This is a genomic window from Streptomyces sp. NBC_00683 (assembly GCF_036226745.1).
Classification (GTDB): Bacteria; Actinomycetota; Actinomycetes; order Streptomycetales; family Streptomycetaceae; genus Streptomyces.
In genome coordinates this window covers 2,758,013-2,873,079 of sequence record NZ_CP109013.1, presented here as the reverse complement: position 1 = coordinate 2,873,079, position 115,067 = coordinate 2,758,013, and the positions used below count along the sequence as shown (strand labels likewise).

The 115,067-nt window shown below is 70.3% G+C and carries 99 protein-coding genes, 1 pseudogene and 1 riboswitch (2 of these 101 running past the window's edge); of the genes and pseudogenes, 54 read left to right on the top strand and 46 right to left on the bottom strand.

The window, feature by feature from the left end; all coding sequences use genetic code 11:
• From atpA to OG257_RS12475, 5 genes are all read left to right on the top strand, one after another.
• A protein-coding gene (atpA, locus tag OG257_RS12495) for a F0F1 ATP synthase subunit alpha (RefSeq protein WP_329207311.1) crosses the window boundary here: on the top strand, window positions 1-474 show its end. Its footprint begins 1,098 nt before the window's first position; 474 of the gene's 1,572 nt are visible here — the last part of the coding sequence; its start codon lies off the left edge, out of view; it ends in the stop codon at window positions 472-474.
• A gap of 3 nt (window positions 475-477) precedes the next feature.
• Complete coding sequence (locus tag OG257_RS12490; protein ID WP_329207309.1) at window positions 478-1,395, top strand: F0F1 ATP synthase subunit gamma; 918 nt, start codon at window positions 478-480, stop codon at window positions 1,393-1,395.
• Window positions 1,395-2,837: a F0F1 ATP synthase subunit beta gene (atpD, locus tag OG257_RS12485; RefSeq protein WP_329207307.1), complete on the top strand. Its 1,443-nt coding sequence runs from the start codon at window positions 1,395-1,397 to the stop codon at window positions 2,835-2,837. Before OG257_RS12490 ends, atpD begins: the two co-directional genes overlap by 1 nt.
• A gap of 109 nt (window positions 2,838-2,946) precedes the next feature.
• Window positions 2,947-3,321 carry a F0F1 ATP synthase subunit epsilon gene (locus OG257_RS12480; RefSeq protein ID WP_329207305.1) on the top strand — a complete coding sequence of 125 codons (375 nt, stop codon included), beginning with the start codon at window positions 2,947-2,949 and terminating at the stop codon, window positions 3,319-3,321.
• A gap of 142 nt (window positions 3,322-3,463) precedes the next feature.
• Complete coding sequence (locus OG257_RS12475; protein WP_329207303.1) at window positions 3,464-3,910, top strand: DUF2550 domain-containing protein; 447 nt, start codon at window positions 3,464-3,466, stop codon at window positions 3,908-3,910.
• 92 nt (window positions 3,911-4,002) lie between these two features.
• Here the strand turns inward: OG257_RS12475 and OG257_RS12470 are convergent, their stop codons facing one another.
• The 3 genes from OG257_RS12470 to OG257_RS12460 form a co-directional block, all read right to left on the bottom strand.
• A complete protein-coding gene (locus OG257_RS12470; protein ID WP_329207302.1) occupies window positions 4,003-5,883 on the bottom strand; it encodes a glycoside hydrolase family 18 chitinase in 1,881 nt (626 codons plus the stop codon).
• Window positions 5,884-6,055: 172 nt separating this feature from the next.
• Entirely contained in the window at window positions 6,056-6,706 is a 651-nt protein-coding gene (locus tag OG257_RS12465) for a response regulator transcription factor (protein WP_329207301.1), read from the bottom strand.
• Window positions 6,703-7,899: a sensor histidine kinase gene (locus tag OG257_RS12460; RefSeq protein ID WP_329207300.1), complete on the bottom strand. Its 1,197-nt coding sequence runs from the start codon at window positions 7,897-7,899 to the stop codon at window positions 6,703-6,705. The genes OG257_RS12465 and OG257_RS12460 overlap by 4 nt, the downstream gene beginning before the upstream one ends.
• A gap of 151 nt (window positions 7,900-8,050) precedes the next feature.
• Between OG257_RS12460 and OG257_RS12455 the strand changes: the two genes are divergently transcribed.
• Window positions 8,051-8,617 carry a hypothetical protein gene (locus OG257_RS12455; RefSeq protein WP_329207298.1) on the top strand — a complete coding sequence of 189 codons (567 nt, stop codon included), beginning with the start codon at window positions 8,051-8,053 and terminating at the stop codon, window positions 8,615-8,617.
• A 28-nt stretch (window positions 8,618-8,645) separates the two neighbouring features.
• On the opposite strand, the gene OG257_RS12450 is transcribed toward OG257_RS12455, so the two are convergent.
• The 3 genes from OG257_RS12450 to OG257_RS12440 are packed head-to-tail and all read right to left on the bottom strand — an operon-like array spanning window position 8,646 to window position 10,772.
• Window positions 8,646-9,218, bottom strand: coding sequence for a cob(I)yrinic acid a,c-diamide adenosyltransferase (locus OG257_RS12450; protein WP_329207297.1), 573 nt, complete (start codon window positions 9,216-9,218; stop codon window positions 8,646-8,648).
• A gap of 13 nt (window positions 9,219-9,231) precedes the next feature.
• Window positions 9,232-9,981, bottom strand: a complete 750-nt coding sequence (locus OG257_RS12445) for an ABC transporter permease (protein ID WP_329207295.1) — start codon at window positions 9,979-9,981, stop codon at window positions 9,232-9,234.
• Window positions 9,982-9,989: 8 nt separating this feature from the next.
• Window positions 9,990-10,772: an ABC transporter ATP-binding protein gene (locus OG257_RS12440; protein WP_329207293.1), complete on the bottom strand. Its 783-nt coding sequence runs from the start codon at window positions 10,770-10,772 to the stop codon at window positions 9,990-9,992.
• Window positions 10,773-10,856: 84 nt separating this feature from the next.
• On the opposite strand from OG257_RS12440, the gene OG257_RS12435 reads away from it, so the two are divergent.
• The 4 genes from OG257_RS12435 to OG257_RS12420 all read left to right on the top strand — a co-directional run bounded on the left by OG257_RS12435 (window position 10,857) and on the right by OG257_RS12420 (window position 15,744).
• Window positions 10,857-11,498, top strand: coding sequence for a TetR/AcrR family transcriptional regulator (locus OG257_RS12435; protein ID WP_329207291.1), 642 nt, complete (start codon window positions 10,857-10,859; stop codon window positions 11,496-11,498).
• Between the two features lie 132 nt (window positions 11,499-11,630).
• On the top strand, window positions 11,631-12,479 hold the full coding sequence (locus OG257_RS12430; protein ID WP_329215049.1) for a 3-hydroxyacyl-CoA dehydrogenase family protein: 849 nt from the start codon (window positions 11,631-11,633) through the stop codon (window positions 12,477-12,479).
• A gap of 246 nt (window positions 12,480-12,725) precedes the next feature.
• Complete coding sequence (locus OG257_RS12425) at window positions 12,726-13,049, top strand: STAS domain-containing protein (protein WP_329207290.1); 324 nt, start codon at window positions 12,726-12,728, stop codon at window positions 13,047-13,049.
• Window positions 13,050-13,263: 214 nt separating this feature from the next.
• Entirely contained in the window at window positions 13,264-15,744 is a 2,481-nt protein-coding gene (locus OG257_RS12420; RefSeq protein ID WP_329207289.1) for an ATP-binding protein, read from the top strand.
• Between the two features lie 167 nt (window positions 15,745-15,911).
• Here the strand turns inward: OG257_RS12420 and nucS are convergent, their stop codons facing one another.
• Window positions 15,912-16,583, bottom strand: coding sequence for an endonuclease NucS (gene nucS, locus OG257_RS12415; RefSeq protein ID WP_329207287.1), 672 nt, complete (start codon window positions 16,581-16,583; stop codon window positions 15,912-15,914).
• Window positions 16,584-16,846: 263 nt separating this feature from the next.
• Between nucS and OG257_RS12410 the strand changes: the two genes are divergently transcribed.
• Window positions 16,847-17,239 carry an SCO5389 family protein gene (locus OG257_RS12410; protein WP_014154035.1) on the top strand — a complete coding sequence of 131 codons (393 nt, stop codon included), beginning with the start codon at window positions 16,847-16,849 and terminating at the stop codon, window positions 17,237-17,239.
• A gap of 105 nt (window positions 17,240-17,344) precedes the next feature.
• On the opposite strand, the gene OG257_RS12405 is transcribed toward OG257_RS12410, so the two are convergent.
• The gene (locus OG257_RS12405; RefSeq protein WP_329207285.1) at window positions 17,345-18,376 is read right to left on the bottom strand and encodes an LLM class flavin-dependent oxidoreductase; all 1,032 of its coding nucleotides are present in this window, start codon (window positions 18,374-18,376) and stop codon (window positions 17,345-17,347) included.
• A gap of 209 nt (window positions 18,377-18,585) precedes the next feature.
• Between OG257_RS12405 and OG257_RS12400 the strand changes: the two genes are divergently transcribed.
• The gene (locus tag OG257_RS12400; protein WP_329207283.1) at window positions 18,586-18,915 is read left to right on the top strand and encodes an ATP/GTP-binding protein; all 330 of its coding nucleotides are present in this window, start codon (window positions 18,586-18,588) and stop codon (window positions 18,913-18,915) included.
• A gap of 16 nt (window positions 18,916-18,931) precedes the next feature.
• Here the strand turns inward: OG257_RS12400 and OG257_RS12395 are convergent, their stop codons facing one another.
• The 7 genes from OG257_RS12395 to mce form a co-directional block, all read right to left on the bottom strand.
• The gene (locus OG257_RS12395; protein ID WP_329207281.1) at window positions 18,932-19,828 is read right to left on the bottom strand and encodes an ABC transporter permease subunit; all 897 of its coding nucleotides are present in this window, start codon (window positions 19,826-19,828) and stop codon (window positions 18,932-18,934) included.
• Complete coding sequence (locus OG257_RS12390) at window positions 19,825-21,015, bottom strand: ABC transporter ATP-binding protein (protein ID WP_329207279.1); 1,191 nt, start codon at window positions 21,013-21,015, stop codon at window positions 19,825-19,827. Before OG257_RS12390 ends, OG257_RS12395 begins: the two co-directional genes overlap by 4 nt.
• Before the next feature lie 150 nt (window positions 21,016-21,165).
• Window positions 21,166-21,945 carry an ABC transporter permease subunit gene (locus tag OG257_RS12385; protein WP_329207277.1) on the bottom strand — a complete coding sequence of 260 codons (780 nt, stop codon included), beginning with the start codon at window positions 21,943-21,945 and terminating at the stop codon, window positions 21,166-21,168.
• Window positions 21,946-21,950: 5 nt separating this feature from the next.
• Window positions 21,951-22,958, bottom strand: a complete 1,008-nt coding sequence (locus OG257_RS12380) for an ABC transporter ATP-binding protein (RefSeq protein WP_329207276.1) — start codon at window positions 22,956-22,958, stop codon at window positions 21,951-21,953.
• Window positions 22,959-23,044: 86 nt separating this feature from the next.
• Window positions 23,045-23,983: a cellulose-binding protein gene (locus tag OG257_RS12375; protein ID WP_329207274.1), complete on the bottom strand. Its 939-nt coding sequence runs from the start codon at window positions 23,981-23,983 to the stop codon at window positions 23,045-23,047.
• A 184-nt stretch (window positions 23,984-24,167) separates the two neighbouring features.
• On the bottom strand, window positions 24,168-27,962 hold the full coding sequence (scy, locus tag OG257_RS12370; protein WP_329207272.1) for a polarized growth protein Scy: 3,795 nt from the start codon (window positions 27,960-27,962) through the stop codon (window positions 24,168-24,170).
• A 241-nt stretch (window positions 27,963-28,203) separates the two neighbouring features.
• Window positions 28,204-28,632: a methylmalonyl-CoA epimerase gene (gene mce, locus OG257_RS12365; protein ID WP_329207270.1), complete on the bottom strand. Its 429-nt coding sequence runs from the start codon at window positions 28,630-28,632 to the stop codon at window positions 28,204-28,206.
• A gap of 134 nt (window positions 28,633-28,766) precedes the next feature.
• Here mce and OG257_RS12360 point away from each other — a divergent pair, with 134 nt between their 5' ends.
• On the top strand, window positions 28,767-29,969 hold the full coding sequence (locus OG257_RS12360) for an acetyl-CoA C-acetyltransferase (RefSeq protein ID WP_329207268.1): 1,203 nt from the start codon (window positions 28,767-28,769) through the stop codon (window positions 29,967-29,969).
• A gap of 38 nt (window positions 29,970-30,007) precedes the next feature.
• A complete protein-coding gene (meaB, locus tag OG257_RS12355; RefSeq protein WP_329215047.1) occupies window positions 30,008-30,976 on the top strand; it encodes a methylmalonyl Co-A mutase-associated GTPase MeaB in 969 nt (322 codons plus the stop codon).
• Between the two features lie 72 nt (window positions 30,977-31,048).
• Here the strand turns inward: meaB and OG257_RS12350 are convergent, their stop codons facing one another.
• Window positions 31,049-31,615: a PepSY domain-containing protein gene (locus tag OG257_RS12350; RefSeq protein ID WP_329207267.1), complete on the bottom strand. Its 567-nt coding sequence runs from the start codon at window positions 31,613-31,615 to the stop codon at window positions 31,049-31,051.
• A 116-nt stretch (window positions 31,616-31,731) separates the two neighbouring features.
• On the opposite strand from OG257_RS12350, the gene OG257_RS12345 reads away from it, so the two are divergent.
• Window positions 31,732-32,394, top strand: a complete 663-nt coding sequence (locus OG257_RS12345) for a response regulator transcription factor (protein ID WP_329207266.1) — start codon at window positions 31,732-31,734, stop codon at window positions 32,392-32,394.
• Window positions 32,391-33,842 (top strand): sensor histidine kinase, encoded by a 1,452-nt coding sequence (locus OG257_RS12340; RefSeq protein WP_329207265.1) that lies wholly within the window; start codon window positions 32,391-32,393, stop codon window positions 33,840-33,842. Before OG257_RS12345 ends, OG257_RS12340 begins: the two co-directional genes overlap by 4 nt.
• 36 nt (window positions 33,843-33,878) lie before the next feature.
• Here OG257_RS12340 and OG257_RS12335 read toward each other — a convergent pair whose 3' ends face one another.
• The 4 genes from OG257_RS12335 to OG257_RS12320 form a co-directional block, all read right to left on the bottom strand.
• Window positions 33,879-34,355, bottom strand: coding sequence for a MarR family winged helix-turn-helix transcriptional regulator (locus tag OG257_RS12335; protein ID WP_329207263.1), 477 nt, complete (start codon window positions 34,353-34,355; stop codon window positions 33,879-33,881).
• 95 nt (window positions 34,356-34,450) lie between these two features.
• The gene (locus tag OG257_RS12330) at window positions 34,451-35,221 is read right to left on the bottom strand and encodes an AIM24 family protein (RefSeq protein WP_329207261.1); all 771 of its coding nucleotides are present in this window, start codon (window positions 35,219-35,221) and stop codon (window positions 34,451-34,453) included.
• Window positions 35,218-35,868 carry an AIM24 family protein gene (locus OG257_RS12325; protein ID WP_329207259.1) on the bottom strand — a complete coding sequence of 217 codons (651 nt, stop codon included), beginning with the start codon at window positions 35,866-35,868 and terminating at the stop codon, window positions 35,218-35,220. The genes OG257_RS12330 and OG257_RS12325 overlap by 4 nt, the downstream gene beginning before the upstream one ends.
• Window positions 35,868-36,500, bottom strand: coding sequence for an AIM24 family protein (locus OG257_RS12320; RefSeq protein WP_329215046.1), 633 nt, complete (start codon window positions 36,498-36,500; stop codon window positions 35,868-35,870). The genes OG257_RS12325 and OG257_RS12320 overlap by 1 nt, the downstream gene beginning before the upstream one ends.
• Before the next feature lie 169 nt (window positions 36,501-36,669).
• Here OG257_RS12320 and OG257_RS12315 point away from each other — a divergent pair, with 169 nt between their 5' ends.
• A complete protein-coding gene (locus tag OG257_RS12315) occupies window positions 36,670-37,020 on the top strand; it encodes a DUF3817 domain-containing protein (protein ID WP_329207257.1) in 351 nt (116 codons plus the stop codon).
• The gene (locus OG257_RS12310) at window positions 37,017-37,310 is read left to right on the top strand and encodes an MTH1187 family thiamine-binding protein (protein ID WP_015578763.1); all 294 of its coding nucleotides are present in this window, start codon (window positions 37,017-37,019) and stop codon (window positions 37,308-37,310) included. The genes OG257_RS12315 and OG257_RS12310 overlap by 4 nt, the downstream gene beginning before the upstream one ends.
• A 112-nt stretch (window positions 37,311-37,422) precedes the next feature.
• On the opposite strand, the gene OG257_RS12305 is transcribed toward OG257_RS12310, so the two are convergent.
• Window positions 37,423-38,409, bottom strand: a complete 987-nt coding sequence (locus tag OG257_RS12305) for an ArsR/SmtB family transcription factor (protein WP_329207255.1) — start codon at window positions 38,407-38,409, stop codon at window positions 37,423-37,425.
• Window positions 38,410-38,478: 69 nt separating this feature from the next.
• On the opposite strand from OG257_RS12305, the pseudogene OG257_RS12300 reads away from it, so the two are divergent.
• The 4 genes and pseudogenes from OG257_RS12300 (at window position 38,479) to OG257_RS12285 (ending at window position 42,589) form a co-directional block, all read left to right on the top strand.
• Window positions 38,479-39,874: pseudogene (locus OG257_RS12300) on the top strand (MFS transporter).
• Between the two features lie 9 nt (window positions 39,875-39,883).
• Window positions 39,884-40,393 carry a MarR family winged helix-turn-helix transcriptional regulator gene (locus tag OG257_RS12295; protein WP_329207252.1) on the top strand — a complete coding sequence of 170 codons (510 nt, stop codon included), beginning with the start codon at window positions 39,884-39,886 and terminating at the stop codon, window positions 40,391-40,393.
• Window positions 40,394-40,448: 55 nt separating this feature from the next.
• Window positions 40,449-40,781: a DUF3817 domain-containing protein gene (locus OG257_RS12290; RefSeq protein ID WP_329207250.1), complete on the top strand. Its 333-nt coding sequence runs from the start codon at window positions 40,449-40,451 to the stop codon at window positions 40,779-40,781.
• A gap of 107 nt (window positions 40,782-40,888) precedes the next feature.
• Complete coding sequence (locus OG257_RS12285; RefSeq protein ID WP_329207248.1) at window positions 40,889-42,589, top strand: acyl-CoA mutase large subunit family protein; 1,701 nt, start codon at window positions 40,889-40,891, stop codon at window positions 42,587-42,589.
• A 20-nt stretch (window positions 42,590-42,609) separates the two neighbouring features.
• On the opposite strand, the gene OG257_RS12280 is transcribed toward OG257_RS12285, so the two are convergent.
• Window positions 42,610-43,236, bottom strand: coding sequence for a TetR/AcrR family transcriptional regulator (locus OG257_RS12280; RefSeq protein ID WP_329207246.1), 627 nt, complete (start codon window positions 43,234-43,236; stop codon window positions 42,610-42,612).
• A gap of 331 nt (window positions 43,237-43,567) precedes the next feature.
• On the opposite strand from OG257_RS12280, the gene OG257_RS12275 reads away from it, so the two are divergent.
• From OG257_RS12275 to OG257_RS12260, 4 genes are all read left to right on the top strand, one after another.
• A complete protein-coding gene (locus tag OG257_RS12275) occupies window positions 43,568-44,533 on the top strand; it encodes a tetratricopeptide repeat protein (protein WP_329207245.1) in 966 nt (321 codons plus the stop codon).
• Window positions 44,534-45,131: 598 nt separating this feature from the next.
• Window positions 45,132-45,770 carry a DUF6230 family protein gene (locus OG257_RS12270; RefSeq protein WP_329207244.1) on the top strand — a complete coding sequence of 213 codons (639 nt, stop codon included), beginning with the start codon at window positions 45,132-45,134 and terminating at the stop codon, window positions 45,768-45,770.
• A 98-nt stretch (window positions 45,771-45,868) separates the two neighbouring features.
• Window positions 45,869-46,453 (top strand): DUF6114 domain-containing protein, encoded by a 585-nt coding sequence (locus OG257_RS12265; protein ID WP_329207242.1) that lies wholly within the window; start codon window positions 45,869-45,871, stop codon window positions 46,451-46,453.
• On the top strand, window positions 46,443-47,714 hold the full coding sequence (locus OG257_RS12260; protein WP_329207240.1) for a hypothetical protein: 1,272 nt from the start codon (window positions 46,443-46,445) through the stop codon (window positions 47,712-47,714). Before OG257_RS12265 ends, OG257_RS12260 begins: the two co-directional genes overlap by 11 nt.
• 125 nt (window positions 47,715-47,839) lie before the next feature.
• On the opposite strand, the gene pyk is transcribed toward OG257_RS12260, so the two are convergent.
• From pyk to pta, 3 genes are all read right to left on the bottom strand, one after another.
• On the bottom strand, window positions 47,840-49,270 hold the full coding sequence (pyk, locus tag OG257_RS12255; protein ID WP_329207239.1) for a pyruvate kinase: 1,431 nt from the start codon (window positions 49,268-49,270) through the stop codon (window positions 47,840-47,842).
• A 74-nt stretch (window positions 49,271-49,344) separates the two neighbouring features.
• A complete protein-coding gene (locus OG257_RS12250) occupies window positions 49,345-50,568 on the bottom strand; it encodes an acetate kinase (RefSeq protein ID WP_329207237.1) in 1,224 nt (407 codons plus the stop codon).
• The gene (gene pta / locus OG257_RS12245; RefSeq protein ID WP_329207235.1) at window positions 50,565-52,646 is read right to left on the bottom strand and encodes a phosphate acetyltransferase; all 2,082 of its coding nucleotides are present in this window, start codon (window positions 52,644-52,646) and stop codon (window positions 50,565-50,567) included. The genes OG257_RS12250 and pta overlap by 4 nt, the downstream gene beginning before the upstream one ends.
• A gap of 287 nt (window positions 52,647-52,933) precedes the next feature.
• Here pta and OG257_RS12240 point away from each other — a divergent pair, with 287 nt between their 5' ends.
• On the top strand, window positions 52,934-53,959 hold the full coding sequence (locus tag OG257_RS12240; protein ID WP_329207234.1) for an ATP-dependent 6-phosphofructokinase: 1,026 nt from the start codon (window positions 52,934-52,936) through the stop codon (window positions 53,957-53,959).
• A 104-nt stretch (window positions 53,960-54,063) separates the two neighbouring features.
• Here the strand turns inward: OG257_RS12240 and OG257_RS12235 are convergent, their stop codons facing one another.
• The 3 genes from OG257_RS12235 to OG257_RS12225 all read right to left on the bottom strand — a co-directional run bounded on the left by OG257_RS12235 (window position 54,064) and on the right by OG257_RS12225 (window position 57,176).
• Window positions 54,064-54,687 carry a helix-turn-helix domain-containing protein gene (locus tag OG257_RS12235; protein ID WP_329215044.1) on the bottom strand — a complete coding sequence of 208 codons (624 nt, stop codon included), beginning with the start codon at window positions 54,685-54,687 and terminating at the stop codon, window positions 54,064-54,066.
• A 165-nt stretch (window positions 54,688-54,852) separates the two neighbouring features.
• Window positions 54,853-55,527 carry a response regulator gene (locus tag OG257_RS12230; RefSeq protein WP_329207232.1) on the bottom strand — a complete coding sequence of 225 codons (675 nt, stop codon included), beginning with the start codon at window positions 55,525-55,527 and terminating at the stop codon, window positions 54,853-54,855.
• Window positions 55,524-57,176, bottom strand: coding sequence for a sensor histidine kinase (locus OG257_RS12225; protein WP_329207230.1), 1,653 nt, complete (start codon window positions 57,174-57,176; stop codon window positions 55,524-55,526). Before OG257_RS12225 ends, OG257_RS12230 begins: the two co-directional genes overlap by 4 nt.
• Window positions 57,177-57,331: 155 nt before the next feature.
• Here OG257_RS12225 and OG257_RS12220 point away from each other — a divergent pair, with 155 nt between their 5' ends.
• The gene (locus tag OG257_RS12220) at window positions 57,332-58,711 is read left to right on the top strand and encodes a cation:dicarboxylate symporter family transporter (RefSeq protein ID WP_329207229.1); all 1,380 of its coding nucleotides are present in this window, start codon (window positions 57,332-57,334) and stop codon (window positions 58,709-58,711) included.
• Between the two features lie 167 nt (window positions 58,712-58,878).
• A complete protein-coding gene (locus OG257_RS12215; RefSeq protein ID WP_329207227.1) occupies window positions 58,879-60,114 on the top strand; it encodes a hypothetical protein in 1,236 nt (411 codons plus the stop codon).
• Window positions 60,115-60,121: 7 nt separating this feature from the next.
• Here the strand turns inward: OG257_RS12215 and OG257_RS12210 are convergent, their stop codons facing one another.
• Window positions 60,122-61,582 carry a glycoside hydrolase family 16 protein gene (locus OG257_RS12210; protein ID WP_329207226.1) on the bottom strand — a complete coding sequence of 487 codons (1,461 nt, stop codon included), beginning with the start codon at window positions 61,580-61,582 and terminating at the stop codon, window positions 60,122-60,124.
• 179 nt (window positions 61,583-61,761) lie between these two features.
• On the opposite strand from OG257_RS12210, the gene OG257_RS12205 reads away from it, so the two are divergent.
• The 3 genes from OG257_RS12205 to OG257_RS12195 all read left to right on the top strand — a co-directional run bounded on the left by OG257_RS12205 (window position 61,762) and on the right by OG257_RS12195 (window position 63,896).
• Complete coding sequence (locus OG257_RS12205) at window positions 61,762-62,166, top strand: MerR family transcriptional regulator (protein ID WP_329207224.1); 405 nt, start codon at window positions 61,762-61,764, stop codon at window positions 62,164-62,166.
• 3 nt (window positions 62,167-62,169) lie between these two features.
• A complete protein-coding gene (gene trxA / locus OG257_RS12200) occupies window positions 62,170-62,511 on the top strand; it encodes a thioredoxin (RefSeq protein ID WP_329207223.1) in 342 nt (113 codons plus the stop codon).
• A gap of 164 nt (window positions 62,512-62,675) precedes the next feature.
• A complete protein-coding gene (locus OG257_RS12195; protein ID WP_329207222.1) occupies window positions 62,676-63,896 on the top strand; it encodes a M48 family metallopeptidase in 1,221 nt (406 codons plus the stop codon).
• 30 nt (window positions 63,897-63,926) lie between these two features.
• Here the strand turns inward: OG257_RS12195 and OG257_RS12190 are convergent, their stop codons facing one another.
• Window positions 63,927-64,262 (bottom strand): hypothetical protein, encoded by a 336-nt coding sequence (locus OG257_RS12190; protein ID WP_329207221.1) that lies wholly within the window; start codon window positions 64,260-64,262, stop codon window positions 63,927-63,929.
• A gap of 72 nt (window positions 64,263-64,334) precedes the next feature.
• On the opposite strand from OG257_RS12190, the gene OG257_RS12185 reads away from it, so the two are divergent.
• Window positions 64,335-64,862, top strand: coding sequence for a DinB family protein (locus OG257_RS12185; protein WP_329207219.1), 528 nt, complete (start codon window positions 64,335-64,337; stop codon window positions 64,860-64,862).
• Between the two features lie 78 nt (window positions 64,863-64,940).
• Here the strand turns inward: OG257_RS12185 and glgB are convergent, their stop codons facing one another.
• From glgB to OG257_RS12165, 4 genes are all read right to left on the bottom strand, one after another.
• Window positions 64,941-67,436 carry a 1,4-alpha-glucan branching enzyme gene (gene glgB / locus OG257_RS12180; protein ID WP_329207218.1) on the bottom strand — a complete coding sequence of 832 codons (2,496 nt, stop codon included), beginning with the start codon at window positions 67,434-67,436 and terminating at the stop codon, window positions 64,941-64,943.
• A 58-nt stretch (window positions 67,437-67,494) separates the two neighbouring features.
• Window positions 67,495-68,934 carry a maltokinase N-terminal cap-like domain-containing protein gene (locus tag OG257_RS12175; protein ID WP_329207216.1) on the bottom strand — a complete coding sequence of 480 codons (1,440 nt, stop codon included), beginning with the start codon at window positions 68,932-68,934 and terminating at the stop codon, window positions 67,495-67,497.
• A gap of 248 nt (window positions 68,935-69,182) precedes the next feature.
• Entirely contained in the window at window positions 69,183-70,889 is a 1,707-nt protein-coding gene (treS, locus tag OG257_RS12170; protein WP_329207214.1) for a maltose alpha-D-glucosyltransferase, read from the bottom strand.
• Window positions 70,886-73,024: an alpha-1,4-glucan--maltose-1-phosphate maltosyltransferase gene (locus tag OG257_RS12165; RefSeq protein ID WP_329207213.1), complete on the bottom strand. Its 2,139-nt coding sequence runs from the start codon at window positions 73,022-73,024 to the stop codon at window positions 70,886-70,888. Before OG257_RS12165 ends, treS begins: the two co-directional genes overlap by 4 nt.
• Before the next feature lie 711 nt (window positions 73,025-73,735).
• On the opposite strand from OG257_RS12165, the gene glgP reads away from it, so the two are divergent.
• The 3 genes from glgP (at window position 73,736) to OG257_RS12150 (ending at window position 79,897) form a co-directional block, all read left to right on the top strand.
• On the top strand, window positions 73,736-76,426 hold the full coding sequence (gene glgP, locus OG257_RS12160; protein ID WP_329207212.1) for an alpha-glucan family phosphorylase: 2,691 nt from the start codon (window positions 73,736-73,738) through the stop codon (window positions 76,424-76,426).
• 251 nt (window positions 76,427-76,677) lie between these two features.
• Window positions 76,678-78,468: a SpoIIE family protein phosphatase gene (locus OG257_RS12155; RefSeq protein ID WP_329207210.1), complete on the top strand. Its 1,791-nt coding sequence runs from the start codon at window positions 76,678-76,680 to the stop codon at window positions 78,466-78,468.
• 223 nt (window positions 78,469-78,691) lie between these two features.
• Window positions 78,692-79,897, top strand: a complete 1,206-nt coding sequence (locus OG257_RS12150) for an alginate lyase family protein (protein ID WP_329207208.1) — start codon at window positions 78,692-78,694, stop codon at window positions 79,895-79,897.
• Between the two features lie 121 nt (window positions 79,898-80,018).
• Here the strand turns inward: OG257_RS12150 and OG257_RS12145 are convergent, their stop codons facing one another.
• The 4 genes from OG257_RS12145 to glgX form a co-directional block, all read right to left on the bottom strand.
• Entirely contained in the window at window positions 80,019-82,052 is a 2,034-nt protein-coding gene (locus OG257_RS12145) for a M4 family metallopeptidase (protein WP_329207207.1), read from the bottom strand.
• Between the two features lie 384 nt (window positions 82,053-82,436).
• Window positions 82,437-84,323, bottom strand: coding sequence for an ABC transporter ATP-binding protein (locus OG257_RS12140; RefSeq protein ID WP_329207205.1), 1,887 nt, complete (start codon window positions 84,321-84,323; stop codon window positions 82,437-82,439).
• Window positions 84,320-86,122, bottom strand: coding sequence for an ABC transporter ATP-binding protein (locus OG257_RS12135; protein ID WP_329207203.1), 1,803 nt, complete (start codon window positions 86,120-86,122; stop codon window positions 84,320-84,322). Before OG257_RS12135 ends, OG257_RS12140 begins: the two co-directional genes overlap by 4 nt.
• Before the next feature lie 84 nt (window positions 86,123-86,206).
• Window positions 86,207-88,327 carry a glycogen debranching protein GlgX gene (gene glgX, locus OG257_RS12130; protein WP_329207201.1) on the bottom strand — a complete coding sequence of 707 codons (2,121 nt, stop codon included), beginning with the start codon at window positions 88,325-88,327 and terminating at the stop codon, window positions 86,207-86,209.
• 269 nt (window positions 88,328-88,596) lie between these two features.
• Here glgX and OG257_RS12125 point away from each other — a divergent pair, with 269 nt between their 5' ends.
• From OG257_RS12125 to OG257_RS12100, 6 genes are all read left to right on the top strand, one after another.
• Complete coding sequence (locus tag OG257_RS12125) at window positions 88,597-89,817, top strand: L,D-transpeptidase (RefSeq protein ID WP_329207199.1); 1,221 nt, start codon at window positions 88,597-88,599, stop codon at window positions 89,815-89,817.
• 204 nt (window positions 89,818-90,021) lie between these two features.
• On the top strand, window positions 90,022-91,275 hold the full coding sequence (locus tag OG257_RS12120) for a L,D-transpeptidase (protein WP_329207198.1): 1,254 nt from the start codon (window positions 90,022-90,024) through the stop codon (window positions 91,273-91,275).
• A gap of 92 nt (window positions 91,276-91,367) precedes the next feature.
• On the top strand, window positions 91,368-92,135 hold the full coding sequence (locus OG257_RS12115) for an enoyl-CoA hydratase/isomerase family protein (protein WP_329207197.1): 768 nt from the start codon (window positions 91,368-91,370) through the stop codon (window positions 92,133-92,135).
• A gap of 251 nt (window positions 92,136-92,386) precedes the next feature.
• Window positions 92,387-92,902 (top strand): ATP-binding protein, encoded by a 516-nt coding sequence (locus tag OG257_RS12110; RefSeq protein ID WP_329215042.1) that lies wholly within the window; start codon window positions 92,387-92,389, stop codon window positions 92,900-92,902.
• Window positions 92,903-93,349: 447 nt separating this feature from the next.
• On the top strand, window positions 93,350-94,141 hold the full coding sequence (locus tag OG257_RS12105) for a polysaccharide deacetylase family protein (RefSeq protein ID WP_329207196.1): 792 nt from the start codon (window positions 93,350-93,352) through the stop codon (window positions 94,139-94,141).
• Entirely contained in the window at window positions 94,141-95,328 is a 1,188-nt protein-coding gene (locus OG257_RS12100) for a YncE family protein (RefSeq protein WP_329207194.1), read from the top strand. Before OG257_RS12105 ends, OG257_RS12100 begins: the two co-directional genes overlap by 1 nt.
• Window positions 95,329-95,348: 20 nt before the next feature.
• Here OG257_RS12100 and OG257_RS12095 read toward each other — a convergent pair whose 3' ends face one another.
• A complete protein-coding gene (locus tag OG257_RS12095; RefSeq protein ID WP_329207192.1) occupies window positions 95,349-95,987 on the bottom strand; it encodes a GNAT family N-acetyltransferase in 639 nt (212 codons plus the stop codon).
• A gap of 92 nt (window positions 95,988-96,079) precedes the next feature.
• Between OG257_RS12095 and OG257_RS12090 the strand changes: the two genes are divergently transcribed.
• On the top strand, window positions 96,080-96,295 hold the full coding sequence (locus tag OG257_RS12090; RefSeq protein ID WP_329207191.1) for an EF-hand domain-containing protein: 216 nt from the start codon (window positions 96,080-96,082) through the stop codon (window positions 96,293-96,295).
• A 227-nt stretch (window positions 96,296-96,522) separates the two neighbouring features.
• Here the strand turns inward: OG257_RS12090 and OG257_RS12085 are convergent, their stop codons facing one another.
• On the bottom strand, window positions 96,523-97,467 hold the full coding sequence (locus OG257_RS12085; protein WP_443054369.1) for a terpene synthase family protein: 945 nt from the start codon (window positions 97,465-97,467) through the stop codon (window positions 96,523-96,525).
• A 510-nt stretch (window positions 97,468-97,977) separates the two neighbouring features.
• Between OG257_RS12085 and OG257_RS12080 the strand changes: the two genes are divergently transcribed.
• On the top strand, window positions 97,978-98,532 hold the full coding sequence (locus OG257_RS12080; RefSeq protein WP_329207187.1) for a hypothetical protein: 555 nt from the start codon (window positions 97,978-97,980) through the stop codon (window positions 98,530-98,532).
• Window positions 98,533-98,551: 19 nt separating this feature from the next.
• Here the strand turns inward: OG257_RS12080 and OG257_RS12075 are convergent, their stop codons facing one another.
• From OG257_RS12075 to gcvT, 4 genes are all read right to left on the bottom strand, one after another.
• The gene (locus tag OG257_RS12075; RefSeq protein ID WP_329207185.1) at window positions 98,552-99,937 is read right to left on the bottom strand and encodes an L-serine ammonia-lyase; all 1,386 of its coding nucleotides are present in this window, start codon (window positions 99,935-99,937) and stop codon (window positions 98,552-98,554) included.
• 155 nt (window positions 99,938-100,092) lie between these two features.
• Window positions 100,093-101,352, bottom strand: coding sequence for a serine hydroxymethyltransferase (glyA, locus tag OG257_RS12070; RefSeq protein ID WP_329207184.1), 1,260 nt, complete (start codon window positions 101,350-101,352; stop codon window positions 100,093-100,095).
• Between the two features lie 18 nt (window positions 101,353-101,370).
• Window positions 101,371-101,748 carry a glycine cleavage system protein GcvH gene (gene gcvH / locus OG257_RS12065; protein ID WP_329207182.1) on the bottom strand — a complete coding sequence of 126 codons (378 nt, stop codon included), beginning with the start codon at window positions 101,746-101,748 and terminating at the stop codon, window positions 101,371-101,373.
• A 91-nt stretch (window positions 101,749-101,839) separates the two neighbouring features.
• Complete coding sequence (gcvT, locus tag OG257_RS12060) at window positions 101,840-102,970, bottom strand: glycine cleavage system aminomethyltransferase GcvT (protein ID WP_329207180.1); 1,131 nt, start codon at window positions 102,968-102,970, stop codon at window positions 101,840-101,842.
• A 157-nt stretch (window positions 102,971-103,127) separates the two neighbouring features.
• Window positions 103,128-103,225, bottom strand: a riboswitch (glycine riboswitch).
• A gap of 187 nt (window positions 103,226-103,412) precedes the next feature.
• On the opposite strand from gcvT, the gene OG257_RS12055 reads away from it, so the two are divergent.
• The 10 genes from OG257_RS12055 to OG257_RS12010 all read left to right on the top strand — a co-directional run bounded on the left by OG257_RS12055 (window position 103,413) and on the right by OG257_RS12010 (window position 113,812).
• On the top strand, window positions 103,413-104,087 hold the full coding sequence (locus OG257_RS12055) for an AAA family ATPase (protein ID WP_329207178.1): 675 nt from the start codon (window positions 103,413-103,415) through the stop codon (window positions 104,085-104,087).
• Between the two features lie 141 nt (window positions 104,088-104,228).
• On the top strand, window positions 104,229-104,996 hold the full coding sequence (locus tag OG257_RS12050; RefSeq protein WP_329207176.1) for an enhanced serine sensitivity protein SseB: 768 nt from the start codon (window positions 104,229-104,231) through the stop codon (window positions 104,994-104,996).
• Between the two features lie 146 nt (window positions 104,997-105,142).
• On the top strand, window positions 105,143-105,934 hold the full coding sequence (locus tag OG257_RS12045) for an enhanced serine sensitivity protein SseB C-terminal domain-containing protein (RefSeq protein WP_329207174.1): 792 nt from the start codon (window positions 105,143-105,145) through the stop codon (window positions 105,932-105,934).
• A gap of 186 nt (window positions 105,935-106,120) precedes the next feature.
• On the top strand, window positions 106,121-107,788 hold the full coding sequence (locus OG257_RS12040; RefSeq protein WP_329207173.1) for an ABC transporter substrate-binding protein: 1,668 nt from the start codon (window positions 106,121-106,123) through the stop codon (window positions 107,786-107,788).
• Window positions 107,789-107,873: 85 nt separating this feature from the next.
• Window positions 107,874-108,878 carry an ABC transporter permease gene (locus OG257_RS12035; RefSeq protein WP_329207172.1) on the top strand — a complete coding sequence of 335 codons (1,005 nt, stop codon included), beginning with the start codon at window positions 107,874-107,876 and terminating at the stop codon, window positions 108,876-108,878.
• A gap of 1 nt (window position 108,879) precedes the next feature.
• A complete protein-coding gene (locus OG257_RS12030) occupies window positions 108,880-109,842 on the top strand; it encodes an ABC transporter permease (RefSeq protein WP_329207171.1) in 963 nt (320 codons plus the stop codon).
• 6 nt (window positions 109,843-109,848) lie between these two features.
• Window positions 109,849-110,841 carry an ABC transporter ATP-binding protein gene (locus OG257_RS12025; RefSeq protein WP_329207170.1) on the top strand — a complete coding sequence of 331 codons (993 nt, stop codon included), beginning with the start codon at window positions 109,849-109,851 and terminating at the stop codon, window positions 110,839-110,841.
• A complete protein-coding gene (locus OG257_RS12020; RefSeq protein ID WP_329207168.1) occupies window positions 110,838-112,175 on the top strand; it encodes an ABC transporter ATP-binding protein in 1,338 nt (445 codons plus the stop codon). The genes OG257_RS12025 and OG257_RS12020 overlap by 4 nt, the downstream gene beginning before the upstream one ends.
• 47 nt (window positions 112,176-112,222) lie before the next feature.
• Window positions 112,223-112,894, top strand: coding sequence for a trimeric intracellular cation channel family protein (locus OG257_RS12015; RefSeq protein ID WP_329207166.1), 672 nt, complete (start codon window positions 112,223-112,225; stop codon window positions 112,892-112,894).
• 51 nt (window positions 112,895-112,945) lie between these two features.
• The gene (locus OG257_RS12010; protein WP_329207165.1) at window positions 112,946-113,812 is read left to right on the top strand and encodes a thioesterase family protein; all 867 of its coding nucleotides are present in this window, start codon (window positions 112,946-112,948) and stop codon (window positions 113,810-113,812) included.
• A 56-nt stretch (window positions 113,813-113,868) separates the two neighbouring features.
• On the opposite strand, the gene OG257_RS12005 is transcribed toward OG257_RS12010, so the two are convergent.
• Both OG257_RS12005 and OG257_RS12000 read right to left on the bottom strand, forming a co-directional pair.
• Complete coding sequence (locus tag OG257_RS12005) at window positions 113,869-114,702, bottom strand: alpha/beta fold hydrolase (RefSeq protein WP_329207163.1); 834 nt, start codon at window positions 114,700-114,702, stop codon at window positions 113,869-113,871.
• 10 nt (window positions 114,703-114,712) lie between these two features.
• Window positions 114,713-115,067: the 3' portion of a TetR family transcriptional regulator gene (locus OG257_RS12000; RefSeq protein WP_329207162.1), read on the bottom strand. 269 nt of this gene lie beyond the right edge of the window; only the last 355 of its 624 coding nucleotides appear in the window; its start codon lies off the right edge, out of view — the gene reads right to left on this strand; the stop codon is at window positions 114,713-114,715.

Below are 115,067 nucleotides of genomic sequence, written 5' to 3'. Positions count from 1 at the left end.
CCGGCGCTCAACGTCGGTATCTCGGTCTCCCGAGTCGGTGGCTCCGCCCAGCACAAGGCCATGAAGCAGGTTTCCGGCCGTCTGCGCGTGGACCTCGCCCAGTACCGCGAGCTGGAGGCGTTCGCCGCCTTCGGTTCCGACCTGGACGCGGCCTCCAAGGCTTCGCTGGAGCGCGGTAAGCGCATGGTCGAGCTGCTGAAGCAGCCCCAGTACGCCCCGTTCCCGATGGAGGAGCAGGTCGTCTCCGTCTGGGCCGGCACCACGGGCAAGATGGACGACGTCCCGGTCGAGGACATCCGCCGCTTCGAGGGCGAGCTGCTGGAGTACCTGCGCCGTGAGCGCAAGGACCTCCTGACCAGCATCGCCGAGGGCGGCAAGATGTCCGACGACACGCTGCAGTCGATCGCTGACGCGATCGCCGCCTTCAAGCAGCAGTTCGAGACCTCGGACGGCAAGCTTCTGGGCGAGGGCTGATCGATGGGCGCTCAGCTTCGCGTTTACAAGCGCCGCATCCAAGCCGTCACCGCGACCAAGAAGATCACCAAGGCGATGGAGATGATCGCCGCCTCGCGCATCGTCAAGGCGCAGCGCAAGGTGACGGCGTCGATGCCGTACGCGACCGAGCTCACCCGCGCGGTGACCGCGGTGGCGACCGGCTCCAACACCAAGCACCCGCTCACCACCGAGGCCGACGCCCCGGTGCGGGCCGCGGTCCTGCTCCTCACGAGCGACCGCGGTCTGGCCGGCGGCTACTCCTCCAACGCCATCAAGGCGGCGGAGCGGCTGCGGGAGCGGCTGGCGGCCGAGGGCAAGGAGGTCGACACGTACATCGTCGGCCGCAAGGGTGTCGCCTACTACGGGTTCCGTGAGCGCAAGGTCGCGGAGTCGTGGACCGGCTTCACCGACAGCCCGGAGTACGCGGACGCCAAGAAGATCGCCGCGCCCCTGATCGAGTCCATCCAGAAGGACACGGCCGAGGGTGGCGTCGACGAGCTGCACATCGTCTACACCGAGTTCGTGTCGATGATGACGCAGAACGCGGTCGACGGCCGGATGCTGCCGCTCTCGCTCGACCAGGTCGCGGAGGAGAGCGGTGCGAAGGACGAGATCCTTCCGCTGTTCGACTTCGAGCCGTCGGCCGAGGACGTCCTCGACGCTCTTCTGCCGCGCTACGTCGAGAGCCGCATCTACAACGCACTGCTGCAGGCAGCCGCTTCCGAGCACGCTGCCCGCCGCCGCGCGATGAAGTCGGCGACCGACAACGCCGGGGATCTGATCAAGAGCCTCTCCCGGCTTGCCAACGCGGCCCGCCAGGCCGAAATCACCCAGGAAATCAGCGAGATCGTCGGCGGTGCAGGTGCGCTGGCCGACGCGTCCGCGGGGAGTGACAAGTAATGACGACGACAGTTGAGACGGCCGCTGCCACGGGCCGCGTCGCCCGGGTCATCGGCCCGGTCGTCGACGTGGAGTTCCCCGTCGACGCGATGCCGGAGATCTACAACGCCCTGCACGTCGAGGTCGACGACCCGGCCGAGGCCGGCGCTCGTAAGACGCTGACCCTCGAGGTCGCCCAGCACCTGGGTGACGGCGTGGTCCGCGCGATCTCGATGCAGCCCACCGACGGTCTGGTCCGCCAGGCCCCGGTGACCGACACCGGCAAGGGCATCATGGTGCCGGTCGGTGACATCACCAAGGGCAAGGTGTTCAACACCCTCGGTCAGATCCTGAACGAGCCCGAGGCCGAGTCGCAGATCACCGAGCGCTGGCCGATCCACCGCAAGGCCCCGGCCTTCGACCAGCTCGAGTCCAAGACCGAGATGTTCGAGACCGGCCTGAAGGTCGTCGACCTGCTGACCCCGTACGTCAAGGGCGGCAAGATCGGTCTGTTCGGTGGTGCGGGCGTCGGCAAGACGGTCCTCATCCAGGAAATGATCATGCGTGTGGCGAAGCTGCACGACGGTGTGTCGGTGTTCGCCGGTGTCGGTGAGCGCACCCGTGAGGGCAACGACCTCATCGACGAGATGACCGACTCGGGCGTCCTGGAGAAGACCGCGCTGGTCTTCGGCCAGATGGACGAGCCGCCGGGCACCCGTCTTCGGGTCGCGCTGTCCGCCCTGACCATGGCGGAGTACTTCCGCGATGTGCAGAAGCAGGACGTGCTGCTCTTCATCGACAACATCTTCCGCTTCACGCAGGCCGGTTCCGAGGTCTCCACGCTGCTCGGCCGCATGCCGTCCGCAGTGGGTTACCAGCCGACCCTGGCCGACGAGATGGGTGTGCTCCAGGAGCGCATCACCTCGACGCGTGGTCACTCGATCACCTCGATGCAGGCGATCTACGTCCCCGCGGACGACCTGACCGACCCGGCCCCGGCCACCACGTTCGCCCACCTCGACGCGACGACGGTTCTTTCCCGTCCGATCTCCGAGAAGGGCATCTACCCGGCCGTGGACCCGCTGGACTCCACGTCCCGCATCCTGGACCCGCGCTACATCGCGCAGGACCACTACGACACGGCCAGCCGCGTCAAGGGGATCCTGCAGAAGTACAAGGACCTCCAGGACATCATCGCGATCCTCGGTATCGACGAGCTGGGCGAGGAGGACAAGCTCGTTGTCCACCGTGCCCGTCGCGTCGAGCGCTTCCTGTCGCAGAACACCCACGCCGCCAAGCAGTTCACCGGCCTGGACGGTTCGGACGTGCCGCTCGACGAGTCGATCGCCGCGTTCAACTCGATCTGCGACGGTGAGTACGACCACTTCCCCGAGCAGGCGTTCTTCATGTGCGGTGGCATTGAGGACCTCAAGGCCAACGCCAAGGAGCTCGGCGTCTCCTGAGCCTCCGGCTCACCGAGGGGGGTGGGTGTGTCCCGCCCCCCTCACCACGCCCCGTAGAATTGACCCAACACCCGGCATGACCGCCGGGTGGTGACCCGAGGAGCCACCCTTGGCTGCTGAGCTGCATGTCGAGCTGGTCGCCGCGGACCGCAGTGTCTGGTCCGGCGAGGCCACCCTCGTTGTCGCACGTACCACGTCCGGCGACATCGGCGTCATGCCCGGTCACCAGCCGCTCCTGGGTGTGCTGGAATCGGGCCCGGTGACGATCCGTACGAGCGACGGCGGGACTGTTGTCGCCGCTGTGCACGGCGGTTTCATCTCGTTCGCTGACGACAAACTCTCGCTGCTGGCGGAGATTGCCGAGCTTGCGGACGAGATCGACGTCCAGCGCGCCGAGCGTGCGCTGGACCGTGCGAAGTCGGACACGGACGCCGCCGCCGAGCGGCGTGCCGATGTGCGACTGCGTGCGGTGGCGGTGCACTAGCACCCCCACGATGTGTTTTTTAACTCAGCCGCGGCCCGAGCTGGAATTATCCAGACCGTGTCGCGGCTGAGGCGATGCAGGTGCAGTTCGGTTCGGCTCGGTTCGGTATCCGTTACTCGACGATGCGAGGAGGTCGGTGGAGATGGTCCTCGCTTTGTGGGTGGGCGGTCTGGTAGTCGTACTGGTCGCGGTGGGTCTGTTCGTCTTCGGTCTGCGCAGGCGGCTGATCCAGCGTTCCGGCGGGACCTTCGACTGCAGTCTGCGCTGGGACATCTCGCAGGAACCCGACCCGTCCGGCAAGGGCTGGGTGTACGGAGTCGCGCGCTACAGCGGTGACCGTGTCGACTGGTTCCGGGTGTTCTCCTACGCGCCCCGCCCGCGCCGCGGCCTGGAGCGCTCCGCGATCGAGGTGGTCGCGCGTCGGCTGCCCGAGGGCGAGGAGGAGCTGGCGCTCCTGTCCGACTCCGTCGTGCTCGGCTGTCTCCACCGGGGGACCCGCCTGGAGCTGGCGATGAGCGAGGACGCGCTGACCGGTTTCCTCGCCTGGCTGGAGGCGGCACCGCCCGGCCAGCGGGTGAACGTGGCCTGAGGGCCCGCAGACATACGAAAACCGGGGAGACAGGGGGCGGACCTGTCTCCCCGGCGCTTTTTCGGGGACGTGCGTGCCTACGGCGTGGGGATCTAGTTGAGTCCGCTGTCCATGGCGCTCACGAGCTCGCCGTTGGCGGTGTCACCACTGAACTCCCAGAAGAACGCGCCTCCCAGGCCCTGGCCGTTCGCCCAGGCCATCTTGGACGCGATCGTGGCCGGGGTGTCGTAGCTCCACCAGTTGGTGCCGCAGTGGGCGTACGCGGTGCCGGCGATCGTGCCCGTCGCGGGGCAGCTGTTCTTCAGGACCTTGTAGTCCTCGATGCCTGCCTCGTACGTGCCCTGGGCCGCTCCGGTCGCCGTGCCGCCGGGTGCGGCCTGGGTGACGCCGGTCCAGCCGCGGCCGTAGAAGCCGATGCCGAGGAGCAGCTTGGAGGCCGGGACGCCCTGGGCCTTCAGCTTGGCGATGGCCGCGGCGGAGTTGAAGCCCTCCTGCGGGATGCCGCTGTACGAGTTCAGCGGGGAGTGCGGGGCCGTCGGGCCCTTGGCCGCCCAGGCGCCGAAGAAGTCGTACGTCATCACGTTGTACCAGTTCATGGACTGGGCGGCGCCGGCGTAGTCGGCCGCGTCGATCTTGCCGCCCGTCGAGCCGTCCGCGGTGATCGCCGCGGTGACCAGGTTGTTGGCGCCGAACTTGGTCCGCAGCGCGGAGGCGACGTTCTTCAGTGCCGCCGGACCGCTGGTGTCACAGGTGAGACCACAGGCGTTGGGGTACTCCCAGTCGATGTCGATGCCGTCGAAGACATCGGCCCAGCGGGGGTCCTCGACCAGGTCGTAGCAGGACTGCGCGAAGGCGGCAGGGTTCTGGGCCGCCTGCGGGAAGCCACCGGACCAGGTCCAGCCGCCGAAGGACCAGAGGACCTTGATGTGCGGGTACTTGGCCTTCAGCTTGCGCAGCTGGTTGAAGTTGCCGCGCAGCGGCTGGTCCCACGTGTCGGCGACGCCGTCGACCGACTGGTCGGCGGTGTAGGCCTTGTCGTAGTCGGCGTAGGAGTCACCGATGGTGCACTTGCCGTTCTGGACGTTGCCGAACGCGTAGTTGATGTGCGTGATCTTGGCGGCGGAGCCGGAGGTCACCAGGTTCTTGACGTGGTAGTTGCGCCCGTAGACGCCCCACTCCGTGAAGTATCCGAGGTTGACCTTGTCACCGGTGCCGGGGCCCGGGTCCGTGGTGCCGGTGGTGCGGACGGCCACCGAGGAGCTGACCGGACCGGTCTGGTCGGCGGTGTCGCGGGCCTGCACCGTGTAGGAGTAGTCGGTGCCCTTGGTGAGACCGGTGTCGGTGTACGTCGTGGTGGTGACCGTGGCGACCTTGGCGCCGTCACGCAGGACGTCGTAGTTCTTGATGCCCTTGTCGTCGGTGGCGGCGCTCCAGGTGAGCTTCGCCGAAGTGTCCGTCACGTTGCTGGCGGTCGGCGTGCCGGGCTTGGACGGGGCGTTGTCGCCGGGGACGCTGCCGCCGTCACAGGAGGCGCCGTTCAGCTTGCAGCCGGAGGGGGAGCCGGTGCCGGTGCCGTTGAAGCCGAAGCTGATGCTGGCTCCAGGGGCGACCGAACCGTTCCAGCTGAGGTTCTTGGCGGTCCAGTGGGTTCCGGAACTGGTGACGGTGGCGTCCCAGGCGGAGCCGACCGCGGTGCCGGAGGGGAAGTCCCACTCGATCGTCCAGGAGGACAGGGCCGTGGTGCCGGTGTTCTTGACCGTCCACTGGCCCTCGAAGCCGGTGCCCCAGTCGGACTTCTTGACGTAGGTGGCCGTCGCGGAGGTGGCTGCTTCGGCGGGGGAGGCCAGGCCGACCATCGCGGCGAGGGGCAGAAGCAGCGCGGTGAGGCCCGCGACCGCCTTCGATCTGGTGGCTCCGCCGGCTCCGAGTCTCCATCTGAGTCCGGATCGGCGTAGGGGGGTTTCAGTGCTCAACGGTGCTCCTCGGGTGAGGTCCGACAAACGGGGGTGGTCCGTGGACTGCAAACCCTGCGTCGCCCTGAGAGCGCCTTGTCATGGCGTACTCACCGCAGTGTGCGTGTTCGGTGAGATTAGGAAGGTCTGGACCAATCGTCAAGAGGTCCAGACCAAAGATCAGAGCTAAACCTCAGAGATCCAACTCCTGTGCGAGTACTGCCGCTTGGACCCGGCTCCGCAGTTCCAGCTTCCCCAGCAGCCTGCTGACGTGCGTCTTCGCCGTCGCCTCCGCCATCGAGAGCCGCACTGCGATCTCCGCGTTCGACAGCCCCTCACCGAGAGCGCACAGCACCTCGCGTTCCCGCCGGGTCAGCGCATCGAGCACCGCCGGATCCGCTGCGCCCGGCCGGCGCGCGGGCGCGGTCACGGCGAACTCCGCGATCAGACGCCGCGTCACCGCCGGCGCGATCAGGCCCTCGCCGCGCGCCACCGTACGCACCGCGTCCAGCAGGTCGTGCGCGTCGGTGTCCTTCAGCAGGAACCCCGCCGCGCCTGCCCGCAGGGCCCCGAAGACGTACTCGTCCAGATCGAACGTCGTCAGTACCAGTACGTCGGCGAGCTGCTCCGCGACGACCTGCCGCGTGGCCGACACACCGTCGAGCCGGGGCATCTGGACGTCCATCAGCACCAGATCCGGGCGCAGTTCGCGGGCCAGGCGCACGGCGCTCTCGCCGTCGCCCGCCTCGCCCACGACCTCGATGTCCGGTGCGCTGCCCAGGATCAGTACCAGCCCCGCGCGCACCGCCGCCTGGTCCTCGGCGACCAGTACCCGGATCGTCACTTCCCCGACGCCCTTTCCTCGACGGGCAGTTCCGCCCGTACCTGCCAGATCTTCGTACCGTCCCCCGCGGAGACGGGCCCCGCCTCGATCGTTCCGCCGAGCAGGGCCACCCGCTCCCGCATCCCCACGAGGCCGGCGCCCGAGCCGGGCGCACGCGGTCCCGGGCGGCTGCCGAACACACTGGTGACCTCCACCGTCAGCAGGTTGCCCGAACCGCCGAGGCGGACCGCCACCGGGCCCGGCGCGGCATGCTTCAACGCGTTCGTCAGGGACTCCTGGACGATGCGGTAAGCGGCCAGCTCCACCGGTGCGGGCAGCGGCCCCGGATCCTCGCGGGTGTCGGTGAGTCCGACCGCCAGTCCGCTGGACGCGGAGTTCGCCCCCGCCTGACCGACGAGGGCGTCCAGGGACGCCAGGGTCGGTGCCGCGCTCGGCCGGGTGTCACCGCCGCCTGCGCGCAGCAGCCCGATCAGCCGCCGCATCTCCGCCAGGCCGTCGACGCTGTTCTGCCGGATCACCCCGAGGGCGTCGCGCGAGGTGTCCGGGTCGTCGATGGAGAGCGCGGCGGTGGAGTGGATGGCGATCGCGGAGAGGTGGTTGGCGACCATGTCGTGCAGTTCGCGGGCCATCCGGGAGCGCTCGGCGGTCACCGCCTGGGCCCGATCCATCTCCGCCAGCAGCGCCGTCTGGTCGGCGCGCAGCCGGGCGGTCTCGGCGGCGTCGCGGTGGTTGCGGACGCTGACCCCGGTGATGGCGGGGCAGAACGAGACGAGCCCGGTGACGACGCCGATCAGCAGCGCCTCGGCGGTGCGGAACCAGGCGAGGAAGCCGATCGTGACCGCGACCGTGACCAGGAACGTGGTCACCGGGATCCGGCGGGCCGCGGCCGGCGTTCCGTACAGCACGGCGGCGTACATGATGTCGGTGAACATCAGCACGGTGGCCAGACTGCCCGTCGTGAACTGATCCGCGACCAGGGTGAGCGTGCCGACGACCAGCGCCGTCTGCGGTGCGCTGCGCCGCAGCAGTTCCATCCCGGCCATCACCGCGAGCGGCACGAGGGCCACCCAGTGCGCGTCGAGGAGCCTGCCGTTCTGCGTGTGCAGGCCCGCGAGCCAGAGCACCAGGCCGCCGGACAGCCCGATGACCGCGATCAGTACGTCGTGGCGGTGCGGGCGCGCGAAGGGGGACACCCGTCCATCCAACACGTCGGGGCGGCGCCGGACGTCCGTACGAGGGGTGAGGCGCGGCTACATCGAAGGATGCAGTCACGATTCGTCACTGCCGACGACGACCCGGGGCCCCGCGGACGGGAGGCTGGAGGGGACCGGAAGGAGAAGTGCCGTGATCGTCACACTGATCGTGCTCTGCGAGGTCGGCTTCTGGGTGCTGCTCGCGGCCGGACTGGCGCTGAGGTACGTCGCGAGGAAGCCCCGGCTGGGTGCGGCCGTGCTGCTGTGCGAGCCCCTGCTGGAGGTCGTCCTGCTGGTGGTGACGGCCATCGACCTGAAGAACGGCGCGGAGCCGGACTGGAAGCACGGCCTTGCCGCCGTCTACATCGGCTTCACCGTGGGGCTCGGCCACTCCACCATCAAGTGGGTCGACGCCAGGGTCGCCCACCGCTTCGCGGGCGGCCCGCCGCCGGTGAGGCCCCCGAAGTACGGGATGGCGCGGGCCGCCCACGAGTGGCGCACCGCGGCACGCTGGACCGTGGCCGCGGTGACGGCGACGGCCCTGCTCCAGCTGGCGATCTGGTACGTGGGCGGCGACGGGGACATCGGGTCGCTGCGGATGTGGCAGCAGAAGATGCTCTGGGTGATCGGGATCAACGTGGTCATCGCCGGGAGCTACACGCTGTTCCCCAAGGCGGAACCGGACAACCCGGCGAAGCGGGTGAAGGCGGACCGCTGATCGCCCGGGTGCCGTCCGGCGAGCGGGCTCAGCGCTCGCCGCCCGGCACCCAGAGCACGTCACCGACCTCCTTGTTCGCCGTCCTCGCCAGGATGAACAGGAGGTCGGAGAGGCGGTTCAGATACGTCGCCGTCAGCGCGTTCATCGAGTCCCCGTGCACCTCGAGCGCCGACCAGGTGGACCGTTCCGCCCGCCGCACCACCGTGCAGGCCTGGTGCAGCAGGGCCGCTCCGGGGGTGCCGCCCGGGAGGATGAAGCTGCGCAGCTTCTCCAGGTCCTCCAGGAAGGTGTCGCAGTCCCCCTCCAGCTTGTCGATGTAGGACTGCTCGACCCGCAGCGGCGGGTACTCGGGGTTCTCCACGACGGGTGTGCACAGATCCGCGCCCACGTCGAACAGGTCGTTCTGGACGCGGACGAGGACCTTCACGACGTCCTCGGAGAGCTTCCCGAGCGCGATCGCGGCGCCGATGGCGGCATTGGCCTCGTTGGCGTCGGCGTACGCCGAGATCCGCAGATCGGTCTTGGCGGTCCGGCTCATGTCGCCGAGGGCGGTGGTGCCCTGGTCGCCGGTACGGGTGTAGATGCGTGTCAGATTGACCATGCGGCCAGCCTAGTTACGCTCCGGCCCCGCGGAAGACCCGTGTGCCGACCGTCACGGCCAGGAGGGCGAAGCCGAGCGACACCAGTACCCCGTACAGCATGTGGGCCGTGGCGTACGAGCCCACGTACGCGTCCCGCACCGCGTCCACCAGATACCGGAACGGTGTGAAGTGCGACAGCACGTCCAGCCACACCGGGCCCAGTGTCATCGGCAGCATCAGGCCGGAGAGCAGCATGGCCGGCATCGTGAGCGAGTTGATCACGGGCCCGAACTCCTGGGGCGTGCGCACCTTCATGGCCAGGGCGTACGACAGTGAGGCCAGCGAGACGGTCAGCAGGCCGACGAACGCGAATCCGATCAGCACCCCCGGCAGCGGTGCGCGCAGGCCCATGGCCAGAGCGGCGAGGACGAGCAGCACCGCCTGGAACATGAACAGCAGGGCATCCCGCAGGACCCGTCCCAGGAGCAGCGCCAGGCGGCTGACCGGTGTCACCCGCATCCGCTCCACCACCCCCGTCGACTTCTCGATGATGATCGAGAAGCCGGCGAACGAGGCTCCGAAGAGGCCCAGTTGAAGGAGCAGGCCGGGCACGAGGATCTGCCAGGAATCACCGGCCCGGCCGAGTGGAAGGCCCGTGAGGAGGGGGCCGAAGAAGAGCAGGTACAACAGCGGCATCAGGATGCCGAAGAGGATCTGGAAGCGGGAGCGCAGAGTCTGCCGGGCGTACCGACCGAAGATCAGTGCGGTGTCGTGGAGAAGCATCAGAGGTCCTAGACGGAGACGGGAGCGGCATCGGCGGAGACGGGGGCCCGTCCGGTGATCGCGAGGAAGGCGTCCTGGAGTGACGCGCCGGACGAGCCCGCGAACCTCTCCCTCAGGGCGGCCGGTGTGCCCTCGGCGACCACCAGGCCGCCGTCGATGACGACCAGGCGGTCCGCGAGCGCGTCCGCCTCGTCGAGGTAGTGGGTGGTGAGCACGACGGTTGTGCCGAAGTCGTCCCGCAGCCGGCGCACCAGATCCCACAGGTCGGCGCGGCCGGCGGGGTCCAGGCCGGTCGTCGGCTCGTCGAGGAAGAGAACGGCAGGGCGGTGGGTGAGGCCCATCGCGATGTCGAGTCGCCGGCGCTGGCCGCCGGAGAGCGCGGCCGTTCTGCGGTCGAGCAGCTCGCCGAGGCCGACGTCCTCGGCCAGTTCGGCGGCCCGTGCGACGGCGTCGGCCTTGCTCAGCCGGTACAGCCGCCCTTGGGTGACCAGCTCCTCCCGCACGGTGATGTGCGGGTCCACGCCGCCCGACTGGGCGACGTACCCGCACCTCTCGCGCACGCCCGCCGGATCCCCGATGAGGTCGCAGCCGACGACGGTGGCCGCTCCGCCGGTAGGGGCGAGCAGCGTGGTGAGCATGCGCAGCGTGGTGGTCTTGCCCGCGCCGTTGGGGCCGAGGAGCCCGACGATCTCGCCGGTTCGGACCGTCAGGTCGACGGAACGTACGGCCTCCACCGGGCCGGCCTTGGTGTCGAAGGTCCGGGCGAGCCCGGCCGTGCTGATGATTGGCATAGTGACCACAAAAACAGAGTCAGTGAAAAATTGCAATGACACCAACTTTTCAGTCACCCCGGGGAGGAGGCCTACGATGGGCGCATGGCTGAGGGACTCAGGGAACGCAAGAAGCGCCAGGCCAAGCAGCACATCTCGGACCTCGCGACCGGGCTGTTCCTCAAGCACGGCTTCGTGACGGTGACGGTCGCCGAGATCGCCGATCTGGCCGACGTCTCCGTGAACACCGTCTACAACTACTTCCCGGCCAAGGAGGACCTCTTCCTCGACCGGATGAAGGGCGTCACGCAGCGCGTCGCCCGTTTCGTCCGAGCCCGCGACAAGGGTGAGTCGGCGGCCGAAGCGGTCCTGCGGGAACTGCGGGCCGCCGTCGTCGCCGTATCGCCGGAGCTCGGGCTGATGGACGGCTTCGCCGATTTCATGAAGGTCATCGAGGGTGCTCCCACGCTCAAGGCCCGCCTCTGGTATCTCCAGCAGGAGGTCCTCGATGCCGTGGTCGAGACCCTCCGCGAAGAGACGGGCGCCGGGCCCGAGGACACGATGCCGCTGCTCGTCGGCGGCCAGATCGCCTGGATCGAGGGCGCTGTCGTCGGCTACATCAGCAAGGAGATGCTGGCCGGCCGCAAGGCCGTGGACGTTTCCCGGGACGCGCTCGCCGTGCTCGACGACATCGAAGGGCTGCTCGGCGCGGGCGTACTCAACTACGCGCGGCGCGCCGCCGCATGACCTCCGGCGGTGTGATGTCCGTCATGTGAGACGTGACGCGCATCTCTTCGCAGCCCCAGCGCCCCTCACGGGTACTAATCTCCGCCGGAGAGCATGTGGAAGAACCGTTGTTGAATGCATAGGGGTGCGAACGTGGCCAGGAAGCTCGCCGTCATCGGCGCCGGACTCATGGGGTCCGGTATCGCGCAGGTCTCCGCCCAGGCGGGCTGGGACGTCGTGCTGCGCGATGTCACCGACGAGGCCCTGGCCCGCGGTCGCGGCGGCATCGAGGCCAGCTACGACAGGTTCGTCTCCAAGGGCAAGCTGGACGCGGCCGACGCCGAGGCCGCACTCGCCAGGATCACCACGACCACCGACCTCGACGCGGTGGCGGACGCCGATGTCGTCGTCGAGGCCGTCTTCGAGAAGCTCGAGGTCAAGCACGAGATCTTCCGGACGCTCGACAAGGTCGTACGGGAGGACGCCGTCCTCGCCTCCAACACCTCCGCCATCCCGATCACCAAGATCGCGGCCGTGACGGAGCGGCCGGAGCGCGTCGTCGGTGTGCACTTCTTCTCGCCGGTGCCGATGATGCAGCTCTGCGAGCTGGTGCGCGGCTACAAGACGAGCGACGAAACCCTCGCCACCGCGCGGGAGTTCGCCGAGTCCGTCGGCAAGACGTGCATCGTCGTCAACCGTGACGTCGCGGGCTTCGTCACCACCCGGCTGATCTCGGCGCTCGTCGTCGAGGCCGCCAAGCTGTACGAGTCGGGCGTCGCCTCGGCCGAGGACATCGACATCGCCTGCAAGCTGGGCTTCGGCCACGCCATGGGCCCGCTCGCCACGGCAGACCTGACCGGCGTCGACATCCTCCTGCACGCCACCGGCAACATCTACACCGAGTCGCAGGACGAGAAGTTCGCCGCCCCGGAGCTGATGCGCCGGATGGTCGATGCAGGTGACATCGGCCGCAAGAGTGGGCAGGGCTTCTACACCTACTGATCGTTTCCGGGCCCCCGGCCGCCTGATCTGCCGTCGATCAGGCCCGGGAGCACCGGGGCCCGGCGCGCCGGCCGGGAGCCGGATCCAGTGGTTCCGGCGGGCCGCTTTCACCCCTCAGGGTGAATTCGGTATCGGTTCGCTTACAGACGGCAACTTCTCCGTCGCTGAGGCAGTCAGTGGTGGCAGAGGGCAGAAGAGAAAACCAGACAGACCGACCTTGCTACGGAGTACTTCCGGGGAGCGCATATGTACATCAGGGGCGACCACGCCGAGCTGGTCGTCGGGGGCCGCCTCGACGTCCGAAGCGCGGCGGACGCCCGTACGGTTCTGCACTCGGCCGTCGACGACGGAGCCGGCGACCTCGTGCTGGACCTGACCGAGCTGGACTCGTGGGACGCCACAGGACTCGGCGTCATCATGGGCGCGCACCGCAGAGCCGGCCGGGCAGGCAGGCGGCTGGTGCTGCGCGGCGTGCCGCCGCAGATGCAGCGCCTGCTGGTGGCGACCAGACTGCACCGCATTCTGGCCATCGAAGGCGGAATCGCCGCAGACTCCCTGCCGCGCGTCTGAAGCGACCGAGCGGCGTATCACGCACAATCCTCACGAGACTGTGATGTCCAGGGCGGCGCGGCCCCCCACTCGTTCGTAGATACTGTGCGAGGGTTTAGGGTTCGGCCGTCTGCCGATTGACAGACCCAAAGGGCAGACACCGGACCGGAAGCGACAGCGGGCGTGCGAGGCCGGGAGGGGCAACCGCGCGCTACGCGTCTGGGGGGCTTTGACGATGGACCCGACCAACCGGGGACCGGAAGAGTACGACCGTTCCGGGGAGGACGCCGCGCGGCGTCGGCAGTCCCGCGATCCTCTGACGCCCGACTTCGGGCATCAGACACCACAGCAGTCACGCACCGTCCAGCTCATATCGGGCGACTTCCTGCTCACGGTCAATCCCGTCGACGGCAGCGAGATCGAGCCCTGCAGGCCCGGCGAGCAGCCCGCCACCCCCGTACGGCACACGGCGGCGGAGCGTGCCGACCGCGAGCGTGCCACCGCACCGCCCGTACCGCCGGGGCCTCCCGGACCGCAGCTTCCTCTGCTGGAGCGCCAGGAGGAGCGGGAGCGACTGGTGCGGCTGCTGGCAAGGGGCCGCTCGGTGCGGCTGACCGGCCCCGCCGGTTCCGGCCGCACGGCCCTGCTCGGTGCCGTGGCCGCCGACTGCGCGGACCTGGCACCCGACGGGGTCGTACGCCTTTCCGGCTACAAGCGCACCACCACCGACCTGCTGTACAACCTCTTCGAAGCCGTCCACCAGGCCCCGCTGCACCGGCCCGACCGCGAAGGGCTCCTGGCGCTCGTCCACGGCATCGGCGCCGTCGTCGTCCTCGACGACCTGGAGTTCGGCGGCGCCGCGCTGCAGGAACTCCTCGACGCGACGCCCGAGTGCGCGTTCCTGCTCGGCACGACACCCGACATCGCCGCACCCACCGCCGACTCGAACCTCGAAGAGGTCTTCCTCGCCGGACTCGGCCGCAGCTCCTCGATCGAGCTGCTCGAGCGCGTCGTGGAGCGCCCGCTCACCGATGACGAGGCGAACTGGGCGGGCGACCTCTGGTTCGAGTCCGAAGGACTGCCGCTGCGCTTCGTCCAGGCGGGCGCGCTGCTGCGCCAGCGCGACGAGCTGCGCACCGACCCGGAGACCTTCGGCGACGGATTCGACGACGAGCCCGGCGACGCGCCCTTCGGCCGGGCCGAGGTCCAGGACATACCGCTGCCCAGCCTCGGGGAAGGCGCGGCGCCCGCCGCCCTGCTCGCCTCCCGGCTGAGCGAGGCCGCGCGGGACACCCTGCACTTCGCCGTCGCACTCGGCGGCGAGGTACCGCACCAGGCGCATCTGCCGGCGCTGGTGGGGGACACCCACGCCGATGCCGCGATGGGTGAACTGGCCGCGTGCGGACTGCTCTCCCCGGCGGGCTCCCGCTACCGGCTCGCCGCCGGGATCCTGGCCCAGCTGGAAGCGAGCGGATACGGCGAGGACGCGGACGTACGCGCCCGTACCGCCGCCCAGCACTACGCCTGGTGGGCGGGTCACCCCTCCGTCACCCCCGAGCGTGCGGTCGCCGAGGCCGACGCGGTCCTCGCGGCCATGGCCCACCTCGTCCTGGGCGACCGGGCAGGGCAGGCCAGTGCGGCGGTCCTGCTGGCCCGCAGCGCCTCTCCGGCCTTCGCGGCGGGGATGTACTGGGGCGCCTGGGAGAAGGCCCTCAGGATCGGTCAGGAGGCCGCCAGGATCGCCGGAGAGGTGGCCGAAGAGGCCTACTTCCACCACGAGTTGGGCGTTCTCGCACTGTGCACCGGCAATCTGGACCGGGCCAGGGCCGAGCTGGAGGCCTCCATCGGGATGCGCGGCGCGCTCGCCGACAAGTCCGGTGCGGTCGCCGGGCGCAGGGCGCTCGCCCTGGTCGCGGACCGCTCCGCCGGTCCGGGACAGAGCGGTCGTACGCCCGCGGGCGAGGAGATACCGGCCGCGCGGCACGATGAGTCGGCCTCGCCGCCCGGCGGCATACCCGCGGCCATGCCCCTGTTCCCCCGCCAGGAGGAGGAGCCGGCCACGCTGGTTTCCCGGCAGGGTGCCCCCGCGGGCAAGGGCGGATTCGGCGGATTCAGCGGCCGTGTCGCGGTGCTCCAGGGCGCCCGGCGCAATCTGGTCGCCGTGGGTGCCGGCGCTCTGCTGGCCGCCGTCCTCGGCACGGTGGTGACCCTGGGCGCGACGTCCGGCAGCGAGGACCCCGAGGGCCAGAACGTCACGACCGAGCAGTCGGCGAACGAGGACGACAGCGAGAGCGGCCTCTCCGCGGACGAGCCGACCGACGGCACGGCCTCCGGCGACGCCACGCCCGGCAAGGACTCGACCAAGGGCGCATCGGGCCGGGCCACCCCGTCCGGCGGCGACACCCCGTCGCCGGGCACATCGGGTTCGGACTCGGGACCGACGACGGGCACCACGTCGAGCGGCAGTCCCACCGGCCGGCCCACGTCCGGGAACCCGTCGCCGACGAAGAAGCCGACGAAGCCGCCGACCACTCCGACGCCCACCACATCGACGACGCCCCCGACAGAGACTCCTGACCCGACGGAAACGCCGACCACGGAGCCCCCTACCGAGCCGGCAACCTCCAACTCGGCCAGCGGCCCGGCGACAGCCTCGGCGACGAGTGCGGAGACCGGTCAGACGGAGACGCCCGGCAGCACGCCCACGGTGGCCTGAACCCGGAACACCATCGCCGGACGGGACACTCGGGCCCGTCCGGCCATCGAGGGCACCCGCCCGGCGTTGGGCGCCCGTACAGGCCCCGTGGCCGGGGCGGCCAGGACCCCTATCGCCGGACGGTCAGGATTTCAAGCCCGCCCGGCGTCCGAGGACCCCACCACGGCTCAGAACAGACGCAGCTTGTCGTCCTCGATGCCCCGCATCGCGTTGTAGTCGAGGACCAGACACCCGATCCCGCGGTCCGTCGCCAGCACGCGGGCCTGCGGCTTGATCTCCTGGGCCGCGAACACGCCCTTGACGGGGGCCAGATGAGGGTCCCGGTTGAGCAGCTCCAGGTAGCGGGTCAGCTGCTCCACACCGTCGATGTCGCCCCGCCGCTTCAGCTCGACGGCCACGGTCCCACCGTCCGCGTCCCGGCACAGGATGTCGACCGGACCGATGGCGGTCGGGTACTCGCGGCGGATCAGGGTGAAGCCCTCGCCGAGGATTTCCATCCGGTCGGCGAGAAGTTCCTGGAGGTGCGCTTCCACACCGTCCTTGATGAGCCCTGGATCGACACCCAGCTCATGGGACGAGTCGTGGAGGATTTCCTCCATCGTGATGATCAGTTTCTCGCCCGCTTTGTTCACCACGGTCCAGACGCCTTCGTTGTCGTCGGCGCCCTCCTTCAGGGTGCACGGCGGAGACATCCAGTTGAGGGGTTTGTAGGCCCGGTCGTCGGCGTGGATCGAGACGCTGCCGTCCGCCTTCACCAGGATCAGACGGGGGGCGGAGGGCAGGTGGGCGGTGAGCCGGCCCGCGTAGTCGACGGAGCAACGGGCGATGACGAGACGCATGGTCGGCAACGCTACTCGACTGCGGGCGGTCCACGCGATTCCCCTACCCGGCAGCAGGCACGCCCCTTGACGGACCCGCTTCTGGCTTGCCCCTCTTTGCAACCGTTCGTAATTGGCCGGTTGTGTTCCCAATCTCCTGGTGCGGCCCGGACTGCGCCCTTAACGTGGAAGCAGGAGGTCGCCGTCTGTGTACGCAGCGTCGCCGTCCTCCTTCCCTGCCCGTAAGGCCCCGGCCACCTGCCGGGGTCGCGAGAGGAGAACCCATGTCGCTCGACGTCTCACCGGCGCTGTTGGAACAGGCCGAGCGAGGCGAGGTCGACGAAGCCGACTTCGTCGACTGCGTCCGGACTTCCCTGCCCTACGCATGGGAGATGATCAGCTCTCTGGTGGCCCAGCTGAAGGTCGACGGCGGTCAGTTCGCCGACAACCAGACGCCGCCGCCGGACGAGCAGGCACGTGGTCAGCTGCTGCGTGCGCTCGCGAGTGATGCGATACGCGGCGCGCTGCAGCGGCACTTCGGGGTGCGCCTGGCATTCCAGAACTGCCACCGCGTCGCAGTGTTCCCGCTGGACGCCTCGGTCGACGAGCGCTTGGCCCGATTCACCTCGGTGAGGGGCCAGTTGCTCAACCAGTCGCCCGAACTTCGGGACTGCTGAACGCTCCTGCTGCCGCTTCGGGCCGCGGGAGGTGCAACTGGCTCCGGGGCGGCAGCTCCCGTACCACCGCACCACCGCACCACCAGGACAACCTGTATGAACGGATCACTTCAGCAACGGCAGCACTTCGGTGCCCAGCCGTTGCACGTTCTCCTCCGTCGCCGCGAGATCGCCCGAGCCCTCCACCAGGAGCGCGAAGCGGGTGATGCCCGTGCGCTCCGCCGTGGCCGCGAGCCGGTCGGCCGCGAGCCGGGGCGGACCCACCGGATGCAGACCGCACAGGAACTCCGTGTACGCGACGGGGTCGCGCATCACCCGGTGCCTGCCGTCGACCGTCACATGGGCGTCGAGGCCCTGCCGCAGCCATCCCGGCATCGCCTTCACGAGGGTCTCCACCGCGTCGGCGGGACGGTCCGCGATCTGGGCCACCCCTGCGGACACATGTCCGACCGTCTCCACCACGTCCGCCGGCTGGCCGGCCTCCCGGGCTGCCGACCGCCACAGGGCGACCATGTCGGCCTTCTCCTCATCGCCGCAATGCATTCCGAGAAGCATGGGCAAACCCTTCTCAGCGGCGAGTTTCACGCTTTTCGGGGAGGTGCAGGCCACGATCACCTCGGGGCCCGCCGGACCGTCCCCGAGGAGCTCGTCCGCCCGGGGCACGACCGCCACCTCCCGGAAGTCGTAGCGCTCCCCCCGACCTGCCACCCGCGGTTTGCCCAGCCAGTCGAGCAGCAGCTCCAGCGATTCGGGGAAGCCCTTCTCGTACGCGTCGAGGCCGCCTCCGAACACCTCCAGATCCACCCAGGGCCCGCCGCGCCCCACGCCCAGCGTGAAGCGGCCGCTGCTGGTCAGGTGCAGCAGCGCCGCCTGCTCGCCGAGCGCGACTGGATGCTGGGACGGCAGCACGCTCACCGCCGTACCCACGCGGATTCTGCGGGTGCGGCCGAGCAGCAGCGCGGCCAGTGTCACGGCCGACGGGCAGACCCCGTACGGCACGAAATGATGTTCGGCCAGCCAGACCGAATCGAGTCCGGAATCCTCCGCGACCTCGGCGGACCGGACGGCCCGGTGCAGGGCTTCTCCCTGTCCCTGGCCCGGAAACTGGGCTGCCAGTACGAATGTTCCCACGCGCATCGCCTATTGCCTCCTTGCGGCCGACGCGGCTCCCCCTACCCGCAACAACGTCTGACACGTGCCAAAGGCACGGTCCGGAGAGAAGTTGTTGCGATTTTCCGGTAACCCACCCGTCTCGCGGGTGCACTCACGCCACAACCGGACGCGAAGGCTCTTCCGATGGGCCTACGCTGGATGGGATCTGCCCGTACCGCCCCGTGAGGTGTCACGTGTCCCCGCGCCGCAACCGCCCCCGAGGCGGCGAGAGTCCCACCGGTAACGCACGCGAGGCGGCGGAGCGGTACGGCGGGGGCGGAGACACCGAGAGCTGGCAGGGCGAGGAGTGGTCGGTGCGTCCGGTGAGCGGGGCGAGCGCGATGGGCAAGCGCTACCGCTGCCCCGGCTGCGACCAGGAGATCCCGTCCGGTGTGCCGCACCTCGTCGCCTGGCCGGAGTTCGGCGGGATCGACGACCGCAGGCACTGGCACAAGGCCTGCTGGAACGCGAAGGACCGCCGCACCACGAGGGTGCAGCGGTCCAGGAACGCACCACGCTACTGACCGCGCGGAGCGCGCGTCACACGTCGCGGCGGTCCAGGGAGGCGAAGGCGCCGGCCATGGCCACCGCGGTCACGCCGAGGATGATCCACAGCGGGTCCCAGCCGGTCGGCCCCGACGAGGTCATCGACTCACCGTAGAACGCGCTGAGCTGGCTGGGGATCGAGTACTCGAAGAGCGCCTGCTGGAGGTCGGCCAGCGTCTCGGAGAACATGAACATCGCCAGCACGAGCGGCAGCAGCACCACCGCGATCATGATCGTGATCGCGCCCGCGGAGTGCCGGATGAGCGCACCGAGCGCGAGCGAGAGCAGCCCGAGCGTCGCGATGTAGAGGCCGACACCCACCGTGGCGCGCAGCCAGTCGCTGCCGCTGGGCGTTCCGCCGTCCAGCATGGCCGTCTGCAGCAGCCCGACGATTCCGGTCGTGACGGTGGTGATGGTGAAGGAGAGCAGGAAGAAGACGATCGACTTCGCGATCAGCACCCGCGCCCGGCTGGGGCAGGCGGTCAGCGTCGTTCGGATCATTCCCGTGCCGTACTCGGATGCGATGGTCAGCACCCCGAGGGTGATCACGCAGATCGAACCGAGCAGCACCCCGAAGAAGCCGAGGCTGAGCACGGGGGTTTCGCCGAGATCGGCGTCCGAGGCACTGACGGCGAACGCGGACAGCAGCCCGATGCCGAGCAGCAGCACGATCATCACGCCGAGCGTCCACATCGTGGAGCGGACGGAGCGGATCTTCGTCCACTCGGAGGCGATCGCGTCGCCCAGGCCGGGACGCCGCACGGGAATCGGCGAGGCGTACTGGCCGACCGGGCCGCCGCCCTGCCAGTTCTGCTGGGCCGGCGGCTGGTGCGGCTGCTGGTAGGGCGCCTGGGGTGCCTGCGGGGACGGCGGGGTTGCCGGCGTAGTCATCGGGAGTCCTCGCTGGTCTCGCTCTTGGTCAGGTCTGCGGGGGCGGCCGGAGCGGGCGCCGGAGCCGGAGCGGGCGCCGGCGCGGGAGCGGCGGCGTACGGGTTCTGTCCCGGCGGCGGCGGTGCGTACCAGCCCTGCTGCGGCACATCCACCGGAGGCTGCTGCGGATGGCCGGGCTGCTGCCCGTAGCCCCCGTACCCCGGCTGCTGCCCGTAGCCCGGCTGAGGCCCGTACCCGGGCGGCGGCTGCTGGAGTCCCACCTTCGCGTCGGCCGTCGAGCGGTAGTCCACGGCGCCCTGCGTCATCCGCATGTACGCCTCCTCCAGGGATGCCTGGTGCGGCGAGAGCTCCCACAGCCGGACGTCCGAGGAATGCGCCAGATCGCTGATGCGGGGCAGCTGGAGCCCGGTGACCCGCAGGGCCCCGTCCGGCTCCGACATGACCTGGCCGCCCGCCTCCGTCAGCGAGGCGGTCAGCTTCTCCCGCTGCTCCGGCGCGTCCGCGGGAACCCGGACCCGGGCGAAGTCCGCGGAGTTGGCCGAGATGAAGTCCGTGACGCTCATGTCGGAGAGCAGCTGGCCCCGCCCGATCACGATCAGATGGTCGGCGGTGACCGCCATCTCGCTCATCAGGTGGCTGGACACGAAGACCGTGCGGCCCTCGGAGGCCAGCTGCTTCATGAGGTTGCGGACCCAGAGGATGCCCTCGGGGTCGAGACCGTTGACCGGCTCGTCGAAGAGGAGCACCTGGGGGTCGCCGAGCAGCGCCGCCGCGATGCCGAGCCGCTGCCCCATGCCGAGGGAGAAGCCCTTGGACCGCTTCTTCGCGACGTCCTGCAGACCGACGACACCGAGGACCTCGTCCACCCGGGCGCTCGGGATCCCGGCCAGCTGGGCCAGCGACAGGAGGTGGTTACGGGCGCTGCGCCCGCCGTGCACGGCCTTGGCGTCGAGCAGCGCGCCCACCTGGCGCGGTGCGTTCGGCAGGCTGCGGAAGGCGTGGCCGCCGATCGTCACGTGTCCCGCGGTCGGCCGGTCCAGGCCGAGCATCATGCGCATGGTCGTGGACTTGCCCGACCCGTTGGGACCGAGGAACCCCGTGACAGCCCCCGGCCGCACCTGAAAGGAAAGGTTGTACACGGCTGTCTTGGCGCCATAGCGCTTCGTCAGGCCGACTGCCTCGATCATTCTCCAGCCCCATCGACTTATCTGTCGGTCGGGGCCCAGGCCACCCGGCCGCACGCCCCCGTAAGAGTTAGGAGGATAACCAGGCCGTGACGGTTCCGGCCAAGTCGTTGTGCGGAACATCGGATCTTCGCGGGGCCGACGGCCCCGGGCCTACGCGTCCCGGTGCTTGAGCACGAGGTAGCCGCCGGCCACCGCCGCCACCACCCACAGGGCCATGATGCCGAGCCCGCCCCACGGCCCGTACGGTGCCGGATCGCTGTTCATGGCGTCCGGAACCACCTGCATGATCTTGGATCCGGCCTGGTCGGGGAAGTAGCGGGCCACGCTCTTGGCACCCGGGACCGCCGACAGGATCTGCGAGACGAGGAAGAAGAAGGGCATCAGGATGCCGAGCGAGAGCATCGAACTGCGCAGCATCGTGGCCACGCCCATGGAGAAGATCGCGATCAGGCCCATGTAGAGCCCGCCGCCGAAGACCGCGCGCAGCACGTTGTCCGCGCCGATCTCCGTACGGTGGTCGCCCAGCAGGGCCTGGCTCAGGAAGAAGGTCACGAAACTGGTGGCGAGGCCGACCACCAGGGCCAGGAGGCCGGCCACCGCGATCTTGCTGAACAGGAACGAGCCCCGCTGCGGTACGGCCGCGAGCGAGGTGCGGATCATGCCGGAGCTGTACTCGGTGCCGACCACCAGGACACCGAAGACGACCATCGCGAGCTGGCCGAGGATCATCCCGGAGAAACCGACGAACGTCGGGTCGAACGTGGCGCGCTCCGCATCGGACAGGTCGTCGAACTGGGCGTTCAGCAACGCGCTGAGCGCCGCCCCCATCGCGACGGTGACGGCGAACGCGGAGATCAGGGTCCAGGTGGTCGAGGAGACCGTACGGATCTTGGTCCATTCGGAGTTGAGGACCGCGGGCACCGATGCCATCGCCGTCACACCCCCTTCGCTTCGTCGCCGGGAGCAACGCTGCCGGGCTGCTGGTTCCACTGGTCGCCCCAGTGCGGGCCCACGGGCGGGGGCTGCTCCTCGTCCCGGTCGGAATGTGCGTGGTACTCCACGGAGCCCGCCGTCATCTGCATGAAGGCCTCCTCCAGCGACGCCCGCTGGGAGCTGAGCTCGTGCAGGACGAACCCGTGCCGGGCGGCGAACTCGCCGAGCTTCTCCGTGGTGGCGCCGTCGATCTCCAGCGTGCCGTTGCCCGACTCGACCGCCACGATGCCCTCGGCGTGCAGCGCGTCGCGCAGCCTCTCCTGCTCCGGGGAACGCATCCGCACATAACTGCGGGAGTTCTCATGGATGAAGTCGGCCATGGAGGTGTCGGCGAGCAGCCTGCCCTGGCCGATCACGATCAAGTGATCCGCGGTGAGAGCCATTTCGCTCATCAGATGGGAGGAAACGAAGATCGTCCGGCCTTCCGAGGCGAGGGCCTTCATCAGATTACGGATCCAGTGAATTCCCTCGGGGTCCAGACCGTTGACCGGTTCGTCGAACATCAGGATCTCGGGATCACCGAGCAGCGCCGCCGCGATTCCCAGCCGCTGGCCCATACCGAGGGAGAAACCCTTGGACTTCTTGTTCGCCACCGCGCTGAGGCCGACAGTGTCGAGCACGTGGGAGACCCGGCTCGTGGGGATGCGATTGCTCTGTGCGAGACAGAGGAGATTGTTGTACGCGCTGCGCCCGCCGTGCATCGACTTGGCGTCAAGCAGTGCCCCGATGTGCTTCAGCGGCTCCTGCAGCTCGCGGTAGTGCTTGCCGTCGATGCGCACGGAACCGCTGGTCGGATTGTCGAGGTCGAGCATCATGCGCATGGTGGTGGACTTGCCCGCCCCGTTCGGGCCGAGGAACCCCGTCACCATTCCTGGTCTGACCTGGCATGACAAATGGTCGACGGCAACCTTGTTGCCGAAGCGCTTGGTGAGGCCGTCGAGCTCGATCATGCGTTCACGCTAGAACGCCCGCGCGCCCGGCGCCACCACAAAGGCGGAACCGGGCGCGCAAGGGGTACAGCTGATGTACAGACGGGTCAGCGGGTCTGCTGGGCCGGGACGCCTCGGGAGGCGGGCTCCTCGTCCGCGGGGGAGCCCGCGGCGGCCACGGCGGCACCGGTCAGCGTCGCCAGCATCTCGCGGACGTTGGTCAGCTGAGCGTTGATCGAGTCGCGGCGGTTGGTGAGCGCCGCCAGCTCGCGCTCGGACTCGCTGCGGATCCGGTCGGCCTTCGCGTTCGCGTCGGCGACGATGTCCTCGGCCTGGCGCTGCGCGGTCTCCACCGTCTGGCGGGCCCGGCGCTCGGCGTCCGTGCGGAGCTTCTCGGCCTCGAGGCGGAGCTGCTCGGCGCGGTGCTCGATCTCGGCCAGACGCTTCTCGGCCTTCGCCTGACGGGACGCGAGGTCGCGCTCCGACTGCTCGCGGCGCTTGGCGAGGTTCGTCTCGAAGTCCGCGGCGGCCTGGGCGGCCTTGGCGCGGGTCTCCTCGAAGAGGGCGTCCGCCTCCTCGCGCTTCTGCTGGGCGTCCTTCTGGGCGTCGGTGCGCAGCGTGCTCGCTTCGCCCTTGGCCTTCTCGACGATGCGAACGCCCTCGTCCTCGGCCTTCGACTTGCGCTCGGCCGCGAACGACTCCGCGTCGTTGCGCACCTGCTGGGCGGCCGACTCGGCCAGCTCGCGGTGCTGCTCGGCCGCGCGACGGGCCTCCTCACGCAGGTCCTTCGCCTCCTCCTCGGCGAGGCGGAGGATCTTCTCGACGCGGGCGCCGAGACCGGCGTACGACGGCTCGGCCTCGTTGACCTGGGCCTGGGCGTTCTGCGTCTCGAGGTGAAGCTCCTCGATGCGCTTTTCCAGAGAGGTGATGCGGGCGAGAGCACTGTCACGGTCGGCGACGAGTTTGGTAATGCGGTCGTCCACCTGACCGCGGTCGTATCCACGTCGCACGAGCTCGAAGCCGAAGGGGGAGGAAGGGTCGCTCATGGGGTTCCTGTCGAATGAGACCGGTGAGGTGTTAGAGGGAATCCTAGGGGCCTGGGCGGCGTGTCAACGTGAAGATGCCGCTTTGGTATGGAGAATGACACCCCTTTTGAGTGGCTGACCTCGGGAGCTCTTGCCACCCGAACGTTTGAATGTTCATGCCGAAGTGCGCGATGCGGCGGACAGGTCACCCGTCCGAGGCCTTGCCACCCGCTCGTGTACCTGCGGCGGCGCCCGCCTTGACGCCCGCGGCGTTGCCGCCCGCCGCCTTGCCGGTCCCGCCCGGAGCCTCGAAAGACTCCAACGCCTCGAGCACGTCCTGGACACGGGAAATTTCCGTATTGATGTCCTCGCGTCTGCGGACGAGCAGATCCAGCTCGCGACGGCCCTCGTCCACCATCTGCTTGGCTTCCACCTCGGCGTCGGCGCGCAGCTTCTCGGCCTCGCGGGTCAGCCCGGCCTTCTTGAGCTCGGCTTCCTTCAGGAGCGACTCGGCACGCTTCACGGCTGCGATACGCACCTTGCTCGCCTCCGAATTCGCGTCCGACAGCAGCTCCTTGGCCTTCGCCTCGGCCTCCGCGCGCTGCTCCTGCGCCGCCTTCATCAGCTTGTCGACGCGCTCGCCGGCCGTCTTCATCTGCTCGGACGTCTCCCGGCGGGCGCGCTGGTGCAGCTCCTCGATCTCGCTCTCGAGCCGGGCCCTGAGCTCCTCCGCCCGCTCCCGCGTCGCGGTCGCGTCCCGGCGGGCGCCGACCAGCAGCTCGTCCGCGTCGGTACGGGCCCGCTCCACCAGGGAGTTGCCCTCGACCGTCGCCTCCGAGGTGATCCGCACGGCCTCGTTGCGCGCGGCCCCGACCATCCTGTCGGCCTGTCCCTCGGCCTCGGTGGCGGCGCGCAGCGCCTCCTCCTGGGCCTTGTTGACGAGCTGGTCGGCCTGTTCGGCCGCCTCGGTGCGGCGCTTCGCCGCGGCGTCCCGTGCCTCGTCCAGCATCCGGTCCGCCTCCTGGCGGGCCTCCGCGCGCATCTGCTCGGCCGCGGACTCCGCGTCGGCGCGCACCCGCTCCGACTCCTCGCGGGTACGGGCCGCGTGATCCTGCGCCGAACCCACGGTCTGCGCGGCCTCCGCACGCAGCCGCTCCGCCTCGTCGGTCGCCTCGCCGAGGAGGCGCTCCGACTGCTCCGCGGCCTCGGTACGGACGTGCTCGCTCTCGCTCGTCGCCTCACCGATGAGCCGGTCGGCCTGGGCCGCCGCCTCGGAACGGATCCGGTTGGCGTCCTCGCGGGACTCGGCGCGGGCGCGCGAGGCGTCCTGTTCCGCCGAGGCGAGCGCGTCGGATGCCTCGGTACGGACCCGCTGGCTGTACTCCGCGGTGTCCGAGCGCAGCTTCTCCGACTCGGTGATCGCCTCGGAGACGGTCCGCTCGGCCAGCGACTTCGCGGCCTCCGACTCCTCGTGAGCGACCTGGCGGATCCGGTTGGCGTCCTCGGTGGCCCGCTCGCGCTCGGCGTAGGCGTCGGCGCGTACCCGGTCCGCCTCCTCCTGGGCCTCGGTCCTCGTACGATCCGCGGAGTGCTCCGCGGCGGACCGCAGCCCGGCGATCTCCTGCTCGGCCTGCTCCTGGAGCCCGGTGACGGAGTCCCGCACCTGCTGGGCGGTCTGCTCGGCCGCGGAGACCATCTCGGTCGCCCGGGCGTCCGCCTCCTCGACCAGACGCTGGGCCTCGGCCTGCGCCTCCTCGACCCGCTTGCGGGCGGAGGCCAGCAGCTCCTCGCTCTGCTCGCGGGCCCGCTCGCGCTCCTGCTCCGCCTCGGCGCGCGCGGCCCCGAGCGTCTCCTCGGCCTCGCGGCGGCGCCGGTTCGCCTCCTCCTGGGCGGCGGCGAGGGCCTCGGCGGCCTCCGTGCCCACGCGCTCGGCGGCGGCGGCGGCCTCGGAGCGCACCCGGTCGGCGCTCTCCTGTGCCTCGGTCCTGAGCCGCTCCGCCTCGGTGGCGGCCTCGGTGCGCAGCCGTACGGCGACGGACTCGCCCTCGGCGCGGGACTGGGCGGCCTCGGCGGCGGCCTCGTCCCGCAGCCGGTCGGCCTCGGTCGCGGCCTGCTCCTGGAGCGTGCGCAGCCGCTCGGCGGCCTCCGCGCGCAGCCGCTCGGACTCCTCGCTCGTCTCGCGGCGGATCCGCTCCGCCTCCGTACGGGCCTCGCTCAGCGCCTGCTCGGCCGCGGTGACCCGGGTCTCGGCCTCCGTGTGCAGACGGGTCAGCTCTTCGGCGGCGTCGTCCTTGCGGGCCTCTATGGCGCGCTCGGTCTCCGCGCGAAGGCCCTCCGCGGCCTCCTCGGCAGCGGCCGTCAGGGAAGCGGCCTGCTCCTCGGCCTCGGCGCGCAGCTTCTCCGTCTCGGTACGGCTGCGCTCCAGCGCTTCCTCGGCCTGCTTGCGCAGTGTGGCGGCGCGCTCGACCGCCTCGGTCCTGACGCGCTCGCTCTCCGCGTTCGCGGAGGTACGCAGCTCGTCGGCGTCCGACCTCGCCTTGGTCAGCAGCTCCTCGGCGGTGCGGGCACCCTCCTCGATCTGCTGGACGGCCTCGCGGCGCGCCTCGCCGCGGATCCGCTCGCCCTCGGCGACCGCCTCGGAGCGCAGCTGCTCGGCCTCGCCGCGCAGCCTGCGCGCCTCCTCCTGCAGTTCGACCGTCTTGGCCCGGTACTCCTTGGTGTCGTCCTTGGCCGCGCCCTTGAGCTGGTCGGCCTGCTCGGCCGCGTCGCCGCGGAGCCGCTCCGCCTCGGACTCCGCCTCGCGGCGGATCCGCTCGGCTTCCTCGCCGGCCGCCTTGGTGGTGGACTTGGCGTCGTCGGAGGCCTTGGTCAGGATCTCCTCGGCGGAGCGGGCCGCCTTGGCGAGCTGGGCCGCGGCGTCCTCGGCGGCGACCGTGCGGGCCTTCTCGCCGGCCTCGGCGACCAGCCGCTCGGCCTGCGCGCGGGCGTCGGCGAGCGCCTGCTCGGCCTCTTCCTTGAGCGTCTCGGCGTTCTTCGTCGCCTCGCCGACCAGCCGTGCGATCTCGGACTTGGCCGTACGGGTGCGCTGCTCGTTCTGCGACTCGGCGCCGGCCAGCCGCTTGACCGCGGCCTCCTTCGCCTCGGCGACGACCTTCTCGGCCTCCAGCCGGGCCTCGCGCAGCCGGGTCTCGGCCTCCTGCATGCGCTGCTCGGCGGCGCGGTTCAGCTCGGCGGTCTGCTGCCGGGTCTGGCCGGTCTCGACGGTGGCCGACGAGCGCAACTGCTCGGCGTGACTGGTGGCTTCCTGGGCCTGCGTGGAGGCGGCGTTGAGCAGCCGCTCGGCGTCCCGGCGGGCCCGCAGCAGCGTGGCCTCGGCCTCGGCGCGGGCCGACTCGGCCTCGGAGCCGACGCGCTGGCGGGTCTCCTCCGCGAGCCGGGCCGCCTCGCTGCGGGCCGCGGCCAGCGACTGCTCGGCCTCGGCGCGCGACTCCTCCAGGAGCCTGCGGGCCTGGGACTCGGTGCGGGCCCGCAGCTGCTCGGCCCAGGCGACGTTCTCGTTGACGTGGGACTCGACGGTCTGGCGGCGCTCCGCCAGCTCCTGGTCGAGCCGCTGGCGCCGCTGTACCGCTTCGGTGTGCAATTCGGCCTGCAGGCGGGCCTGGTGCTCCGCGTGCTCCTGCAGGATCCGCTGGGTCTGGGCCCTGGCGTCGCGCAGCTCGCGCTCGGCGTCGGTGCGCAGCTGGTCGGCCTGGATCTGGGCATTACGGAGCAGCTGTTCGGCCTGGTAGCCGATGTCCGCGTTGTCGTGCGCGGGACGGGTCGCGAGATTGCGCCGGGCCTCGTGCAGCTTGGCACGCAAGACCTCGACCTGGTAACCGAGGTCCTCGGCGTGCTGGACGGCCTTCTCCCGGTCGGTCTTCAGCCGGTCCATCTCGGCTTCGAACCGCGAGAGATGGTCGTCGTCAGCTCGGTGGCTCTGCTGGCTTTCGTAGCCCCGCACTGCGCGGTCCCATCCTTCCCCGAGCTCTCAACTTCTTCCCCGAGCTCTCAACTTCGTTCGAGCAGGGGATGCCCCACTGAGCAGGAGGGACCCCAACCCTGGTCGCAACTCCATACGAGAACCGCTCGCCGGCGAACGGTCCCCCGGGGAATGGTGACAGATCAACGGCGAGGACGCGGCGCGGCCCCGGCCCGGCCCCGGCCCGGAACCGCCCACTCTACCGGGCCGGGTATCGGTCAGGTCAGTGCTCTGCCCGGGCAGTGACCAGTTCCGTCAGCACACCGTGGCAGTCCTTGGGGTGCAGGAAGGTGATCCGGGACCCCATCGACCCGGTCCTGGGCTCGTCGTACAGCACCCGGACGCCCTTCTCACGGATGTCCGCGGCGTCCTCGTCCACGTTCGCGGTCCCGAACGCGATGTGGTGGACACCCTCCCCATTCTTTGCCAGCCACTTGCCCACGGCCGAGTCCTCACGGGTCGGCTCCAGCAGCTGGAGGTACGAAGCCCCGCCGTCCGAGGTGTCGTTGATCTTGAGCATGGCCTCGCGGACACCCTGCTCCTCGTTGACCTCGGAGTGGTGCACCTCGAACCCGTAGGTCGCGCGGTAGAACTCCACCGTCTTGTCGAGGTCGAAACAGGCGATTCCGATGTGGTCGATTCGCGTCAGCATGGAACCAGTGCAGCGCTCCGGGGATGGTTACGCAACGTGCGCGCGATCACACCCGCTGCCGGATGACGGGCGGGGTACCGCTCAGTACATTCAGGTAAACCCTCGTTCACAATCAATCCAAGGGGCTGCGCCTCATGTCAGGAACGACCGGTACCACCTCAGTGATCGTCGCGGGCGCCCGTACGCCCATGGGCCGTCTCCTCGGCTCGCTGAAGACCTTCTCCGGAGCCGACCTCGGAGGCGTCGCCATCAAGGCCGCCCTCGACCGGGCCGGCATCGGCGGCGACCAGGTCGAGTATGTGATCATGGGCCAGGTGCTCCAGGCCGGGGCAGGGCAGATCCCGGCGCGCCAGGCAGCGGTCAAGGCCGGAATCCCGATGAACGTTCCCGCGCTCACCATCAACAAGGTGTGCCTGTCCGGGCTCGACGCGATCGCGCTCGCCGACCAGCTGATCCGTGCCGGTGAGTTCGACGTCGTCGTGGCCGGCGGCCAGGAGTCGATGACCAACGCCCCGCACCTGCTGCCGAAGTCCCGCGAGGGCTACAAGTACGGCGCGATCGAGATGCTCGACTCGATGGCGTACGACGGTCTGACCGACGCCTACGAGAACATCCCGATGGGTGAGTCCACCGAGAAGCACAACACCCGCCTCGGACTGGACCGTGCGGCCCAGGACGAGATCGGCGCCCTGTCCCACCAGCGTGCCGCGGCCGCCCAGAAGAACGGCATCTTCGAGGCCGAGATCACCCCGGTGGAGATCCCGCAGCGCAAGGGCGACCCGGTCCTCTTCTCCAAGGACGAGGGCATCCGCCCCGAGACGACCGCCGAGTCGCTCGGCAAGCTGCGCCCCGCGTTCGCCAAGGACGGCACGATCACCGCGGGTACCTCCTCGCAGATCTCCGACGGCGCCGCCGCGGTCGTCGTCATGAGCAAGGCCAAGGCCGAGGAGCTGGGCCTGGACTGGATCGCCGAGATCGGCGCCCACGGCAATGTGGCGGGCCCGGACAACTCGCTCCAGTCGCAGCCGTCCAACGCGATCCGGCACGCCGTGAAGAAGGAGGGCATCGGCGTCGAGGACCTCGACCTCATCGAGATCAACGAGGCCTTCGCGGCCGTCGCGGTCCAGTCGATGAAGGACCTCGGCGTCACCCCCGACAAGGTCAACGTGAACGGCGGCGCCATCGCCCTCGGCCACCCGATCGGCATGTCCGGCGCCCGCGTGGTGCTGCACCTGGCGCTGGAGCTGAAGCGGCGCGGCGGCGGCACCGGAGCGGCCGCACTGTGCGGCGGCGGCGGTCAGGGTGATGCGTTGATCATCCGCGTTCCGGGCAAGTAGTCAGCCGTACGTATGAGCGAGCGAGGAGACCGAGCGTGATGGTGGACGTCCCCACCCTGGTCGAGCAGGCACGCCAGGGCAGGCCACGTGCGGTGGCCCGGCTCATCTCCCTGGTGGAGGGGGCCTCGCCCCAGCTGCGCGAGGTGATGGCGGCCCTGGCACCGCTCGCGGGTCATGCGTACGTCGTCGGGCTCACGGGTTCACCGGGTGTCGGCAAGTCCACGTCGACCTCGGCGCTGGTCTCCGCCTACCGGAAGGCCGGGAAGCGGGTCGCGGTCCTGGCCGTCGACCCGTCGTCCCCGTTCTCCGGGGGCGCGCTCCTCGGTGACCGGGTCCGGATGTCGGAGCACGCCTCCGACCCGGGCGTCTACATCCGCTCGATGGCCACCCGCGGCCATCTGGGCGGCCTCGCCTGGTCCGCTCCGCAGGCGATCCGGGTGCTGGACGCGGCGGGCTGCGACGTGATCCTCGTGGAGACGGTGGGCGTCGGCCAGTCGGAGGTGGAGATCGCCTCCCAGGCCGACACCTCCGTCGTCCTGCTCGCCCCGGGCATGGGCGACGGCATCCAGGCGGCGAAGGCCGGAATCCTGGAGATCGGCGATGTGTACGTCGTCAACAAGGCCGACCGGGACGGCGCGGACGCCACCGCCCGCGAGCTCAACCACATGCTGGGGCTCGGGGAGTCCAGGGGGCCCGGCGACTGGCGGCCGCCGATCGTGAAGACGGTCGCCGCCCGGGGCGAGGGCATCGACGAGGTCGTCGAGGCGCTCGAGAAGCACCGGGCGTGGATGGAGGAGCACGGCGTCCTGGCCGAACGGCGCACGGCACGTGCCGCCCGTGAGGTCGAGACGATCGCTGTCACCGCCCTGCGCGAGCGCATCGCCGATCTCCACGGGGACCGGCGACTGGACGCGCTGGCGGCACGGATCGTGGCCGGCCGCCTCGACCCGTACGCGGCTGCGGACGAGCTGGTGGCGGGACTCACCGGGCTCCCGGCCGACGACTGACGGCCGGCTCCCGGGCGGCGTGCGGGCCGCCCGGGAACCGCCGAACGGCACTGCACGGCGCGGTCGGAACCGTCAGTTGTCGTGCCCGTCGTCCTTGCTCCCGCTGACGTCGGCCGTCCTGGCGTCGACGTCCAGCTCGTGCGTCCTGCCGTCCTTGCCCGCGATGTCGACGTCCCAGACCAGCGTGCCGTCGTCGCCGTCCAGGTCCACGGACGTCACCGTGCCCGGCTCCGCCCCGCGTGCGGCGTCCACCGCGGCGATCACCGAGACACGGTCCGAACCGGGCACCGGGCGCCGGTTGTCGGCGTCGCCCCGCTCGGACAGCACCTTTGCGTTGTCCGCGTCGACCTTCACGTCGTGCCAGACCTTGTCGGAGCCGTACACATCGATCTCCCAGACCAGCCCCTTGCTGTCGTCGTCGTCCAGCTCCGCCTCGATCACCCTGCCCGGGACGGCCTTCAGCGCGGCGGCCACGGCGTCGTCGACGGTGACCGAGTCGCCCGTCACCGCGACCGGTGCCGAATCCTTCCGGCTGCTGCCACCGCTGTTCCCGTCGTCCGTGAACGCGGCGGCGGCTGCGGCTCCGCCGCCGATGAGCACGGCTGCGGCGACGGCGATGACGGCGATGTTGCGCTGCATGAGGTTCCTCCCCGATGGATGTGCGGTGCGACGGGACCCACACTGGCCCAGCGATGCTGAACGCAGCCTGAAGCCACCTGAAGCCGTCTTCAGGTTCGGTTTGGGAGGCTGTCCCCATGCGCCTGTTGATCGTGGAGGACGAGAAGCGTCTTGCGGTGTCCCTGGCCAGGGGACTCACCGCCGAGGGCTTCGCCGTGGACGTCGTGCACGACGGACTCGAAGGGCTGTACCGGGCCCGTGAGGGCGTCCACGACCTCGTGGTCCTGGACATCATGCTGCCCGGCATGAACGGCTACCGGGTCTGTGCCGAACTGCGCGCCGACGGCCACGATGTGCCGATCCTGATGCTGACCGCGAAGGACGGGGAGTACGACGAGGCGGAGGGCCTCGACACCGGGGCCGACGACTATCTGACCAAGCCGTTCTCGTACGTCGTGCTCGTCGCCCGGGTCCGGGCGCTGCTGCGCCGCCGGGGCGGCGGCACCGCCTCGCCGGTGCTCACCGTCGGCACGCTGCGGGTGGAGACCGCCGCCCGCCGGGTCCACCGGGGGGAGGACGAAGTCACCCTCACGACCAAGGAGTTCGCCGTACTGGAACAGCTCGCGCTGCGGGCCGGCGAGGTGGTCAGCAAGGCCGACATCCTGGAGCACGTCTGGGACTTCGCGTACGACGGCGACCCGAACATCGTCGAGGTCTACATCAGCACCCTGCGGCGCAAGCTCGGCGCGGCGTCCATCCGTACGGTGCGCGGGGCGGGCTACCGCCTGGAGGCGCTGTGAGGTCCGTACGGGCCAGAGCCGCCCTGGGTGCCACCCTGGTCGTCGCCGTGGCCCTGGTGGCCGCCGGGCTCGTCGTGCTCCAGGTGCTGCGCGGCAACCTGACGGACCGGGCCGGCCTGGAGGCGGAGGTCGTGGCGCGCGAGGTGGCCGGGCAGGTCGCTCTGGACGTGCCGTACGAGGATCTGGACCTGAGCGACGAGGACGTCCACCCGGTCCAGGTGACCGACGAGGAAGGGCGCGTCCTGGTCGTCTCGGAGGGCCTGGAGGCCATTTCGGGGACCACCACGTCGGAGGTCACCCCGGCTCCCTCGGCGTCGGCCGGAAGCTCCGGGGACGGCTCGGGACGCGGTGACGACGGCGAGGACGAGGACGACGGCAGCCGCGGCAGCGACCCGGACCGCGGCGAAGTCTCCTCCGACGACCCCGACTTCAGCAACGGCAGCGCCACCGTCGAGGGTGACACGGCCGACTACCGATTCGCCGCCGTCGAGGCCGTCACACGGGCGGGCCTCCCGGTGATCGTCCATGCGGGCGCCCCGCTCGCCGCCGAACAGGAGGCCGTGGACTCCGTACGCACCACCATGCTGACCGGACTGCCCTTCCTGCTGGTCGTCGTCGCCGGGGTCACCTGGCTGGTCACCAGGCGCGCGCTGCGACCGGTCGAGGGCATCCGGCGGGAGCTCGCCGCGATCACCGCGTCCCAGGACCTCGGCCGACGGGTGCCGGAGCCGGGCTCGCGCGACGAGATCGCCCGGCTGGCCCGCACCACCAACGAGACCCTGACCGTGCTCGAAGCCTCGGTGGACCGGCAGCGGCGCTTCGTCGCGGACGCCTCGCACGAGCTGCGCAGCCCCATCGCCTCGCTGCGCACCCAGCTGGAGGTGGGCGCCGCGCATCCGGAGCTCCTGGATGTGCCGGGCGCGGTCGCCGACACCGTACGGCTGCAGGTGCTGGCCGCGGATCTGCTGCTGCTGGCCCGGCTGGACGCGGGGGAGCGGCCGGGGCGGGCGGTGGTCGATCTGGGGGCGCTGGTCCGCGAGGAGGTCCCGCAGCGCACGGGGGACCGGATCGCGGTGGCGGTGTCCGTCACGGGGTCCGGGCCGCTGGAGGTCCGCGGTTCGCGCGGGCAGCTGACCCGGGTGGTCGGCAACCTGCTGGACAACGCCGAACGCCATGCGGAGCGTTCGGTGGCCGTGTCCGTGTCGGCGGACCGGGGCGATGTGCTCGTCGCGGTCACGGACGACGGCCCGGGCGTCCCCGAGGAGGAGCACGACCGGATCTTCGAGCGGTTCGTCCGTCTCGACGACGCACGCAGCCGGGACGACGGAGGGGCGGGCCTGGGCCTTGCCATCGCCCGCGATGTGGCGGCCCGCCACCGCGGCACGCTCACGGTGGGTACGGCGCCGCAGGGCGGGGCGCTGTTCACGCTGCGGCTGCCGCGCTCGTAGCCGGCCCTGCGGGCGCCAAGATCCGGACGGGAGGTCCTAAGGCTTGCCGCGCCGTCCGCGCAGGTGGTCCGCGATCGGTGTCAGTGCGGCGTGCAGATCCGCGAGTGCCTCCGGCGACAGCAGGTCCATGAAGTGCCTGCGCACCGATTCGACGTGGTGCGGCGCGACCTTGCGCATCGTCTCGGCGCCGAGCTCGGTGAGCACGGCGTACAGCCCGCGCCGGTCCGACTCGCAGTGCTCACGCCGCACGAGACCCGCGGTCTCCATGCGGGTGATCTGGTGCGAGAGCCTGCTCTTGGACTGAAGGGTGGCCGCGGCGAGGTCACTCATCCGCATGCGCTGGTCGTCCGACTCCGAGAGGTTGACCAGGATCTCGTAGTCGTTCATGGTCAGCCCGAACGGCTGGAGGTCCTTCTCCAGCTGGTGGGTCAGCAGTCTGCTGACGTCCAGGTGGGTGCGCCAGGCACACTGCTCCGCATCGGTCAGCCAACGGGTGGCCGTCTCGGTCTCCATGTATGGATTCTACCTAAGAAGTTGAAAGACGGACGAAATTGGGGGGTGTGACACCGCGCACGCGATGCCCCGCGTCACACTCCGCAGAGTACCGTTCACAATCCGAAGCGACGCTGGAGGTCCCCCAGCTGACCGGGTATGCGGGGCATGGCCCCGGGTTGACCCGCACCGCCGCCGCCCGGAACCCCCGGCTGGTGCGGGGTCGCGCCCGCCGCCCGCTCGGGCATCAGCACCTCGGTCGACTGCAGCAGGACCGTGCCCGCTCCGACGAACTCGAATTGGTGCTCCTCGCCCGACGTACCGCCGACCCCGGTCAGCGACCGGAGCCCGCCCATCACGCCCGTCATGTAGCCGTGGTCGTAGTGGTGGCACGGCGAGGGGCAGTCCGCCCAGCCCACCAGGGCCTGCGGGTCGACCCGCACCGGCGGCTCCATGAAGACGACCGGGCCGTTGGAGGCGGCCACGAACTTCCCCGTGCCGATCAGGGTCAGGAAGCCCGGCACGATCGACTGCTTCAGCGCCAGCGTCGGCTGGTACGCCAGCAGGTTCCCGGACCGGATCGTCAGATTGCCGTTCTCCAGGTCGAAGGAGTTCACGTCGAAGGCCCGGTCCGCCAGCAGCATCTTCCCGCTGCCCTCGGCCACCACCCAGTCGCTCGCGTGCAGCGGCGAGTGGAAGCTCGTGCGGATCAGCCGGTCGAAACGGCCGTGCCCTATGCCGTTGAAGTCGATCCGCCCGTAGTAGGCGATCATCTTGCCCTTCTGCAGGAACCACTGGCTCCCCTTGAGCTCCACGCAGAAGGTGTACGCGTTGACGTTGTCGTCCGACGGCAGTGTCGTCGGATCGTGGATCACGGGCGTGCTCACAGCTTCTCCTCCGACGCCTGGACGTACACCGCGCCATTGCCGCTGAGCTCCAGCTGGAACGCCTCGCCGGAGCCGCGCCCCACCATGTCGCGCCAGCCCAGCGCGGTGGAGAGCTTGTTCGTCACGTCGCCGTGGTGGGCGACGTACGCCTGCGGGTCCACATGCACCGGGCGCCCCGGGGTGATCGGCAGTTCGATCACCCCGCCGTGCGCCATCACGGCTACCGCCCCGTGCCCCTTGAGCGTCGTGGTGAACAGGCCCTGACCGGTCACCTGGCCGCGGACCATGCCCATCACGCCGCCCTGCGAGCCCATGAACATCGTGCCCTGCTGGAGCGTCCCGTCGAAGGCGAGCAGCCGGTCGGCCTCCACGTAGAGCGTGTCGCCGGACAGTCCGATCACCTGGACGTGGTGGCCGCCGTGGCCGAACATCACCGTGCCGCTGCCCTCGACCGTCATCAGCGGGGTCGCCTCGTTGGCGACGCGTCGGCCGATCATCGACGCCAGGCCGCCCTGTCCGCCCTGGATGTTCGGGGTGAACGACACATCGCCGCGGTAGGCGAGCATCGCGCCCCGCTGGCTGTACATCTTCTGGCCGGGCACCACCGTGGCCTCGACCATCTTCGAGTTGATCTCACGGAACGGCATCAGACATCGCCTCCGACGGTGTTCCGCTCGCTCGGCTGCACGTAGACGAGGCCGTCCCCCTCGAAGCGGATCTGGAACGACTCCCCGGAGCCCTCCCCGATGAACGTCCGGAAACCGACCCCGGACTGGAAGTGCTGCTGAAGGTTTCCCTGGTGCGCTATGTAGGCGCCCGGGTCGACGTTCAGCGGGTACTGGGGTGTCACCCGCAGCACCACGGCCGAGCCGTCCGACATGATCGCCGCCTGGCCGGTGCCCTCGACGGTGGTGGTGAACAGGCCGTTGCCGCTCGCCCCGCCGCGCAGGCCGGTGAAGGTGGTGCCGGTGCGCAGCCCGGCGTCGGTGGCCAGCAGATTGCTCGCCTCGACGTACAGCTTGTCGCCGTGCAGCGAGACCAGATTGATCTCGCTCGCCCGGTCGGCGAAGTAGCAGGTGCCCTGCCCCTTCACCTCCATCATCGTCATCTGTTCGCCGGTCAGCCGGCGGGTCACCATGCCTCGGACACCCTCACCGCCGCCGGACATCTTCTTGAAGGCCATCCGGCCGTCGTACGCGACCATCGAGCCGTTCTTCGCTCTGACCGCATCGCCCGTCAGATCGACGGCGAGCGTCTTGCTGCCCTGGAGCCGGAACATTGCCACGAAGTGACGGTAGCCCGACCGCACCCGACAGAACAGGGCCCCTGGGGACGATGTGTCCCGGAGTGGACCCTCGGGGACAACCCGGCCGGGGGCGATGCCACAATGGCTGTGCTTGTGCCTGCGTTCACAAGCCGTAACGCCCCCTCCCACCGAAGGTGCCCACGTGGACATCAAGACCGCCAGCGCCCTGCACCGGCTGCGCCTCATCTCGGTTCCCGAGGCGCTCTCCTTCCCGGCGCTGCTCATTTTCGGCTCGCTTCTGATGCGCGTCTCGGACATCGACTTCCTGATGCCGCCCCTCGGCGCCCTGCACGGCCTGCTCTTCACGATCTACGTGGTGTTCCTGCTGGACATGTGGATCAAGGCCAAGTGGCCGCTCAAGCGCGTCGCGCTGTTCTTCCTCCTCGCGGTCGTGCCCTTCGGTGGGTTCTACGGCGACAAGCTGCTCAAGCAGTACGAGGCCGACGGCGTCATCGCAGCCCGCGCCCGCGCCGAGGGCAAGGTCAGCGCATGATCGTCGCCTTCTCCGTGAGTCCCCTGGGTGTGGGCGAGGACGTCGGCGAGTACGTCGCCGACGCCGTGCGGGTCGTCCGCGAGTCCGGACTGCCCAACCGTACGGACGCGATGTTCACCTCCATCGAAGGTGAGTGGGACGAGGTGATGGACGTCGTCAAGCGCGCCGTCGCCGCCGTCGAGGCCCGCGCCGGACGGGTGTCCCTGGTACTGAAGGCCGACATCAGGCCGGGTGTCACCGACGGGCTGACCTCCAAGGTCGAGACGGTCGAGCGGCACCTCGCGGGCTGACGCCCCGTCCGTCGCACCGCGCACACCGAGCCCCCGGCGTCACGCCGGGGGCTCGTCCCGTTCGGGGGACGCGCACCCCTCGCCCGGACGGGTCGGGGCCGGCTGGGCCTGCTCACGGGTCCTGCGCCGTCAGGGCGATGCCGAGCGGCGTTCGTTCGTACAGCACCTGGTGCCCGTACCGCCGCGAGGTGAGCAGTCCCGCGGTGCGCAGCACCGACAGGTGCGCGGACACGGAGGAGGGCGCGAGCGAGAGCCGGTGGGCCAGGGCGCTGGTCCCGGCGGGTTCGTCCAGCGCGCACAGCACATCGGCCCGGGCCCTTCCGAGCAGCCGGGCGAGCGCTTCGGGGGTCCGCTCGGCGGACTCCGTCCACAGTCCGCCGATGCCGCGTGCCGGGTAGATCACCGCGGGCAGCCACGGTGGCTCGTAGCCGCCGACCACATCGGGCCACACGAAGACGCTGGGCATGAGGACGAGCCCCTGCCCGCCCAGGACCCGGGTGTGGTCGCCCCGGGTGCCGACCACGGTCAGGGTCGACCCGGACCAGCGCAGCTGCGGGCTGATCTCGCCGAGCAGCCGCTCGAAGCCGACCTCGGCGAGGCGGCGCGAGTGGTAGGCGATGTCCGCCTCGAGCAGGGCCCGCAGCCGCGGCCAGTGCGGCTCGACCAGGACCTGCCAGGCACGCTCCAGCAGATCCGCGAGCTCCTGGACCGCCCGGGCGGGGTCGGCCAGCAGCCGCCGTCCGGTGGGCGAGTCCAGGCTGCCGGGCTTGTCCGCGAGCGCCCGCGCCATGTCGTCCCTGGCGACGAGCGGATCGACCGCGCGCACGGCGGCGATCTCCTCCTCGAAGGTGGTGAACGGACCGACGGGCGGCGGGCACACGAAGTCCGGGTTGTGACCGCCCTCGGGCATCAGCCGCCAGAGCGGTTCGAGATCCAGAGCCGCGGCGTCCTCGCGGATCCGGCGCAGCCAGGGGAGGTGGTAGCCGTGCCGCCCGGGGCGCGACAGTGTGCGTACGGCCTCCTGGGTCTCCCAGAGCGGCGAGAGTGCGAAGCGGCAGCGGAGCAGGTCGCTCTCGTCGAAGTACAGGTGGAACGGCATGCGGCCCTCAAGTTTCGGCGTCAGCCGAAAGTCTACGGGCGGGCGGACCCGGCCGGGCAAGCTGCGGCCATGCCGAGCGACGACCGCAGCCAGGCGGGTACACCCCGCACCATCCCCGCCCCCGACGTGTCGCCCCCGGCCGTGCCCCCGGAGCGCGCCGCCCACCCCGGCCCGGGCCCGGTGCCCGCGCTCCGGGAGCAGCCTCCGCAGCCGGCCGCTGAGCCCGCGGGGGGCTACGGTGCCGTGTTCGCCGTGCGGGAGTTCCGTGCCGTGTTCGCCGCGCACCTGCTGTCCCTCCTCGGCGTCGTCATCAGCGAGCTCGCACTCACCGTCCTCGTCTACGACCTGACCGGCTCGCCCCTGCTCTCCGCGCTCACCTTCGCGCTCGGCTTCCTCCCGTACCTCGTCGGCGGCACGCTCTTCGCCGGGGTCGCCGACCGCTACCCCGCCCGCCGGGTCCTCGTCACCTGCGACCTGATCTGTGCCGGCTGCGTCGCCGTGATGGTGCTGCCGGGCACCTCTGTCGGCGGGCTCCTCGCACTGCGCTGCCTCGTGGCCGCCGTCGCGCCCGTCTTCACCGGGACGCGGATGGCGGCCCTCACCGACATCCTCGGCGAGGGAGACCTCTACGTCCTGGGGCGTTCGCTGCTGCGCCTCGTCTCGCAGAGCGCCCTGCTCATCGGCTTCGGCGCCGGCGGGGTGCTGCTCGCGGCGCTGTCACCGCGCGGGGCGATCACGATCACCGCGGGCACGTTCCTCTGCTCGGCCCTGCTGCTCCGCCTCGGGACCCGCGCCAGGCCCGCCCGTACCGGCGGCGAGGGCGGTGGTGCGCTCCTGAGGGACTCGCTCGCCGGGGCCCGTGTCGTCCTCGCCGACCGCAGGATCCGGGCGCTGATGCTCCTGTTCTGGGTGCCCGCCCTCTTCGTGGTCGCTCCGGAGGCGCTCGCCGCACCGTACGCGGACGCGATCGGTGTCGGACCTGCCGCGCTCGGGCTGCTGATGTGCGCCATGGCCGTCGGCCACATCGGCGCCGAGCTGTACACGGGAACCGTCCTCGGCCCCCGGGCCCGCTCGCGGATCGTCCTGCCGGTGGCGGCGCTCGGGCTGCTGCCCCTGGTGGTGTACGCGTTCCGGCCCGGCATGGCCCTGACCGTGGCGGCCCTGGTCCTGGCGGGGGCGGGGGCGGCGTACGTCATCGGGCTCGACCAGTGGTTCGTCGACGCGGTTCCCGAGCATCTGCGGGGCCGGGCGATGACCCTGCTCACGGCCGGCCTGATGACGGTCCAGGGCATCGGCATGGCCCTGGCCGGTCTGGCCGCCGAGTTCTTCCCGGTGCACCAGGTGGTCGCGGCCTCCGGGGCGATCGGCACCGTGTGCACCCTCTTCCTGGTCGCCGAGGTCCGTAGAACAGGCGTCCGGTACCGAAGTGCGAGACAGGGCTGACCGGCATGTGACCAGTGGGTAAGGTCGTGCCGTGCCGAAGCCGCTCAGCCTTCCCTTCGATCCCATCGCCCGCGCCGAGGAACTCTGGCACCGGCGCTGGGGGCCGGTGCCCTCGATGGGGGCGATCACCTCGATCATGCGGGCCCAGCAGATCCTGCTCGCCGAGGTGGACGCGGTGGTCAAGCCGTACGGGCTGACCTTCGCCCGCTACGAGGCACTGGTCCTGCTCACCTTCTCCAAGGCCGGTGAGCTGCCGATGTCCAAGATCGGCGAACGGCTGATGGTGCACCCCACCTCCGTGACCAACACCGTCGACCGCCTGGTGCGCTCCGGGCTGGTCGACAAGCGGCCCAACCCCAACGACGGCCGCGGAACCCTCGCCTCCATCACCGGGAAGGGCCGTGAGGTCGTCGAGGCGGCGACGCGGGACCTGATGGCGATGGACTTCGGGCTCGGGGTGTACGACGCCGAGGAGTGCGCCGAGATCTTCGCGATGCTGCGCCCCCTCCGGGTGGCCGCCCAGGACTTCGAGGACCGGTGACCGCAGGGACAGGGCGCTGCAAGATCGCCCAGGTCGTCCGGCTAGTCTCGATGCCATGAAACGCAGTGTGCTGACCCGCTACCGGGTGATGGCCTATGTCACCGCCGTCATGTTGCTGGTGCTGTGCACCTGCATGGTCTTCAAGTACGGATTCGACACCGGCGAGGGCCTCACCCTCGTGGTCTCGCAGGTCCACGGTGTCCTCTACATCATCTACCTGGTCTTCGCCTTCGACCTCGGTTCCAAGGCGAAGTGGCCGCTCGGCAAGCTGCTCTGGGTGCTGGTCTCCGGCACCATCCCGACGGCCGCGTTCTTCGTCGAGCGCAAGGTCGCCCAGGATGTCGAGCCGCTGATCGCGGACGGCTCCGCGCAGGCCGTCAAGGCCTGACCGGACCGCCCGGACCGTACCCCTCCACGCCCCGCCGAACCGCCCCGTGCAAAGCACCGGGCGGTTTGCCATCGACATTTACTAGGACGTCCTAGTAAATTTGAACCATGGACGCTGACGCGATCGAGGAAGGCCGCCTCCGCTGGCAGGCCCGTTACGACAAGGCCCGCAAGCGCGACGCGGACTTCACCACGCTCTCCGGGGATCCGGTGGAGCCCGCGTACGGGCCCCGCCCCGGCGACACGTACGAGGGGTTCGAGCGGATCGGCTGGCCCGGCGAGTACCCGTTCACCCGGGGGCTCCACGCGACCGGGTACCGGGGCCGCACCTGGACCATCCGCCAGTTCGCCGGCTTCGGCAACGCCGAGCAGACCAACGAGCGCTACAAGATGATCCTGGACGCCGGTGGCGGCGGCCTCAGTGTCGCCTTCGACATGCCGACCCTGATGGGCCGCGACTCCGACGACCCCCGCGCGCTCGGCGAGGTCGGCCACTGCGGTGTGGCCATCGACTCCGCCGCCGACATGGAGGTCCTCTTCAAGGACATCCCGCTCGGCGACGTCACCACCTCGATGACCATCAGCGGCCCCGCCGTCCCGGTCTTCTGCATGTACCTGGTCGCCGCCGAGCGCCAGGGCGTCGACCCGGGAGTCCTCAACGGGACGCTCCAGACCGACATCTTCAAGGAGTACATCGCGCAGAAGGAGTGGCTCTTCCAGCCCGAGCCCCACCTGCGCCTCATCGGCGACCTGATGGAGCACTGCGCCCGCGACATCCCCGCCTACAAGCCCCTGTCCGTCTCCGGCTACCACATCCGCGAGGCCGGAGCGACGGCCGCGCAGGAGCTCGCCTACACGCTGGCCGACGGCTTCGGCTACGTGGAGCTCGGCCTCTCCCGCGGGCTCGACGTGGACACCTTCGCCCCGGGCCTCTCCTTCTTCTTCGACGCGCACCTCGACTTCTTCGAGGAGATCGCCAAGTTCCGCGCCGCCCGCCGCATCTGGGCCCGCTGGATGAAGGAGACGTACGGAGCGCAGACCGACAAGGCGCAGTGGCTCCGCTTCCACACCCAGACCGCCGGCGTCTCGCTCACCGCACAGCAGCCGTACAACAACGTCGTGCGCACCGCGGTCGAGGCGCTCTCCGCCGTCCTCGGCGGCACCAATTCCCTGCACACCAACGCCCTGGACGAGACCCTCGCGCTTCCCTCCGCGCAGGCCGCCGAGATCGCCCTGCGTACCCAGCAGGTGCTGATGGAGGAGACCGGCGTCGCCAACGTGGCCGACCCGCTGGGCGGTTCCTGGTACGTCGAGCAGCTCACCGACCGCATCGAGGCCGAGGCCGAGAAGATCTTCGACCAGATCAAGGAGCGCGGCACCCGGGTCCACCCGGACGGCAAGCACCCGATCGGCCCGATGACTTCGGGCATCCTGCGCGGTATCGAGGACGGCTGGTTCACCGGCGAGATCGCCGAATCGGCCTTCCAGTACCAGCAGTCGCTCGAGAAGGGCGAGAAGCGGGTCGTCGGCGTCAACGTCGCGCTCGGCTCGGTCACCGGCGACCTGGAGATCCTCCGGGTCAGCCACGAGGTCGAGCGCGAGCAGGTGCGCGACCTCGCAGGACGCAAGGAGAACCGGGACGCCGCCCGCGTGGGCGCAGCGCTGGACGCGATGCTGGCCGCCGCCCGCGACGGCTCGAACATGATCGAGCCGATGCTGGAGGCGGTACGGGCAGAGGCGACCCTGGGCGAGATCTGCGGCGTCCTGCGCGACGAGTGGGGCACCTACACGGAGCCGCCCGGCTTCTGACGGACAGTCCCGCGCGCCTGCTAGGCGGAGACCGCTCCCAGCCCCGAGAGCAGCAGCAGCGTGAAGCGCCGGGCCCAGTCGGCATCGACGGGCTCGGCGCTCACCAGCGCCCGGTGCACGACGGCACCGGCGATCACATCGAAGATCAGGTCCGCGGTGAGGGCCGCCGTCGCGGAATCCGGCTCGGCGGGCAGCTCGCCGCGCTCCTGCGCGCGCGCCCGGCCCTCGAGGACCAGGCGCTTCTGCCGGTCCACGATGGACTTCCTGATCCGGTCCCGCAGCGCCTCGTCGCGGGTCGACTCCGCGACCACCGCCATCAGCGCCGTCTTGGTCTCCGGCCGCTCCAGCAGCGCCGCGAACTGCAGCACCACGGCCTCCACGTCGGCTGCCAGGCTGCCCAGGTCGGGCAGCTCCAGTTCGTCGAACAGAACCGCGACCGCGTCCACGACCAGCTCGTTCTTCCCGGCCCAGCGGCGGTAGAGGGTCGTCTTGGCGACCCCCGCGCGGGTCGCCACATCACCCATCGTCAGCTTCGACCAGCCGAGGTCGACCAGTGACTCACGGGTCGCCTCCAGGATCGCCTCGTCGGCGGCGGCACTGCGCGGACGTCCCGATCGGGTGGGTTTGGGGTGGCTGCGGCTCAGCATGCGGTGACCATACCGGCCAGTAAGTACCAGTGGCCGGTCCCGGTGCCCGTGAGACAGATCACCGGACACTCTTGCCCGGGAGGGGGTCCGGCCAGTTACGCTACGGGTCGTAGCGTAAGGACGATGGTTCATCGGTCCCGCGCCACGACTGATCGACAGCCACAGGTGCCGGGTGGGGATCCGGCACCGAGAACGGGGTTTTTCAGGGCCCCGGAACCGTTTCCGTCCACGCGCCGCGCACACCGGTGCGGCTGTGGACGGAGGCGGTTCACGGATCGCTTTCCGAATCCGTGCGCACAGGGGGGAGGATGTACGTATGCAGCCTAGGAACATGTCCATGAGCGGCGTCGTCGACCTCGCCGCTGTGAAGGCGGCCGGCGAGGCCAAGGCGAAGGCGGAGCAGGCCCGAGCGGAGTCCGCCAGGCAGGGTGGTGGTGGCGGTGTCGCCCCCGCCTCCCTGGTGATCGACGTCGACGAGGCGGGATTCGAGAACGACGTCCTCCAGCGCTCCGCCGAAGTCCCGGTAGTCATCGACTTCTGGGCCGAGTGGTGCGAGCCGTGCAAGCAGCTCGGCCCGCTCCTGGAGCGCCTCGCCGCCGAGTACAACGGCCGCTTCGTGCTGGCCAAGGTCGACGTCGACGCCAATCAGATGCTGATGCAGCAGTTCGGGATCCAGGGCATTCCCGCGGTCTTCGCCGTGGTGGCCGGGCAGGCCCTCCCGCTCTTCCAGGGCGCGGCCCCCGAGAGCCAGATCCGCCAGACGCTCGACCAGCTGATCCAGGTGGGCGAGGAGCGGTTCGGCCTCACCGGGATCGTGGTCGACCCGGACGCGGCGGTGGACGAGGCGGAGGACGGTGTCCCGGCCGACGTGCCCGCAGGGCCGTACGACGCGCTTCTGGAGGCCGCCGCACAGGCGCTGGACGCCAATGACTTCAGCGGTGCCGTCCAGTCGTACAAGAACGTGCTCGCCGACGACCCGGCCAACACCGAGGCCAAACTCGGCCTCGCCCAGGCGGAACTGCTCGGCAGGGTCGCCGACCTGGATCCGCAGCGGGTCCGCAAGGACGCCGCGGACAACCCGGCCGATCCGGCGGCCCAGCTGGCCGCAGCGGACCTGGATCTCGTCGGTGGCCATGTCGAGGACGCGTTCGGACGCCTCGTCGAGACCGTCCGCCGTAATTTCGGTGAGGACAGGGACACGGTGCGGGTGCGTCTCCTGGAGCTTTTCGAGGTGATCGGCCCGGACGATCCCAGGGTCATCGCGGCGCGAACTGCCCTGGCGCGCGTCTTGTTCTGATGTGACAACACGGCCGTGGTGCCCAGCGGGCGCCACGGCCGTTTTCGCGGGCGAACGACAACGAACGCCTTCGCTTTACCAAATCTTGATAAAAGTACGCGCTGTTACTGGCAGTAAATCGAACCCTGGGATCTGTCCGCTTTAGGACCCCAATCACACTGTTCGCACGCCCCTTTGGTGCCACCCTGTGTGGCCGGACGGTACCCCCCTGTCGCACCCTGGTTATCGGGTCGTTACTAGCGAGTAACGACCCCCCTTGTGTCGCGGCCGCGAATGCACCACGATCGGCCACGCTCGGTCCAATACCCGCCAGCCCGACGGCCAGTCGGCGTCGGCGGCCAGTTGGGTCCCCACCGAGTGGTCGGCGGCAGTGGCGCCGATCGCGGACAGGGGGGTTCCTGCCATCGGCAGGGCCTGTCCGAACCGGTTGCGCAGACGCGTGACCAGTGGTTGTCGCTCGGGGGTGATCGCCGGTGATTCGGATGCGGTACGCGCCTCCGGTCCGGGCGCTCTCCTTCCCGAGGACGTAGCACTTCTCCCATCCCAGGACGGGCACGATGCCCGTACCGGAGATGTACGTCCGAGAAGGAGGAAATTTATGAGTTCCCAAGTTCGCGGTGGGACCAGATGGAAGCGTTTCGCTCTGGTCATGGTGCCGAGCGTTCTCGCGACCGCCGCGGTGGGCGTCGGGCTGGCGCAGGGTGCGCTCGCAGCGTCGTTCAGCGTGTCGGGCCAGTCGTTCAAGGTGTCGGCCGACTACCTGGACGGCCACGGCTTCTCGCAGTACGGCGGCATAGACGCCGGCTACGCGGAGATGAAGGGTGACAAGAAGACTCTGCACCCGGTCGCGATCTCGTCGTTCAAGACGGCTGAGATCACGAACATGTGCCAGTCCGTTGTCACGCCGAACATCCCGCTGCTGGGTTCGGTCAGCCTTCAGCTGAAGGCCGGTGGCGGCAAGACGCCGGTTTCGGCCGAGAACCTGTACATCGATGTCGCCGACCTGTCGGCCGACGCCGAGTTCACCAACATCGACATCGGTGTTGCGGCGAAGGACGCCACCAAGGGTCCGGCCATCAAGTCCGGCGAGAACGTCAACGAGAACGGTTTCGCCCAGCAGGCGGACCGGGCGCAGCTGCGGAACGTGAAGCAGACGGCGTGGGCGACCACGGCCGGAACCTTCAAGCTCAGCGGCCTGAGCATGAAGCTCTACAACGGCGTCAAGGAGTGCTACTAAGCACTCCGCCCGGACGGGCGGGGCGGCGGCCACGCCGGCCCGCCCGTCCGACTCCCTCTTCTTTTCACAGCACGACCGGTTCCAGGGAGCTGTTTTCCATGAGCGCCGAGACCACAGGCACCCGCGACTTCGCCTACTGGCGGCTGCGGTTCCGTGACTGGCGGCACACCCGGCCTTTCTGGGCGGGCCTCCTGACCGCGCTCGGTGGCGGTCCGATCGCGTACTTCCCGTACGCGAATCTCAAGATCGGCCATCTGACGCTGGCCATGGCGACCACGGCGGGCGCGGGCTCACTGATCATCGGTGTCCTGCTCATCACGCTCGGTCTGACCATGTGGTACCACCACATCGTCCGGGTGTTCGCCGGTGTGGCCTCGATCCTGCTGGCGCTGGTCTCCATTCCGGTGTCCAACCTCGGCGGCTTCCTGATCGGGTTCCTGCTGTCCATGATCGGCGGCTGCCTCGCCCTTTCCTGGGCGCCGGGCACGACCGACGCCGAGCGGACGACGGCCAAGCACGCCGCCGGGTACGCACCGCAGGAGCCGCAGAACGAGTCGCAGTACGGCGCCGATACGGCGCAGGCGGCCGAGCCGTCGCACGGTGCCGACGCATCCGAATCGTGGAGCGACGGCAGCACGAACGGACACGTTGACGCCAACGGCGGGAGGAACAGTGCGGGGTGACGAGACGCAGCCGGACTCGACCGGGGAGGACGCCCGGGTGAGAAGCGGGCCGCGCCACGCGGCCCCCAGGAAGTCGCTGCTGACGAAGCTGCACATGCCCGCAGGGAAGAAGGCGTTCGCGCTCGCCGCGATGCCGACGGCGGTCTTCGTGGGCATGGGGCTCACCCCCAAGCTCGCCCTGGCCGACGACAGCGGGGACATACCCTTCGCCCCCGGTCCCTGTGTGACGCGCTCCGACGAACCGAGCGAGTCCCAGGAGCCCGAGGCCAAGCCGACCCCGAGCGCCACGTCCACCGGCGAAGCCGCCGACAAGGACGAGGAGCCGGGCAAGGAGGAGAGCGCCGAGCCCAAGCCTTCCGCGAGTGCGAGCACGAGCGCTCCCGCGGCGGACGACACGGCGCAGAACAAGGCTCCGGCACCCACGCCGACGCCCACCCAGTCGAAGAACCCGCTCGACCCGCTGGGTGTCGGTGACGCGCTCAAGGACCTCCTGGACGGACCGGACAAGGAGACGGCCAGTCCGTCCCCCAGCGCCACCACACAGGCCCCGGAGCCGGCGGACAGCGCCACCCCGAAGCCCGCGGAGAGCGAGACCACCAAGCCCGTCGAGAAGGCCACGGAGGCGGCGAAGGACACGGTCGACAAGACCGCCGACGCCATCCGTGACGCGGCCGACAAGGCGGGCAAGGACGTCGAGGAGCTCGAGGAAGGCGCCAAGGGCCTCGACCCCGTGAAGGACGAGGACATCCCGGACGGCGCCAAGGAGCGCTTCCCGTGCCCGACCGCCGACCCCAAGGCGCTCGCCGCGGCCGACCTGGAGCAGGGCATCCCGCTGCTCCCGAACGACCCGTGGATCCTCGAGTCGTCCAGGCTCACGCTCAACGGGCTGGACTACAAGGGCATCGTCGAGGTGAAGAAGGGTGACGGCAGCACGAAGAAGGTGCTGAAGTTCACCGCGAGCTCCATCGACATCAAGGACCTTCACCAGCTCACGACGGGCCCTGGCGGTACCACCGGTCACGTCGAGGCGCGGAGCGGTTCCACGTCCACGATCCGCAACGGCACGGTGACGATGTACACGGAGGAGCTGAAGGGCAACCTCTTCGGCCTCATCCCGATCACCTTCAGCCCGGAGACCCCGCCGCCGCTGAACGTACCCTTCGCGTTCTTCACGAACGTGAAGGTGACGCAGGCAGGGCAGTTCGGCGGCACCCTCTCGGTGCCCGGACTGCACAACTACTTCACCGGTGGCGCGAGCTAGCCGGTGATCCGGACCCGTCCGGGAGCCGCAACAACGACTGCGGGCCGCGCCTCTTCAGGAGGCGCGGCCCGCAGTCGTCGTCCGGGGAACCGATGGTCCGCGACGAGGCGCGGACCATCGGTCCGTCAGTCGCGCTTCTCGCCGCCCAGGTGGTGGACCCGGACCATGTTCGTGGTCCCGGGGACGCCGGGGGGCGAGCCGGCGGTCATGACCATGATGTCGCCGGTGTTGTAGCGGTTCAGCTTCAGGAGCTCCTCGTCGACCAGGTCGACCATCGCGTCCGTGTTGGCCACGTGCGGCACCACGTGGGCCTCGACGCCCCAGCTCAGGGCGAGCTGGCTGCGGGTGGACTCGTCCGTGGTGAAGGCGAGGATCGGCTGGGTCGTGCGGTAGCGGGAGAGCCGGCGCGCGGTGTCACCGGACTTGGTGAAAGCGACCAGCGCCTTGCCGTCCAGGAAGTCCGCGATCTCGCAGGCCGCACGGGCGACCGAACCACCCTGGGTCCGGGGCTTCTTGCCCGGCACCAGCGGCTGGAGGCCCTTGGACAGGAGCTCCTCCTCGGCGGCGACGACGATCTTCGACATCGTCTTGACGGTCTCGATCGGGTACGCGCCGACGGACGACTCCGCGGACAGCATGACCGCGTCCGCACCGTCCAGGATCGCGTTGGCGACGTCGGACGCCTCGGCGCGGGTCGGCCGGGAGTTGGTGATCATCGACTCCATCATCTGGGTCGCCACGATCACCGGCTTGGCGTTGCGGCGGCACAGCTCGATGAGGCGCTTCTGCACCATCGGGACCTTCTCGAGCGGATACTCGACGGCCAGGTCGCCACGGGCCACCATCACACCGTCGAAGGCGGCGACGACGCCCTCCATGTGCTCGACGGCCTGCGGCTTCTCGACCTTGGCGATGACGGGGACCCGGCGGCCCTCCTCGTCCATCACCTTGTGGACGTCCTTGACGTCCTCGGCGTCGCGCACGAAGGACAGGGCGACCAGGTCGCAGCCCATCCGCAGGGCGAACCGAAGGTCCTCGACGTCCTTCCCGGAGAGCGCGGGGACGTTCACCGCCGCGCCGGGCAGGTTGATGCCCTTGTGGTCGGAGATGACACCGCCCTCGATGACGATGGTGGTGACGCGCGGGCCGTCGACCGAGATGACCTTGAGCTCGACGTTGCCGTCGTTGATCAGGATCGGGTCGCCCTTGGCGACGTCGCCGGGCAGACCCTTGTAGGTCGTGCCGCAGATCGACTTGTCGCCGGCCACGTCCTCGGAGGTGATGACGAACTCGTCCCCGCGGACCAGCTCGACGGGGCCCTCGGCGAACTTCGCCAGGCGGATTTTCGGGCCCTGCAGGTCGGCGAGCACGCCGACCGCGCGGCCGGTCTCGGCGGCCGCCTTGCGGACCCGGTCGTAACGGCCTTGGTGCTCCTCGTGGGTACCGTGACTGAAATTGAAACGGGCCACGCTCATGCCGGCCTCGATCAGAGCGACGAGCTGCTCATGCGAGTCGACGGCGGGACCGAGGGTGCAGACGATTTTGGAACGGCGCATGAGGCGGATCCTATCGGTTTGTTTCGCTGCGGAATATTCCGTCTGGTGGAAGATACAAAGGGGCGCGGGCCCGCTCAGTTGTGGACCAGTGCGAAGGTCTGGCCGGCGATCTCCAGCTCCTCGTCCGTCGGCACCACGGCGACCGCCACCCGTGCGTCCACGGGGGAGATCAGCCGCGGCTCACCGGACCGTACGGCGTTGAGATCCGGGTCCACCGCCAGGCCGAACCCCTCCAGTCCCGCGATCGCAGCCTCCCGTACCGGAGCCGCGTTCTCCCCGACCCCCGCCGTGAACACCACCGCATCCACCCGGCCGAGGACCGCCGAATAGGCGCCGATGTACTTCTTCAGCCGGTGGATGTAGATGTCGAACGCGAGCGTGGCACGCTCGTCGCCCTCGTCCACCCGGCGCCGGATCTCCCGCATGTCGTTGTCGCCGCAGAGGCCGACCAGACCGCTCTTCTTGTTCAGCAGGACATCGATCTCGTCCACCGACATCCCCGCCACCCGCTTGAGGTGGAAGGTGACGGCCGGATCGATGTCTCCCGAACGCGTACCCATCACCAGCCCCTCCAAGGGGGTCAGCCCCATGGACGTCTCCACGCACCGGCCGCCGGCGACCGCGGAGGCCGAGGCGCCGTTGCCCAGATGCAGCACGATCACGTTCACGTCGGCCACCGGCCTGCCCAGCAGCTCGGCCGTCCTGCGCGAGACGTACGCGTGGGAGGTGCCGTGGAAGCCGTAGCGGCGGATGCGGTGCGCGTCGGCCGTCTCCACGTCGATCGCGTACCGCGCCGCGTGCTCCGGCATCGTCGTGTGGAACGCCGTGTCGAAGACGGCGACCTGCGGCAGGTCCGGGCGCAGCGCCTGTGCCGTACGGATCCCGGTGATGTTCGCCGGGTTGTGCAGCGGGGCCACCGGGACGAGCCGTTCGATCTCGGCCAGCACCTCGTCGGTGATCACGGTGGGCTCACTGAACTTCAGCCCGCCGTGCACCACCCGGTGGCCGACGGCCACGAGTTCGGGGGAGTCCAGGCCGAGCCCGTCGGCCGCCAGTTCCTCGGCCGCGGCCTTCAGCGCCTGCTCGTGGTCGGCGATCCTTCCGGTGCGCTCACGGGTCCCGCCGCCGGCCGAGGGGGTGTGCACCAGCCGGGAGGTCTCCTCCCCGATCCGCTCGACCAGGCCGGTCGCGAGCCGTACCCGCTCACGCATGTCCAGGAGCTGGTACTTGACCGACGAGGAGCCCGAGTTGAGGACGAGCACACGGCCCGCCCCGCTGTTGGTGCGGTCGGTGGTCATCGGGTTCGCTCCTCGCCCTGTGCCTGGATCGCGGTGATGGCCACGGTGTTGACGATGTCCTGGACGAGGGCGCCGCGCGACAGGTCGTTGACCGGCTTGCGCAGCCCCTGCAGGACCGGGCCGACCGCGACGGCCCCCGCCGAGCGCTGCACGGCCTTGTAGGTGTTGTTGCCGGTGTTGAGGTCCGGGAAGATCAGTACGGTCGCCCGCCCCGCCACCTCGGACGCCGGCAGCTTGGTCGCCGCGACGGACGGCTCGACCGCCGCGTCGTACTGGATGGGGCCCTCGATCCTGAGGTCGGGATGCGAGGCGCGTACCCGCTCGGTGGCCTCCCGCACCTTGTCGACGTCGGCGCCCGTGCCGGAGGTGCCCGTCGAGTACGACAGCATCGCGATCCGCGGGTCCACGCCGAAGCGCGCCGCGGTGACCGCCGACTGCACGGCGATGTCCGCGAGCTGCTCCGCGTCCGGGTCCGGATTGACCGCGCAGTCGCCGTACACCAGGACCCTGTCGGCGAGGCACATGAAGAAGACCGAGGAGACGATCGAGGCGTCCGGCTTGGTCTTGATGATCTCGAAGGCGGGGCGGATGGTCGCCGCGGTGGAGTGCACCGAGCCGGAGACCATGCCGTCGGCCAGACCCTCCTGGACCATCAGGGTGCCGAAGTAGTTGACGTCCGCGACGACGTCGTGGGCGAGCTCCACCGTCACACCCCGGTGCGCGCGCAGCAGGGCGTACTGCTCGGCGAAGCTCTGGCGCAGCTCGGAGGTCTGCGGGTCGATCAGCTGGGTCCCGGCCAGGTCGATGCCGAGGTCGGCGGCCTTCTTGCGGATGACGTCCACGTCGCCGAGGAGCGTCAGATCGCAGACGTCCCGGCGCAGCAGCACATCGGCGGCACGCAGGACGCGCTCCTCCGTGCCCTCGGGCAGGACGACCCGGCGCCGGTTCGAGCGGGCCTGTTCCAGCAGCTCGTGCTCGAACATCATCGGGGTGACCCGGCCGCTGCGGGACACGGAGATCCCCTCCAGCAGGGCGCCGGTGTCCACGTGGCGCTCGAAGAGGCCGAGCGCGGTCTCCGCCTTGCGGGGCGTCGCCGCGTTCAACTTGCCTTCCAGCGAGAAGAGTTCGGCCGCCGTGGGGAAGGACCCACCGGCCACCGCGACCACCGGGGTACCCGGTGCGAGGCGGGCGGCCAGCCTGAGTATCTCCTCGCCGGGACGCTCGTCCAGGGTCAGCAGGAGGCCGGCGATGGGCGGGGTGCCCGCACTGTGCGCGGCGAGCGCACCGATGACCAGGTCCGCGCGGTCGCCGGGGGTGACGACCATGCAGCCCGGGGTCAGTGCCTTGAGGAGGTTCGGCAGCATCGCGCCGCCGAAGACGAAGTTCAGCGCGTCCCTGGCGAGGCCCGAGTCGTCGCCGAGCAGAACCGTTCCGTCCAGCGCCGCGGTGATCTGGGCGACCGTCGGCGCGGAGAGCGCCGGATCGTCGGGCAGGACCGAGCAGGGGACCGGCAGCGTGGCCGCGAGCCGCTCGGCGATGGCGGCGCGGTCCTCGGAGGCCACCCGGTTCACGATCATCGCCAGGACGTCGCAGCCCAGACCCGCGTACGCGCGGTAGGCGTTGCGCGTCTCGGCCCGTACGGACCCGGCGTCCTGGCCACCGCCGCCGACCACCGCGATGACCGAGGCGCCGAACTCGTTGGCGAGCCGGGCGTTGAGCGCGAGCTCGTCCGGGAGCTGGGTGGCGGAGAAATCGCTGCCGAGGACCAGCACCACCTCGTAGGCGCGTGAGACCCGGTGGAAGCGCTCGACGAGCCGGGAGACCAGCTCGTCGGTACCCTGCTCCGCCTGGATGGCGGACGCCTCGTGGTAGTCCAGCCCGAAGACGGTCTCCGGGCTCTGCGAGAGCCGGTAGCGGGCCCGCAGCAGCTCGAACAGCCGGTCGGGTCCGTCATGGACCAGCGGACGGAAGACCCCGACCCGGTCCACCTGACGCGTCAGTAGCTCCATGACTCCCAGATCGACGACCTGTCGGCCGTCTCCCCGATCGATCCCGGTCACGTACACGCTGCGCGCCACGCGTGCTCTCCCGTCCTGGCTGGCTGGCATTGCCCTCTTGACGATACCTACGGAGACGGGTAAATCGCCCGCCGGGCGGTACCCGTGCACGGGCCGCCCCGGGCCCCTGCTCGGGGCGGGCCCGACCCTCTGCCGCCCCGCACCGGAAGTGCCGGACGCGTGAGACCGGAGCAGTCGGAAGCGCGAGTGCCGGACCGGGCGTGGGACAATCGTTGTGGCTCACGGTACGGGGGTTTGTCGAGCAGCCCCCGAAATGCATGGCCCCAGCGAGCAGGAGACAGAGCACGATGCGCATCGGAATTCTCACCGCAGGCGGCGACTGCCCAGGCCTCAACGCCGTGATCCGGTCGGTCGTGCACCGTGCCGTCGTGGGTCACGGCGATGAAGTCATCGGTTTCGAGGACGGGTTCAAGGGGCTGCTCGACGGGCATTTCCGGCCCCTCGACCTCAACGCGGTGAGCGGCATCCTGGCACGCGGCGGCACGATCCTCGGCTCCGCCCGGCTGGAGCGCGACCGGCTGCGCGAGGCCGCCGAGAACTGTGAGGAACTGTCCCGCCGTTACGGCATCGACGCCCTCATCCCGATCGGCGGCGAGGGCACGCTCACGGCCGCCCGGATGCTGTCGGACGCCGGAATGCCCGTCGTGGGCGTCCCGAAGACGATCGACAACGACATCTCCGCCACCGACCGGACCTTCGGCTTCGACACGGCCGTGGGCGTCGCCACCGAGGCCATAGACCGCCTCAAGACGACCGCCGAGTCGCACCAGCGGGTCATGGTCGTCGAGGTGATGGGACGCCACGCGGGCTGGATCGCGCTCGAGTCCGGAATGGCCGGCGGCGCCCACGGGATCTGCCTCCCGGAGCGGCCCTTCCAGGTCGAGGACCTGGTCAAGATGGTCGAGGAGCGCTTCTCACGCGGCAAGAAGTTCGCCGTCATCTGCGTCGCCGAGGGCGCGCACCCGGCCGAGGGCTCGATGGCGTACGCCAAGGGCGAGATCGACCAGTTCGGCCACGAGCGCTTCCAGGGCATCGGCAACCGCCTCGCCGTCGAGCTGGAGAGGCGGCTCGGCAAGGAGGCCCGGCCGGTCATTCTCGGGCATGTGCAGCGCGGCGGCACGCCGACCGCGTACGACCGGGTGCTCGCGACCCGCTTCGGGTGGAACGCGGTGGAGGCCGTCCACCGCGGTGATTTCGGCCGGATGACGGCCCTGCGTGGCTCCGACATCGCCATGGTGCCGCTCGCGGACGCCGTCACCCGCCTGAAGACCGTGCCCAGCGACCGCATGTACGAGGCCGAGTCGGTCTTCTGACCGGAACCGGGCCGGTCATCCGGCCCGGGGCCGTGTTCCGGTTGTCGGAGCACGGCCCGGCCGCGCCGTTCCCCGGGTGGAGAGCTGCCGGGGCACGGGCGGGCTCAGATGCCCGCCGTGCGCCAGAACTGCTCGACCACCCGGTCCAGGAACGCCCGACCGGCGTCACCCGACGCCCCGGACCGATCCCGGCCCGTGCTGTCCCAGCTCAGCGTCGTCACCATCAGGGCCTGGTAGTCGGTCTGCAACTGCTCCAGCACGTCCTGCACCAGGACCCGGTCCAGCGGTACGAGCTTGGCCACCGGCCGGACGTACGCCTGCCAGCGCGTCGTCACCGCCCTGTTCAGCAGCTCCGCCATCTCCTCGTTGCGGCCGGTCGCCGTGACGAACTGCGCGGCCGACATGTCCAGGGCCTCGCAGAGCGCCATGCCCTGGCGTTCGTTGCCGCGCCAGCGGCCCGACTCCTCCATCCGCAGATACGCGGCACCGGTCATCCCGAGCTCCCGCGCGAGGTCGTCCACGCTGATGTCCCGGGCCAGCCGGTGCTCGCGCAAGGTGATTGCGGCGGCCAGCAGTTCACCGGGCGCGCACCACAGCACACCGGCGAGCGCCATGAGTTCGCGTTCGCCGGGCAGGGCGACACCGCGCTCCCAGGCCATCACGGTCTCGGCGGTGATCTGGAGTCCGTACTGGGCGCCGAGCCCGTACGCAACATGGCCGGGAGCCATTCCCAGTGCCTCGCGCAGGCGGCGGGCGGCGGGGGCATTGAAGGGCGGAGTGGGTTGCACGGCCCCACCGTAGGAGCACGGGAACGGCCTGGCTACAGGCTGTTCCTAACAGTTCACCCTTCGTATGATCCTCCTAGGAGGATCGTTCCCAGGGCCTCCGGGCGGTCAGCGAGTTTCAGCCACCCACCGGTAACGCAGTTCGGGCCGCCCCACATGGCCGTAGCTCGGCCGGCGCTCGGCGCGGCCGGCCGTCACCAGATGCTCCAGATACCGGCGTGCGGTGATCCGGGAGATCCCCAGCCCCTCCCCGGCGGCCGCCGCCGTCACCCCGTCCGGGGACTCCCGCAGGGCCCGGGTCACCGCTTCCAGCGTCGGACCGCTCAGCCCTTTGGGCAGCGCCGCGGGGTGCGCGACCCGCAGCGCTCCCAGTGCCCGGTCCACCTCGTCCTGGCCGCTCGCCTCACCGGCCGCCGCCCGGAACTCGGCGTAGCGCACGAGCCTGTCGCGGAGGGTGGGGTAGGTGAACGGCTTCAGCACGTACTGCACGACCCCGAGCGACACGCCTTCCCGCACCACCGCCAGATCCCGCGCCGACGTCACCGCGATGACATCCGCACCGTGCCCGGCCGCCCGCAGGGCCCGCAGGAGCTGGAGCCCGTGTCCGTCGGGCAGGTACAGGTCGAGCAGCAGCAGATCCACCGGCATCCGGTCCAGCGCCCGCACGGCCTCCGCCCGGGTGTGCGCGACGGCGGCGACCTCGAAGCCGGGTACCCGGCCCACGTACAGCTGATGGGCGTCGGCCGCCACCGGGTCGTCCTCCACGACCAGCACCCGGATCATGCCCGTACCGCCTGCGCCGGCCGGCCGGTCAGGGGCAGCCGCACCGTGAACTCCGCGCCGCCGTCCTTCGCCCGGCCCAGGACCACCGTCCCGCCGTTGCGCAGGACCGCCTGCCGCACCAGCGCCAGCCCGAGCCCGCGGTCCGCACCGTGCGTCGTCCAGCCGCGCCGGAACACCTCGTCCACGTCGTCCGGGCCGACTCCGGGCCCCGTGTCGGCGACCCTCAGCAGCAGCTCACCGTCGTCGGTCAGCGCGGTGACGGTGACCCGTGGCCGCGTCGTGCCGCGCTGGGCGGGTACGGGCACGCCTCCGCCTCCCGCTCCCGTCTCCGACGCCGCGTCCACCGCGTTGTCGATCAGATTGCCCAGGACCGTCACCAGATCACGCGGCGCGAGAGCCGGTGGCAGCGCCCCGTCGTCGATCAGGCTGTCCTCCGCGAGAACGAGCTCCACACCGCGCTCGTTGGCCTGCGCCGCCTTGCCGAGCAGCAGCGCGGCCAGCACCGGTTCGGCGACCGCCCCGACGACCCGGTCGGTCAGGACCTGCGCAAGCTCCAGCTCCGCCGTCGCGAAGTCCACCGCCTCCTCGACCCGGCCCAGTTCGATCAGTGACACCACGGTGTGCAGCCTGTTGGCCGCCTCGTGCGCCTGCGAGCGCAGTGCCTGCGTGAAGCCGCGCTCCGAGTCGAGCTCGCCCGACAGGGCCTGCAGCTCCGTGTGGTCCCGCAGCGTCACCACCGTGCCGCGCTTCTCCCCGCCCACGACGGGGCTGGTGTTGAGGACGATGACCCGGTCCGAGGTCAGATGGACCTCGTCGACCCGCGGCTCGGACGCCAGGAGCGCCCCGGTCAGCGGCCGGGGGAGGGCGAGCTCGTCGACCTTCCGCCCGACCGAACCCGGTGCCAGTCCCAGCAGCTCCCGGCCCGCATCGTTGATCAGCGCGATCCGGCGCTGTCCGTCCAGCATCAGCAGCCCCTCACGCACCGCGTGCAGGGCGGCTTCGTGGTAATCGTGCATCCGGCCCAGCTCGCGGGCGTTCATCCCATGCGTGTGCCGGCGCAGCCTGGCGTTGATCACGTACGTGCCGAGCCCGCCGAGCGCCAGCGCCGCGCCCGCCGCCATGCCCAGGGCGCCGAGCTGTTCGCGTACCTGGTTGGAGACCCGGTCGACGGTGATGCCGGCGCTGACCAGGCCGACGATCCGGCCCCCGTCACGGATCGGTGTGACGACCCGTATCGACGGCCCCAGGGTGCCGGTGTACGTCTCCGTGAAGGTCTCACCGCGCAGGGCCGGGGCGGTGTTCCCGATGAAGGTCCTGCCGATCTCCGAGGGGTGCGGATGGGTCCAGCGCACCCGGTTCGGATCCATGATCGTGACGAAGGTGATCCCGGTGTCCGCGCGGACCCGCTCCGCGTACGGCTGGAGTACGGCGGTGGGGTTCGGGGTACGGATCGCTTCCCGCACGGACGGGGATCCGGCCATGGCGAGAGCGGCGGCCCGTACCTGCCGGTCCGCGGTCTCCTCCGCCTGTGCACGGCCGGAGGCGTACGCGAAGAAGGCGCACCCGGCCACGACCGCGGCCACGAGCAGGGCCTGCATCGCGAAGAGCTGGCCGGCCAGACTGCGGGGGAGCGTACGGGACAGGCGCATGGCCCCAGTCTGCACGGCGGCACCCACCGGCCCAAGGTGGCTCGAAAGCGTCCGTGAACGATATGAACGCAAGGGTGACCGCGGTCACAGGGAAGTGAATAGTCACCGGGGCCCCCTGGGACGGGGGAGCGACCGCAAACCCCGAGGAGACCACCGTGGCAGAGAAAGTCGCACGACGGGACCGAACGCACTATCTCTACCTGGCTGTGATCGCCGCCGTGGTGCTGGGCATCGCGGTCGGCTTCATCGCACCGGGCGTGGCCGTGGAGCTCAAGCCCATCGGCACCGGGTTCGTCAACCTCATCAAGATGATGATCTCGCCGATCATCTTCTGCACGATCGTGCTGGGCGTCGGCTCCGTACGCAAGGCCGCCAAGGTCGGCGCCGTCGGCGGTCTCGCCCTCGGCTACTTCCTGGTGATGTCGACCGTCGCCCTGGCCATCGGCCTGGTCGTCGGCAACATCCTGGAGCCCGGCTCCAGCCTCCACCTCACCGACGCGGCACGCGCCGCCGGTGAGGAGCAGGCGGCGGGGGCGAGCGAGTCCACGGTGGACTTCCTGCTCGGCGTCATCCCGACCACCATGGTCTCGGCCTTCACCGAGGGCGAGGTCCTGCAGACCCTGCTCATCGCCCTGTTGGCGGGCTTCGCCCTGCAGGCCATGGGTTCGGCCGGCGAACCGGTCCTGCGCGGCATCGGCCACATCCAGCGCCTCGTGTTCCGCATCCTCGCCATGATCATGTGGGCGGCCCCGGTCGGCGCGTTCGGAGCGATCGCGGCGGTGGTCGGCGAGACCGGCGTGGACGCGCTGAAGTCCCTCGCGATCATCATGGTCGGCTTCTACGTCACCTGCGCGCTCTTCGTGTTCGTGATCCTGGGCGCGATCCTGCGGGTGGTGGCGGGGGTCAACATCTTCGCCCTGCTGAAGTACCTGGGCCGCGAGTTCCTGCTGATCCTCTCCACCTCCTCCTCCGAGTCGGCCCTGCCGCGGCTGATCGCGAAGATGGAGCACATGGGCATCAGCAAGCCCGTCGTCGGCATCACCGTGCCGACCGGCTACTCCTTCAACCTCGACGGCACCGCGATCTACCTGACGATGGCCTCGCTCTTCATCGCCAACGCGACGGGCGACCCGCTGAGCATCAGCGAGCAGATCTCGCTGCTGATCTTCATGGTGATCGCCTCGAAGGGCGCCGCGGGCGTCACCGGCGCCGGGCTGGCCACCCTCGCGGGCGGCCTGCAGTCCCACCGCCCCGAACTGGTCGACGGCGTCGGCCTGATCGTCGGCATCGACCGCTTCATGAGCGAGGCCCGCGCCCTGACGAACTTCGCGGGCAACGCGGTCGCCACGGTGCTGGTCGGCACCTGGACCAAGGAGATCGACCGGGCGCGGGTGGACGAGGTCCTCTCCGGCCATCTGCCGTTCGACGAGAAGATGATCGTGGACGAGGGCCCCGCGGAGCCGCACGCCCCGGAAGCGCTCGTCCCCGGGTCCAGGGACGGCGGCGAGGAGCAGCCCTCGCTGGTGAAGGCGTAACGAGCGAACCGAGCGGCCGGTACGGGAGGTCCCGTACCGGCCGCTCGCGTATGTCCCGCGACGGGCGTGGGGACAGCGTGATCATTCCGTGCTGGTGCCGTGTGGCAGGCCCGAGCAGTATCGCTGTTCTGAACAGGCGCAAGAGGTGTCCTGACCAGGCACAAGGGGTGGGGACACTGAAGACCGCACGACACCGGGGAGCCGCGGTCGCACTGCTGCTGCCGGCCATCGTCGCCATGGCCGGATGCGGCGCCCCGGAGCAGCCCGACCCCGGCAGGACGGTCTACGGGCTGCCGCTCGCCGAGCAGTTCCAAGCGGCGACGGACGCCACCCGCGACGCGGGCACCGCCGGCTTCCTGTCGACGCTGACCTACGAGGCGGCGGGCGGCGACGCCGTGCACCGGGCGAAGGGGATCCAGGACTACGAGCGGGGGACGTCGCTCGCGAAGCTCGGCTTCAGGGCGAACCCGCGCTTCCCGGAGCAGGACCTGGAGTCCCTCCAGGGATCGGCCCCCGAGGGAGAGCAGACCGTGGCCACCGCCGAGGACGACGTCTACGTCCGCAACGGCGACTCCGCCTGGCTGAAGTACACCCCCGAAGCCGTCAACGAACTCGGCGAGACCACCGGTGTGATCGCGGCGCATGCAGCCGGTGACGTGGCCCCGTACAGCGGGACCCTCGCCGATATCGTCCCGCGGGTGATTCCCAGGGAGAAGCCCGAGCGCCGGGCGGACGGCAGCCGGGTGTACCGGGTGACCGTGCTTCCCGAGGTCGCCGCGGAAGTGCTCCCCCGTGACCTCCAGAGCCTGCAGAGCGACTGGGGAACGGACCCCGTCCAGCTGACGGTGCGTCTGGACGGCGACGGCCGCCTGGCCTCGGCCGATGCCGACCTCGGGCCCGTCCTGGCCCGTCTGCACGAGCGGATGGCCCTCGTCCATGTGAAGCGGCTGCACGCGGCGTACGAACTCAGCGCCTTCGGCAAGCCGGTGAAGGGCAAGGGCCCGGACAGCAGCGGCGAGCCGGTCGTGGACGCCCGCACGGCGCTGGCTCCCGTGGCCACGCTCAAGAAGGGCCGGTGTGCCACCAGCAGTGACACGGGGCTCGGCTCCACGGTGGTCGTAAGGCCCGTCGACTGCAAGGGCAAGCACGAACTGCGGGTACTGGCCCAGGTGAAGGTGGACAGGACCTTCCCGGGGACGCAGGAAGACAGAAGCGCCGAGGGGTACGGCAGGGCGCAGTGCGAGCGGGCGTCTGCCGCCGCGCCGGAGGACTGGCGGCGCGGCGGCCGTTACGCGGAGGGCTTCAGTTTCGTGGGCGCCTCCAACCTGGAGTTCAGCAACAGCGGAGGAGTGACGGAGACGACGGTGACAGGCTCCTACACCTGTTACCTCAGGACCTCCTGACCCCTGATCAGCCGTAGGGGATGTGGACGACCGACTGGTTGCCGACGCCGACGGTGCCCGTACCGTTGCCGATGGCGTTCCAGATCTCGACCTTCACCGTGCCGTTGGCCAGGTTGCCGTGGCTGCCGGTGGAGGACTTGAGGCCCTTGGCCTGGGTGTAGTGCTCGTACCCGTTGACGGGATCGGTGGCGAAGTAGTTGTACGTCTCCGTGCGGTCCCAGGTCCCGTCACCTGTGCGGTCGTAACTCACCCGTACTTGTTGCCCGTTGGCAACGGTGGTGCCCGAGTCCGCGAACACGTCGAACTGGGTGGCGCCACCGTCGTACGCCCGGGTGATGCCCGTCGCGGTGAAGGTCTGCGGACTGTGCGGGGTGCCGTCGTAGTTGCCGCCGCCCGCCGAGGCGACCGTCACCGACGAGGCTGCGGACTGGGCGGCGCCCAGGCCTCCGGCGCTGCGCAGGGCGAGGGTGGAGGAGCCGGACGGCGGGTCGGTGGGCGGGTCGGTGGTCCCGCCGCCACCCTTGGTCCAGACGCCCACGTAGTCCACCAGCATCGGTCGGCCCGGCACCGTCTCGGCGGTCGGGGTCGAGCCGCCGAGCGCGTTCGGGAAGGCGCCGCCGATCGCGAGGTTCAGCAGGAGGAAGTACCCGGCGTGGTCCGTCATGTTCGCCCACGTCCCGGCGTCCAGCTGGCTCTGGGTGACGCTGTGGAAGAGCTGGCCGTCCACGTACCAGCGCAGGGCGTTGGGGGTGACGGCGCGGTCCCACTCGAAGCGGTACGTGTGGAAGGCGGACTGGCAGCTCGCGCCGGGGCAGGTGCGGCTGTTGCCGAGGCCGGTGGTCTCGTTGCAGGGGCCGCCCGGGTTGACCCCGCAGTGGAGCACGCCCCAGACGGAGTTGATCCCGTTGACGTTCTCCATGATGTCGAACTCGCCGATGCCCGGCCAGTTCCAGTAGTTGCCGCGGTAGGGGGAGCCGAGCGCCCAGAAGGCGGGCCAGTAGCCCAGGGCCGCGTTGCCGGTGACGTTCGGCATCTGGACGCGGCCCTCGATGCGCAGGGTGCCGCCGGCCGGGGCCTTGAAGTCGGCCCTCCTGGTCTCGATGCGGCCGGAGGTCCAGTTGCCCGCGCCGTCGCGGAGCGGGGTGATGCGGAGGTTGCCGCTGCCGTCGAGGCTGACGTTGTCGGGGCTCGCGGTGTAGTTCTGGATCTCCCCGGTGCCCCAGTTGCCGGGGCCGCCGGGATAGCCGTGACCTGTGTCGATCTGCCAGTTCGCGGAGGAGGGCAGGCTGCGGTTCGCGCCGTTGAAGTCGTCGCTCCACTGCAGGTTCCACCCGGGGGTGGTCGGCACGTCACCACGGGCGGGCCCGGATCCGGCGACGGTGATCACCCCGGCGAGGGTGAGGGCCAGGGCGGTGAGGGCGGAGAGGACGGTCGTACGTCTGTGGGGGATCGTGCGGCTCGTACGCAAGGGAACCTCCGGTGGGGGCGTGCGGGGAAGGTTGCTTTTGAGAGCGCTCTCAAGAGTATTTAGAGGCACCGGGGGCGGCCGTCAATGGCCCTGGCCGCTTCAACTTCCCCGACGGGCCGGGCGCCCCCTCCCGTCCGGTCCCTTGCCTTGACGCCGACGTCAAGGATTACCGTCGCCGTATGCGAATCGGGGAACTGGCCGAACGCGCCGGGACGACAACACGGACGCTGCGGTACTACGAGTCGCGAGGCCTGCTGCACGCACGCCGCGCGGAGAACGGCTACCGCACCTACGACGAGGGCGACCTGCGGCTGATCCAGCAGATCCGGACCCTCCAGGACTTCGGGTTCGACCTGGAGGAGACCCGCCCCTTCGTCGACTGCCTGCGCGCCGGCCACCCGGCGGGCGACGCCTGCCCCGCGTCCCTGGCCGTCTACCGCCGCAAGCTCGACGAGCTCGACTCGCTCATCGGGCAGCTGCGGACGGTCCGTACGGAGGTGGGCGCACAGCTGGCACGCGCCGAACTGGAGGCCGCGGCCGAGCGGCCCGGCGGCCCCGAACCACGATGTGAACTGGGAGGATGACAGATGATCCACGCAGAAGGTGTCGCAGAGGTCACCGACACGACATTCGACGAGGAGGTCCTGGGAGCGGACCTCCCGGTCCTGGTCGAATTCACCGCGGACTGGTGCGGCCCCTGCCGCCAGCTCGCCCCGGTGCTCAGCGCGATCGCGGCGGAGGAGACCGGCCGCATCAAGATCGTCCAGCTGGACGTGGACGCCAACCCCGGCATCACGAGCCGCTACGCGGTGCTGTCGATGCCGACGCTGATGGTGTTCCGGGACGGCGAACCGGTGAAGTCGATGGTCGGCGCCCGCCCGAAGCGGCGGCTGCTGCAGGAGCTGGAGGACGTGTTCGCGGCGGTGTAGGGGGACGCTCGGGCTTTACTCGGTTCCGGCCACGTGATCAGCTTCGCCGGGTCGGAAACGGGTGGCCTCGGGGGAGAGGCCGTGGGGATGGGGAGCAGGCTCCGGTGCGCACACACGCAGGAGAGACAACTCAGCAGTGCCCGGAGTGCGGATCCGGGATCAGGGTGGACAGCCGGTTCCCGGCCTGGTGCGGCGACTGCGACTGGAACGTGGACCCGTTGGGGCCGGAGGAAGAACAGCAGGGCCGGCTCGCGAGGGTGCGCCGTACCCTCGCCGGCCGGCACGGCGAGCGGCTGCTCGCCGAAGTGAGCGCGGGCGGGACGCTGCGCCCGGGGAGGGACCGACCGGCTCTCCTCGCCTACGGGATCGCACTCGTGGTCCACGGTGTGACCGTGGCCCTGGCCGCAGGAGGCATCTGGTGCGTGGTGGGCGGATGGGGCAGCCCTGGCCCGGTGGTGGCGGGGCTCTTCTTCCTGGCGCTGGCCTGGAGTCTGCGGCCGCGTATACCCCGGCTGCCCAAGGACGGGCTGCTGCTGTACCGCACCGATGCGCCCGCTCTGTACGGGCTCATCGACGAGATCGCTCAGGTGGCCGGCACCAGGAGCGTGGACGTGATCGCGGTCGATGCCGATTTCAACGCGGGCGTGCGGACCTGCGGAGTACGTGGCCGCCGTCTGCTGACCCTCGGTGTGCCCCTGTGGGAGACACTCGAACCCCAGCAGAGGATCGCCGTGCTGGGCCATGAGCTGGGGCACTACAGCAACGGTGACACCCGGCGCGGAATCGTCTTCGCGACCGCGTACCGTTCGCTGGCCACCTGGCACTACTACCTCCGGCCGACCGAGGATCCGGCGCCGCTCGAGATGCTGGCGAACCTGGTCTACCTGGCGCCCCGGTCGCTGGTCCTGGGCATGCTGATGCTGCTCGACCAGCTGACCCTGCGTTCCAAGCAGCGTGCCGAGTACCTCGCCGACTCCGTTGCTGCCCGCGCCGGTTCCACCGAAGCGGCCGTGGCGTTCCTGGACCGGCTGCTCGTCGCGGACTCGGCCGTCATCACCGTGCGTCGCGAGAGCAACAGGCTCCGGACCCGCCCGCGCGGCGGCGGCCGGGCCGAGGAGCCGACGGACGGTCTGTGGGAGCTGCTCGCGGCACACATGGAGTCGATCCCGGAGCACGAGTACGAGAGGCAGAGGCGGGTCGGTGCCCGGAGGGGGCACAGCGTCGACGACACCCATCCGCCGACACATCTGCGCCGTGAGTGCCTGCTCGCGGGTGCGCCCACGCCTGCGGCCGTGGTGACGGACAACGGCAGGGAGCGACGGATCGCCGCGGAACTCGCCGACGCGCGCGGGCAGGTGGCCCGGCAGATCGTGCGCGGCGACTAGACGTCCGCGCACGGCTCGGCCGCCCCCGTGTCACCTCCTGCGGACGGCCATGGCCACCGCGAGAGCCAGGGTCCCGAACAGCACCGCCACCGCGAACGAGGCGAAGAAGACGACCTCGATCCATCCCGCGTTCGCGCCGGTGACCGCGCCGCTTCCGGACAGGCACGTCACCTCCGGAGGGAAGACCTGCCTGCGCACGTCGCCGCAGGCGTTGGGCAGGTCGTCGTTGATCGCGTACGCCTTGATCCAGCTCAGTGCCCAGGCGGCGAGGAAGACGACGAACGAGGCCGTGGCGATGCCCCACAGCTGCTTCGGTCCGTCCGGCGGCGCGCCGGTCCGTGCCGCGGGCGGGGTGGGCTGTGTCATGGGCGGGAGCGTATCCGGCCGGACGAGGCGCGCCTGCTGGTGGTCGTGTGCGGCCGTACGGAGGATGAGTCCATGACATGGACCGCACCGCAGGTGGAGCGTACGGCGCAGCTCGGCAGCCTGGGCACGCTGGACGAACGCCGTATGCTGGAGGGCTGGCTGACCCGGCACCGGGAGACCCTGCTGGCCAAGTGCGCCGGACTGGATCCGGAGCAGCTGGCCCGGACGGCTGTGGAGCCCTCGGACCTCTCGCTCCTCGGCCTGGTCCGGCACATGGCGGAAGTCGAACGCTGGTGGTTCCGCAGGCAGTTCAGGGGTGAGGGCATCGGTGACGTCCATGCGGGCCCCTCGGACGGGAACGAGGGGCTCGACGGGGCGGACCCGGCCGGCGCGGAGAGGGACTTCGGACTCTTCCGGGCCGAAGTCGCCGCCTGCGACGCGGCGGTGGCGGGGCACGGTCTCGACGAGGTCTTCGCGTCCACGGGCGGACGCCCCCTGAGCCTGCGCTGGGTCTACCTGCTGATGATCCAGGAGTACGCCCGCCACAACGGCCACGCCGACCTGCTGCGGGAGCGGACCGACGGGGTGACGGGCGACTGAAGCGGTGAGCGAGCGGTGGGGGACGGGGCCCTCGCGGCTCGGCCGCGGGGCCCCGACTCCGATCCGTGGTTCCGGCTGTCAGGCCGGCCGGAACCACACCGTCGCGAGCGGCGGCAGCGTCAGCGTCACGCTCGTCTCCCTGCCGTGGGCCGGTACGTCCTCCGGCTTCAGCGGATCCTCGTTGCGCACGTCGCTGCCGCCGTACCGGGCCGCGTCCGTGTTCAGGATCTCCACCCAGGCCTCCGGGCCTCCCGGTACGCCCAGCCGGTAGTCGTGCCGCACCACCGGGGAGAAGTGCGAGACCGCCAGCAGCGGCGAGCCGTCCGCGTCGTAGCGCAGGAACGCGAACGCGTTGTCCTCCGCCGCGCCGCCGTCGATCCAGGAGAAGCCCCCCGGGTCCGTGTCGCGCTGCCACAGCGCCGGCAGCGCTCCGTACACCGCGTTGAGGTCCGTGACCAGGGTGCGTACGCCGCGGTGGTCGCCGGAGGCCTCGTACGTCTCGTCGAGCAGCCACCAGTCCGGTCCGTGACCCTCGGACCATTCCGCGCCCTGCGCGAACTCCTGTCCCATGAAGAGGAGTTGCTTGCCGGGATGGGCCCACATGAAGCCGAGGTAGGCGCGGTGGTTGGCGCGCCGCTGCCACCAGTCGCCGGGCATCTTGCTCACCAGGGCCTGCTTGCCGTGCACCACCTCGTCGTGCGAGATCGGCAGCACGTAGTTCTCGCTGTACGCGTACACCATCGAGAAGGTCATCTCGTTGTGGTGGTACTTGCGGTGGATGGGCTCCTTGGACATGTACACGAGGGAGTCGTGCATCCAGCCCATGTTCCACTTGAGGCCGAAGCCCAGGCCGCCGTGTTCCGTGGCGCGGGTGACGCCGTCCCAGGCCGTGGACTCCTCCGCCATCGTGACGACACCGGGATTGCGCCGGTAGACAGTCGCGTTCATCTCCTTGAGGAAGGCGACCGCATCCAGGTTCTCCCGGCCCCCGTGCTCGTTCGGCGACCACTGGCCGTCCTCGCGGGAGTAGTCGAGGTAGAGCATGGAGGCGACGGCGTCGACCCGCAGGCCGTCGATGTGGAACTCCTCGCACCAGTACGTGGCGTTGGCGACCAGGAAGTTGCGGACCTCCTTGCGGCCGTAGTCGAACTCCAGGGTGCCCCAGTCCGGGTGCGCCGCCCGGTTCGGGTCGGAGTGCTCGTACAGCGGGCGGCCGTCGAACTCGGCGAGCGCCCAGTCGTCGCGGGGGAAGTGCGCCGGCACCCAGTCCATGAGGACGCCGATGCCCGCCGCGTGCAGCGCGTCGACCAGGAAGCGGAAGTCGTCCGGAGTGCCCAGGCGGGACGTCGGCGCGTAGAAGCCGGTGACCTGGTAGCCCCAGGAGCCGCCGAAGGGGTGCTCCGAGACCGGCATCAGCTCGACGTGCGTGAAGCCGAGGTCCTTCACGTACGCGGGCAGCTGGGTGGCGAGCTGGCGGTAGTTCAGTCCCGGGCGCCAGGAGGGCAGATGGACCTCGTAGACGGAGAACGGGGCCTGGTGCACCGGGCGGTCGCCGCGGTGCGCCATCCAGTCGCTGTCCTGCCACTCGTGGTGCGAGGCGGTGACGACCGAGGCGTTCGCCGGCGGTACCTCCGCGTAGCGGGCCATCGGGTCGGAGCGCTGGGTGTGCGAACCGTCGGGGCGGCAGATGTCGAACTTGTACAGGGTGCCCTCGCCGATCGCCGGGACGAACAGCTCCCATACGCCGGTCGAGCCCAGCGAACGCATCGGGAAGCCGGTGCCGTCCCAGAAGTTGAAGTCACCCGTGACGCGGACCCCGCGCGCGTTCGGCGCCCAGACGGTGAAGCGCGTGCCCGCGACGCCCTGGTGCTCCATCGGCTGCGAACCGAGCGCCGTCCACAGCTCCTCGTGCCGGCCCTCGCCGAGCAGGTGCAGATCGAGCTCGCCGAGCGAGGGCAGGAAGCGGTACGGGTCCTCCACCTCGATCTCGTTGTCCTCGTACGCGACCAGCAGCCGGTACTCCGGGACGGCCGGCGTGGGGAGCACGCCCGAGAAGAAGCCGTCGCCGTCACTCTGCAGTTCCGCCCGCAGGCCTTGCGCCAGGACGGACACGGAGCGTGCGAACGGACGCAGCGCACGGACCACGACCCCGCCGCGGGTCAGGTGCGCGCCGAGCAGATCGTGAGGGGCGTGGTGCTCACCGGCGAGCAGCCGGGCCCGGTCCCCGTCGTCCAGGGCCGTCGCCGGAAGGGCGCCCTTGCTGCCACCGCCGCGCCGGGGGCGGGGCGGGGCAGTGGCGGCGTCGGCGTCGGCCTTGGGCGTCTTGGGCGCCTTGGGCGCCTTGGCGGCGGACGCCGACTGCTTGGCCCGGGACCGCTTGGAACGACCTGCTGGGGACGCGGGGGCCGCAGGGTCGGAGGCGGCAGCGGAGGCGGGCTCGGTGGTTGCGGTGGACGGGGCCTTGATGTCGGCCGTGACCGACTGGGGGGCGGTGATCTCGGTGGTGACCGGCTGGGGAGCGGCCGGGACCTCGATGGGCTCGGACGACTTGCGGGACGGCTTGCGGGCGGTCACAGGGACTGCCTCCTAGGAGGTGAGGTGAGGAGGGAGGGAAGGGGGGTGGGTGCCGGGCTCACGCGGTCGTCGTGGCCAGGCGCTGGATGGCCGCCATCGGAACCGGCAGCCAGTCGGGGCGGTGCCGGGCCTCGTACAGCACCTCGTACACCGCCTTGTCGGTCTCATGGGCGCGCAGCAGTTCCGGCTCGCTGCGCGGATCGGTTCCCGCGCCCCGTGCGTAGCCCTCGCAGTACGCGGCGCGGCAGCGGGCCGCCCACTCCGGATTCCACGGGCGGTGCGAGCGGGCCGCGTAGTCGAAGGAGCGGAGCATCCCCGCGACGTCGCGCACCGGGAGTTGGGGGCTGCGGCGCTCCGGCAGCGGCTTGGCCGGCTCGCCCTCGAAGTCGATCAGTGACCAGAAACCGTCGGGTCCGCGCAGCGTCTGGCCCAGATGCAGATCACCGTGGACCCGCTGCGCGGCCCAGCTGCGGCCCGTGTGCCCCAGCGCGGTGACGGCGTCGAAGGCGGTACGCAGACCCGGTACGTAGGGCACGAGTGCCGGAACCGCCTGCGCGGCTGCCTCCAGCCGTTCGACCATCCCCGCCACCAGGTGCCTGGTCTGCGCGTGGGCGAGAGCGGGTGTCGGCAGAGCGGCGGCCAGCGCCGTGTGCACCTCCGCCGTGGCCCGGCCGAGCGCATGCGCCTCGGGCACGAAGTCGCGCCCCGAGCCGAGCGACGCGAGGGCGAGCTGCCAGCCGTCCTGCGCACCGCGCAGGAACGGCTGCAGCACCCCGAGGGTCAGCGGCTCCCCGGTGGCCGTGTCGGGCGTCGACGCCTCGAACCAGGCGACCGGCGCCGGCACCCGCCCGCAGCCCTCACGGCTGAGCGCGAGCGGCAGCTCCAGATCGGGGTTCGCGCCGGGGAAGACCCGGCGGAAGATCTTCAGGATGTAGGCGTCGCCGTAGACGAGCGAGGAGTTGGACTGCTCGGTGTCCAGGAAACGGGGAGCGAGGCCCGAGGGGATCGGTGCCGCCCGGTCGAAGCGGAGCGGACCGAGGGTCCCGGGGCGACGGAGCCGTTCCAGCAGGAGATCGGCGACGCGCGGGTCGTGCAGCCCTTCGTACAGGGTGCGGCCCGCCAGCGGGCCGTCCGTGACCTGGCCGATCCGGGCCGCCGTCAGCCGCGTGGGCAGGGCGGTGCGTACGCCGAGCAGGAGCTGGTAGCAGTCGCCGTGCGCCTGGGCGGCCGTGTCCGGCTGGTGGGCCCGGACGAGCAGATGCAGCAGTCCGGGTCCTGTACCGGCGGTGTCCAGAGGCAGTATCTCGGTCGCCGCCACGAGGGAGAAGCCGGTGACCGGCCGTCCCTTGCCCGCGAACCACCGCTGCCGGGGGAGCCATTCGTGGAGCAGGGGCGTGAGCGACGGGAGAAGCGCCGTCGTCCGCGTGTTCGTTCTTCTCTTTGCGATTCTCGCTGTGCTCTTGGCCAGGGCGACTCGAGTGGATGCAGCCTCCGACATGGCATCGCGTCCTTTCCCCGGGCACACCACAGGATGCGAAGAGTGTCCCGGATTGCGGCAATGGCTGTCCGGCTGTGCGGGACGTGTCGGGTGAGGAAAGTCCGTACGGACTCGACAGATGGGCCCGATGGGCTCCAGGAGCCCGGAAGAGCTCGATATGTGGGGAGAGTGCCCCGTGCGGGGCGGCGGAAACCGCCCCGCGGGTGGCGCCGGAAAGTGAGGCGCCGTCGACTGTCCGTCAGATCCGCTCAGCCGACCGGAGCTTCCTTCCGCAGCCGGAACCAGTAGAAACCGTGCCCCGCGAGAGTCAGCAGGTAGGGCCACTGACCCACGGCCGGGAAGCGCACCCCGCCGATCAGCTCCACCGGATGACGCCCGTTGAACGCCCGCAGATCGAGCTCCGTGGGCTGCGCGAACCGCGAGAAGTTGTGGACGCACAGCACGAGGTCGTCCTTGTACTCGCGGGTGAAGGCGAGCACGGCGGGATTCGACGACGGCAGTTCGCTGTACGAGCCGAGGCCGAAGGCAGGATTCTGCTTGCGGATCTCGATCATCCGCCGCGTCCAGTGCAGCAGCGACGAGGGCGAGGCCATCGCCGCCTCGACATTGGTGACCTGGTAGCCGTAGACCGGGTCCATGATCGTGGGGAGGTAGAGCCGCCCGGGGTCGCTCGAGGAGAAGCCGGCGTTGCGGTCGGGCGTCCACTGCATCGGGGTGCGTACGGCGTCGCGGTCGCCCAGCCAGATGTTGTCGCCCATCCCGATCTCGTCCCCGTAGTAGAGGATCGGGGAGCCGGGCAGGGACAGGAGCAGCGCCGTGAACAGCTCGATCTGGTTGCGGTCGTTGTCCAGGAGGGGCGCGAGGCGGCGGCGGATGCCGATGTTGGCCCGCATCCGCGGATCCTTGGCGTACTCCGCGTACATGTAGTCGCGCTCTTCGTCCGTGACCATCTCGAGCGTCAGCTCGTCGTGGTTGCGCAGGAAGATGCCCCACTGGCAGCCGGACGGGATCGCCGGGGTCTTCGCCAGGATTTCCGAGACCGGGTAGCGGCTCTCGCGCCGTACGGCCATGAAGATCCGCGGCATGACCGGGAAGTGGAACGCCATGTGGCACTCGTCGCCGCCGGCCGGGAAGTCGCCGAAGTAGTCGACGACGTCCTCGGGCCACTGGTTGGCCTCGGCCAGTAGGACCGTGTCCGGGTAGTTGGCGTCGATCTCCTTGCGGACCCGCTTGAGGAAGCCGTGGGTCTCGGGGAGGTTCTCGCAGTTGGTGCCCTCGCGCTGGTAGAGGTAGGGCACCGCGTCGACGCGGAAGCCGTCGATGCCGAGGTCCAGCCAGAAGCGGAGAGCCGAGATGATCTCTTCCTGCACGGCCGGGTTCTCGTAGTTGAGATCGGGCTGGTGCGAGAAGAACCGGTGCCAGTAGTACTGCTTGCGCACCGGGTCGAAGGTCCAGTTGGACGTCTCGGTGTCGACGAAGATGATCCGCGCGTCCGGGAACTGCTTGTCGTCGTCGGCCCAGACGTAGTAGTCGCCGTACGGTCCGTCCGGGTCCGTGCGGGACTGCTGGAACCAGTCGTGCTGGTCGCTCGTGTGGTTCATGACGAAGTCGATGATCACGCGCATGCCGCGCTGGTGCGAGGCGTCGACGAACTCCACGAAGTCGGCGAGGTCGCCGAACTCCGGCAGTACGGCGGTGTAGTCGGAGACGTCGTAACCACCGTCGCGCAGCGGTGACTTGAAGAACGGCGGCAGCCAGAGGCAGTCGACACCGAGCCACTGCAGGTAGTCCAGCTTGGCGGTGAGACCCTTGAGGTCGCCGACGCCGTCGCCGTTGGAGTCCTGGAAGGACCGGACGAGTACCTCGTAGAAGACGGCGCGCTTGAACCAGTCGGGATCGCGGTCCTTGGCGGGAGTGTCCTCGAACAGGTCGTGGACGGGCTCATTGACGATCATGGCGTGGGTGACCCTCCGGTCGGCGGGGACGGTCGCAGGACGACGACGTGCGCGGGTGTCACACCCGGCTCCAGACGCACATAGAAAGTCCTGCCCCAGTGATAGGTGGCGCCGGTGAGCTCGTCGCGCACCGGCACGCTCTCGTGCCGGTCGAGGCCGAGATGCGGCATGTCCAACGAGACCGTGGCCTCCTGGGTGTGGTGAGGGTCGAGGTTGACGACCACCAGAACGATGTTCGAACCGCAGCGCTTGCTGTAAGCGATCAGCGCCTCGTTGTCGACGGAGTGGAAGTGCACGTCGCGCAGTTGCTGGAGCGCCGGGTGGCGACGCCGGATGCGGTTGAGGGAGGTGATCAGGGGTGCCAGCGAGCGGCCCTCACGTTCCGCCGACTCCCAGTCCCTGACCTTGAGTTGGTACTTCTCCGAGTCCTGGTACTCCTCGCTCCCGGGATGCACCGGGGTGTTCTCGCACAGCTCGAAGCCCGCGTACACGCCCCAGGAGGGGGACAGGGTCGCGGCGAGCACGGCCCTCGCCTCGAAGGCCGGCCGGCCGCCGTCCTGGAGGTAACCGGGAAGAATGTCGGGGGTGTTCACGAAGAAGTTGGGCCGCATGTACGAGGAACTTTCGCCCGAAAGCTCCTGGACGTACTCGGTGAGTTCCTGCTTGCTGTTACGCCAGGTGAAGTACGTGTACGACTGCTGGAAGCCCACCGCGGCCAGCGTGCGCATCATCGCGGGGCGGGTGAAGGCCTCGGCCAGGAAGATCACGTCGGGGTCGGTGCGGTTGATGTCGGCGATCACCTTCTCCCAGAAGACGACCGGTTTGGTGTGCGGATTGTCCACGCGGAAGATCCGTACGCCGTGGTCCATCCAGAAGCGCAGGATGCGCACGGTCTCCGCGACGATGCCGCCCAGGTCCTTGTCGAAGGCGATCGGATAGATGTCCTGGTACTTCTTCGGCGGGTTCTCGGCGTAGGCGATGGAGCCGTCGGGCCGGTGGTGGAACCACTCGGGGTGCTCCGCCACCCAGGGGTGGTCCGGGGAGCACTGGAGGGCGAAGTCCAGCGCGATCTCCATCCGAAGGGTGCGGGCCGTCTCGACGAAGTGGTCGAAGTCCTCGAGCGTGCCGAGCTCGGGGTGCACGGCGTCGTGACCGCCTTCGGCCGAACCGATGGCCCAGGGCACACCCGGGTCGTCGGCCCCGGGGGAGAGGCTGTTGTTGGGGCCCTTGCGGTGAGAGGTGCCGATGGGGTGGATCGGGGGGAGATAGACGACGTCGAACCCCATGGCGGCGACGGCCGGAAGCCGCTCCGCGGCGGTACGGAAGGTGCCGCTGATGATGCGGGGAGGCTGCGGAGGGAGCTCCGCCTTCACCACCGCGCGCTTCTTCGCGGCCGCAGAGGTCGCGGAAGCCGCGGCGGCACCGGAGGCCGCAGAGCTCGCGGCGGCCTTGGAGGCCTTCGTGGCGCGTGGCTTGCGTGCGGGCTTCGCGGGGGCGGCCGGCTCCGGCCCCGCGCCCTCGGACCGCGGGAACAGCTCGTACCAGGAGCCGTACAGGGCGCGCCTGCGTTCGACGGTCAGGGGCATCGGGCGGGAAGCGGTGACCAGCTCGCGCAGGGGATGACGGCCGAGCGCCTCGTCCACCTCGGGGGTGAGTGCGGCGGCGAGCCGGGAGGCCACCGGCCGCTTCGTGTCGCGCAGGGCGTCGACGGCGGCCAGAACCGCCTCGCGCCCGTCCCGCTTCGGTACGCCGGCGGCGGCCCGCTCGTACAGCTCGGCCCCCTCCGCGAGGACCAGCTCGGTGTCGATGCCGGCGGGGATCTTGATCTGCGCATGTCCACGCCAGGTGGTGACCGGATCGCTCCACGCCTCGACGGTGTAGGTCCAGTGGCCCTCGGCGGACGGGGTGACATCGGCACCCCAGCGGTCCGTGCCCGGAGCGAGCTCGCGCATCGGCGTCCAGGGGCCGGGCCGTCCGCTCGGATCGGCGAGGACGACGTTGGCGGCCACCGCGTCATGGCCTTCACGGAAGACGGTGGCGCTGACCTGGAAGGTCTCACCTGCGACGGCTTTGGCCGGCCGTCTGCCGCAATCGACGAGAGGACGGACGTCCAGGACGGGAATGCGACCGATCATGGAATCACCTGGGGGCTGGAGCTCGGCATGCGCGGGGCGCGGCGTGGGCGTGAAGGGCTGACCGCGCGCGCCGCGATGGTGGGGTTGCGTCCTTTGTAGCTGCTCAGTTGTCGGCTGGCGGGCTGTGTGCATGGCCGCTCCTGTCCGCGTTCACTCGAATGGCACTCGAATGGCAGGTGCGCGGGGGATTCGTGCTCGGATCGGGGGCACCTGGGATGTGCTGCGCGAGCCGTGGTCGGGCTGAGTACCGGGGAAGCCTTCCCACCGTTTTCGGGCGGCCAACCCGACGGCGTGTTAACTCCTGGGTGCACTCGGTGCACGCGCTGTGTGCCGCGCGCCGGTCCCCGGCCGGCGCGTGGACGCACCACCGCAGCTTTCCTTGTGGTGCGAAGCGCCACAAGGTCGCGCGACGAGGGGAAATCAGCCATATCGCCCGTGACGGATGTGTGCGCATCTGGCCCATGCGGCCACCGGGGTCGATGAGGTGCCCGGGACCCCCGGGGCAGACGTGTCTCCCGGGGGTCGGGGGAGGGCGCACACGGTGCAACTGCCGGGCCGGGGGCGGGCGTGCCGATCGGCGCCGGACCCACTGAGCCGGTCGCGCGCCGTGGTTGCGTACGGCGGCGTGCCGCTACCGTCGAGGGTGACGGAGAGGACGTACACCGTGGTGCGTCCCCTCGGATCCGTACGTCCCCTGTAAAGGTGGGATACGTGAAGGCCATTCGTCGATTCACCGTGCGTCCCGTCCTCCCCGAACCCCTGCAACCGCTCAGCGACCTCGCCCGCAACCTGCGCTGGTCCTGGCACACCGAGACCCAGAACCTCTTCCAGGCCGCCGACCCGGAGGGCTGGCGGCCCGCGGACGCCGACCCCGTGCGCCTGCTGGGCGCCGTGTCCGCCGGACGCCTTGCCGAGCTGGCCGGGGACCAGCAGTTCCTGCGGCGGCTCACCGCCGTGTCCGAGGACCTCCGGGAGTACCTGGACGGCCCGAGGTGGTATCAGAACCAGCTCTCCCAGGGCGCGGAGCTCCCTGCCGCCATCGCCTACTTCTCGCCCGAGTTCGGGGTCACCGCGGCTCTGCCCCAGTACTCGGGCGGGCTCGGCATCCTGGCCGGGGACCATCTCAAGGCCGCCAGCGACCTGGGCGTCCCGCTCATCGGAGTCGGGCTGCTGTACCGGCACGGCTACTTCCGCCAGAGCCTGTCCCGGGACGGCTGGCAGCAGGAGCACTATCCCGTCCTCGACCCCAACGAACTGCCGCTCACCCTCGTACGGGAGGTGGACGGCACTCCCAGCCGGGTGGTGCTCGCCCTTCCCGGCGGGCGCTCGCTGTACGCCTCGATCTGGCAGGCCCAGGTCGGCCGCGTCCCCCTGCTGCTGCTCGACTCCGACGTGGAGGAGAACGCGCCGGGCGAGCGCGATGTCACCGACCGGCTGTACGGCGGCGGCAGCGACCACCGCCTCCTCCAGGAGATGCTGCTCGGCATCGGCGGGGTGCGCGCCGTGCGCACCTACTGCCGGCTGACCGGGCACGCCACCCCCGAGGTGTTCCACACCAACGAAGGCCACGCCGGATTCCTCGGCCTCGAGCGGATCCGTGAGCTCTCCGAGACCGGCCTCGACTTCGACCCCGCCCTGGAAGTGGTGAGGGCCGGGACGGTCTTCACCACGCACACCCCGGTGCCCGCCGGGATAGACCGATTCGAACGCCAGTTGGTCGCCCGGCACTTCGGTGACGACGGTGAACTGCCGGGCGTCGGCGTGGACCGGATCCTCCGGCTCGGCATGGAGACCTACACCGGCGGCGAGCCGGGTCTCTTCAACATGGCGGTGATGGGGCTGCGGCTCGCCCAGCGGGCCAACGGTGTCTCCACCCTGCACGGGGCCGTGAGCCGGGAGATGTTCTCCGGGCTCTGGCCGGGATTCGACCCCGCCGAGGTGCCGATCACCTCGGTGACCAACGGGGTGCACGCGCCGACGTGGGTCGCGCCCGAGGTTCTCCGGCTCGGCGCCAGGAAGTTCGGCACCGAACGCGCGGAGAACGCGCTGGCGGGCGCCGAGGTCGGCGAGACGGCCGCCAGCGCCGGCGCCGAGGGCGGCCGGGCGGGCACGCCAAGACGCTGGGACGCGGTGACCAACGTCCCGGACCGGGAGATCTGGGACCTGCGCCGCGGGCTGCGCGAGCAGCTCGTCACCGAGGTGCGCAAACGCCTCTACGCCTCCTGGCGCAGGCGCGGCGCGGGCACGGCCGAGCTGGGCTGGATCGACGACGTGCTCGATCCGGACGTGCTGACGATCGGCTTCGCCCGACGGGTGCCCTCGTACAAGCGCCTCACGCTCATGCTGCACGACCGCGACCGGCTGCGGGAGCTGCTGCTCCACCCGACGCACCCGATCCAGATCGTCGTCGCCGGCAAGGCGCACCCCGCGGACGACGGTGGGAAGCGGCTGGTCCAGGAGCTGGTGCGGTTCTCGGACGACCCGCGGGTGCGCCATCGCATCGTCTTCCTGCCGGACTACGGCATGGGCATGGCGCAGAAGCTCTACCCGGGCTGCGACGTCTGGCTCAACAACCCGCTGCGCCCGCTGGAGGCGTGCGGCACCAGCGGGATGAAGGCGGCGCTCAACGGCTGCCTCAACCTCTCCGTACGCGACGGCTGGTGGGACGAGTGGTTCGAGCCGGACTTCGGGTGGGCGATCCCCACCGCCGACGGCTCCGCCACGAACGAGGAGCGGCGCGACGAGCTGGAGGCCAACGCCCTCTACTCGCTGATCGAGGACCGGGTCGCCCCGCGCTTCTACGACCGTGACGCCGAGGACCTGCCCCAGCGGTGGATCGAGATGGTCCGGCGCACCCTGGTGACCCTGGGGCCCAAGGTTCTCGCGGGACGCATGGTGCGTGAGTACGTGGAGCGGCTGTACGCCCCGGCCGCCCAGGCACGCAAGGCACTGAATCCCGCGGCGGCCCGGCAGCTCGCCGACTGGAAGGCCAGGATCCACGCGGCCTGGCCGCAGGTGGCCGTCGACCACGTGGAGGCCTCGGCCGACACCGTCGTCGGCGGCTCGGCGGAGCTGGGGTCGACCCTGGCGCTCCGGGTCCGGATCGCCCTGGGCGGTCTCGACCCGGACGACGTGGAGGTGCAGGTGGTCGCCGGGCGGGTCGACTCCGGCGACGCGATCGCGGAGGCCCAGACCTTCCCGCTGAAGCCCGCGGGCGGTCACGATCTGGAGGACCGCTGGCTGTACGAGGGCCCGCTCGCGCTCGACCGCACGGGGCCGTACGGCTACACCGTGCGCGTCCTGCCCTCGCACCCCCTGCTCGCTTCCGGTGCGGAGCTCGGACTGGTCGCGGTGCCGAATGCGGCAACGGGCGAGGACGGGGGCGGCGTACTGCTTCGCTGACGGTTCGTCATGTCCGGTGGCCCGGCACCCGCGCGGTGCCGGGCCCTGCCGTTCCGCGGTCCGCGGTCTGCGCACTCCGTCCGGCTCGGCGGGTCGCCGGACCCGGCCCGCCCGGTAGATGGCCGTGACACCGGCAGGGGTGCAATCACCGTGATCTGGCTAACATGACAGCGTCGGCAGATGCTGGAGTTGCTTCCGGAGTCACCGTCGAGACATCAAGGCGTCCCCGGACGCGACTGGAGGTCAGCACGGTGAACGGCGGCGAAAGCCGAGCGAGACGCCTGAGCCGTCGACTGGCCGCGCAGGGCATCGCCTCCCGGAGGCTGCACGTCCGCCCCGCGAGCACCGTCGGCCCGCTGCGGGGCGACCGTTTCACCACAGCCGCCCGACTGCGCTGGCTCCATGCTGCAAGCACCCGGATCGGGACCTCCCTCGACCTGGAACGGACGGCGCAGGAGCTGGCCGAGTTCAGCGTCCCCCGGTTGGCCGACGGGGCGGCCGTCGACCTCCTGGAGTCCGTGCTCCTGGGCGAGGAGGGTGAGCGCGTCACCGGCGCGGGGGTGCCGGTCACCCGGGCCATGGCGGTCAAGGCCGTCGAGTCGCTGTCAGGTCTTGAACCCTCCCCGGTCGGCAAGGTGGTCGACCGCCAGCACTACCGCGAGACTCTGCTGACCCTCCACTGTCTGCGCAACCGCCAGTCGGTACTGGTCAGCCGGATGACCGAGGAGGACTACCAGCGCGTCGCGCCGACAGCCAGTGCCGCGGTGGCGATGCGGCGCCAGGGCGTCCACAGCTACATGGCGGTGCCGTTGATCGCCCGCGGTGTACTGCTCGGATCCGCCGACTTCGTACGCGCCGGTGACAGCCCGCCCTTCAACCGGGCCGATGTGGAGCTGGCGGGACAGCTCGCCGCCATGGCCGCGGTCTTCATGGACAACGCCCGGCTCTACGGACGCGAGCGCGAGCACGTCGTCTCGCTCCAGCGAAGCCTGCTCCCGCGCGCCACGCCGCACACCCCCGGACTGAAGGTCCACGCGCAGTACGCGCCCGCCTTCGACGCGCACGGTGTGGGCGGCGACTGGTACGACGTGGTGGCGCTGCCCAGCGGGCGCACGGCGCTGGTCGTCGGCGACGTGACCGGGCACGGCCTGCCCGCGGCGGTCACCATGGGGCGGCTGCGCACCGTCGCCCGTACGCTCATGACGCTGGACATCGAGCCCGACCGGGTCCTCGCCCGGCTGGACCTGGCCACCCGCGACCTCGAGGACGACCAGGTCGCCACGTGTCTGTGCGCGGTCTACGACCCGGCGGACTCCACGTACACCATCGCGAGCGCGGGCCATCCGCCGCCGCTGCTGGTCGGCTCGGACGGCGTCCCCCGCTTCCTGGACGTGCCGGTCGGCGCGCCGCTGGGCGCCGGGGTCATCCCGTACGACCCGCTGCGGTTGCGCGGGCCGGCGGGCAGCCGGCTGGTGCTCTACACCGACGGCTTGATCAAGACGCGCGTAGATGACGTGGACACCCAGCTGGAGGGGTTGCGCGCCGCGGTCGCCGCGATGGCGCCCGAGCAGCTCGACGACGGCAGCCTGCTCACCTCGCTGCGGGCGGCCGACGGCCGCTTCGACGAGGCGGTGCTGCTGGTCGCCGGGGGGCATGAGCTGTCCGAGGACGTCAGGCTGCAGGTGTGGGACCTTCCCACCGACGGCAACCCCGCCTCCACCGCCCGGAAGCTCGTCACCGAGCAGCTTTCGCTGTGGAGCCTCACCGAGCTCGCGGACGTCACCGAACTGGTCGTCAGCGAGCTGGTCGGCAACGCCCTGCGGTACGGCGGCGGCCCCGGCAAGCTGCGCCTGCTGTGCGACGACCGGCTCCGGGTGGAGGTCTCCGACACGGGTCCCGACCTGCCGCAGATCCAGCACGCCGATGTGAGCGACGAGGGCGGCCGCGGGCTGCAGCTCATCAACCTGCTGTGCCGCAGGTGGGGTTCGTGCCGCACGGCGACCGGCAAGGTCGTCTGGGCGGAGCAGAACCTCCCCCGATAGGCGCTCCCCTCTCCCGGCGCCCTCCGCCGCACGGCCCTGCGCTGTCCGGCGCAGCCCTGTGCCGTCCTGCGACGTCGTGCGTTGTTCGTTTCCTGAACGCGATGCCTTGACGTGTCCATGCGATGGCTTTACGTTCCTCACTCATCGCAGGTTCACAACTCGGCTCAACGTTCACCTACATGAACCGAGTTGGTGGAACACCTCCCACCGGAAGGCACCCCACATGCGTACCGGCACCATCGCTCGCGTCATCGGCACCGCCGCCGCCCTGGCCGCACTGATCACCACGGTCTTCACTGCCCCCGCCGGGGCTGCCCCCGACCGGGCGGCGACAGCGGCCGCGCCGGCCGCCTTCACCCACCCCGGCGTGCTGGTCAGCCGCCCCCAGCTCGACTTCGTACGCGCGAAGGTCCAGGCGGGCGCCCAGCCCTGGAAGGGGGCGTACGACCAGATGCTGGCCAGCAAGTACGCCTCGCTCACCCGGACCGCCAAGCCCCGTGCGGTCGTGGAGTGCGGCTCGTACTCCAACCCCAACTACGGCTGTACCGACGAGCGTGAGGACGCGATAGCCGCGTACACCCTCTCGCTGGCCTGGTACATCGGCCAGGACAGCCGCTACGCCCAGAAGGCGATCCAGATCATGGACGCCTGGTCGAACGTGATCACGGACCACACCAACAGCAACGCACCCCTGCAGACCGGCTGGGCCGGCTCCTCCTGGCCGCGGGCCGCCGAGATCATCAAGTACACCTACAGCAGCTGGCCGAACTCCGGCCGCTTCGGCACGATGCTGCGCAACGTGTACCTGCCCGAGGTCACCAACGGTTCGCACAGCAACGGCAACTGGGAACTGTCCATGACCGAGGCCGCCATCGGCATCGCGGTCTTCCTCGAGGACCGCGCCGCGTACGACAAGGCCGTGACCAAGTTCCGGGGGCGCGTCCCCGCGTACATCTACGTGACCGCGGACGGCTCGCTGCCGAAGGCCGCGCCCGGCAGCGGTCTCGACACGCGGGACGAGATCATCAGCTACTGGCAGGGGCAGTCGACCTTCATGGACGGCCTCTCCCAGGAGACCTGCCGCGACCTCACCCACACCGGCTACGGGCTCTCCGCCATCTCCCACATCGCCGAGACCAGCCGCATCCAGGGCCAGGACCTCTACCCCGAGGTCGCCGACCGGCTGCGCCACGCGCTCGGCCTCCACGCCAAGTACCAGCTGGGCACGGCGGTTCCGTCCTCGCTGTGCGGCGGCTCGCTCAAGGACAGCCTGGGCCCTGTCACCGAGGTCGGGTTCAACGCCCTGCACAACCGCATGGGTTACGCGATGTCGAACACCCAGACCCTCACCGAGCGGCAGCGGCCCGCCGCGTCGAACAACCTGTTCGTGGCCTGGGAGACCCTGACCCACGCCGACAACCCCAGCTGAGACAGCGGGCGCTGCCGGCACGCACGACGGCCCGGGAGGAGCGATGCTCTCCCGGGCCGTCCCGCGTACGTCAGTTGCTCAGGTGCTGCTGTTCTGCGGCAGCAGGTGCCCGCTCACCGGGTCAGAAGGTCAGCTTGACGCTGTTGAAGGTCCCGGTGTCGCCCGAGTAGGCGTCCTGGATCTTCAGGTTCCACGTGCCGTTCGCCACCTCGGACGAGGCGTTGACCGTGTAGGTCGCCACCACGTTGTCCGCGGAGTCGCTCGAGGAGGAGTTCTTCAGCCGGTAGGCCGTACCGTCCGGGGCGACCAGGTCGAGGACGAGGTCACCGCGGTAGGTGTGGGTGATGTTGACCGCGACCGAGAGGTCGCTCGGCGCATTGCCCGTGACGCCCGTGACGGCGACGGGGATGCTGGTGGTGCTCCGGTCGGCGAGTGCCTTGACGGTCGTGTTCTGGAAGACCGTGCCGCCCGGGTCGGGGTCGCCGCCGCCGGGGCGGGCTCCCACGGCGATACCGGCCCACGCATGGGCGACCGCGGCGTACTCGGTGCTCGTGGTGCCGTACAGCTCACCGGCCACGGCGAGGGTGCCGGTGCGGGCGGCCGCGTAGTTGGTCGTCGAGGTGAACTTGGTGGTGAGCGCCTTGAACCAGATCTGCGCGGCCTTGTCGCGGCCGATGCCCGTCACCGGAAGGCCGTCGGAGGTCGGGGAGTTGTACGAGACCCCGTTGACGGTCTTGGCGCCGCTGCCCTCGGAGAGCAGGTAGAACCAGTGGTTCGCCGGGCCCGAGGAGTAGTGGACGTCGACCGAGCCGATGCCCGAGTACCACGCGTCCTTGGACGCGCCGTCCTTGCTCGGCTTGTCCATGTAGCGCAGCGGGGTGCCGTCGCCGTTGATGTCGATCTTCTCGCCGACGAAGTAGTCGCCGGGGTCCTCCGCGGTGTTGGAGTAGAACTCGACCGCGGCGGCGAAGATGTCACTGGTCGCCTCGTTGAGGCCGCCGGACTCGCCGCTGTAGTTGAGGCCCGCGGTGTTGGAGGTGACGCCGTGCGTCATCTCGTGGGCGGCCACGTCCAGCGAGGTCAGGGGCGCGGCGTTGCCGCTGCCGTCCCCGTACGTCATGCAGAAGCAGCTGTCGGACCAGAAGGCGTTGACGTAGTTGTTGCCGTAGTGGACGCGGGAGTACGCACCGACGCCGTCACCCCGGATGCCGCTGCGGCCGTGGATGTTCTTGTAGTAGTCCCACGTCTCGGCCGCGCCGTAGTGGGCGTCGGCGCCGGCGGTCTCGAGGTTCGACGGGCTGCCGTTGCCCCAGATGTCGTCGGTGCCGGAGAAGAGGGTCCCGGTGCCCGACGTGCCGCGGTTCAGGTTGTACGTCTTGTGGTTGCCGCGGGTCGCGTCGGTGAGGTTGTACGTGCCCGAGGTGCCGAGCGTCACCTGACCGCTGTACTGGGTGTTGCCGGTACCCGTCTCGATGGCCTGCCACTCGTAGAGCTTGGCACCGGAGGAGGCGTCGGTGATGACGTGCAGCTCGTTCGGGGTGCCGTCGTGCTGGAGGCCGCCGACGACGGTCTCGTACGCGAGCTGGGGCGTGCCGCTCGCCGTCCAGACCACCTTGCGCGGGGCCTTGCTGGCCTCGGCCTTCTTCGAGCCCTCGGCCTGTGCCGCGGTCAGGGCCTGCTTCTCGGCGGCGGCGGGCGCGATGTCCGCCGTGGTGCCGACCGCCTTCAGCTGGGCACCGGTGGCCTTGGACGCCTTGGTGACGCCCTCGGTCTTCCCGGCCTTCGTCTCGGCCACGACAAGGTCGCCGCCGAGGACGGGGAGGCCGTCGAGGGTGCGCTCGTAGCGGGTGTGCGTGGTGCCGTCGACGTCCTGGACGACATCACGGACGACGAGCTTCTCCGTGGCGCCGAGGCCCAGCTCCTTGGCGGTGGCCGCCTTGGTGGAGTTGGCCTCGCGGAGGAGTTCGGCACGCTGGGCGGGGGAGAGCTTCGCGGGCAGCGAACCCGGGTCGGCGCCCTTGGCGGCGGCGGCCGAGGAGGCGGCGGCGTCGGGAGCGGCGGTGGCCGCACCCGTCTGAACTCCGACGGCGAGGAGGGCTGCTGCCGTTATCAGAGCGCCGGTCGCGGTGGCACGACGGCTGGATCTGGATCTCACGCGGACTCCTTCTGCGAGGGGGGTGACAGCCGGGCTGGGTGAGCCGGCCGGGCAGAGCAGGCGGTGCGCAGAACGGGGGAAGAGTCCCAGCAGAAAGGGGTGTATGTCAGGACCGCGTCAACACATTGGCCGGAATTCGTCCGTTGCCGGAATGGTCATGTTCGTTAAGCGGACGTTTCGCCGTATGTCATCCGGGTGCCGTAAAGCGGGTGCCGGGACCGCGCGGGCCCAGAATTCGCAGGGTGAGTTGAGATTTCGTTCGAATTCACGGTGTTCGAACGACGAAGCGGCAAACGGACGATGACCACGTGCTGAGACGGCGCGGAACTGTGGCCAGTTCTGCGCCGTCCCTGGGAGGTCACGCACCTACCCGTCGGTACTCCGTCAGGCCAGGCTCTCCCGCCAGGCGCGGTGCAGCCCGGCGAACCTGCCGTCGGTGCCGATGAGTTCGGCCGGGCTCCCGTCCTCCACGATCCGGCCGTGCTCCATCACCAGCACCCGGTCCGCGATCTCCACGGTCGACAGGCGGTGTGCGATCACCACCGCCGTACGGCCGTGCAGCACGGTGTCCATGGCGCGCTGCACCGCCCGCTCGCCGGGGATGTCGAGCGAGCTCGTCGCCTCGTCGAGAATCAGCACGGCGGGGTCCGCCAGCAACGCACGTGCGAACGCCACCAGTTGACGCTGGCCTGCCGAGATCCGGCCGCCCCGCTTGCGTACATCCGTGGCGTAGCCGTCGGGCAGGCCGCTGATGAAGTCGTGCGCCCCGATGGCCTTGGCCGCGTGCTCGATCTCCTCGGGCGTCGCTTCCGGACGGCCGATCGCGATGTTCTCCGCGATCGTCCCCGAGAACAGGAACGCCTCCTGGGTCACCATCACCACGCCCCGCCGCAGCTCCGGCGTGGCCAGATCGCGCAGATCGGTGCCGTCCAGCAGGACCCGGCCCTCGGTCGGATCGTAGAAACGCGCCAGCAGCTTGGCGAGCGTCGACTTGCCCGCGCCCGTCGAACCGACCACGGCCACGGTCTGGCCCGCCGGGATCCTCAGACCGAAGCGGGGCAGGACCTCGCCGCCCGTCCGGTAGGCGAACCGCACCCCGTCGAACGTCACCTCACGACCCGGGTGCTCACCGGCGGGGGAGGGGAGCTCCTTCGGCGCGGCCGGCTCGGGAACGGTGGGAGTCTGCGCCAGCAGACCCGCGATCTTCTCCAGCGAGGCAGCGGCCGACTGGTAGGAGTTGAGGAACATCGCGAGCCGGTCGATCGGGTCGTACAGCCGCCGCAGATACAGCACCGCCGCGGCCAGCACCCCGAGCGCCAGCGTCCCCGACGCCACCCGGTAGGCGCCCCACAGCACCATCGCGGCCACCGCCGTGTTGGCGACCAGCCGGGAACCGACGACGTAGCGGGCCATCTCCAGCAGCGCGTCCCCGTTCCGCCGCTCGTGGCGGCGGTTGAGCACCGAGAAGTCCGCGTCGTTGACCCGCTCCCTGCGGAAGGCCTGCACCGGACGGATCCCGTTCATCGTCTCCGCGAACTTCACGATGACCGCGGCGATGGCCGAGGAACGCGCCGAATAGGCCTGGGCCGCCCGGCGCCGGTACATCCGCACCAGCAGGTACAGGGGCAGGAAGGAGCCCACCGCGATCGCGCCGATACCGAGATCCAGCCACAGCAGCATCAACGAGATCGACACGAACGACAGGACCACACCGATGAGTTCCTGCAGCCCCTCGCTCAGCAGCTCGCGCAGCGACTCCACGTCCGTGGTCGATCGCGAGATCAGCCGGCCGGAGGTGTAGCGCTCGTGGAAGTCCACGCTGAGCGCCTGTGCGTGGCGGAAGATCCGGCCGCGCAGATCGAGCAGCACGTCCTGGTTGATCCGCGCGGCGGCCCGGATGAACGCGTACTGCAGCGCCCCCGCGCCGACCGAGCACACGCCGTACCCCACGCCCACGGCGATCAGCGGCCCGTAGTCGTGGTCCCGGAACGCGGGCACGCCGCTGTCGATGGCGTACGCGACCAGCAGCGGCCCCGCCTGCACCGCGACCTGCTGGACCAGGAGCAGGAGGGACGCCACGACCACCCGGGCACGCAGGGGGCCGAGCAGCGAGGTCAGCAGCGCCCAGGTCGAACCGGGCGGCGCGGGAAGGGCGTCGCGGTCGAAGGCGTCCCCGGGGCCCGGCCGGTCCGGCTTCGCCCCGGGCAGGTCCTGGTCGGCGAGGGCGGGTCCGTCGGTGGTGGCCGGTCCGTCGGCGGTGGCACTGGTCATCGCGAGCTGCCCTCCTCGGCAGTGAGCACACGGGCGTCGTCCTCGGCCCCGGACATCAGCCAGGCGTATTCGGCACTGGTGCGCAGAAGTTCCTGATGGGTTCCGACGGCGCTGATCCGGCCGTCGGACAGCAGAGCCACCCGGTCGGCCAGCATCACCGTGGACGGCCGGTGCGCGACCACCACGGCCGTCGTCTCGTCGAGCACGCGCCGCAGCGCCGCCTCCACCAGCGCCTCCGTGTGCACGTCCAGCGCGGAGAGCGGATCGTCGAGCACCAGGAACCGCGGCTCGCCGACCACCGCGCGGGCCAGCGCGAGGCGCTGGCGCTGGCCGCCGGAGAGACTCAGGCCCTGCTCCCCGACCTGGGTGTCGACACCCTGCGGCAGGTCGTACACGAAGTCGGCCTGCGCCACCGAGAGCGCCCGGCGCAGCTCCTTCTCACCCGCACCGTCCGCGCCCATCAGAACGTTCTCCCCGACGGTCGCCGAGAAGAGCGTCGGCTCCTCGAACGCCACCGACACGAGCTCACGCAGCCTGGTCCGTTCCATGGCGGCGATGTCCTCGCCGTCCAGCAGGATCCGCCCGCCGGAGACCTCGTGCAGCCGCGGGACGAGCGCGGTGAGCGTCGTCTTCCCCGACCCGGTCGCCCCCACCAGGGCCATCGTCTCGCCGGGCCGGACCCTCAGGTCGATCCGGGCCAGTACGGGTACGGAACCGGGCTCGGCATCCGGGTAGCGGAACTCGACCCCGTCGAAGACGATGCCCGCGCCCCGCCCGGCCGCCGCGTCCGGGGTGTCCTCGTCCACTTCCTCGGCCACGTCCATGACCTCGAAGTAGCGGTCGGCGGCCGTGGCCGACTCCTGGCTCATCGCCAGCAGGAACCCGATCGACTCGACCGGCCAGCGCAGTGCGAGCGCCGTCGACAGGAACGCGACCAGCGTCCCGGCGGACAGCTCGCCGTCCGCCACCTGGATCGTGCCGAGCACCAGTGCGGCACCGATCGCCAGCTCGGGGATGGCGGTGATGAGCGCCCAGATCCCCGCGAGCAGCCGCGCCTTGCCCAGCTCCGTACCGCGCAGCCGCTGCGCCAGCGCGCGGAAGGCCTGCGCCTGGCTGCGGTTCCGGCCGAAGCCCTTGACGATCCGGATGCCCAGCACGCTCTCCTCGACGACCGTCGTCAGATCACCGACCTGGTCCTGCGCCGAGCGCGCGACCAGCGCGTACTTCGTCTCGAAGAGCGAGCACAGGACCATGAGCGGCAGCGCGGGCGCCAGGAGCACCAGACCGAGCGACCAGTCCTGGGCGAACAGGATGACGAAACCGGCCAGGATCGTGGTGGTGTTGACCAGCAGGAACGTCAGCGGGAACGCCAGGAACATCCGCATCAGCATCAGATCCGTGGTCCCGCGCGAGAGCAGCTGCCCCGAGGGCCAGCGGTCGTGGAAGGCCACCGGAAGCCGTTGCAGATGCCGGTAGAGATCGGCGCGCATCGACGCCTCGACCCCCGCCAGCGGCCGTGCCACGAGCCACCGCCGGAGCCCGAACAGCCCTGCCTCGGCGATTCCCAGCAACAGCAGGTAGAGCGCGCCGAGCCATACTCCGCCCGGGTCCCGGTCGGCGACGGGACCGTCCACCATCCACTTCAGGACGAGGGGGATCACCAGGCCGAGACACGACGCCAGGACCGCCACCAGAGCAGCACTGAGCCAGCGCATCCGCACCGGCCGGACATAGGGCCACAGACGCATGAGGGAGCGCACGGCGGACCGGTCCGTGGGCTCTGCAGGTTTTTCGGGCATCAGGAGCGAGCCTATGGTTCGCCACTGACATCGCTCATCTGGTTTTCCGGACAGTCCGCACCGGTCGGGGCCCGTATCAGCCCCTCATCCCGTCACCCGCAGCAGCAGCACCGACCTCCCCGGCACCGTCAGTGCCGTACCGCCCCGGTGGACCGTTCCCGGGGCCGTGGACTGGTCCTCCCGGGAGGTGTCCAGGAGCAGTTCGTACGACCGGGCCCAGGGCGCTCCCGGCAGATGGAAGTCGCACGGGGTGTGCGCGGCGTGCAGGACCGCCAGGAAACTGTCGTCGGTGATCTGCTCGCCCCGGGCGTCCCGGCCCGGGATGTCGCGCCCGGAGAGGTAGAGGCCGAGCGTCGCGGCCGGTGCGTACCAGTCCGCCTCCGTCATCTCCGCGCCCTGCGGGGTGAACCACGCCAGGTCCCGCAGCCCGTCCGGGGCCTGGGGGGTCCCGGCGAAGAAGGCGCGGCGGCGCAGTACCGGATGGGCGTGGCGCAGGGCGAGGACCCGGGTGGTCAGCTCGGTCAGCTCCCGCCACTCCGGCCGGTCGAGGAGCGACCAGTCCAGCCAGCCGATCTCGTTGTCCTGGCAGTACGCGTTGTTGTTGCCGCCCTGCGTGCGGCCCATCTCGTCCCCCGCCACCAGCATCGGCACTCCGGTCGACAGGAGCAGCGTGGTGAGCAGGTTGCGCAGCTGGCGGCGGCGCAGGGCGTTGATGCCGGGGTCGTCGCTCTCGCCCTCCGTGCCGCAGTTCCAGGCGCGGTTGTCGTTCGTGCCGTCGCGGTTGCCCTCGCCGTTGGCCTCGTTGTGCTTGTGCTCGTAGGTGACGAGGTCGCGCAGGGTGAAACCGTCGTGGGCGGTGACGAAGTTGACGGAGGCGTACGGGCGTCTGCCGCCCCAGGCGTACAGATCGCTCGACCCCGTGAGCCGGTAGCCGATGTCCCGTACGTCGGGCAGCGCCCCGCGCCAGAAGTCCCGTACGGCGTCGCGGTAGCGGTCGTTCCACTCGGTCCACAGCGGGGGGAAGGCGCCGACCTGGTAACCGCCGTTGCCGACGTCCCACGGTTCGGCGATCAGCTTGACCCGGCGCAGCACCGGGTCCTGCGCGATCACCGCGAGGAAGGGGGAGAGCATGTCGACGTCGTGCATGGAGCGGGCCAGGGCCGCCGCCAGGTCGAAGCGGAAGCCGTCGACGCCCATCTCCGTCACCCAGTAGCGCAGCGAGTCCGTGATCAGGCGGAGCACGTGCGGCTGCACCACGTGCAGGGTGTTGCCGCAGCCTGTGTAGTCCGCGTAGCGGCGGGCGTCCGGCTGGAGGCGGTAGTAGCCGCGGTTGTCGATGCCGCGCAGGGACAGCATCGGGCCGAGCTCGCCCGCCTCCGCGGTGTGGTTGTAGACCACGTCGAGGATCACCTCGATCCCGGCGTCGTGCAGGGCGCGCACCATCTTCTTGAACTCGCCGACCTGCCCGCCCGTCGTGCCGCTCGCCGCGTAGCCGGCGTGCGGGGCGAAGTAGCCGATCGAGTTGTAGCCCCAGTAGTTGTGCAGCCCGCGCCGCAGCAGATGGTCCTCGTGGGCGAACTGATGGACGGGGAGAAGCTCCACGGCCGTCACGCCGAGCCGCTGGAGGTGGCCGACGGCGGCGGGGTGGGCGAGTCCGGCGTAGGTGCCCCGCAGTTCCGGCGGGATGTCCGGGTGGAGCTTGGTGAAGCCGCGCACGTGGAGTTCGTAGATGACCGAGTCCGCCCAGGGGGTTTTGGGCCTGCGGTCCTCCACCCAGTCGTCGTCGTCGTGCACGACGACGCCCTTGGGTACGTACGGCGCCGAGTCCCGGTCGTCGCGCACGGTGTCGGCGACATGCTGCTGCGGCCAGTCCCTCACATGGCCGTACACCTCGGGCGGCAGGGTGAACGAACCGTCCACCGCACGGGCGTACGGGTCGAGGAGCAGTTTCGCCGCGTTCCAGCGGGCGCCGGTCCAGGGGTCCCAGCGGCCGTGCACCCGGTAGCCGTAGCGCTGTCCGGCCCGTACGCCGGGGACGAAACCGTGCCAGATCTCATGGGTGAGTTCGGTCAGGGGCAGCCGTGTCTCGCGGCCCTGCGCATCGAAGAGACAGAGCTCGACGGCCTCCGCCCCGCCGGCCCAGAGGGCGAAGTTGGTGCCCGCGACACCGTCCGGACCGACCCGGAACCGGGCTCCGAGCGGCATCGGGGCACCCGGCCATACGGGTGGTCCGGCCGGCTCCTTCGGTACAGCCGGTCCGCGCTCTACCACCCTCCCGATCGTCGGTGACGCTTCCTCCTGCTCGGCTGTACTCGACACCTCTCGGCCTCCCGCGGCTCGTCGGGGGCGGCACCGCAGACAGGGCGCACGGCGTCCCGGCCGCGGCCCTCCCGGTGTGGTCCTCCCCCTCTGTTCTGCCCACGGCGGGGCCCGCACTCACGTTTCCCCCGCCCTCCCCTTGTCGTTGGGGGGACGTGAACCACGTAGCGAAGAGAGCACGGGCGGGTTCGGCCGCCGTGCTGACATGGGCAGGACTGTTCACCGTGCTGGCCGTACTGACCGGTTGCACCGGGGGCACGTCGTTCTTCGGGGACAACCGATCCCCCGACGACGTCATCCGGATCGTCCCCAAGGACGGCGCCGAGAACGTCGGAGCCAGGAGCCGGATCGAGGTCACCGTCCCCGACGGACGGCTCGAATCGGTCAAGGTGACACGGACGGAGGACGCGGAACGGGAGGAGGTGCAGGGCCGGATCGCCAAGGACGGCCGGTCGTGGGCGCCCCGGGACGGCGGGTACCGGCTCGGGCTGGCGGGGAAGTACAGCGTCGAGGCGGTCGCCGTCGACGGGGACGGCCACCGCTCGGCCCGCAGCACCACCTTCACGACCCTCGTACCCAAGGACCGCTTCATCGGCTACTTCAAGCCGGAGAACCGGTCCACGGTGGGTACCGGAATGATCGTCTCCTTCGACTTCAACCGGCCGGTCAAGCACCGTGCTGCGGTGGAGAGGGCCATCAGGATCACCGCGGAGCCCGAGACCGAGGTGGTCGGTCACTGGTTCGGGAAGGAGCGCCTCGACTTCCGCCCGGCCACGTACTGGAAACCCGGCACCGAGGTCACCGTCGACGTGGGGCTGCGCGATGTCGAGGGTGCGCCCGGGGTGTACGGCAGCCAGAAGAAGAAGGTCACCTTCCGGGTCGGCCGGTCGCAGACGTCCGTGGTCGACGCCCGGGCCCACACGATGGAGGTACGCAGCGACGGCGAGCTCGTCAGTACGGTGCCCATCACCGCGGGTGCGAAGAAGACGACCACGTACAACGGGAAGATGGTGGTCTCCGAGCTGCACGAGGTGACCCGGATGGACAGCCGCACCGTCGGCTTCGGCGGCGAGTACGACATCAAGGACGTGCCGCACGCCATCCGGCTGACCAAGTCGGGGACCTTCCTGCACGGCAACTACTGGGAGTCTCCCGACATTTTCGGCTCCGACAACACCAGTCACGGCTGTATCGGCCTGCGTGATGTGAAGGGCGGCAGCTCGGACACCCCGGCCGGATGGTTCTTCGAGCGGACGCTCGTGGGCGATGTGGTCGAGGTGATCAACTCCACCGACACGACGGTCGAGCCGGACAACGGGCTCGGCGGGTGGAACCTCGGATGGGACCGGTGGAAGGCCGGTTCGGCACTGCGCTGATCCCCGGTCCGACCTGCGCAGGTCCCGGAGACACGGTCTCCGGGACCACCGGGGGGCGGAGCCCTGCGACTTGGGACGGAACGGTGACATCCCGGGGGAGTTCTCCCAGCGCCCGGTGTGATTATCTTGCGCCGAGCGTGCATGTACAGCGCGCGGGGGTGCGGGCCATGGCGGGGCCAGGCCGTGCGAGGGGAGACGACCACATTGAACGGGCAGCCGATATCGGGGGCATCGGCCGGGGCGAGCAGAGGACGGCGTGGGCGTGGGACCCCCGGACTTCTCGCACTGGTACTGGGTGCGCTGCTGTTGCTGGTGACGGCGTGCGGCGGGGGCGGCAACGCCGACGGGGCGAAGGACGGCAAGGGAGCGGGCGCGAAGGTCGACGACACCAGCGCCTCGCAGGCGGTGGTGACCATCGCACCCAAGGACGGCGCCGATGACGTGGCGACGAGCGGGGCACTGAAGGTCTCGGCCGCCCAGGGCAAGTTGAGCACGGTCAAGGTCGCCGACCCCAAGGGCAACGCGGTCGAGGGCAAGATATCCGCCGACGGCCTCAGCTGGGTGCCCGACCGGCATCTGGCCGCGGCGACCAAGTACACGGTGCACGCGGTCGCCAAGGACACGAAGGGCCGTCAGTCGGCGAAGGACACCACCTTCACGACGCTCGTCCCGCAGAACACCTTCATCGGGCAGTACACGCCCGAGGACGGTTCGACCGTCGGTGTCGGCATGCCGGTCTCGATCCACTTCACCCGGGGCATCACCGACCCGGACGCCGTGGAGAGGGCGATCAAGGTGACGGCGGAGCCCGCCGTGCCGATCGAGCCCCACTGGTTCGGCAACGACCGCCTCGACTTCCGCCCGGAGGAGTACTGGGCCGCGGGCACCAAGGTGACGCTGCGCCTCGACCTCGACGGCGTCGAGGGACGCCCGGGGGTCTACGGCAAGCAGGCCAAGACCGTGAAGTTCACCATCGGCCGCAGCCAGGTCTCCACCGTCGACGCGAGCTCCCACCGGATGAAGGTGGTCCGCGACGGCAAGCAGATCAAGGACATCCCGATCTCCGCGGGCGCCCCGTCGACGACCACGTACAACGGGGAGATGGTCATCAGCGAGAAGCTCAAGGTGACCCGGATGAACGGTGACACCGTCGGCTTCGGCGGCGAGTACGACATCAAGGACGTGCCCCACGCGATGCGGCTGTCCACCTCGGGGACCTTCATCCACGGCAACTACTGGGGCGCGTCGAGCATCTTCGGCTCGACGAACACCAGCCACGGCTGTGTCGGTCTGCGTGACGTACGCGGCGCCTGGGACGGCAAGACCCCGGCCGCCTGGTTCTTCGACAACTCGCTGATCGGTGACGTGGTGGTCGTGAAGAACTCCAAGGACAAGGTGATCCAGCCGGACAACGGCCTCAACGGCTGGAACATGGACTGGTCGGAGTGGACCGCGTAGGTCCTTCCGCCGCCCCTGTGCATGGGACGGGCCCGGTGCTGTGACCAACAGCACCGGGCCCGTCGGCGTTAGTCGTGGTTAACCTGCCTTCCATGACCGTAACCCTCGAAGTAAGCGACAACGTCGGCACGATCCGGCTGGACCGCCCGCCGATGAACGCTCTGGACGTCGCCACCCAGGACCGGCTGCGCGAGCTCGCCGAGGAGGCGACCCGGCGCGACGACGTGCGTGCCGTGGTCCTCTACGGCGGCGAGAAGGTGTTCGCGGCGGGCGCGGACATCAAGGAGATGCAGGCGATGGACCACACGGCGATGATCGTGCGCTCCAAGGCCCTGCAGGACTCGTTCACCGCCGTGGCGCGGATCCCCAAGCCCGTCGTCGCGGCCGTCACCGGCTACGCGCTGGGCGGCGGCTGCGAGCTGGCGCTCTGCGCCGACTTCAGGATCGCCGCGGACAACGCCAAGCTCGGCCAGCCCGAGATCCTGCTCGGGCTGATCCCGGGCGCCGGCGGCACCCAGCGGCTCGCCCGGCTGGTCGGTCCGTCCAGGGCCAAGGACCTGATCTTCACGGGCCGTCATGTGAAGGCGGAGGAGGCCCTGAGGATCGGTCTGGTGGACCGTGTGGTGCCCGCGGCCGAGGTGTACGAGCAGGCGCACGCCTGGGCGGCCCGGCTGGCGCAGGGGCCCGCGCTGGCACTGCGCGCCGCGAAGGAGTCCGTGGACGCGGGTCTGGAGACGGACATCGACACCGGGCTCACGATCGAGCGGAACTGGTTCGCCGGTCTGTTCGCCACCGAGGACCGGGAGCGCGGTATGCGCAGCTTTGTGGAGGAGGGCCCCGGCAAGGCCAAGTTCCTCTGATCGGACGCCAGTTGGGTACAGAGGGACGTGTGTTCATCCGTGCGGGCGGATTAGCTGGACCTTAAGAGAACCTTAAGGTCCGGTGCGCGTCCCCTCCGTGCAATTACCCGACGGAAGTGCGTCGGCGCAGTTCACCCTGGCTGCCAGGGGTGACATTCTGCCCCTGGCATATGTCAGATCACCCTCTCGGAATGGTGGATTCCGGTGGGGGGATTCCGCAGGAACGGTCACAGAGGGCGTTCCGTGCGGCCATGATGGTGGGCATGGCGGGCCTGGAGGGTGTGGAACAGCCGCGACCGCGCAGCAGCGCAACCGCGGCACGCTGGATGCCGGCCGTCGATGACGAACAGGCGTTCAAGGCGCTGGAGTTGTTCGGAAATCCGACGGAGGACGAAGTCCGGCTGCCCTCGCGCCCCGAGTCCGCGGCCACCGCCCGCCGGCTCACCTCGTGCGTGATGCTCCGTCAGTGGGCGCTGCCCCCGCAGACCTCGGAACATGCCGTACTGCTCGTCTCCGAGCTTGTCGGCAACGCCGTGCGGCACACCGGGGCGCGGGTCTTCGGGCTGCGGATGCTGCGCCGGCGGGGCTGGATCCGGATCGAGGTGCGTGACCCCTCGCGCGGACTGCCGTGCCTGATGCCCGTCCGGGAGATGGACGTCAGCGGGCGGGGCCTCTTCCTCGTCGACAAGCTCTCCGACCGCTGGGGCGTGGATCTCCTGCCCCGCGGGAAGACCACCTGGTTCGAGATGCGCACCTCCGACCGCTGAGACGACTATCGAGGCGACTTCCGGGGCGACTTCCGGGGCCGGCCGATGACGCGTCCGGCAGGCCCGGATGTGCAGAAGCCCCCGGTCGGCCGTGGTGCGGCGCTTCGGGGGCTTCTGTGGGGGCCGTGGAATGGGGGGTGTGTCCACGGCCGCTCTCGGGACCTGGCTCGGGTCGGAGGAGGTCGTGTCCTCGACTATGGCAGACGGGCGACCCTGTCGCCAAAACAGCAAACCGGGCAAACCGTGCTGAATAGTCATATTAAGCTTCTGAATCACAGGTGTGATGAGTCACTGGCCTGGCTTTCTTTGCATGAATATGAGTTTCGGCGGGTGATTCATTGATCATCTCCGAAAAGCGTCAATCATCACATTCCACCCATCTCGCCCTACTGTGTCTCGGGTCTCGGGGAATCAGTACCCGAACCGAACCCCGCGAGGTGGACGGCCATGAACGGTCGCAGGACACCGGTTCCCCGCCGCACCGCCCTGCGCGCGACAGCGGGGGCGCTCCTGGCCGGCGCCGCCACCGCAGGCTGTACGCGGGACGACACCACCACCCACGCGCCGCAGAAGGGCCACGAGCCCCAGCAGTCCCGCGGCGCCGTCGCCCCTGCTCCCGCCCCGCACCGTTTCCCGGGCCGGCCGGTCCAGATCGAGCACGGCCCCCGCGACCGGAACCGGGTCGCCCTCACCTTCCACGGCCACGGCGACCCCGTCCTCGCGCGCACCGTCCTCGCCGAGGCCGAACGGGCCGGAGCCCGGCTCACCGTCCTGGCCGTCGGAAGCTGGCTCGACGAACACCCCGGGATGGCCCGCCGGATTCTCGACGGCGGCCACGACCTCGGCAACCACACCCAGCGCCACCTCGACATCAACGCGATGGACGAAGCGCAGGCGTACGCCGAGATCACCGGCTGCGCGCAGCGGCTGCGCCGCCTCACCGGCTCCATCGGCACCTGGTTCCGCCCGTCGCGCGCCCAGTACGCCACCCCGCTCGTCCAGGACCTCGCCCGGCGGGCCGGCTACGCACACGTCCTCTCCTACGACGTGGACTCGCTCGACTTCACCTCGCCGGGCGTCGCCGCGGTCACCCGCAAGGTCGCAGGCGAACTCCGCAACGGGTCCGTGGTGAGCCTGCACTTCGGCTACCGGGACACCGTCGCCGCACTGCCCCTCCTCCTCACCGAAATCGACCGGCGCCAACTGCGCGCGGTGACCACGACGGAGCTGCTGACCTGATGCTTCCCTCCATGCGCACCACCACAGCCACGGCCCTGCTCGGGGGCGTACTCGTCGCGGCGCTCGCCGCCTGCCAGGCGCCCGCGGACCACACCCGGCCCTCCCGCACCGAGGCCGCCGCACGACAGGCCGAGCCCGAACGGGCCGCGACCCCGCCGGGACTGCCGGGGATGCCGCCGGTGCTCGACCCCGAGGACGTCTACGCCGCCGACCGCGCGGGAAAGCTGTCACCGGCCGTCAAGGGCTTCCCGTCCCGGGTGTACGTCCCCAACACCAACTCCAACACCGTTTCGGTGATCGACCCCGCGACGTACAAGGTCATCGAGACCATCCCCGTCGGCGCGCAGCCCCAGCACGTCGTCCCCTCCTGGGACCTGAAGACGCTCTGGGTCAACAACGACGTGGGCGACAGCCTCACCGCCATCGACCCGGCCACCGGGAAGACCGGCCGCACGCTCGAGGTCTCCGACCCGTACAACCTCTACTTCACCCCGAACGGCAAGTACGCCGTCGTCATGGCCTCGCTCGACCACGAACTGGTCTTCCGCGACCCGAAGACCATGGACCGGGCCAAGACCGTCCCGGTGAGCTGCTCGGGCGTCAACCACGCGGACTTCTCGGCGGACGGGCGGTACTTCATCGTCTCCTGCGAGTTCTCCGGCGAGCTCCTCAAGGTCGACACGGAGAAGATGGAGGTCGTCGGACAGCAGAAGCTGCCGATGCAGGGCGCCATGCCGCAGGACGTGAAGATCTCCCCGGACGGATCGACCTTCTACATCGCCGACATGATGGCGCACGGCATGTGGGTGCTCGACGGGAAGAAGTTCACCACCCCGAAGCTGCTGCCCACCGGCAAGGGCTGCCACGGGCTCTATGTCAGCCGGGACTCCAAGGAGATGTACATCTCCAACCGGGGCGAGGGTTCCGTCTCCGTCTTTGACTTCGGGAAGAAGGAGCTCACCAAGAAGTGGCACCTGCCCGACGGCGGCAGCCCGGACATGGGCGGCGTATCGGCGGACGGCAAGGTGCTCTGGCTGTCCGGGCGTTACGACGCCGAGGTGTACGCGATCGACACCACCAGCGGCAAGCAGCTGGCCAGGATCCCGGTCGGCAGCGGGCCGCACGGGCTGGCCGTCTATCCGCAGCCGGGCCGCTACTCGCTCGGCCACACCGGCGTCTTCCGCTGACCGCACTCCCCGGCCCGGCACTACCCGGGGATCAGCAGCGCCTCCGAGCCCACCGGCCGGAACCCCGCCGCCTGGAACGTCCGTACGCTGCGCGCGTTGCCCGGCGACTGCTGCGACCACACGAACGGGTCCGGCACCAGCTGTCGGGCCGCCCGCGCCAGCCGCACCCCGAGCCCCCGGCCGCGTGCCGCCTCGTCCACCTCGATCGCGGTCTCCCAGCGCCCGGCGACCCCTCGGCCCAGCAGCACCACACCGCCGTCCGTGGCCCAGACGCGTACCTCGTCGCGGTACTTCATCGCCCGCGCCACCCGGGGGTGGTCGGGGTCCCGGATCTCCCGCAGGGGCAGGTCCGGGCCGCCCGGCAGCGCGTCGGCGACCGTCAGCAGGTCGATGGTGTTCGTCCGGCGTCCGGTGCGGGCCAGCAGCGCGCACAGGAAGTGCGGGTTCATGGTGGCGCCCAGCGCGTCGGAAGGGGTGGCGGCCAGCGTGGACCGTATCCACTGCGGGTCCTCGTCGCTGAACACCACCGAGTGGGCGGTCAGCGCGAGCACACCGGCGTCGCGGACGCTCGGCTGCTCCACGATGGTGGTGGTGCCGTCCGGCGCGGGAAACGTCCCGCGCGCCGCCGCTGCGAGGATCTGGGCAAGTGTGTCGGGCATGCCTCCATGATCACCGACCGGCCGCCGCACCGGGCCGGATTTCCGCCCGATAATCTGACCACGTCAGCAACGCTTTACGAAGGGGCGGGACAGTGGCGGACATCGAGTCGGCGCGCAAGGCATTCGAGCAGTTCGACCAGAACGGCGACGGCCTGATCACGGCGGCCGAGTACAAGAGCGCCATGGCGCAGCTCGGCGACCCGTTCGTCACCGAGACGGTGGCACAGGCGATCATCAACGCGCATGACGCGAACGGTGACGGGCAGCTCACGTTCGAGGAGTTCTGGGCCGTTCAGAACAAGGGCTGAGTGCAGTGGGCCCCCGGCCGGTGGCGCGGGGGCCGACTCGTCTGCGGAGCCGGACGGATCTGGCCGATTGTGGCCGGTGCGACCGGCAGTCCGGTGATCGTCCCCGCTCGGCCGCATCCTGTTCCGGCACGGCGGAACACGACGGCGGCACACGACCCGATCACGGCCGCCGCGGCCCGAGGCCCCCGCAGCCGGGATCCCCGGGCCCTGTCGCGGCGCGTGCGCCGTCAGGCGGCGAAGTACTGGGACAGTGTCTCGCGCCGGTCGACCTCGACCAGATCAGGACGCGTATAGCGCTCGGCGCGCGCGTGGTAGTCGAAGTCGCCGCGGACCAGACCGCGATAGTCCCGCGCGCAGCGCTCCAGAGCCGCACGCGTCTGTCCGTCGATACCCGCGGCCTCTATTTCCTCGGCCAGTTCCTTTTCGGCCCGCTGAACTCGCTCGGCGATGCGTGCCAGTTGAATTCCGGCCTCGTCCACAGCCTCCTGAAGAGTGGACCTGCGATCCCGCTGAATGAGGCGGACCGCATTGTGCTCGTAACCGAGAACCGCTTCCTTCTCGAAGGAGCAGATGTCGTTGCACAGACCCGAGTGGTCGGTCACCGCGTTCCGCAGTGCGATGTACGCGGGAAGGCTGCGGGCCGACTCGGGGAGATCGATTCCCGCGGTGATCTCGTGGAGGTCCAGGAAGGGCTGCATCGCAACCGAGTCGCGGCGGTGCTTCACGAAGTCGGCCCGGCTCGGCACCTGTCCGGCGGCGCGTTCGACGGCCTCCGCGTAGTAGGTCCACAGCCAGGACACGGTGTCACGGCGGAACTGCCTGACCCAGACGGGTGACCTGCCCAGGCAGGTCCGCTCACGCAGGCCTTCCAGTGCGCGCTCCATGGGGCCGTGCGGTTCGGCGCCGTCCAGGACGTCCACCAGCCGGGCGATCGCCTCCTCGCACATGTGCGGGTCGCGTCCGGCCGGTCCGTCGTCGAACTCGTCGTCGACCAGGAACGCCCAGAAGAGCCACTGGCAGAAGAGATCGAGATGCTTCTGCGATGCCTCCGGGAATATGAGGGATATCCAGAGTTCGGGGCGAGTGCGGAGCATCTTCTTCCGGGCGACCGGATTCAGGGCGAGGCCGTTCGCATCGGCCCACTTCCAGGCGGCCTTCTTGGTTTCCTCCACACCTGGGTTGCACCCTGCGCTCTGGAACGGCATATGAAACACCGGTAAAATAATCTGGCTCATTGGTGCCCCTCGTCGAGAATGCTGCGAATGAAGGATGGGAGCGGGGATTTCATCGGCGCGACGTACCGGTGCCGGTCCGCCTGAGCGGACGCCTGGCACCCACCAGCTCTGGGCAGAGGGTCACCGTACGAGGTGAGGTGGCCATCGCGGTCCTCCTTCCTCTGCCAGGGGCCTGGACATCGGAGCCGGATCCGCGAGCCGGTGGGGCGACCGCGTCACCATGCGTCACGTCAAGTGAACCCCTTGTGGGCGACAGAGGGAAGCCACTTGTGACCGAAACTGCATGATCGCGGTCGAACAGCTGCTCATCTATGAGCACTTAGGGGGCTTCTGGGGTTGGGCGCCGTGTCAGCACGGTCCCGGCACCGTCGTAACCTCTCTTCTCGCTCCGGCTGCTGTTCCCTACCGGACCGTGAAGCCCGCCCGCCCAGGACCCTCGGGAGACCCATGCCGCACCGGACCAACCCCGCTCGGCCCGGCGCACTGCTCCTGGCCACCGCCCTGCTCGCCACCGGCCTGAGCGGCTGCTCCGCGCTCTCCCCCTTCAACACCTGTGACGACACGGCGACACGCGTGAAGGCACTACGAGCCCAGCCGATCCTGGAATCCGTTCCGGAGGGGGCGACCGTCCCCGAGGACCTCGCCCCGGTGCCCGGCTGCCTCGACGACAGCGGCGACGCCTGGCTGTACGCCGAACGCGTCTACGCCTTCCCCGGCCCCCGGCAGAAGGTCGTGGACTTCTACCGCGCCACCGCCGAGGCGGACGGCTGGCGTCTGCAGTCCGACCCTTCGGACCCGAGTACTCCCGAAACAACGGCGGGACTGTGCTTCACCAAAGGCGGGGACGGCGATGCCCTCCTGCTGACCGTGCAGTTCACCACGGCCCGCCGGCTGAAGATCGAGCACGGCTACCGGGCCGGACCGGAGTTCGACTCGGGCTCCGGGTTCGAGATAGAGGTCGGCTCCGAGACGGACGGGGCGAGGACCGGCTGCTTCGACTGACGCCCGGGCCGGCCTGTGCCTAGCACTCGATGATGTTCACCGCGAGTCCGCCGCGCGCGGTCTCCTTGTACTTCACGCTCATGTCCGCGCCCGTCTCCTTCATGGTCTTGATGACCTTGTCGAGGGAGACCTTGTGGCTGCCGTCGCCGCGCAGCGCCATCCTGGCCGCCGTGACGGCCTTCACCGCCGCCATGCCGTTGCGCTCGATGCACGGGATCTGCACGAGGCCGCCCACCGGGTCGCAGGTCAGACCCAGGTTGTGCTCCATGCCGATCTCGGCGGCGTTCTCCACCTGCTCGGCGGAGCCGCCGAGGACCTCGGCGAGGGCGCCCGCGGCCATCGAGCAGGCGGAGCCGACCTCGCCCTGGCAGCCGACCTCGGCGCCGGAGATGGAGGCGTTCTCCTTGAAGAGCATGCCGATGGCTCCGGCGGCCAGCAGGAAGCGGACGATGCTGTCGTCCTTCTCGGCCTCGGTGCAGCCGCCCGCGGCGAAGTTCATGTAGTAGTGCAGGACGGCGGGGATGATGCCCGCCGCACCGTTGGTCGGGGCGGTGACGACACGCCCGCCCGCGGCGTTCTCCTCGTTGACGGCCATCGCGTAGAGGGTGATCCACTCCATCGCGTTCGCCTGCGGGTCGCCCTCGGCGCGCAGCTGGCGGGCCGAGTTCGCGGCACGGCGGCGGACCTTCAGACCGCCCGGCAGGATGCCCTCGGTGGCCATGCCGCGCGCGACGCAGGCCTGCATGACGCGCCAGATCTCCAGGAGGCCGGTGCGGATCTCGGCCTCGGTGCGCCAGGCCTTCTCGTTCTCCAGCATGAGGGAGGAGATGGACAGGCCCGTCTCGCGGGCGAGCCGCAGCAGCTCGTCACCGGTGCGGAAGGGGTGCTTGAGGACGGTGTCGTCCGGGACGATCGGGTTCTCGCCGGCCACCGCGTCCTCGTCGACGACGAAGCCGCCGCCGACCGAGTAGTACGTCTTCTCCAGGAGGAGGGTGCCCTCGTGGTCGTACGCGAAGATCGTCATCCCGTTGGCGTGGTACGGCAGTGCCTTGCGGCGGTGCAGGACCAGCTGCTCGTCGGTGTCGAAGGGGATCTCGTGCATGCCGAGGAGGTTGATGCGCCCCGTGGAGCGGATCTCCTCGACCCGGCTGTCGGCACCCTCGACGTCGACGGTACGGGGGGACTCGCCCTCCAGGCCGAGCAGGACGGCCTTGGGGGTGCCGTGGCCGTGGCCGGTCGCGCCGAGCGAGCCGTACAGCTCCGCCCGTATCGAGACGGTGTGGGCCAGCAGGCCCTCGTTCTTGAGGCGGCGGGCGAACATGCGCGCCGCGCGCATCGGGCCGACCGTGTGGGAGCTGGACGGGCCGATGCCGACCGAGAAGAGGTCGAAGACCGAGATGGCCACGGGAGGACTCCTAAGGGGGTTGGTAGACGCCGTTGTCTGCCGGGTGGTGCGGGCCGGGCCGGTGGGCCCGAAGAGCGCGGGGACAAGGGTGGGGGCACCGTGCTCACTGTTCAGTGTGCGCGGTGCCCCCACCCGACGTGCAAACTGCGGGTGACCTACTTGAGGCCGGGGTACAGCGGGAACTTCTCGGCCAGCGCGATCACGCGGGCCTTCAGGTCGTCCGCGTCGAAGGCCGGCTTCAGCGCCGAGGCGATGATCTCGGCGACCTCGGTGAAGTCCTCGGCCTGGAAACCGCGGGTGGCCAGCGCCGGCGTACCGATCCGCAGGCCCGAGGTGACCATCGGGGGGCGCGGGTCGTTCGGAACGGCGTTCCGGTTGACCGTGATGCCGACCTCGTGGAGGCGGTCCTCGGCCTGCTGGCCGTCCAGCTCGGAGTTGCGCAGGTCCACCAGGACCAGGTGCACGTCCGTGCCGCCGGTCAGGACGGAGACGCCGACCTCGGTGACGTCCGGCTGCACCAGACGCTCGGCGAGGATGCGGGCACCGTCCAGGGTGCGCTGCTGGCGCTCCTTGAACTCCTCGGTGGCCGCCACCTTGAAGGAGACCGCCTTGGCCGCGATCACGTGCTCCAGCGGGCCGCCCTGCTGACCGGGGAAGACCGCCGAGTTGATCTTCTTGGCGAGCTCCTGCGTCGACAGGATGACGCCACCGCGCGGACCGCCGAGGGTCTTGTGCGTGGTGGTCGTGACGACATGGGCGTGCGGCACCGGGTTGGGGTGCAGACCCGCGGCCACCAGGCCCGCAAAGTGGGCCATGTCGACCATCAGGTATGCGCCGACCTCGTCCGCGATGCGGCGGAACGCGGCGAAGTCGAGCTGACGGGGGTACGCGGACCAGCCGGCCACGATCAGCTTCGGCTTGGACTCCTTGGCGAGGCGCTCGACCTCGGCCATGTCCACGATGCCGGTCTCGTCGACGTGGTACGGGACCACGTTGTAGAGCTTGCCGGAGAAGTTGATCTTCATGCCGTGGGTCAGGTGACCGCCGTGGGCCAGGTTCAGGCCCATGATCGTGTCGCCCGGCTTCAGCAGCGCGAACATCGCGGCGGCGTTCGCCTGCGCACCGGAGTGCGGCTGGACGTTCGCGGCCTCGGCGCCGAAGAGCGCCTTGATCCGGTCGATCGCGATCTGCTCGACCACGTCGACGTGCTCGCAGCCGCCGTAGTAGCGGCGGCCGGGGTAGCCCTCGGCGTACTTGTTGGTGAGGACGGAGCCCTGCGCCTCCATGACCGCGACCGGAGCGAAGTTCTCCGAAGCGATCATCTCGAGGGTGGACTGCTGGCGGTGGAGCTCGGCGTCGACAGCGGCGGCGACGTCCGGGTCCAGCTCGTGGAGGGAGGAGTTGAGAAGCGACATCAGGGGGTCCCTTGGGTCTCAGTTGCCGGAGAACTCGGAGTACTCGTCGGCGGAGAGCAGGTCCTTCGGCTCCTCCGCGACGCGTACCTTGAACAGCCAGCCGCCCTCGAAGGGGGCGGAGTTCACCAGCGCCGGGTCGTCCACGACGTCCTGGTTGGCATCGGTGACCTCGCCGGTCACCGGCGAGTACAGGTCGCTGACCGACTTGGTCGACTCCAGCTCACCGCAGGTCTCGCCCGCGGTCACCGTGTCACCGACCTCCGGGAGCTGGGCGTAGACCACGTCGCCGAGCGCGTTGGCCGCGAACTCGGTGATACCGACCGTGGCCACACCGTCCTCGAGGGCCGACAGCCACTCGTGCTCCTTGCTGTACCGCAGCTGCTGGGGGTTGCTCATGACCTGAATTCTCCTGTACGCGGGGGAGTGCTGATGAACGGTGGTCTTACGGTGTGAGACGGGACTACGTCACGTGCGGGACGCCCCGTTGTCACTTCTGACGCTTGTAGAAGGGCAGTGCGACGACCTCGTACGCCTCGTGGGTACCCCGGATGTCTACGCCGACGCCCTCGGTACCGGGCGCGGCGTGCGCCGCGTCCACGTACGCCATGGCGATCGGCTTGCCCAGCGTCGGCGACGGCGCGCCGGACGTGACCTCGCCGATGACCTTGCCGTCGGCGACGACCTGGAAGCCGGCGCGCGGCACCCGGCGGCCCTCGGCCACCAGGCCGACGAGCTTGCGGGGCGGGGCGGTCTCGGCGCGCTCGGCGGCGGCCAGCAGCGCCTCGCGGCCGACGAAGTCGCCCTCCTTCTCGAACTTCACGACCCGGCCAAGACCCGCGTCGAACGGGGTCAGCGCGGTGGTCAGCTCGTGCCCGTACAGCGGCATGCCCGCCTCCAGGCGCAGCGTGTCGCGGCAGGAGAGGCCGCACGGGATCAGGCCGTGCGGGGCGCCCGCCTCGGTGAGCGCCTTCCACAGCTGCTCGGCGTGCTCGGGGGCGACGAAGAGCTCGAAGCCGTCCTCGCCGGTGTAGCCGGTACGGGCGATGAGCGCGGGAACACCGGCGACGGTGCCGGGCAGGCCCGCGTAGTACTTCAGCCCGTCCAGGTCGGCGTCCGTGACCGACTTCAGGATGGCGGGGGACTCGGGGCCCTGGACGGCGAGCAGCGCGTAGGCGTCGCGGTCGTCGCGCACCTCGGTGTCGAAGCCCCCGGCGCGCCCGGCGAGCGTGTCGAGCACGAGCTGTGCGTTGCCCGCGTTGGCGACGACCATGTACTCGGGGGCCTCGTTCTCGCCCAGGCGGTAGACGATCAGGTCGTCCAGGATCCCGCCGTCCTCGGCGACGATCATCGTGTAGCGGGCCCGGCCCACGCCGACGGTGGCGATGTTGCCCACCAGCGCGAAGTTCAGGAAGGCCGCGGCCTGCGGTCCGGTGACGGTGATCTCGCCCATGTGCGACAGGTCGAAGAGCCCGGCCCGGGTGCGTACGGCGTTGTGCTCGTCGCGCTCACTGGCGTACCGCAGGGGCATGTCCCAGCCGGCGAAATCGGTCATGGTCGCGCCCAGGGAGCGATGCAGCGCATCGAGGGCGGTGAGACGGGAGGCGGGGGCAGTGCTCATGGGCATGGCTCCAGGGCATGACGACAGAGGACGTTCCCTCCCCATCTGTCATCGGAACCTGAGAGGTTCGCCGAGAGCCCCTGAAAGGGTCAGCCCCTACGGGGGTCGGCTTGCACCTTGGGTGGAGCCGCGCGAGCGGCCCGCTTTTCAGATCTGCCTCATCCACGCGGTACGGGGCCTGAGAGATTCAAGGGAGGAACTTGCTCCTTCGGCGCCCGGCGCACACAGTGACCGGGACTCTCCCGCGCGGATTCAAACGGCCGGTATGCAGTTGGCGGGGTCATCATCGCACGCATTGCGCCAGAGTGGGGCGACCGGATCCGCGCAGGCACCCGGGGCCGTCCGGGCGCCGACACGTGCGGCCGGAACCGGTTGTGCCGCATTACCTTTTCTTTACACTTCTTGGGCAGGTCAGGTGTGGTGACTCGGCAGGGGGAGGGCGATGACGTTGCAGCCGTACGCGACGACCGCAGGGGCGGCACGCGGTGCTGTGCCCGCGCAGCAGGGTGCCCGCGCCCGGGGGCTCCTGGGCACGCACGCTCCGGTGGTGCGTGATCTGCGGGGCAGGAAGGGGCTCGGCCCGCGCAGCCTGGACTTCGTCGCCGGCGATGTGGTGGTGGTCTCCGGACTGCCCGGCAGCGGGAAGTCGACGCTGATCCGGCGCGCGGTGCGGGAGCACGCCATCGACTCCCAGGACACCAGGGACCGCTGGGCGGGCTCCCTGCCCGCCTTACTCCCGTACGCCCTCTACCGGCCGCTGGTCCGCGCCGCGCACTACCTCGGGCTGTGGCGGGCGCTCCGCTCGGGCGGATCCGTCGTCGTGCACGACTGCGGGACCCAGGCCTGGGTGCGGCGCTGGCTGGCCCGCGAGGCCGGGCGCCGGGGCCGCACGCTGCACCTCGTCCTGCTCGACGTCACCCCTCATGTGGCCAGGGCGGGCCAGCGGGAGCGCGGAAGGGGCGTATCCGGATACGCCTTCGCCCGGCACCGCGGTGCGGTCGGACGGCTGCTGCGCGACACGGAGAGCGGACTGCTGCCGCCCGGTTGTGCGTCCGCGGTGCTGCTCGACCGGGAGGCCGCAACGGCGATCGAACGGATTTCGTTCGCAAACGCATAGACCGGTGAGCGCCGTCCGGCCGTCCGGAATCTGGACGGTCCGGCGGCCCGGCCTGCGCTGTTTCCTGTGTCACTGCCGTCCGGGCGCGGCTCGGACTAAGGTTTCTGCCGCACAGCATGGCGAGAAAGGGACACAGACACCGTGGACATTCCGGCCCAGGCCCCCGTCCATCCGCAGCACGGATGGCCGGCCAACGAGCTCGAGGAAGTGCTCAGCGCCTCCCTCGGCGTGCCCGGAGCCGGCGGCCGCCTGGTCGAGGTGCTCGGCCGCAGCCGCGTCTGGGTGCCCCTGCCGAACGGCGGCGGGCCCGACAGCCCCGACCTCGACCTGCCCACGGTCGACATCGACGGTGCCGCGTACGTACCGGTGTTCAGCTCCGAGGCCCAGTTCCTGCACTGCGTCGGCGCCCATTTCTCGTTCACCGTCGCGCCCGCCCGCGAATTCGCCCGCGGGCTGCCCCCGCAGCTGGGCATCGCCGTCAATCCCGGCGGGGCGGTCGGTGTGCCGCTGCCGCCGCCGGCCGTCGCCGAGCTCTGCCGGGCCGGGCGCACCGCGCTGGACGGGCCCTCCGGCGGGCGGGTCCGGCTCTACGAGCCGGACTGGAAGGAGGACCCCGTCGACTTCCTCGCCGCGGTGGCCGGCGAATTCCAGGACATCGGTGTCGTGAGCACCGCACGCAGGGCGCTGGCCAGCATCGAGGGCGGCGACCCCGTCCTCTTCGTCGGCGTCGAGTTCGCCACCTGGGACGGTGCCGGACAGAGCGCCCCGATGGACGCGCTGGGCCGTGCGCTCGGCCGGGTCCAGCTGCCGTGGCCGGTCAATCTGGTCCTGCTCGACGTGGCCCAGGACCCCGTGGGGGACTGGATGCTGGAGAAGGTGAGGCCGTTCTACCGGCGCGAGGGGTACTGAGTCCGCTTCGCCCGTGGCGTCAAGCCGGTGTCAGGGGCGACGCATAAGCTGGTTTGATGGCGAGGCCGCACCCGTCGTGCCCGGGTGCGGGGCAACAGCACCGCGGCACGACGGGGCAGCGGAACGAACGAGGGGCGGGACCCAGGGTGAGTGCGTCAGGCACCGCGGAGGCCGGGCAGGTCGAGCACATGCTGCGGCAAGTGGCCCCCGGGCGCCTCGACGCCTACGAGGCGCTGCTGCAGGCCCTGACCGACGGCCAGGTCTGGATGCTGCTCTGGCACGGCACCGCGGGCTCGCCCGATGCCCAGTACGGCAACATGGAGATCGACGGCATGGGCTACGCCCCGTGCGTGACCTCCGCCCAGGAACTCTCGGCCAGCGGCTGGAACAGGTCCCACGAGCTGGTCACCGGCCGCGAGATCGCCCGGTCCCTCTTCCCCGACCGCTGGGGCATCTGGCTCAACCCGCACGCCCCCGGCGGCGGCGTCGGCATCCCCTGGCTGGACCTGCGCCGCATCGCGACAGGCCTCGACCGGATGCCCGCCGGTCCGCTGCAGCTCTCCGACCCCGCCATCGAGATCCCGCAGTTCTACGCCCTTCTGTCGCACAACGCCCACCGCACCCCCGCCGTCCGCGCGCTGCGCCGCGCCTGGGTGCAGCCCGCGCTGGGCGCCCCGTATCTCGCGATCGGGCTCGATCTCTACGACACGGGCCGGCCCTCCGTCGACGCGGTCCGCGCGATGATGCAGCAGTCGATCGGCGTGGTCCCCGACGGACTGCCCGTCTCGACGGTGTCCATGTCCGACGAGTACGACCCCGTCGCCATGTGGCTGCGCGCCAACTCCCGTCCGTTCTACGACCGCGAGGCGCACGCCCCGGCGGGCCCGCCGCCCGCTGCCGCGCCGGGGTACGGCTACCCGCCCTCGCACCTCCGCTGAACCCGCCCCGATTGCGAACGGGTTAACAAGCGCGGGCAGGATGTCCCGTATCTGGTCGGTTTGTTGAGTGTCCGGGTCTCAGGTAGGTATCACCGCTATGCGGACTGTTCTCCGGGCTGCTTCGCGAATGTAGTGTTCGGGCGAATCAATACCTCTCCACACACTGCTGACCTGGGGTGGACCCACATGCGAATATTCAAGTCCCGAACTGTTCGGGTGATCACGGCGGCTGTCGCCGTCGGCCTGATCGCCACGGGCTGCTCCAGTGAGCGGGACAACGATGCCAAGGACGGAGCGAAGGACACCTTCGTCTTCGCAGGTGCGGGCGACCCCGGGTCCCTGGACCCGGCGCTGGCCAGCGACGGTGAGACCTTCCGGGTCACGCGTCAGGCCTTCGAAGCCCTGCTCGAGCACGAGCCCGGCGGTTCCAAGCTCGTCGGCGGACTCGCCGAGAAGTGGGAGAGCGACCCCGCCGGCAAGGTGTGGACGTTCAACCTCCGTAAGAACGTGAAGTTCCACGACGGCGAGGAGTTCAACGCCGCCGCGGTCTGCGCGAACTACGACCACTGGTTCAACTGGGCGGGTACGTACCAGTCCAGCGCGGTCTCGTACTACTGGCAGTCCATCATGGGCGGCTTCGCGAAGAACGAGGACCCCGAGGCGCCGAAGGCGAACTACAAGTCCTGCACCGCGAAGGACGCCAACACGGCGGTCATCGAGGTCAACGAGCCCTCGGCCAACCTGCCCGGCGGCTTCTCCCTGCAGGCCCTGGCGATCCACTCGCCGAAGGCCCTCAAGGAGTACGAGAAGCAGGACGCGACCGCCAAGGGCGACGCGATCACGTACCCCAAGTACAGCCAGGAGGCCGGCACGGTCGCCGGCACCGGCCCGTACAAGATCACCAAGTGGAACAAGAGCAACAAGGAAGTCAGCCTCGCGCGCTTCGACGACTACTGGGGCGCCAAGGCCAAGGTGAAGAACCTGGTCTTCCGCACGATCGACACCGAGGAGGGCCGCCGCCAGGCGCTCCAGGCCGGTGACATCGACGGCTACGACCTGGTCGCGCCCGCGGACATCAAGACGCTGGAGTCCGAGGGCTACGAGGTCCCGACCCGTGACGTCTTCAACCTCTTCTACGTGGGCATGACCCAGTCGAAGAACCCGGCGCTGAAGAAGCCCGAGGTCCGGCAGGCCATCGCGCACGCCATCGACCGCGAGAACATCGTCAAGACCCAGCTGCCCGAGGGCGGCAAGGTCGCCACGCAGTTCATGCCCGACACGGTCGCCGGCTTCTCGGACAAGGTGAAGCAGTACCCCTTCGACACGAACAAGTCGAAGCAGCTCCTGAAGGCCGCCGGCGAGAGCAAGCTCACGCTCGAGTTCTGCTACCCGACCGAGGTCACCCGCCCCTACATGCCTGCCCCGCAGGACATGTTCGAGCTGATGAAGGCCGACCTCGAGAAGGCCGGCATCACGGTCGTCCCGAAGGCCATGAAGTGGGCCCCGGACTACCTGGACGCCACCGAGGCCGGCTCCTGCGCCCTGCACATGCTGGGCTGGACCGGTGACTTCAACGACGGCTTCAACTTCATCGGTACCTGGTTCGCCGGCGCCGACAAGCAGTGGGGCTTCAAGGACGACAAGGTCTTCGACTCGGTGAACGCCGCTTCGAAGGTCGTCGACCCCGCCGGACGCGTCGAGGCCTACAAGAAGGCCAACGAGACCATCATGGAGTACCTGCCGGGTCTCCCGATCTCGTCCTCGCCGCCCGCGATCGCGTTCGCCAAGAACGTCAACCCGCCGAAGGTCTCCCCGCTGACGCAGGAGAACTTCGCCGAGGTCTCCTTCAAGTAACCGCACATCAGTGGGTCCGCCCGGCCACCCCTTCCCGGTGGCCGGGCGGACCCACTTTTCGACACGTTAGAAAGGGGCACGCGGGGTGCTGCGACTCGTCGTACGAAGACTGCTACAGCTCATACCCACCCTGCTCGGCCTGTCGGTTCTGCTCTTCCTGTGGCTGAACCGGCTGCCCGGCGGACCCGCCTCAGCGATCCTGGGCGAGCGGGCGACCGAAGCCGAAGTGGCGCGCATCAACCGGGTGCTGGGGCTCGACGAGCCCGTCTACGTCCAGTACTGGCGCTTCCTCAAGCGCATCTTCGAACTGGACCTCGGCACCTCCACCCAGACAGGTCAGCCGGTGTGGGACGAATTCGTCCTGCGCTTCCCGGCCACCGTGGAACTCAGCGTCGCCGCGATCGTCATCGCGGTCCTGATCGGCATCCCGATGGGCTACCTCGCCGCCCGCCACCGCGGTGGCTGGCTCGACGTCGCCTCGGTGTCCGGATCGCTGATCGGCATCTGCATCCCCGTGTTCTTCCTCGCGCTGATACTCAAGGGCATCCTCGCCGTCCAGCTGCACATCTTCCCGAGCTACGGACGGCTCTCCACGGGTCTCGACGCCACGAACATCACGGGATTCGCCACCCTGGACGGCCTGCTGACCGGTGAGCTCGACGCGACCTGGGACGCGATCATGCACCTGGTGCTGCCCGCGATCGCCCTCGCGACCATTCCGCTCGCCGTGATCGTGCGCATGACCCGGGCGAGCGTCCTGGAGGTCCTCGGCGAGGACTACATCCGCACCGCCGAGTCCAAGGGCCTGGAGAAGCGGGTCGTTCGCGGCCGTCACGTGCTGCGCAACGCGCTGCTCCCCGTGGTCACCGCGGTGGGCCTGCTGACCGGCAGCCTGCTGTCGGGCGCGGTGCTGACCGAGTCGGTCTTCTCCTTCGGAGGCATCGGCTCCTTCATCCGTACCTCGATCGACGCCCGCGACTACCCGGTGCTGGTCGGGTTCATCCTCTTCATCGCGATGGTGTACGTCCTCATCAACCTGCTGGTCGACCTCGCGTACAGCATCATCGACCCGAGAGTGCGGGTGCACTGACGTGACGACATTGACCAACAGGGCCGACAAGATCGACCGGCTCGCCGAACTGACCCAGCAGACCGAGTCGACCGCGGGCGCGAGCCTGTGGCGCGAGGCCCTGCGGCGGCTCAGGGGCAGCAAGATGGCCATCATCGGCGCGGTCGTCATCGGCGTGTTCGTGGTGCTCGCGATCGTGGGACCGTGGATCGCCCCCTACAGCCCCACCGCCCAGACCTGGCGCGGCGAAGTCTTCACCAACCAGGGCAAGTTCGTCGGAATGCGCGGCGAGAACTGGTTCGGCCTCGACCACCTCGGCCGCGACCTGTTCTCCCGCATGCTCGTCGGCGCACGCCAGACCCTGCTCGTGGGTGTGGTCTCGATGCTCATCGGCCTGGTCATCGGCGCGATCGTCGGTGTGCTGTCCGGTGCCGCCGCGACCCTCGGCGGCAAGGTCGGGCAGCGGATCGACACCGTGATCATGCGTATCACCGACCTGATGCTGTCGCTGCCCTCGCTGCTCCTGGCGGTATCCATCGCCGCCGTGATGGGCCAGTCCCTGACCACCGTGATGATCGCCGTCGGCGTCGTCCAGATCCCCGTCTTCGCCCGTCTGCTGCGCGGCTCGATGCTCGCCCAGGGCGGCGCGGACTACGTACTGGCGGCCAAGGCGCTCGGCATCCGGAAGAAGCGGATCGTCCTCACGCAGATCCTGCCCAACTCGCTGAGCCCGGTGATCGTCCAGGCGACGCTCAGCCTCGCCACCGCGATCATCGAAGCCGCGGCCCTGTCCTACCTCGGCCTCGGCAACCCCGACCCGGCGATCCCGGAGTGGGGCGTCATGCTCTCCCAGGCGCAGCGGTTCTTCGACAACGAGCCGATGATGGCCGCCTATCCGGCCGTCGGGATCATCATCACCGCACTGGGCTTCACCCTGCTCGGCGAGGCCATGCGCGAAGCCCTCGACCCGAAGCTGCGAGGCTGATCTCCCATGGCACTGCTCAATGTTGACCAGCTCAGCGTCACCTTCGGCGGACGCGGCCGCAGGGACTCCGTCGCCGTCGACGGTGTCTCCTTCACCGTGGACCAGGGCGAGGTCGTCGGTCTGGTGGGCGAGTCCGGCTGCGGCAAGTCCGTGACCTCGCTCGCCCTGATGGGCCTGCTGCCCGACAAGGGCGTGAAGGTCGGCGGACGTGTGGAGTTCGACGGCCAGGACCTGCTGACCATCAGCCGGCGCAAGCTCCGCGACATGCGCGGCAGCCAGCTCGCGATGATCTTCCAGGACCCGCTGTCCTCGCTGAACCCGGTGATCCCCATCGGTGTCCAGGTGACCGAGATCCTCCAGCGGCACCGCGGCCTGAAGGGGGAGGCCGCCCGCAAGGAGGCCGCCCACCTCCTGGACCGGGTCGGTATCCCGGACCCGCGCCGGCGGCTGAAGGAGTACCCGCACCAGCTGTCCGGCGGTATGCGGCAGCGTGCGCTCATCGCCATGGCGGTGGCCTGCGCACCCCGGCTGCTCATCGCCGACGAGCCGACCACCGCGCTCGATGTGACCATCCAGGCCCAGATCCTGGAACTCCTCAAGGAACTGGTCGACCAGGAGGGCACCGCCCTGCTGATGATCACCCACGACCTCGGGGTCGTCGCCGGCATCTGCGACCAGGTCAACGTCCTCTACGCGGGACGGGCCGTGGAGTCCGCGGACCGGCGTGAGCTGTTCGCCGCACCCACGCATCCGTACGCGCACGGCCTGCTCGGGTCCATCCCGCGTCTGGACGCACCGCGCGGGGAGCCGCTCCACCCGATCCGCGGATCGATCAACGACAAGATCGCCTGGGCCGACGGCTGCGCCTTCGCGCCCCGCTGCGATTTCTACACGATGGAGTGCCTCACGGGCACTCCCGAACTGACCGAACCACGCACGGCCGGACACCAGGTGCGCTGTGTCAACCCGGTCCTGCCCAAGGCGGAGGTTTCGGCATGAGCCTGCTCGAACTCGACGATGTGAAGGTCCACTTCCCCGTCAAGAAGGGTGTCTTCTTCGACCGTACGGTCGGACACGTGTACGCCGTGGACGGCATCTCGCTGAGCGTCGAGGCCGGACAGACGTACGGGCTCGTGGGCGAGTCGGGCTGCGGCAAGACGACCCTGGGCCGTGCCGTGCTGCGGCTCGTGGACATCACCTCCGGTGAGGTCGTCTTCGACGGCACCGACCTGGCCAAGCTGCCGGACGAGGAGATGCGCCGGTACCGCCGCAGGCTCCAGATGGTCTTCCAGGACCCGCTCGGCAGCCTCAACCCGCGGCAGAACATCGAGTCGATCCTCTCCGAGGGCATGGCGGCCCACGGGATCGGCACCGACCGGGACGACCGCCGGGAGAAGATCAAGGCGATCCTCGCCAAGGTCGGACTGCCCGCGAACTCGCTGTCCCGCTATCCGCACGAGTTCTCCGGCGGCCAGCGCCAGCGCATCGGCATCGCCCGCGCCCTGGTGCTCGAACCGGACGTGATCATCTGCGACGAGCCGGTCTCGGCGCTCGATGTGTCGATCCAGGCGCAGGTCATCAACCTGCTGGAGGAGCTGCAGCAGTCGCTGGGGCTCACCTACCTCGTCATCGCCCACGACCTCGCCGTCGTCCGGCACATCTCCGACGTCATCGGGGTCATGTACCTGGGCTCCCTGGTGGAGGAGGCGCCGAGCGACGCGCTGTACGCCGGCCCGAAGCACCCGTACACCCGGGCGCTCATGTCCGCGGTGCCGGTGCCCGACCCCGAGGTCGAGGACCGGCGGGAGCGGATCCTGCTCCAGGGCGACCTGCCCTCGCCGGCCAACCCGCCGGCCGGCTGCCGGTTCCACACCCGCTGCCCGTGGGTGCAGGACAAGTGCGCGCTCGAGCGTCCGGTCCTGACGGACGTCGGTGACGGGCACAAGGTGGCCTGCCACTTCGCGGCCGAGATCGAGGACGGGACGATCGGGCTGACCCGGGCCACGGGTATCGAGGCGGTCGTGGGGACGTCCACCGAGGAGCCGGTCGCCGACAAGGCGCCCGCTGTGAAGGTGCCCGCCCAGAAGGCCCCCGCCGATTCGGTCGCAGTGGCGCCGGTGGCGGAGAAGTCCGCCGGAGCGGAAGCCGAAGCCGATGCCGAAGCGGAAGCGGAAGCCGAAGCCGAAGCCGAAGCGGAAGCCGGTTCGGAGAAGGCGTCCGCGCCCGAGGGTGAGGCAGCCGACACCGCCGACGCCCCGGACGAGCCGGCGGACGCGGACGCGGCCGCGCCCGTGGCCGAGGCCGGCTCCGAAGGGAAGGCCGGCACCGCCTGACGGCCTCCGGGTGACATCGTGGGCACCGGACGTTGTAGAACTGTCCGGTGCTCAACGAACTCTTCACTCCCTCCGTCCAGCATGCGCTCGACCTCGTCGGGATCTTCGTCTTCGCGATCTCGGGCGCCCTGCTCGCCGTACGCAAGAACTTCGATGTCTTCGGCATCGCGGTGCTCGCCGAGGTGACAGCGCTGGGCGGAGGGATTTTCCGCGATGTGATGATCGGGGCGATCCCGCCCGCGGCCTTCACGGATCTCGGCTACTTCCTGACCCCGCTGCTCGCGGCCGGCCTCGTGTTCTTCCTCCACCCGCACGTCGAGCGGATCCAGGTCGGCGTCAACGTCTTCGACGCGGCAGGCCTCGGCCTGTTCTGTGTCGCCGGCACGGTCAAGGCCTACGACTACGGTCTCGGCCTCACCTCCTCGGCCGTCCTGGGGCTGGCCACCGCCGTCGGAGGCGGTGTGCTGCGCGACGTACTCGCCAACGAGGTGCCGTCCCTGCTGCGCTGGGACCGCGACCTGTACGCGGTGCCCGCGATCGTCGGCGCGGTCATGGTGGTGCTCTGCATCCGCTTCGACGCCCTCAACGCCTTCACCAGCGGTACCGCGGTCATCACCGCGTTCGTCCTGAGGCTGCTGGCGATGCGCTTCCACTGGCGGGCTCCGCGCGCCTACAACCGGCGCTCGGCGACCGCGGAGGAGACCCCGGCGGTCATGTAATCGTCATACAAAGCTACCGCTCAGTAACGCAGTCGGTGTACCGTGCATCGCATGGCACAGGCAGCAGCGCAGGCGCCGCGCACAGCGCAGGCAACCATCGGTGACAGCGAGTTCGACCGCGACACCGCCGTCACACTCCGTGAAGAGGGCGTCTACGACGCCGAGCTCTCCGCGGGATGGACGATCATCCACGCCGTCAACGGCGGCTATCTGCTGGCCATGCTCGGCCGGGCGCTCGGAGAGGCTCTCCCGCACTCCGACCCGTTCTCGGTCTCCGCGCACTACCTCACGGCCTCCGTCCCGGGCCCCGCCGTCATCCGTACCCAGGTGGTCCGCACCGGCCGCACGCTCTCCACCGGAGAGGCCTCGCTCTTCCAGTACGCGGAGGACGGCAGCGAGATCGAGCGGATCCGCGTGCTCGCCACCTACGGCGATCTGGACGGCCTCACCGGCGACGTCCTCACGTCCGCCGAACTGCCCGCCATCCCGCCGCGGGAGCACTGCCTCGGCCCGGCCGACGGCCCGGCGGCGATCCCCGGCAGCTCCGCCATCACCGAACGGCTCGACATCAAGCTCGACCCGGCGACGATCGGCTGGGCCATCGGCGCACCGTCCGGCAAGGGCGAGATGCGGGGCTGGTTCGGACTCGCGGACGGCCGCGACGCGGACCCGCTCTCACTGCTGCTCACCGTCGACGCGCTGCCGCCGACCTCGTTCGAGCTGGGCCTGAAGGGCTGGACGCCCACGATCGAGCTCACCACCCACATCCGCTGCCGCCCGGCTCCCGGGCCGCTGCGCGTCTCCATCACCACCCGCAACCTCGCGGGCGGTTTCCTGGAGGAGGACGCGGAGGTCTGGGACAGCGCCGACCGTCTGGTGGCACAGTCCCGCCAGCTGGCCCGCGCACCACGCGGCTGAGCGGCGGAGGACCGGAGCGCCGGCCTCGATCCGCCCGCGCGAGGGCGCGGCAGCGGTTACGGGTGTGTACGCAGGAAGCCGGCGAGGGCTGCGGTCAGCTCGGCCGGCGCGTCCTCCTGGACGAGGTGCCCGGCCCCGGCGACCAGCCGGAGTCCGGCGCCCGGAATCAGCGCGGCCAGTTCATGCCCCCGGGCGACGGGGATCCAGGTGTCCTCGGTGCCCCAGCAGATCAGTACGGGCAGCTCGAGCTCGTCGTACCGGTGCTGGATGTCGTCGGTGAACCGCTGGTCGTTCTGGGCGATCTGCCGGTAGAAGGCGGGCTGCCCGGTCTCGGTGCACCACGGGGCGACGAGCCGTTCGAGCACCTGGGGATGCAGTCCCGGATGGCTCGCGGAACTCACGTACTCGGTCACCAGCGCGCGATGCAGAGCGGCCGGCAACTCTACGAACACTTCGGCGTGGCCGCCCAGCAGCCGGTACGCGGGCGAGCCCCACGGGGCCAGCGCCACCGGGTCGACGAGCGCGAGGCGCCGGTAGCGGGCGCCGTGCAGGAGGTGCGCGCGCAGAGCGACGCAGCCGCCGAAGTCGTGGGCCGCCACGGCCGGTTCGGGCAGGCCCCAGTGGGCGAGCAGCTCGGTGAAGACCCAGGCCTGGGCGCGCAGGGACACGTCCTGGTCCTCGAACTGGGCGGAGGCGCCGTAGCCGGGCAGGTCCCACACGTACACGCGGTGGTCCTGGGCCAGCGCACGGGCGACACCGCGCCAGACGTACGAGGAGAAGGGCGTGCCGTGCACCAGGACGACCGGCGGGGCCTGCTCCGGGCCGAGCACGGCCCAGCGCACCTCGCCCGAGGAACTGGTGAAGGTCCGGTCGAGAGTCCATTCGCTCATGGCGACGACCCTATGGGCTGTCCAGCCAGTGGGCCCGGCCCAGCGTGACCAGGCGCAGTCGGCGTCGCGCCTGCCGGACGACCGCCCGCTCGTCCTTGGGGCCCGCGTCCAGGAGCGCCGAGGCGGTGAGCACCATGTGGTCGACGTACAGCCCGCCCAGCATCAGGAGGTCCTCCCGGTCCCAGCCGGCCGACTCCGGCTCCGTGCCGAGGGCCGCCGCCACCTCCTCGGCGAAGCGGCGCAGCTGGCAGGTTATGGCCTCGCGGACGGGGCCCACGCCGCCGTGCTGTTCGCGGGCGATGAAGCGGAAGTGGGCCGGCTGCTCGGCCACATGACGGGCGATCAGTTCGACGCTGCGGTCCAGT

Excerpts from the sequence above, each read along its gene's own strand:
- OG257_RS12275 (WP_329207245.1), top strand. The coding sequence starts at position 43,568 with ATGTCCATGAGCGGCGTCGTCGACCTCGCCGCTGTGAAGGCGGCCGGC.
- pyk (WP_329207239.1), bottom strand. The coding sequence starts at position 49,270 with ATGCGCCGTTCCAAAATCGTCTGCACCCTCGGTCCCGCCGTCGACTCG.
- OG257_RS12345 (WP_329207266.1), top strand. The coding sequence starts at position 31,732 with ATGCGCCTGTTGATCGTGGAGGACGAGAAGCGTCTTGCGGTGTCCCTG.
- OG257_RS12445 (WP_329207295.1), bottom strand. The coding sequence starts at position 9,981 with ATGCTTCTCCACGACACCGCACTGATCTTCGGTCGGTACGCCCGGCAG.
- OG257_RS12235 (WP_329215044.1), bottom strand. The coding sequence starts at position 54,687 with ATGGCTCCCGGCCATGTTGCGTACGGGCTCGGCGCCCAGTACGGACTC.
- OG257_RS12270 (WP_329207244.1), top strand. The coding sequence starts at position 45,132 with ATGAGTTCCCAAGTTCGCGGTGGGACCAGATGGAAGCGTTTCGCTCTG.
- OG257_RS12395 (WP_329207281.1), bottom strand. The coding sequence starts at position 19,828 with ATGACTACGCCGGCAACCCCGCCGTCCCCGCAGGCACCCCAGGCGCCC.
- OG257_RS12230 (WP_329207232.1), bottom strand. The coding sequence starts at position 55,527 with ATGATCCGGGTGCTGGTCGTGGAGGACGACCCGGTGGCGGCCGACGCC.
- OG257_RS12040 (WP_329207173.1), top strand. The coding sequence starts at position 106,121 with ATGCGAATATTCAAGTCCCGAACTGTTCGGGTGATCACGGCGGCTGTC.
- OG257_RS12290 (WP_329207250.1), top strand. The coding sequence starts at position 40,449 with ATGAAACGCAGTGTGCTGACCCGCTACCGGGTGATGGCCTATGTCACC.
- OG257_RS12150 (WP_329207208.1), top strand. The coding sequence starts at position 78,692 with ATGCGTACCGGCACCATCGCTCGCGTCATCGGCACCGCCGCCGCCCTG.
- OG257_RS12140 (WP_329207205.1), bottom strand. The coding sequence starts at position 84,323 with ATGACCAGTGCCACCGCCGACGGACCGGCCACCACCGACGGACCCGCC.
- OG257_RS12490 (WP_329207309.1), top strand. The coding sequence starts at position 478 with ATGGGCGCTCAGCTTCGCGTTTACAAGCGCCGCATCCAAGCCGTCACC.
- OG257_RS12175 (WP_329207216.1), bottom strand. The coding sequence starts at position 68,934 with ATGTCGGAGGCTGCATCCACTCGAGTCGCCCTGGCCAAGAGCACAGCG.
- OG257_RS12380 (WP_329207276.1), bottom strand. The coding sequence starts at position 22,958 with ATGATCGAGCTCGACGGCCTCACCAAGCGCTTCGGCAACAAGGTTGCC.
- OG257_RS12185 (WP_329207219.1), top strand. The coding sequence starts at position 64,335 with ATGACATGGACCGCACCGCAGGTGGAGCGTACGGCGCAGCTCGGCAGC.
- OG257_RS12285 (WP_329207248.1), top strand. The coding sequence starts at position 40,889 with ATGGACGCTGACGCGATCGAGGAAGGCCGCCTCCGCTGGCAGGCCCGT.
- OG257_RS12115 (WP_329207197.1), top strand. The coding sequence starts at position 91,368 with ATGACCGTAACCCTCGAAGTAAGCGACAACGTCGGCACGATCCGGCTG.
- OG257_RS12375 (WP_329207274.1), bottom strand. The coding sequence starts at position 23,983 with ATGAGCGACCCTTCCTCCCCCTTCGGCTTCGAGCTCGTGCGACGTGGA.
- OG257_RS12405 (WP_329207285.1), bottom strand. The coding sequence starts at position 18,376 with ATGCGCGTGGGAACATTCGTACTGGCAGCCCAGTTTCCGGGCCAGGGA.
- OG257_RS12420 (WP_329207289.1), top strand. The coding sequence starts at position 13,264 with ATGGACCCGACCAACCGGGGACCGGAAGAGTACGACCGTTCCGGGGAG.
- OG257_RS12225 (WP_329207230.1), bottom strand. The coding sequence starts at position 57,176 with ATGCGCCTGTCCCGTACGCTCCCCCGCAGTCTGGCCGGCCAGCTCTTC.
- OG257_RS12280 (WP_329207246.1), bottom strand. The coding sequence starts at position 43,236 with ATGCTGAGCCGCAGCCACCCCAAACCCACCCGATCGGGACGTCCGCGC.
- OG257_RS12360 (WP_329207268.1), top strand. The coding sequence starts at position 28,767 with ATGTCAGGAACGACCGGTACCACCTCAGTGATCGTCGCGGGCGCCCGT.
- gcvH (WP_329207182.1), bottom strand. The coding sequence starts at position 101,748 with ATGAGCAACCCCCAGCAGCTGCGGTACAGCAAGGAGCACGAGTGGCTG.
- OG257_RS12095 (WP_329207192.1), bottom strand. The coding sequence starts at position 95,987 with ATGCCCGACACACTTGCCCAGATCCTCGCAGCGGCGGCGCGCGGGACG.
- gcvT (WP_329207180.1), bottom strand. The coding sequence starts at position 102,970 with ATGAGCACTGCCCCCGCCTCCCGTCTCACCGCCCTCGATGCGCTGCAT.
- OG257_RS12205 (WP_329207224.1), top strand. The coding sequence starts at position 61,762 with ATGCGAATCGGGGAACTGGCCGAACGCGCCGGGACGACAACACGGACG.
- treS (WP_329207214.1), bottom strand. The coding sequence starts at position 70,889 with ATGATCGTCAATGAGCCCGTCCACGACCTGTTCGAGGACACTCCCGCC.
- OG257_RS12135 (WP_329207203.1), bottom strand. The coding sequence starts at position 86,122 with ATGCCCGAAAAACCTGCAGAGCCCACGGACCGGTCCGCCGTGCGCTCC.
- OG257_RS12435 (WP_329207291.1), top strand. The coding sequence starts at position 10,857 with ATGGCTGAGGGACTCAGGGAACGCAAGAAGCGCCAGGCCAAGCAGCAC.
- OG257_RS12025 (WP_329207170.1), top strand. The coding sequence starts at position 109,849 with ATGGCACTGCTCAATGTTGACCAGCTCAGCGTCACCTTCGGCGGACGC.
- OG257_RS12010 (WP_329207165.1), top strand. The coding sequence starts at position 112,946 with ATGGCACAGGCAGCAGCGCAGGCGCCGCGCACAGCGCAGGCAACCATC.
- atpD (WP_329207307.1), top strand. The coding sequence starts at position 1,395 with ATGACGACGACAGTTGAGACGGCCGCTGCCACGGGCCGCGTCGCCCGG.
- OG257_RS12110 (WP_329215042.1), top strand. The coding sequence starts at position 92,387 with ATGATGGTGGGCATGGCGGGCCTGGAGGGTGTGGAACAGCCGCGACCG.
- OG257_RS12105 (WP_329207196.1), top strand. The coding sequence starts at position 93,350 with ATGAACGGTCGCAGGACACCGGTTCCCCGCCGCACCGCCCTGCGCGCG.
- OG257_RS12390 (WP_329207279.1), bottom strand. The coding sequence starts at position 21,015 with ATGATCGAGGCAGTCGGCCTGACGAAGCGCTATGGCGCCAAGACAGCC.
- OG257_RS12020 (WP_329207168.1), top strand. The coding sequence starts at position 110,838 with ATGAGCCTGCTCGAACTCGACGATGTGAAGGTCCACTTCCCCGTCAAG.
- OG257_RS12250 (WP_329207237.1), bottom strand. The coding sequence starts at position 50,568 with ATGACCACCGACCGCACCAACAGCGGGGCGGGCCGTGTGCTCGTCCTC.
- OG257_RS12165 (WP_329207213.1), bottom strand. The coding sequence starts at position 73,024 with ATGATCGGTCGCATTCCCGTCCTGGACGTCCGTCCTCTCGTCGATTGC.
- OG257_RS12320 (WP_329215046.1), bottom strand. The coding sequence starts at position 36,500 with ATGTTCCGGCTCCAGGGCAGCAAGACGCTCGCCGTCGATCTGACGGGC.
- OG257_RS12475 (WP_329207303.1), top strand. The coding sequence starts at position 3,464 with ATGGTCCTCGCTTTGTGGGTGGGCGGTCTGGTAGTCGTACTGGTCGCG.
- OG257_RS12385 (WP_329207277.1), bottom strand. The coding sequence starts at position 21,945 with ATGGCATCGGTGCCCGCGGTCCTCAACTCCGAATGGACCAAGATCCGT.
- glyA (WP_329207184.1), bottom strand. The coding sequence starts at position 101,352 with ATGTCGCTTCTCAACTCCTCCCTCCACGAGCTGGACCCGGACGTCGCC.
- glgX (WP_329207201.1), bottom strand. The coding sequence starts at position 88,327 with ATGCCGCTCGGAGCCCGGTTCCGGGTCGGTCCGGACGGTGTCGCGGGC.
- OG257_RS12450 (WP_329207297.1), bottom strand. The coding sequence starts at position 9,218 with ATGGTCAATCTGACACGCATCTACACCCGTACCGGCGACCAGGGCACC.
- OG257_RS12310 (WP_015578763.1), top strand. The coding sequence starts at position 37,017 with ATGATCGTCGCCTTCTCCGTGAGTCCCCTGGGTGTGGGCGAGGACGTC.
- OG257_RS12335 (WP_329207263.1), bottom strand. The coding sequence starts at position 34,355 with ATGGAGACCGAGACGGCCACCCGTTGGCTGACCGATGCGGAGCAGTGT.
- OG257_RS12350 (WP_329207267.1), bottom strand. The coding sequence starts at position 31,615 with ATGCAGCGCAACATCGCCGTCATCGCCGTCGCCGCAGCCGTGCTCATC.
- OG257_RS12305 (WP_329207255.1), bottom strand. The coding sequence starts at position 38,409 with ATGCCGTTCCACCTGTACTTCGACGAGAGCGACCTGCTCCGCTGCCGC.
- OG257_RS12440 (WP_329207293.1), bottom strand. The coding sequence starts at position 10,772 with ATGCCAATCATCAGCACGGCCGGGCTCGCCCGGACCTTCGACACCAAG.
- OG257_RS12190 (WP_329207221.1), bottom strand. The coding sequence starts at position 64,262 with ATGACACAGCCCACCCCGCCCGCGGCACGGACCGGCGCGCCGCCGGAC.
- OG257_RS12265 (WP_329207242.1), top strand. The coding sequence starts at position 45,869 with ATGAGCGCCGAGACCACAGGCACCCGCGACTTCGCCTACTGGCGGCTG.
- OG257_RS12055 (WP_329207178.1), top strand. The coding sequence starts at position 103,413 with ATGACGTTGCAGCCGTACGCGACGACCGCAGGGGCGGCACGCGGTGCT.
- mce (WP_329207270.1), bottom strand. The coding sequence starts at position 28,632 with ATGCTGACGCGAATCGACCACATCGGAATCGCCTGTTTCGACCTCGAC.
- OG257_RS12100 (WP_329207194.1), top strand. The coding sequence starts at position 94,141 with ATGCTTCCCTCCATGCGCACCACCACAGCCACGGCCCTGCTCGGGGGC.
- OG257_RS12080 (WP_329207187.1), top strand. The coding sequence starts at position 97,978 with ATGCCGCACCGGACCAACCCCGCTCGGCCCGGCGCACTGCTCCTGGCC.
- OG257_RS12005 (WP_329207163.1), bottom strand. The coding sequence starts at position 114,702 with ATGAGCGAATGGACTCTCGACCGGACCTTCACCAGTTCCTCGGGCGAG.
- nucS (WP_329207287.1), bottom strand. The coding sequence starts at position 16,583 with ATGCGTCTCGTCATCGCCCGTTGCTCCGTCGACTACGCGGGCCGGCTC.
- OG257_RS12425 (WP_329207290.1), top strand. The coding sequence starts at position 12,726 with ATGTACATCAGGGGCGACCACGCCGAGCTGGTCGTCGGGGGCCGCCTC.
- OG257_RS12410 (WP_014154035.1), top strand. The coding sequence starts at position 16,847 with ATGTCGCTCGACGTCTCACCGGCGCTGTTGGAACAGGCCGAGCGAGGC.
- meaB (WP_329215047.1), top strand. The coding sequence starts at position 30,008 with ATGGTGGACGTCCCCACCCTGGTCGAGCAGGCACGCCAGGGCAGGCCA.
- OG257_RS12240 (WP_329207234.1), top strand. The coding sequence starts at position 52,934 with ATGCGCATCGGAATTCTCACCGCAGGCGGCGACTGCCCAGGCCTCAAC.
- trxA (WP_329207223.1), top strand. The coding sequence starts at position 62,170 with ATGATCCACGCAGAAGGTGTCGCAGAGGTCACCGACACGACATTCGAC.
- OG257_RS12325 (WP_329207259.1), bottom strand. The coding sequence starts at position 35,868 with ATGCCGTTCCGTGAGATCAACTCGAAGATGGTCGAGGCCACGGTGGTG.